Origin of the sequence: Cupriavidus pauculus, from assembly GCF_003854935.1 — a bacterium.
In the GTDB taxonomy this organism is placed as follows: Bacteria; Pseudomonadota; Gammaproteobacteria; order Burkholderiales; family Burkholderiaceae; genus Cupriavidus; species Cupriavidus pauculus_C.
The window spans coordinates 57,672-163,005 of sequence record NZ_CP033968.1; the positions used below are offsets into that span (position 1 = coordinate 57,672).

The following is a 105,334-nucleotide window of genomic DNA, read 5'->3' on the forward strand; positions in this document are numbered from 1 at the left end:
GGTCGTCACGACCGCAAACTGTTCCTCCGTCAACTTCTTTGCGGAAGCCAATCCGATGGCTTCCGAGTACTTGCGAGCAGCTTGCTCGCACTGCGTCTTTTGCTCGCCCAAGGTCTGAAGTTCCTCAGGGTCCGTATCGTCGTCAGAGTTGTCCAGGGCTTTATCGAAGGCGCTGGTGAGGTGACCGTCAAGGCGTGCCAGATGACGCTGGCACTTGCGGATGTGTCGTTTAACGTGGTTGACTTCGGCTCGATCTGCGAGAGCCACCGGCTCGCTAGATGAACCACCCGTGTCAGTTGTCATAATCAACTCCAGGAAAGAGACTATTGCTCTGAGCTGGCGCCAATTCAAGTTGAGAGGGTGATCAATCCTCCTGGTCGACAATCTACCCGAAGGTTACGCCGTTTGGAAGGCGGCAGATGCGTCCGGGAACCCAAGCTCTGAGCGCCGGCCCACACGGCAATCCCCGGGCTCTCCTGCCGTGCTAGATTGCAGAAATCTATAGGCCAGAGGTACAAACCATGGAAGTGGAAGGTCAAGTCCTATACGTCTACCGCTGTCCGACGTGCGGCCACCGTGGCGAAGTTCATTTCGCCGACGACTCGCATGATGCCGCTTCCCATACTTGCGCTTCGTGTGGTGGTCAGGTCTCGCTCGAGTGGGATGGCGGCGTGACGTTCGATGTTGTGCCAAAGTCCTGATCTACCTACCAAGGGCACGCCCCAAAATCCTTCACCTCCACGCCCCAAATCTGTTCCCCTTTGCGCCGGCGGTGGCGTCAAGTTGCACAGATGCGCCTTCGCCGCTAATATCTTGCGGTGGATGGCCTCCCAACCTGCCGACGGGTTAAACGGCCTGCGATACCTACGGACACTCGTCCTCGGCATGTGAATCTCCATTTCATTGTGCCCGCATGTAATCGTCGGTTGTGGGCAAGAAACGGAGTTTTCCCATGTTGCTGCTATTCCCATCCGCTCTCACTCAGAACTCAGCTGGCGAACACAAGAAGGCCGCGCGAGAGCAATTTTCTGGCATCAAATCGTCGCACTTGAGCGAAGCCATCGCGTCTGGTTTTGGCTATCAGTCCCATGCGGCTCTGCTCGCCGCGCTGGGTAGCAACGCCCGCCCGCGCAGTAATTTCTCTTTGATTGGTTTCGGGAAGCGGTTGACTGAACTCGGATACGAACGCCCAGCGGATTTCCTGGCCGACCAGGACGTGCCCTGGGCAGTTCAATGCCTGGTGTCCCTCATGATCGAGGCGGGATTTCGAGACTCTCTTGCTAGCAACAGTTCACGGATCGGCGTCACCAAGACAATTGATGCGCTCAATGTCGCCGGTTGCACCGAGTTCAATTTCAAGGCCCTAGGCCGGCAAGCGCAACAGCAACAGACCCGAGCCTTGCGCGAACTCTTCAGCACGGTTATCGAGTTGCAAGTCTCGGTGCGAGACGGCGATCGCGTATTGAGATCGCCGATTGTCCGAGAGGTAGGAATCGAGACGCCAACCAACTGCATATTGTTCTCGCTAGCGGACGTTATTGTCCGAGCGGCCCGGTTAGCAGCTTAGCGCCCTACGTGTGACGCTTGATGCACATAACGTCTATTATGTTAAATGCGCCAAGCAAACCAGCCGGGGAGATGCGAGATGGTTAAAAGGCGGGTATGATGCCCATTTTCCCGGCTTCGGTGCCGTGTCTGGCACATTGTTGATCGGGGACTTCCTCAGCGGATGTCTGGTGTTGTTTGCTTCCTTGTTTATGGTGTTCGAGGTCGAGATCGGCGTCGAGGCTCATTTGAAAGGAAAAAAATGAAACTGAGATTCAAGCTGAAAAGCAATCGAAGGGGCGCGGGGTTACTGGGGGTATGCGCACTGGACACTGCAGGGGAGTCACGATCGCATACGTGGCAGACTTAGGCCCAAAGAGTGCCTCAGCCCCCGCCAATTCCAAGAAACGCTCCACTGGGGCGTTTTTTTTCGACCCTCGTCAGCTGGCGGGCGTCGCACGAAGGATGAACTAGTAGGAGTAACAAGATGAGTTTTCATTTTCATCCGATTCCGGCTGCCGGGAACGGCGGCGGCGTATCGGTCGTGGCCGCATACGCGAGTTTCAACCCCCAACACGATAAAACCTGGGAATTCTCCGGCTGGCTCGAATCGGTGCGAACACGAGCCCTCGACTACTTCCCAGACCTCAGCGAGCAGGTGTACTTGCGGATGTACCTGCCGCAGAATGTGCTCAACCTATACAGCAAGGGTGGCGGAGTCCGGGAAATGGCTCTGCGTCACCTCATCCCTGGCAATTCAAGACGTCATACTCGCATCGCGTACTTCGACTGGGTCACGAGCGACCAAATCTTTGACGTTGAGGCTGACTTTGACCAGTTCATCCAGTTCGTGCAAATGAACTGGCCGAGGCTCCGGAGCTACTGATCTGGCATTGGCCGAGCGCCCCAGAACAGAGGCCACTCTGGCCGGCGCTGGCCGCACAAAACTAATGTCAGCAGGCCATTGTTAATCAACACCCGGCTCGCGTTCGAAAAACCGACAGGAGAGCGCCCGAATCGGCGCATATGGCACAGCATGCGGGCAGTCCATCCATAGCCGAGGGTGAGGAAATTCTGGCCGGACGCCGAACTGCAGCCGCGAGCAGGTGCGGCAGATGGAATCCTCTGGCACGACATAGGATGGCATCGGCAGGGGTGGGGGCTCAAAACCGGCACTCACGAAATTGAACTGGATATTTGTACAGTACTCCCATTGTAGATCGGCATCTGGCCGCGCCCTTGCGACCCGGGTGGTGCTTACGGCGGTCTAGCGGTCATCTTCTTCGTCGGCTTCTGCACATCCATCGTTGTACCGCTGCGTTGGTACAGAAACATAGTTCACGGCGGAGAGATTGATCGCAACTTGCTTATACGAGCCCTCGACATCGAGAGTCACAAATGGCACGTCCTGGTAGGGATACTCGAGAGTGAAGCAGAATGCGTTGTAAATCGAGCAATCATCCTCCACGTCGACATCATGTTGACCGATGCATGGCAGGTTCCAGACCACACAATTTGCGCGATCCATATACCGATCCAAGATCTTCTTGTCCACCGAAGCAACAACTGCGTCCCAATCCAAACCCTCGAATTCAACTCTGCTAGGCGTCCCGCCCAAAGCGGGCGAGGATGGTCGAATATGAGTGAAAACCGCCAGAACCTCTTCTTCGGTGAATTCAGCCTTCGCCAGAAGATCATGGGGGGAGTCCAGTTGTGACACTATCCTCCAAAACGTATCATCCGGAGCAACACCAAGGTACTGGTCACCATATTCCTCTGGCCCACCCTCGCCCACTTCATGGCCGGTTAGGTACATGTCGCCCATCGCTGCGCGACGGATGTACACGGTCCTGTTATCCAATGATTGGATGACAATCCCTAGCGTGTCGGCATCATCCAGCTGTATCAGGATGCGACTGCGTTCTCCATCAGATATCGGCAGTAGCAACGGCGGACAGCCGGTACTAAAGTGAATCGCTGCGAATCCGTAGTTCTTCCTGTCTGCAGGAAGTTGCTCATCCATTCCCTCGATATCAAATGGCTCAGGCTGCCCTCGCAAGTACTCTACAGATACCCCGAGTGCCTCCGACAGAGAAATCACCTTCGCCTCTGGAACCTCGATCTCGCCGGACTCCCACCTGTGATAGGTCGATTGGCTCAGGCCGAGCCGCTTTGCAATTTCGCTTTGCGTCAAGCGCGCAAGACGCCTCGCTCTTTTCATCGCGTTTTTGCGGACCATGATTCACCTCCATGTCGACGCATCCTATGCGAATAATATGCGTCAAGATGGAATGATCAAGGATAGGAATGAGTTCTCTCGCACTTTCATTGCTGTGATCCTGATGGATGGCGCTGGGTTCGAAAACCCGCAGCCGCGGCTGGCTGTCGTTGGCGCCTCGCCTGGCGTAGACTCGCGTTGGCCGGCACCAATCATCAGAGAGCCGATAGCAGAGCAAGGGGGAAGTCAGATGGCTCGGCACTTTAGGCTTGGCATGTGGAATCGGCTAGCGATTGTTCTGACAGTGATCCTCTCGCTTGGGGTGCCGACGTACTTCCATTTTGCCCGCGGTTTGCAGTTGCAGATCGATTTCGACAAGTCTTTGCAGGACTGCAAGGACATTGCCATCAGCAAGGGGCTGCAGCTTGACCCCGCAGCGGACTACATCGGGGTTTGCCAGAAGCAAACCAAGATGATGTACGCATGGGAAGAACAGCATGAGCCGTACATGTATGTCAGACACATTGTCGCCATGTTCGCCCTTTCAGTGGCTGCCTATTTGCTCATTTGGGCCGGCGCGGCAGTGGCACGGTGGATCTTGCGCGGGCGCACGCGCGCATAGCTGCTAGCAAGGGCCCGCCGTGCCGCGCCGGCAACTGCTCGAGCTCGAGGATATTCAGCCGATGCTGGCGGTAGCCAGTAAGGCCCTGCCGCGTACGGGCACCTGGCAGTATTCCCCGTAGCACGATGGTTACCGCACGCTGGCCACACGGGATCGGTTGCGCACGCGCGGCGGCGCGGATGCCACGACATGGTTTCCGGAGATTCCTGCCACGCTAACCGGTCTGCCCGCTGGCCATCACATCATCGACGGCGAGATGTGCGTGCTGGTCAACGGGCGCTCCGACTTCGTACAGTTGCACGAGCGCGCTATGCGGCGCCGCTGGTATCCGGGCGCACCACCAGTGGTGCTGTGTGCGTTCGATCTGCTGGTGCATGCCGGCACGGACATTCGTGGCAAACCCATCGAGGAGCGCCAGGCACGCTTGGCGGCGTTGGTGTCGGGTTTGCCTGGCGTGCTGTATGTGAGCGCCATCGATGACGGCGCGGCGATGTGGGCTGCCGTGATTGCGCTGCAGCTTGAGGGAATGGTGGCGAAGCGCGTAGGCAGCGCCTACGTGGCTGGGCCCTCGCGCGACTGGCTCAAGATCAAGAGACCGGGCGCCACCCTTCCCGGCTTCAAGCGCGATATCTGATGCACCAAAGCAAAACGGCCGCACGCGACCGTTTCTAAAGGCACTCCTGGCGGCTAGCGTCCGTCCGAGGAGGGAGCAGCTAGCCGTTGGTCCAAGGCGCCAAGTGACATGACAGGATAACACCGATGCAGACCAGCCGGGCCACGTTGGTGATGCTGCGGGACGAGAACCTGATAGATCACACTTCAGTGGCTCAGCGTGCCGGTTCTCTTGCATTGTTCACGAGCAATCTCATTCCAACGCACTGCCTCGCCCGCCCCTTCGATACTGTATATTTATACAGTGCTATTCGAAGTCATGAAACTCTGTCAGGAGGGGCGCCGACTACACCGTGGATGGTGGGGCGGGCAGTCGCTATGGCGCGGCCAGGTGTTGATCGAGGACCGCATGGATACGCGCGCCCATCGCGTGATGGCTCATGCGTTCATGGCCTACAGCAAGCACCAGGACGTGGCGGAGCTCGGCGTTCTGTACGACGCGCGGATAGTGAAACTCACCTCCGACGACATGATCCTGACGGGGTTTGAGCGGGCCGACTTCGATCTGAGGGAGTACCGCCAGGCCTGGCTGCTGCGGCCGATCACGCAGGCAGAAATGGACACGCCCATCCGCGCTGACGTGGTACGCGGGCGCGGCAAGGTACCATCACCACCACCCGACAACGGAGACAAGTCATGTGCGTGAATTACGCCCCCGTGCAACGCCAGGTGTTACGGGACGTGTGTAAGCGCTCAATTGACGACGTCTGGTATTGAAGGCTGAACGTTGGCAGGCTAGCGTCCGCAAAGACTTTGCGGACGCAAACATGATCCAAGACGAGATTGACCTATTTCCGCTGCAGGCGGTGCGAGTCCGCTCCAATGGGAAGCGCGACTACGAGCCAGCGGCCAAGCGGCGTCTGATTGAGTTCTGTCTTCAATCGGGAGCATCGGTCTCGGGCACGGCGCTCAAGGCCGGTATCAACGCTAACCAGTTGCGCAAATGGATTCGGGACTACCGAGATTCAGTGCAGGCGCGAGGTGCGTTGCCGGCATTCGTGCCGGTTGTCCAGGAGGTTCAGGATTCGCGGCCAATCGAGACACTTGCAAAGGTTGCGGTGCCGCGTCACGAAGCGGCATCAGCGACTGGCGATCCGCCACCGCGGCAAGCGCAACCGCTGGCGCTCTTGAGCGCAAAGCTGCCCAACGGTGTATCACTTGAGCTCGAATGCAGCGAGCGAGACGTTGGGCTCGTAAAGGCAATGATCGAAGCACTGAGTGGAGACCGTTGATGTTTCGGCTCGACGCTGAGCTGCGGGTGTATCTGCATCGCGACGCAGTGGACTTCCGTAAGAACATCAACGGCCTGGCACTGCTGGTCGAGCAGACGCTCGGGCTGGATCCGTTTGCATCGGCTGTATTTGTGTTCCGTAACCAGCGGGCCGATCGCATCAAGATTCTCGGGTGGGATCGCAACGGCTTCTGGCTATTGTTGAAGCGATTGGAGGCGGACCGGTTTGCCTGGCCACGCGAGGCGGCTGTGGCTACGCTGACGGTCGAACAGTTGCACTGGCTGCTCGAGGGAATCGACATCGAGGCGATGCGCCGGCACCCGCACCGAGAATACCATCGCGCTGCGTGAACGCTGTTTGGCGGCAGCGGTCTAACCCGCCATGCCATCCACGCCCGTCACCGTTACCGCCGCCGAGCTGCAACTGTTGCGAGACGCCGAGCGCGAGCTCAAGGCAATACTCGCGGAACGCGAGGCAATCAAGGGCGAACTGCGTGTGATGACGGTCCAGCGAGACCTGCTCTTGGAACAGCTCAAGGCGTTTCAGCGTAAGCTGTTCGCCGCAAAGAGCGAGGCGCGAGGCTCGGAGCAGAAGGACTTGTTCCTCAATGAGGCCGAGGCCTTGGCGACGGCGGCCGCGCAGCCGGCGCAGGAAGAAGAAGGTACGCCCGAGACCGAAGTGGCCGGACACAAACGCAAGAAGCGCGGCCGCAAGCCGCTCGACCCGGCGCTGCCCCGTGTCGAGGTTCGTCACGAACTACCCGAATCGGAACGCGTCTGCCCCCTCGATGGCCAGGCTCTGGTCGAGATTGGCGTCGAGGTCAGCGAACAGCTCGACATCGTGCCGCAGCAGGTCCGCGTGATCCAGCACCAGCGGGTCAAGTACGCCTGCCCATGCTGCGACGGCGGCATCAAGACGACGCCGGCACCGGCGCGCATTATTCCCAAGGGACTCCTTACCGAATCGGCGCTGGCCTGGTGCATCACCTCGAAGTATCAGGATGGCCTGCCGCTGTACCGCCAGGCAGCGCTGCTGCATCGCTTCGGCGGGGACCTCTCTCGCGGCACCCTGGCCGCAAGCATAGTGCGAGTAGGCCAGGCGGTGCAGCCAATCATCAACCTGCTGCGTGACCATCTGCTGGAAGCAGACGTCGTGTACGGTGACGAGACAACGGTACAGGTGCTCAAGGAGCCCGGCAGGCCTGCCCAGAGAAAGAGCTTCCTATGGGCGCAGATGAATGGCACAGGGCCGCCGGTACGGTTGTTTGCCTATAGCCCGACACGCGAGACAAAGCAGGCTACGGCTCTCTATGCCGGCATCAAGCCTGGGGCGGTGTTGATGACCGACGGCTATGCACCATACGACGACGTCGCAAACACCTATCAGTTGGTGCATCTCGGATGCTGGGCACACGCGCGCCGCTACCTGGTCGAGGCGGAGCAAGCCTTGCCCAAGGACAAGCGCCCCGACCACCCGGTCACCGGATTCCTGCAGCGCATCGGCAAGCTGTTTGCCATCGAAAGCCACACGCTCAAGATGAAGCCGGAACAACGGCAGCAGGTTCGCGCCGAACAAAGCCAGCCGCTGCTGGCCGAGATCGAAACGATGCTGCTGCAACATCTGCATACCGTGCTGCCGCAAAGCCTGTTCGGCAAGGCGCTGCACTACCTGCATGGGCAGTGGCCAAAGCTCGTGCGCTACATCGAGAACGGAACCTGGCCGATCTCGAACAATCCCTGCGAGAACGCGATTAGGCCATTCGTGATCGGACGGAGAAACTTCCTCTTCTGCGACACCGTGGCCGGTGCCAACGCTAGCGCAAGTCTTTACTCGCTGGTGGAAACCTGCAAGGCCAACGACGTCGATCCGTATCAGTATCTCGTTGCCTTGTTCAAGGCGTTGCCACACGCACAGACCGCCGACGACTACGAGGCTCTGCTGCCCTGGAGGCTCAAGCCCTCAACCGTCTAGCGGATACCGCCGGCGGCCGCAAGGGGCGCCCTTAAAAGACCGCTTACGGACGTGTTCGGCGTCGAGCCGCCTTCCGACGAATGGCGTGCAGAGGCGTGGCGAGACTACCCTGCCCCGATCATCCGCGCCGGCGACCACGGCCAACGGGAATGCGTGCTGGCAGGTTTTGGGATGGTGCCCAAAGCGGAGATAAAGCGGCGCAATGAGGAGACGATGCAACGGACTGGCGCTCCCCCAAAGGTGCGGGACTACGACACCATGAACGCCCGCTTGGAAACCATTGGCAAGCTCCAGTCGTTTGCAAAGTACTGGCGTGAATGCCGGCTCGCGCTTGTGGGGGCCACCGCTGTGTATGAGCCCTGCTGGGAGACAGGCAAGGCCGTGCGGTGGCGTATCGGGCTACCTGATGGCGAGCCCTTCGCCATTGCCGGCTTGTGGCGCGATTGGCCGGACGGCTCGGCCACCTTCACGATGCCAACGGTTGCGGCCGAAACCCATGCTCTCATGCGGCGCATGCACGCGCCAGGCAAAGAGAAACGCAGCGTAGTGATCTTGCCTCGCGACGAGTGGGATGATTGGTTGAACTGCCGCGATCCGGAACTCGCCCGCAGCTTCCTGCGGCTCTATCCGGCTGATGCCATGGTGGCCGAGGCAGCACCGGCACCACCGCGCAAGAAAGCCGTCGAGGCCTAGAGCGTGGGCCACTCGATTTTCTCTTGGGGCCCAGTCTCGTCCTCCCAGGAGATCTTCACCTGGAACTTCCGTTCCGCGAGCCCTAGATGGGCAGTTGCAATCAGGTCCACCCCGCACTGTGGTTCCAGCCGCTCCAGCGGGAACGTGCTGCGCACCTGTGACTCGACCAGAATGCTATTGCCGTCCACGAACTCGATGCGTACGTTCCTGGCAGCGGCCCGTCCCCGGTTGAAGACCTTGAAGCGCCTGTCGTTGGAACCGCGCATGGCAAACGCAGTGCTCACGTCAGCCTTTTTCTCTGCCGCTGCTTCCGCCTCCTCTCTGGCCAGCAGACGCTCGTTCAGCAACTTCTGGCTCTGATTGACACCCTTCTGCCGATGGTTGAAGAGCACCGACGCGCCCGTACCGACAACGGAAACGATCAGCGCCGCGGCTGCGATGAAGTCGCTCTCAGTCATTTCAGCTTGAACCCCGAGCCCTTGAAGATGTTGGCGATCTCTTTCTTGATGTCAGCCACTACCTCTGCCTTCACCTCATCTACATGGGCTTGTATGTGAGCACCGTTCTCGCTCACCAGGTTCTCGCGGGAAATCTCACGTCCGCAACGCGTGCACTTCAGCAGCTCCGGAACTGGCGCGTTCTCGATGCTGGCGAAGTCAGTGCCGCCACATGTGGGGCACTGCAGTTGGACTGTCCTGTCGTACTTTCCCTCTTGCAACATTTCTGATCCCTCTGTGGTGTAGTTCATTGGCCAGCACGGCACTAAACCACACCAGAAGGTACGTGGCAGGCACTTGCTCGACAGCTCCCTGTCCGAGCTGCTTCTGCTCGTTGGTCGACCTCGTCAGATTCACCCGCCTAGATCAAAGCCGGCACGGCTCGTCAAGTGCCTGACGTTCCACATCGTCCTCCCCGGCGCGATCAGTTCTATATGGTATTGCGTCGTTTTTTCCACTCACACCATATAGAACGTGACGTTTTTCCTTGCCCCGCTACCATCTAGCCCCTAGAATCGGCTCAAACTGCATTTTGTGACGTTTCATACTTGGAGGGTTGCCTATGACCGCAACTGAGGTAGAAATCGATCCCTATCCCTATACGGACTTTGCGAGCCTGGCTTACCCGCCTCAGTTTGCTGCCGAAGCACTAGGGGTTAGCCCACAAACACTCAAGATCATCGAACGCGACAACGACCTGAAGATTTCTCGGGTGCCCCGGGGGTCGGTCGAAGTCCGCAACTACTCGCTGAACGATATCTTTCAGATCGCGCGAATTCGGCGAGAGAGCAAGCACATCAAGGGCTTCACGCGGCCCATCACCATTTCGGTCTTCGTCCCGAAGGGCGGTACCGCGAAAACCACCACCACTTGCAACCTGGCCATTCAGTTTTCCCTGATGGGTTTGAAGGTGCTGGTGATCGACAATGATCAGCAAGCTGACGTGTCGACCATGATGGGCTATGACCCTGACCTTACGGCGGAAGAACTCATTGACATGGGTATCCCTGGCGAAAGGTCCATCAATGGGCACATCGGCAACCTGATGCGCGTTGGCAACTTCTACCAACCGATGTCGCTTGAAGAGGTCGTCAAGAAGCCCTTTGGTGAGCACGGCCCGCACCTGATCCCTGCGGAAGACTCGTTGGACGATATGGACTCTGCTCTGCGCAGCGCCAATGGCTCGGACTTCCGCTATTCGCTGTTCTTCGAGCAGGCTCGCACTGGCGCCCTGCCCCACTGCAACTTGTCCAGCTATGACGTGATCATCATGGACAACGCACCAGCGGGTTCGCTGCTTTCCCGAAACTCGATGGTGGCTGCGGACTTCCTGATCTGCCCGATTCGCATGGACAAGTTCTCATTCCGGGCACTCTCCCGTCTCGCGTTCCGGCTGGGTGAGTTCGCCAAGGATTTCAAGCGTGCGCCGGAGATTGTCGCGATCCCCACGATGTACGTTCGCAACCGGCCGCGCGTTGAACGGAACATGGCCAGCCTCATCAGCCTGTTTCCCGGTAAGGTGACTGAGAGCCGCTTGTACCATTCGGAGGACTACTCCAAGAGCCTCGAGGACGGCGTTCCGCTGTCGCTCTGGCGCACCGGCACTGAAAATTCGCTCGGGGCAATGCGGGAAGTCTTCGAGGAGTTGGTCGCGCGCATCCGCGCAGTTACGGAGGTCGCTAAATGAAACAATCCCGACGCCTCGGCCACGATGCAGCACGGCCGCCAGCCGCTGAGGCCCCGCCTCAGCATATCCAGGGGGTTGTCGTACCCGCGGAGATGCCATCGGCCAATCTGAATCGGCCGATGTCGGAGATTCTGCGCGAGCAGGGAATCTTGGACGAAGATCCGCTTGCCCCCCCTCCCCCGCTGCAGAGCACGCCGGCACCAGCTGCTGCACCCACTCCGAGTCCTTCGCCTCGGACAGCTCCCGTCTCTGGGGGTGCATCGGGGGTTTCGCCCCCCCCGAAGGCCCTTCACATCCCCATTGGGTCCCAGCAGATGTTGCCGATGGACCAGATTGATGTCAGCCCACATCAGCCTCGGCTCGTCTTTGATCAAGACGCCCTTGCTTCGCTGACAAGCACCATTGATCTCGTTGGGCTGAACAATCCGATTACCGTCCGACGCAAGGATGACGGTCGTTTTGAGCTCATTGCCGGCGAGCGTCGCTTCAGGGCGTTCCAACTGAAGCATGAGGCATATATTCCAGGCTTTGTCCGTGATCTTGGCGAGAAGGAAGCCGCGATCCTCGCAATGACGGACAACGATGCCCGGGAAGACCTGTCTGATTTCGAACGAGCCCTGGGCTATCAGCGATTGCTGAAGTTGGGGCATTGCCTCAACCAAATGGATATCTCCCGGTGTGTCGGTCGAAGCATGGCCACCGTCAGTCGGTGCTTGGCTTACTTCAAGTTGCCGCAGGTAGTGATTGACATGCTCATGCAGAGGCCGGGGCTGATTGGCACTAAGGTTGTGGCTGATTTCGTCGCGTTCCATGAGCAGGGCTGCACCGAGCTGGTGATAGCGGCCGTTGTTAAGGTAGAAAAGGGCATGTCCCAGGAGAATGCCTTGAACTGGCTGAAGGCCGAGGCCCGGAAGCTCACGAACCCCGCGGCTGTCGTGATCCCACGCCGCCTGCAGATGTCCGGGAAACCGGTCGCTGACGCCAAGATCGACGGGCGGAACCTCATTCTGAAGTGTCCGAAAGACGTCAATCCGGAGCTGCTACTCCGTACGATCGAGAAATTCCTCTCCGAGGCTGCAGCGGATGACCTTGACGAGGCAGCATAGCCGCCTCGATTTCACCGTGAAAAGCCCGCGCAAATGACGCGGGCTTTTTTTGCTCTCGACCAACTCTCCGGGCCGCCTAGAGCGCGAGAGCATTCACGGTATCCCAGCCCGGAACGGGCTTGGCCTGTCCTGCGGGCGCGGGGACTGCGCAGCGGCGAACTTACGACAACGCCCCCGGGGGGATTCGCGAGAGATTTCACCGTGAAAACTGGTTGGATCACCGCCAGCATTTCGCGCCCGAATTCTACCCAGCGTTTTCACGGTGAAATCTGCGCCGGCGCCAACTAGGGCGGGCGTTGCCCACGCGAATTGGGCCCACTTCAAATAACTCGCTCATGGGAGCGTCGCGGTGAAGATTCGCTGACAGGCCACCCCAGGTGCATACGCGCCCAGCGGCTAGATTTTCACGGTGAAAACTGCCACGGCGGCTACTCAGCTGGACGCTGCCAACGCCTTGTCCCGGAAGCGGAAATGCCGGCAGGCCTTTATGTGGATGCGCTCCTCGATCTTTCACGGTGAAAAGCGCCAGGTAGCCCTCGCTGCGCAATCGTCCAGCGGCGTGGTTTTCACGGTGAAATCCCAACGTTGATGGCCCCCTCAACGTCTCAAAAGCATCACCGTCCTTGGTGCGAGCGGAGCTTTTTCACCGTGAAAAGTCAATGGTCGCTCAATCGGCGCCTGCGGTCAGGAAGCAATTTCAAGCCTGCCGTCAGCATTCAGGGGCGAGGACGCACGAGCCTACGCCAGGCTGGTCTTCGACGAAACCGCTCGGCGCGTTGCATTCCCAGCCAAGGCGCGCTAGGAGAACGCCCAGTCTCTGCGCATTGCGCAGAGCGCACTACACATTGCGTACTCTGTGCGTCATCGCGTTTTCACCGCGAAACCAGCGGCATCACAATTTTCACGGTGAAAACGAACGCGATCGCCGGCCGGGCATTAGGAATACCATACAACTATTGCTACGTGTTATGTATCGCTATTGTGAGAAACGAGGAGCTAGTTGCAGTTCGCAAATGGCAGGAGAGCACACTGGGCACTTCTCCGAGCACTAGCCATTCGGTCAAACGTGATCATCGCGAGATTGGATATCGGCTTGCCGAGGTTGCACTCAGCAGGACACCAAGAATGAACACCGGGAATTTCGAGAAAGAGGCGGGAGGTTTCGTGCCTCGCGTAGGGAAGCACTAGCAAGCTCGACGAGCTCAACCGCGCGCACTCTGGCGGCGGTCTTTCGCATGTATTGAGGAGGGCAGGTCAGGCAGCCTTCTGTTCCTCTGCCTGTCGCTTCACGTATTGGGCCAGTTCGACCTTCAGTGCCTTACGAGCCATGATTGCCGCCTCATCCGGCCTAGCCTTTACCTTCTGCCGCCGCGCAGCCATCTGGAACGTAGTCTCCTTGTACAGTCCATCAAGGACAGCAAGTCGTTCGTCGTCCGTCATCGAGGCGAAGATAGCCAGACCTTCTTCGATATCGCGCTCAAGATTGCGCGCAAACTCGATCTCAGCGACCGGTACCATTGGCTTACTCGGGACTGCTTCGGCTGGGCTACCAAACGCCGCCTCGCGCTCCATTTCGCTAAGTGCCCAACCCTCTTTGATCGCGGTCATTAGGTAGGCACCAGGCGATTTCACCCCTCCAACTTTGACTCGGTACCTCACGAGCTCAATCGCCGCACGGATTCGCTCATCCGTGTTCACTTCGCGATTGCTGATGATCTCATTGATCTGCCTGGTGCTCAGCCCAAAGCCCTTAACGAGAGTCTCATACAGATCCTTCAGCTCATGTGGTTGCGCAAAGTCCAGAACGAGCTTGCCCTCTGCGTTGTCCCTAAGCTTGAATCGAATCGCCGCAACGCGTCGCGAACCCTGCGCGGTCTTCGTTTCGTACTCAACGTAGAGATCGGTCAGTTCATTGATTTGGGCAATGTTCTTATCCAGAACCAACCGCTTGAACTGCTTGTACTCGGTGAGTGATTTGACCGCGTCAGCATTGACCCACTTCCTGACCTCTTCGATCGGAAGCCAGTTCGTAGTCCCCATGAATCGAAGGGCGCCCAAACGCTCATACAGGATGTACGCGTACTGGCTGAGTGCCGCAGACATGCGCAAGGATAGATAGGTATAGCGCTTCGGATCTTTGAGTTGTCGACGGATCATCTCGTCGACCTTGAACACAACGCGCCCGCCTGCGATCCCTACAGAACCAAGAAGCGGCACTGACACCCATTGCGGGTCGCCGCCGCCCTTGCGCTCAACAGAGACTTGAACCGATGAGCTCTGGCACTCGCGCAGGGCCTTCTTGAGGTGCGCGACGTTGTTCGATGTTTCGAACTTAGCGAGCCATTTGAAGTAGCCGAGCTCGATATCGTAATGCTCAAGATCCGGGTTCTCCGACACCGTGAGCCACAACGCATTGATGGCCCGCCTTGCCACGAGGGACATAGGGGTGACGTCAATCAGAACATTGGTTTTGCGGTACCCAATGTCGCGCGTGGATTCAGTGATTGCGGTACTAGGCCCGAGCTCCTCGCGGACAGCGTTGAAGATATCGAAACCCAGCTGCTCCTGGATGTTTTTTGGGAGATTAGACATGGCAGAGTGCGCCCAATGCACTAAGAGACTGCCGTAATATCTCCGTAATGGTGTAATGAGTCAAGTATACGATTGCACCTTTGCGCAACACCGTTGCCAAGAGGCACCAATCAATGACACCGTCGAACCAACTGATGCCACCATGACTGAGCGCCACTCCCCGGAAACCTAGACTGGGCGCGCCTTTCCGGGATATACGCACATCAAGCCAACGGTTAACACCTTCCACCAATTCATTGCACCTTGGCACCAATGGATAGCACCGTAGGAAGCCAATTTCTTACACCTTTGCGGCCCAATGCGGTACACCAATCCCCCAACAGATATCACCTTGGCACCAACAGTTAACACTTTGCTGCTCGTAAGCCATTGAATTATTTAAGCAAAACGAGACCCGTATACGTTGGTTGGTTTACGTAAACAAAGCTGCTAGCTCTCCGCAGAAAAATGCGGAACGTCAAAACCACCGGTACTTATCCACAGCCATCGGCACTTGCCGCTTCGTCACCGCGACCGCTATCGCAGTACGGTGCAATCTGTTGGACCGCAATGAGCTCCGCCACACAGAGATGCAATCAACTCGACGCAACCCTCCCTCTCTAAACCCCATGGTGCAATCAGTTGGTCCGCAATCTTCCATATCGGTATGGGTGCAATGTATTGGCCCGCAAAGCCCCAGGGGGAAAGGTGCAATGTATTGGCCCGCAAAATCGGCGTTCACTTGCCGCTATGGTGCAACGTATTGGTCCGCAAGAGACTGGGCACATGGTGCAGTCAATTGGTCCGCAGAGTACCTCTCAACGACATGGTGTAGTTTATTGGTCCGCAAACGGACTCTCTACCATGGTGCAATGAATTGGCCCGCAGGGGGCTAGAACCGATAGCGCAGTTCTTTAGTCCGCAGAAACCCTAGCGCGTCATGGGCCCGCTACCCCCAGGCAATATGGTGTATCTGATTGGTCCGCAACCGCACGAGTACCGGCTATGGTGCAGTCGATTGGTCCGCAACCATGGCGAATCAGCGGCGTTAGCAGCTCTGCGCAGGCTCAAACACGCGCAAGGTGGCATCCGTTGGTCCGCAAAATGTGAGGACAAATAAGCACTCGCCTCGAAAGGTGCAATGACTTGGTCCGCAAAGATTGGCCACTGATTCCAGCATCTCTTACAGCACCTGCACTGCGCAAAGGTGCAATGGTTTGGTCCGCAATTTCTCCCAGCGGGGTTCAACCGGCAAGGTTATGACAACAATTAGCGAGATCTAGCGATAGGAAGCACTCACTAAAGCTCCGCAAATTGCGCCACGGTCCACCAAACCGTTACACCTTGCCCGCGGGAGCGGGCTTTGCGGTCCAAAACGCATCACCCTAGGTAGTGCTCCATGGGGCACCTCCGCAAACTTTTGCGGGTCTGCGGGCCAAATCGTTACACCTTTCACCGCTGCCGCGAGGCGTAGACAGCCTGGAGCATCAGTACGCGGGGAGGGCGAGTTCCGGATCAGATCTTTGCTTGCCTGTCGGCTGAATGGAGGGGCGGAACACGTTTCTCGATCGTGCAATGCGCATTGCACCACCCGCCTTGTTCGGCAGCGTTCCTGCGGGTCTTACTGGCCGAAGCACTGCGCAATACGTAATGCGCCCTGGGCAGTGCTCAATACCCAATGCGCAATGCTCACTGCGCATTGGGTACTCATCTCTGAACGCGCCGCCGTTTTCACTGTGAAAAGTGGCGCTACCACGGTATGCCAGCCCCGGAACTGTAATCAGTGACGGGGGCCATCCAAAGACGAGCGATCGCACGCAAGACATGCAACTCCCAAGGACTCCTGCGCTAGGCGGCCGATACACGCTGTTGTCAGCCATATCGGAGTACCAGGGCAACCCGCAAGCTTGCCTCGGACATCCAACCTCAGAGCTTCCAGGAGAACCTCATGTCAATCGCATTGATCCTCAAAGCCGGCGAAGGCTCCATCTTCCCGAACCACGCAAAGACGTCCGACAAGGACCCGCTGTTCCTCGGGTGGATGGAGTTTCCCCTCGACGAACAGAAGAAGAACTCGCTCCGGCTCGATGTCGCTGTTTGGCGGAAAAATAACAGCGGCAAAGATTTCTACTCGCTGTCCATCGGCGGCATTCCTGCAACCCTCTTCAAGGAAGAGAAGCAGGACAGGCCGGAGAGCTCCCCTGACTATGCCGGCAGCTTTGGCTTCGGCCGAGAGATGCGAATCGCCGGCTGGCGCAAGAAAACGAAGGAGGGCGACAACCCTTACATCAGCATCTCAGTAGTGGAGAAGAAAGCCGCTGCGAACAGTGAGCGCGCGCAAACGCCGGCAGCCGCCCAGGAGCAAAAGGCTCCCCCCAGGCAACCGGCCCCGTCACAGGAAGCAGCAGGACATCCGGGATTTGACTTCATCTAACCGCAACATGCCCCCACGAGAGATTTCGTGGGGCTTTTTTTTGCCCCTTTTCCACGGATCGGGCGAGGCGACACGTCCCTATAATCGCGCGTTCACTATATGAGGGCGGGCCAGAGGTCCGAGAGCGGACAGTGGAGGAGAAGAGACCATCACAAGGTACGGGCGGCCGATCGGCTCGCCGCCTTGCCATTGCTGCAGGCGTTCTGTCGAGCCTCTTGCTTACGAGCATCTCCATCCACGAAGTGATTGACTTCAGGCGACGGGAATACGCTGAAGCACGAGAGAGCCTGGCGGTCTTCTCATCCGCACTGACTCGACAGGCGGCTGAGATCCTGAGGAGCCAGAAGACCGTTGTTCGACAGGTAGCTCGCACTTTGAATGGCGACAGCAACGCTCTCAGCATTCAAGAACGGTTTGCAATCGCAAGGGCAACAACCGAGAACACCTGCGTTGCCCGACTCTTCCTATACACCTTGACTGGTGCACTTGAGCTCGATACTTCAGGCTCTCCTGAGCCACAAGCTCCTCTAGCGCCGAGCAAAGACCTCCTGACTCAAGCAGTCAGCTATATCGTTGATGGACCAGTTCCGGGCCTGCCGTACCAAATCTCAATCTCTGAAGGCCTACTTGGCGGCAACGGCCAATACCGTTGGCTCGCAACATCCTGGATTGACTTCGCCCCCTTCGCGCAGACAGTGGCCGCGATCACACGCGATACCGGTTACCAGGTCGCACTTGCCACTGAAGAGGGTCGCATCCTCTATCGCTTTCCAGAGTCCGCTCGCTTTGATTCGCAGGAGATTCGCCAAGGAGCGTTCGACGCATGGGGTAAAGCCGCGAGCCACGCTCCGATTCGCGAGCTTCCCGCCGGCGCAGCCGCTGAGAGCGTCATAACACGGATCGAGGGCGCACCGCTTGCCTTACAGATCGCATTGCCGACGCAGACTGTGAACACGGCCTGGCAGCGCCGCGCATCGTACCTCGCGGTACTTTCAACGGCCGGCATAGGCCTGATCTGGCTTCTCATTGCCACAATCCTCCGCCAGGTTAAGCAAACAGAACGTGTCGCCGAGTCCGCGGAACGCGGCGAAGCAATGTTCGTCGACGTCTTGTCGCGGCTACGTGAGGCCGTCATTGCTACCGACACAAAGGGCACGATTCGCTTTGCGAACTCGAATGCCTTTATTGCTCTAGCTGCCACCTCAACCCATCAACTGATTGGCCAGCAGATTCAGACCTTGCTCCCTCCTGAGGTATGGAAGGGCTCGCCTTTAGGCGCGGGCGGAAATCCACGCCAAGAGGCATCCCACGAGTGGGCGGGCTGCTTGCCGACCCTTGCGGGCTCTTCGTTCCATGCCGAAGTCCGCATCTGTGGCAACGGCCTCCACGGAACCGATGGTCTCGTCATTACAATTCATGACGCCAGCGAGAGAAAGGCCTACGAGGCTCGAGTTGTTGAGGCGGCCACCATCGATCCGGTCACGAACGTCTCAAACATGCACGCGTTTCGCGACAGACTCGATCGACTATTCCTGTCCGAGAGCGATCGCGACCAATTCCACGCCGTTTTGGCGGTGCAGCTCTCCGCTCCTCAAGGGGCACCGCTTGATGACTCGATTTGCGCACTGGCGGCAGATCGATTGACCACGAGCATTCGCGATTCCGACTCAGTCGCTTCGGAGGGCAGCGGTCGCTTCTTTGTACTGGCAAGAAATGTGTCCGAGCCGATTGACGTTGCGATCATTGCGCGTCGGATAGCTGCATGCTATGAAGCGCCGCTTACGCCAGGCGGAGAGACGCTGCGGCTTCGCGCACGGACAGGCATCGCGCTGTTCCCCGTCGATGCGGAAACCAGTGACGCCTTGGTCGCTTCGGCTAAGAAGGCCGCGGCAACAGCAAACGCCGAGCATTTTGTCTATGCGAATGAAGCTTGTTCACGGCAACTCGAAAGTTTGCGCGAGCAAGCCGATGCCCTGAGAACGTCGTTCGGCGCCGACAACTTGAAGCTGAACTACGCCCCGATGGTCTGTCTGAAGAGTAACGTCATCGTCGGCGCTATCGTAACGCCACTGGTCAGCAGCAATGGGCGGTACATCCCACTCGCTCGTCTGAGCGCCATACTTGAAGAGACGCGCATCTCTGCCCTGGCCGACGAGTGCGTGCTGAGATCGTTGCTCGCAGATCTTCGCGCCTGCCAAGCTATTCCCGCCCCACGCTTGCTGATCGTGCCTGTCCACCGCGATAGCTTCACGAGGCCCGGATTTCTCAACACATTGCGAGAAGCGGTCGACGCTCTTCCGACGAAATGGGCGCTCGGCGTCAGCATTCTGGAACCCGTTGAATCAGAACACTGGACACAGGCCACGGTAGCGATCAGTGATCTCGCGACGTTCGGCGTCCAGGTGTTCCTATCTGACTATGGCAACGGCTTAGCGTCATTGCCGCGCCTCATTACTTCCGGAGTACAAGGCGCAATCCTCGACCGATCGCAAGCGCCGTTTATGGCTGGGCGGGACGATGCCTTCGCCTTCGTTACCGCCGCCACGGCCGTTGCGGCTAATCTCGGCATCAAGCTCGTGGCCACGGGCGTCAAGGACGCTGAAGTCGCTTCGATGCTAGCAAAAATGGGAGTGTCGTACGCCTGCGGTCCCCTTTATGGGACCAGCTACACGGCACCAGTCCTACCCGAACCTGCGATTCGAGAGTCACAAACGACGAATGCGCGTTAGAATTCATAACACGTACTTGTAATAACGTTCGCAAACTTTCACCTCGAATCGACATGCCCAGTGTTTCCATGACAGAACGACACGGTCGAAGCAAAAAGGCCACCACGCGGGTCTTCTTGCCGCTCGTCTATGTTGGCGCCGTCATCGGCACACTAGTGACTGGCCTCGTAGCGTACGAGATCAACGACAGTCGAACGCAGGCGCTGAATGATGCGTCCAGGGATCTAACTGTCCTTTCGTCTGCTTCTGCAGCACAGCTAAAGAGCTATCTGGACTCGATAGGTGAAGTGCTATCGGCGGCGGGCTTGGCGAGTCAATCACTGCTGACGGCGGGCCCTGGAGGCGCGGACAACGCGCTCAGTCAAGTTCGTGCAGCCGCAGTCGGCACCGCAATCGAAGGTATCGTGGTTGTTGGGAAGGCCGGCGTCCCTGTGCTGCATACGTACGACGATCCGGTTCCGGCCTCATTTCTGCCAGGTCAACTCGCCGTGCAGAAGCTTGAGTATCAGCGCACTGCGGGCACAGAGATCGTTGGCCCGATACTGTCAGACTCGGGCGACCGGGTTAAGGTGTATGCGGTAAAGCGAATCAACGACCAAACAGGCGCGTTTCTCGGGGCTGTACTGACACCCCTTGATATTTCCTCGATCGCACTTGTTGGCAAGGAGGCTCTTCGCAAAGATGGTGTGACCGTCGCGGTGCTGGGAGCCGAGAGGGGAAACCTAGTTGCGCGCCTACCAGATCCCGGCGTCCTCCGTTACTTGAAACAGTACACGGAGACGGAGATCAGTCCGCAGATGGCGGGCAAGCAGTCGGGGGTGGCAGTTGGCGCGAGCGCTGTTGACGGCGTCCGACGGCTGATGGCATTCGAGCGTGTCAAGGACTACCCACTTTTGGTCGTTACCTCGATGGACGAGCAAGTCGTCAATAGCGAATGGCACGCTGATGCGAAGCGAATCATAGGTATCGGTTACGCTTCACTAAGCGTGATTGCACTACTCCTGGTTGTAATGCATCGCCAGCTGAGACAGCTCATGCACCGGACAGAAGCGATAACCGAAAGTGAGCAGCGCTTCGACCGCGTTGTGCAGCGTCTTACCGATGGCCTCTATGTACGCGACAAGGCAGGGAAGCTTCTCGTGGCCAATCGGCAGTTCGCGACGTTCTTCGGCGCGTCTGACGAAAGGGCGCTGGTCGGTGCCGACCTGGCGACAATCAACCCCCAAGCTACTTCAAAGTCCATCGCACGCCTCAATGATCAGGTGTTCTCGTCGCGTGGGAAACCCTACATCCTTGAGTTGGAGACGGAAAGCCATGATGGACGAATGGTGCCGATGGAGTACACGCTGAGTGCCGTAGAGATTGGTGGCGTCGACTACATACTTGGCCAGATGCGCGACATCACTGCACGGCGCCAGTACGAGAGCCGACTGGTAAAGCAAGCGACGTTTGACGAGATCACCGGTTTGCCGAATCGCCGGCTGTACATGGATCGACTCTCGAATGCCCTGCACCGTGCGAAGCGCGATGGTCGGAACGTGGCCGTAATGTTCGTTGACCTCGACCATTTCAAGAGAGTGAACGACACGCTGGGCCACCGCACCGGCGACCAGCTCCTCGTTGCCGCGGCCGAGCGGCTTACGTCCCTTGTGCGCGATGGCGATACGATTGCCCGCTTCGGGGGCGATGAGTTCGTTGTTTTGCTTGCAGAGGTCACCTCACCGCTGGAATGTCGTTTGCTCGCTGAGCGCATCGTCGAGGAGTTCCGGACGCCGTTCGAGCTGGCAGGCCGGCGGGTCTCTGTGACAGCGTCGGTTGGTGTAGCCGTAGCTCCGGGGGATGGAGCCGAGCCAGATCTGCTGCTGCAGCACGCTGATACCGCAATGTACGAGGCGAAATCTGGCGGCAGGAGCGGTTTCCGGTTCTTCAACAATGAGATGAACGTACGCGTTCACGAGATGCTGCAGATTGACGGTGAAATTCGATTCGCACTGGAGCGCAATGAGATGCGCGTCTTGTACCAGCCGATCGTTGATCCTATTGCCCGCAAAGTTGTTAAGGCAGAGGCTCTTGCGCGATGGGAGTCCACGCGTCTCGGGTCCGTGTCTCCCGACAAATTCATTCCTGCGGCCGAAGAGAACGGCACGATCGCGCAAATCGGTGATTGGGTCTTGTCCGAGGCTTGCAGGACTGCCGCCTTATGGGCCAGGGACTTGCCTGAGCCGATCGCCGTCAGCGTGAACGTCAGCGCAAAGCAGTTCAACGATCCGAGATTTGTCGACAGCGTCTTCTCGGCACTTGATGAATCCGGGCTTCCAGCTCACCTGTTGGAGTTGGAGCTCACGGAACGTATTCTGATCTCAGACGATGAGACCGCATTCGAAACGATCGCTGCGCTGCGAGAGATGGGTGTCGGCCTGTCGCTGGACGATTTTGGCACTGGCTACTCGTCACTGAGTTACTTGACCAGATTCCCTCTGAACACTATCAAGATCGATCGAGCGTTCGTCAGTGGCCTGGCGGAAGATTCGCAGACTCAGAACCTGACAAAGGCGATCATCGCTCTGGCAAAGAGCCTGGACCTTCAGCTAGTTGCCGAGGGCGTCGAGACGGCCGACCAAGCAAGAGTTCTGATCGCCTACGGGTGTGATCTCCAGCAAGGTTATCTCTATGGGCGACCGGCAGAGCCGTCGGCAATCCTGAATCCGAGTTGGGGGTAAGTTACGAAGATTGCATATCGTCGAAGCAGCCCGTGGTGTCCTATCGCAGTCCTCGCGCGGCACCTGTAGTGCCTGCTGCCACGCCGTGCCGGCCGTTGGAGTCGGTATCGGCCACTCGGCAAAACATCTCCCCCTGCGTTCTCACAAGCATGAGGAGTGACTCAGGGGTCAAGAATGGGTCATTCCGTAGCATCTGCCGCATGAGCAAAGTGCTGAGCGCGTAGGTGTCCCCGGCCATAATTGGCACCCCTCGTACTGCCTTGCCCTTGCAGTTGACCGACAAGAAGACCTTAGGGCCCTGATTCTCCAGGGTGAACCACTTCTCGTTTGCGGTACCGTGCCCCTTGCCCTCAAACTTCGGCACCCATTGCATGAGCGTTGCCAGGACAAGCGGCAATTCTCGCTGCGACAGCTGAATCGATACCTTGTCCGTCCAGTTGTATTGCCGAGAATTACCACTGGTTTGAGCCACCTCGATACGAACAGTTGCTTGGCCGGCGCGGGATACGTCAGTGGAGAAGCATGCCGCGGCACTTCCGCCATATACGTGCTGGCTGATGATCTCTTTGCCTTGGCCAGACTGCCTTGCCGGTTCTTCCACCCCCGGCTCCTCGGACAGAGAGAGAGAGCTCATCGGCGGGGGATTGCTCTCGCTCCTGCTCGGTTCCATCGGCCGCCCAGCCGGGATAGCCTCAGCGCCGGTGCCGGAGGGTCGAGTAGGGCTAGACTCCTGGCAGCGCCGACGAAAACCTGAGCGCTCCAGCTCGAGAAACTCGGCCATGGTCAGCCTGACATAGCGGGCGTCATCCCCCTCATTGCCGGTCTCATCCCATCTCTTGAGTCGAGCCGCAAACTGGGGCCCTTCGTGCTTGCCGATCTCGATCAACACGCGCAGGGAAGGGATGCGGACATTCAGTCGCTGTAGACGTTGCTTCAGCTTCGGCGTAATCGAGAAGAAGATGCCCTGAAGGAATTTGAGTGCTTGCTCATTGCCTTGCTTTACATCTGCAACGGCTTGCGTAATGCGGTCTCCCTCGATGTCGTAGACGGACATGAGCATGCGGACATCGGGCGCAGGGATCTTGAGCTGCTGCAGGTCCGCACATAACGCCGCGGTATCCAAGGTCATGCTTGTTTCTCCGTCGAGTCGCTTCATACAGTGACTTGACTATAGCAAACAAACAGACAGATTATCAATACGTGTTATTCCAATGACTTCGATATGGTCATTGGGCGAGGCGTTGAAAGTTCTCACAGTACCCACCAACTCTTCTCAGAGTTGGTGCTGACTGTTGTGACCCCTCATCGATGTGCAGAGTGCCGTTCCCGGGGCATTCGTGAACCTTCCGGCGGAGAAACAGCCGTTGAGCGAGGCGGGGCAGCGCTCGAAGGGCTGGTGGTCTCAGGCCCAGATAGTCTGCCCGCATGTCCCAAATTTGGAGGTTCCTTTGACACCACAGTCACAAAGTTGCATGGAACTTTGAGAACTCCTGTGCGAGTTCGTGTGAGTCATGTCAGCAGCTGAAAGCGGGGGACGCAACTGCTTTGGGTGTGCGTCGAAAGCGCGACCGATTGGCTACCAGATCTCGACTTCTAGCGCGGCATTGAGCTCATGCTCAATATCTATGCGGGTGCCGTGCAGCAGAAAATCCTCGTACTTCAGCAGGCCGAGGCCACCCATCACCATTGGGGTACCCACCTCCATCGCAGAGGCCATCAACTTGATCTCCTCGATGTCGCTCAGTTCGGGAGTTGCCACACCGTTCTTCCAGGCCAGGAGCTTGCGATAGCTTACGGCAACTTTGGTGCACGCTTCGGCAAGCGTCTTTGACCAAGTGGCCGCAATAAACTCGCCAACGATGAACTCGGGCGACCCGAAAACATCAGCACTGACCACCGAGTGGAGGTAGAGGGCCGCCTCATTCGCTCGTGTGACATCAGCCGTGCTTGGGCCTGCAAACAGGCCTGATCCCGAGATCAGCGAGTAGTCTTCCCATTTGAAAACGTCGGCGAGGAGAAATACTCTGAAGCCAGAACAGTCCAGAAACGAACTGATTGCGTCTATTCTCCTTCGCGTCAGAACGTCATAGAGATCATGGGGCTTGGTATGCGTGGGCTCATCGAAACAACTCATGAGGAGGTCGGCACCCACGCCACATGAGTGAGCCGCGGCATCGAAGTCGATGCCGAGAGCTTGGGATTGATCGATGATTGCCTGGTAAAGGCGAAGTCCTGTTTGCACGGGAAACGGTCTCTCAGCTCGAAATCACGATCGCATCAACTGCATCTCGCACGGGGCCACGAAGACGTTCCAGCCGCTCTTGCGAGAGGCCCAGCGCCGATGCCAGTTTGCTGTCAAGCGATGCCATGATCAGTTCTTCCCTTACTCCTGACAGGGTGTACCACGAGTACTCGGAAGACGCACGCAATATCTTACCGAGGATTGCTGCGCGGTCAGGCTCGGGGAAGTCCGCGATTGCAGTCCTAACGCTTTGCGGGAATCGCCAGCGGAGCAAGAGTTCCGCAGTGACATCGTTGTGGGAAAATCCAAGGATTTCTCGCTCCACGCTTACGCGTTTGGCCAGATCCAGAGGGTGCACCAGAGTGCCAATCTGTTTGGCTTCCGCTGGGAGTCTCAGCTGGATAAGTAGGACGCCGAGCCCTTGCATGAGCCCGGCGGTGAAGGCCTCTTCGGCGTCCACGCCAAGGGTGCCAGCAATCTCTGCCCCCATGTACGCACTGGTGAGGCCGTGCCGCCAGTAGTTGCCCATGCTTATCCCAGCCACCTGTGGGAAGGCACTCATAACCCCAGACGTGATCACCGTGGTGCGGAGTGTTTGCAGGCCAACCAGATTCACTGCACGTTCCACGCTGGCGATTCGGCCGCTTTCTCCGTAAAAGCTGGAGTTCGCGACACGGATGACCTTTGCGGCAATGGTTTGATCCCGCCGAACGAGATCGATGATATCGGACAGGTCAGTTTTCTCGTACCGCGTCATTTCGACAAGGTCGTACACCACCTGCGGAATCGTTGGCAGCTTGACGGTTTGATCAAAGACCTTGTTGAGGGGCATCATAAAACTCCAGCAGGGCGGCGAGGTGGGGGCGTGATTTCCGGGGTTTGAGGGTCCGTCATGTGCCAAGCCGAGCGATTGCAGCCTCCAGGTCACGTTGGCCAGGCCGACGTGTTGCCTCAATGAACGGCTCGATGAACTGACCAACATTGCGCAAGATCGCCTGCAGCGAGAAATGCTCCACCCAGTCCGAGAAGACAACTTCGTCTAGTGGTTCGCAGGAAACCGTCACGTCGGATGCCCGGAGAACGGGAGCTCGGGAAAGGTCCATCAACTTCATGTTCCTTTCATACGTAGCCCGGCCTGCTGCCGAAGCAATGGCACCGAGAGTCTTCTTCTTTAAATCGACCTTGCCGGCCTCGACATGTGCATAGAAGCTCTCAATGGAGCCGCCATGCTGTCCAAACACCTTGAGTGCGGTTGGGATACCTACCCGCGGAAGACCTTCTATGGTATCAGACGCGTCGCCCGCCAATGCCTTGGCCTGAAGGTAGGTCCAAGGGTCTGGCGTCCCGACATGGTCATGCAAGTCGTCTGCTGTGGCGATCAGCTTTTTTGCGCGTGAATCGAACCAACCGATGCCGTGTCCGACGGCTTGGAGCAGGTCCGAATCGTTGGTCACGATAAGTACATCATGTCCACCGGCGGCCAAGACATTCGCGAGTTGGAACGCGACATCGTCCGTTTCAGCGTTCGGGGCCTCTAACTGCATGAGCCCGAGCTTCCCGGCCATCGTCTGAATGTGGGGGCGCTGCCTCTCGAAAGAGGCCCGCGCAGCTCGCGACGCCTCGCTCTTCAGGCACTCACTTTTATAGTCGGCATAGAGGTCATATCTCCACTGAGCTCGGCCATCCCAGGCGAGAACCGGGAAGAAGTCGTAGTGGGTGCGCAGCAGCACGGACAACGACCAGAGAGTGCCGCTGATCGCTTGTACCTCCATCCCTTGCGCGGTCAGGGTGTGAGAGTACTGATTTGCGTAACCAACTGCAGATCCATCCACGATCATGATTGCGGCCATCAGTGTTGCTCCCTCTACGCCTTTCACGTTTGATGTGTTCCCTTGTGCGACGCGCACAACTGGAGTATGCGTACATGATACTGCGGAAATGCGAGGGGTTATAGCTTGATGAGCTGCATCCCCTACGGGCAAGGCCTCGCATGGCCTCCATCACAGGGAGATTCATAACATGGACATGTCCGTAGGAACGCAAGAACAAGCAATTCGCTTCATCACGCCGAAGTTCCTGGAAGGTGCCCCGGCCGGAAAGCCCAATCAGGTTGGTTTGTCGCCAGAGGTTGAATCCATGCTTGCCCGCGATGCGGTGGTGGCGGTCGGGGTCTCAGGCGGCAAGGATTCGGATGCCTGCGCTATTGCGGTGGCAAGGCACTTGGATCAGATCGGCCACAAGGGACCGCGGCTGCTGGTGCATTCCGACCTAGGCCGTATCGAGTGGAAGGATAGCCTGCCTAGCTGCGAGCGGTTGGCACATCGATTGGGTTGGGAACTGCTGGTGGTTCGTCGGCAGGCTGGCGATATGCTGGACCGCTGGGAAGTACGGTGGCAGAACAGTGTCTCGCGGTACGAGGACATGTCCTGTGTGAAGCTCATCCTTCCCTGGAGCACGCCGTCGATGCGATTCTGCACGAGCGAAATGAAGACACACCTCATATCCAGTGCGTTGCGAAAGCGCTTCCCGCAGGGAGACATTCTCAACGTGACGGGGATTCGCCGACAGGAAAGCAAGAACCGCAGCAAGATGCCGATCTCGGCGCCGAACTCCGGACTGACCCGCAAGAGTGGGATTGGGATGACGTGGAACGCCATCATCGACTGGCCTGTCCAGGACGTGGTGCATGCGATCCATGATGCGGAACTCGAGCTCCATGAGGCTTACACGAAGTACGGTATGTCAAGGGTCTCATGTTCTTTCTGCATAATGTCATCCGAGGCCGATCTGATAGCCTCCGCGATGTGCGAGGACAACCACGAGCCATACATCCGCATGGTGGAACTGGAGGCAAGGTCGTCATTTGCCTTCCAGGGGAACCGGTGGTTGTCCGACGTGGCGCCCCACGTCCTGCCGCCGTCGCTGCGAATCCGGGCCGACAAGGCCAAGGCAGTTGCGGCACAGCGACAGGTGATAGAGGCCGCGATCCCGGAACATCTACTCTATACGGCTGGTTGGCCGACGTGCCTTCCCTCGCGGGAAGAGGCGGGGCTCCTGGCTGGTGTTCGCACGGAGGTTTCGGCGCTACTCGGGCTCAACGCCCAGTGCCTCGATGCCACCAGCGTGCTGAACCGTTACGGCAGTTTGCTGGAGCTGAAAGTGGCCAAGGGCAAAGCTGGCTCGGCGGAGGATACCTATCCCCAGCAGACGGAGCTTTGTTTTGGTTGACGTGAAACCAAACCCAATATGGATGTGCGATGACAGAGACCGAATTTGACGCCGCTTGTCGGCTTTGCCAAACGCTGGATACAAGGGCCAGTGACGTCGGAGTTCTTGAAGAAGGCCGATGAAAAGCGATTCATTTGGATTCGCGACGACTTCCTGACTGTTGAGCGTGTAGTGAGAACCGGCGAGAAGCTGGCTTTCTTGATGCACGTGGCCAAAGTCAAGAAGGAGGTGCGGGAAACTGGGTACGTGTTCTTCGCGTAGTCGGAACGCATCTGTTGCGTGAAACTCCCTCCAAGCCCGCTGACGCGACTTAGGTCGTGCAGCGGGCTTTTCTCTTTGGCGCTGGCGTGCGCCGGCCGGGCTGGGGGACGCCAACTGGATCGCCCCCCCCAACAGTCGGCTCATCCCACCCGTGCCGAGGTTCGTGCAACCGCGTGTGGTGCATCTCTCTCCATCTGATCAATCGCGGCGCCGTCCGCACACCACAAGGAGAAGGGAAATGACACTTAACCAATCGGAACAGCAAGGCCTGAAGAGCGCGATCTTGGTCCATGAATCCCAGGCTGGCGTGGTCGAGCATTGCTTCTGCACGAAGGAACAAGCCGAGGCGACGCTGCGCGCATCCCCCGACGCCGATACCGGCGCAAGCATGTTCGTCACTGAAGAAGCTCTCGAGGCGGAGATGGTGTACTCGACATCTCCAGATCTGCGAGCACGCGTTGAGGCTGCCAAGTCCAAACTTCAATTCGATATCGCTGTCCGCGACGCGCTGAATCGAAACGGTGTGCCGGCTGACCGCATCCTTCGGGTTGCAGTCTACAAAGCAATCAAGGAGCTGCGGGAGACCGTGCTTCGTCCGGTGTGCTAAAGCCTATCGATCTCAGGAGAGACTGTGAAATCAACGATCATTGATTGCCTCGCGGAACTCGGCTGGCAGAAGGACAGCATTGTCGATGCCTTCAGCAAGACGTTCGAAACTGTCGTTGCACCGAAGAAGGCCAGCGTTTGGCTGAGTTTCGATCAGGAGGGCAATCGCTGGTGGCTCCGCAACGGTGAGTTCACCAGTGCCGGAGAGAACGTACTGGCGGCCTGCCATGCGATCATTCCCATCGGGATGCCTCCCAATGAAATCCAGAAAGCTGTCGACGCGCTTGTTGCCGAGATGGAGTACAGGATAACTGGAGCGTACTCGGTTCGCCTTCTACGTCAACGGGACGCAGATACCGCACCCAGCTCCACATCGCCGTTCTGAAGAGCTCCCCCCTCCCTACGCTACCAAGGCGTTCGGAGGGCTTTTTCATGGTCGACTCCAGAAGAGGAGGTGTCAACTGGACCGCCCCTCAATATGTCCCGGCGTTGCTCATCTCCAGCAGCAACTCAACCCTACAAGGAGTCGGACATGAATCAACAGGAAAATATGGTGCCAGCAGTGACTGGCCAGGTGGTGCAGGGCTACGCGGACTCGCCAGTGATTCTGGCGCCCTCTGGCCGGTTCATTACGGACAATCGAAACCGCAAGGTGGCTGAGGTATTCCAGCCGGGAGATTCCCCCGCGGAAGCCGAAGTGATGAAGCGGCGAATTGTAGGCTCGTTCAACGCGCTGCCAGACTTGGTTGGCGTTCTTCTTCGGGCGGACAAAGAGGGCAGCTTGTGGCAGGCCCTCTACAACGAGGGAATCACTGACGCCTACGATGAAGCACTGTCGCAGGCAGTGAAGGCATTGGGCGAGGAAGGCCTTACGACCGTCGCGCACCGTTACGATCTCGACCTCGAAGCCATCCGGGCCAAAACCGATCCAGATCGGGGCATGAATACCCCTGAGCCGCCGGCGATCGCGTGACACATTAACCAGCAGCATGCCCACCGTTCTCTTTGAGGCGGTGGGATTTTTATTTCCTTCCTTCTTCCGTGCAGTGACGCTAGGCAGTGGCACGCCTATATCTCCCTGGTACGCATATCCCATAGCAAGTCCAACCCTGAACTAACAAAGGAGAACTCCGCTATGGGTTTCAAATCGCAGATCGCACTTTACAAGGCATTCTTGGTCGCCGGCTTCAGTCTGGCGAAGCTTCGCTCGGTGGAAGCGCAAGACGGGCTCTGCTGGGAGGTAACTCTGAAGAAGGGCAAGGTCGAGATCCTCCACATCAGCAATGGAGGTTTCGGCGGGCCGGACGAAGTTCGCAGCTTGCTGCAGAACGATGACGAGATCGGCCGCAATGTTGACGAACTGTACGCCGTCCCAGAGGTCGCTCAGATCATCCGAGACGCGATGATCGACGTACTGAAGGCGGAGAAGAAGTACGCGAAGGATGGCGAAACTCGCGACTTCGACGCTGAAATTGAAGCTGCCAAGGACGCCCCGCTCAAGCGCGCAGACGACACGACTGCCATGGTGATCGGAATCATGACGGATGCCAAACAGACGATCGATCAACTGAAGCGAGCTGCCAAGCGGAAGATCTGCTGGCTGGAGAAGTGCGAGGCCGGGGATTCCGATACGTACGTGTACATCAGCGCTCCGCTGAACGCGGAGACCCGTGCACACGTCCACCAGAAGTACGGCGAGACGCTCGACGTCATCCTCAATGACCTGATCGAAGGCCTTTAACCCACGACGCCCCGGACTAGATCCGGGGCTATTTCTTTATGTGGCCTCAGGGTTTGCGGGGCGAGGCATCTCTCTTACTGTTCTACGCGCCCATGACATGCATTCATTAGTCAAGTTACGCCAATCTTTTGCCGCTTAGGCGCAGATGGCCGCACCGGCGGCCCGGTGGCGGGCGGGGCGAGGGGGATAAGAGTGGGCTGCTTCGGGTGGTGCGTACAGAAGCCTGTTACGCATTTCCCTCTGTAAGGCGGTCAGGCGCCGAAGCCACAACCTATCTCGGAGAATTACATGACTACTGCTACTCACAACATTCTCACTCCGTCCAACATTCGCGATCTCACCATTTTCGGGTTCTACCCGAGTGGGCAGAAATTCTCCGGTACCGTGAAGGCCGGCTCCTCCTTCGAGGCAATGATTCGTGTTCTTGCAGACCGTCGCTATTCCGACGACGGTGGCGACCTTGCAGTCTCCAGCGTGATTGACGCGGAGACGGGCCGGGTGGTTGACGGTGCTCTGCTGTCGGCCCAGCACGACTTGTTGCCGGAAGTTGAAGCCATTGAAGGGGTAGTCCAGTGCGTCACTGATCTGATCTCCACCATGCAACCGCGCATGGATGGTGACCTCAGCGACCGCGATCGCCTCTTTGCCTACACTGAGTACGTTGGATTGCTGCTTGCCGAGGCACCGCTTGCGTTCGAAGGACTGACGCATGGTGCCATGGAGATGTCGGACGAGAACATGACCCTGGAATTCGAAGACTGTCGGGGTCACGTGCACTACTTTGAGCCAGCATTCGCGCTTCTTACACTTGCGGAGGCTGCGCTGCAGGTAGAGGTCACCACTGCCGCGCTTCAAGTGAAGACGCTCGCGACGGTGGCACGCAGCTCATTGAATCTTGCTGCGATCGATGCACTTTGATGTCCACGGGAGATCCCTTCACCAGGGGTCTCCCATTTTTTTTGCGCGAGCGTGCCTGCTAGTCCCACACGACGTGGACAGGCTCCATTGAGTTGATCCTGCCTACCAGGCGAGATCCATCACCCACTGCGTACGCCTTGATCAGGAGATGTTGCGACTTGAAGTTGCCGTCTTCCTGCCAGGCCGTCTTCCAGACCGGAATCGTGCACTGCAGCCGGCCGGTCAGATCCTCCACCCACAAGCTGTAGCAAAGCTCACCCTGGACGGTGGCTACGGTGGGGCGCTGCCTGAGGGTGTACAGCCCGTGGAAATGCAGGCCTGATGCCAGGGTGGCAAGGTGATCATGCTGCCCGCTCAATGCGAACTTTCGTGCGACGATGGTTTGCATCATTTGAGTACTGCCGTGGGTTTGAGTCCGCGATGGATTGATGGGAAAGCTATGCCCTTGGTGTTGATGGTCGCTGTTCGCCATTACGAGCTGCAAGGACCAACCAACAAGGAGCATACCCATGCAATACGGCACCTGTCACTTTACTTCAAAGCAAGCAGCCGATCGCTACTATCAACAGATGGGCTATTCCTCTGCGGACATTCCACTTGCAGAGGGGAACATCCGGATCGGAGAGCCCGCGTTGCGGGAGGGCGAGATCGCGAAGCCGGATGAGGACGGTCGGTACCACGTCTGGGTTCCTGAGACCGTGGAGAAAGCGCCTGCAGTTAGGCCGTCTGCCACAGTTTCTGCGCCGCGGCGCCGCGAGGACGATCGCCTGGCATCTGAGCTGGAGCTGTTGACGATCGAAGAAGGCACGATTCAACTGCCGTCGGAGAGACTGCAATGCTATGCGGAAATCAAGCGGCTGATCCAGAAGGGCGGGGGGCGCTACGATTCTCGCGGGTACTTCAAGTTCCCTGCGGGCATTGATGCTGCAGTCATCCTCGAGGAGTTGCGGTGCGGGAATGTCGTGAATGGAAAGAAGGATTCCCAATCGTTCTTTTCCCCCCAACCTGTTGCACGTCGGGTTTGTGAAGCAGCGATGCCGAGACCCGGGAGGCGGTACTTGGAGCCGTCAGCTGGTGGTGGCGCATTGGCGGACATCGTGCGTGCGGCCGGGGCGGAGATTGTGGTCGTGGAGAATCATGCGCCGAATGTGCATATCCTAGAAGGCAAAGGCTATGACGTTCTGGACCGTGATTTCCTCACAGTGTCGCCGAGCGAGATTGGTTTGTTCGATGGCGTGATCGCGAACCCGCCATTCAGCAACAACCAGGATATCGACCACATCCAGCACATGTGGTCGTTCTTGAAGCCAGGTGGTTGCTTGTCAGCGGTCGCATCAACGGGCTGGCAGCGAGGATCTCAGCGCAAGCATCGCGCGTTCATTGAGTTCCTCGAGCAGAACCATGCCGAGATCGCTGAGATCGAGGCGGGGGCATTCAAGGAGTCAGGAACTAGCGTTGCTACGGTCCACATTTGCGCCTGGAAGACCGTTCCGGAACGTGCGAAGGCTGAATCGAGCCCTCGCCCATCGGCCGCGGCTACTCAGTTGGCCCTCATGCTGTGAAATTCTGAGCTCAACTCAGTCGGATGGCCCGGCCTGTCTCGGCAAGGTCGGCATCTGAAAACTCCCGCCCGCCGGTCTCTACAGACGGCGGGCATTTTTTTGTCCGCCTTCGGTCCCGATCGCTGCGCCCACCCGAACACCTCGCGATTCATCGTCCCTCCACAGCACAGCATCCTGGCCGGTGCTGCCGTGCGCTAGGCACTTCACTGCCGCTGTGGTGCATTCCTTAGCTGCAAGGAACAACGCAAAGGAGAAGCAGATGACGACAAGCAGTAAGGACCTGGTCTCAGGCGCGAAGCACGATGTCCTGGCCGGGCGCATTAAGCGATCGACGGGTCTGCAGTACTTCGGGTACCGAAAGGGAGCCGATTCGATCTTGATCAAGATGGCGGAAGGAAACCTGTTCGAGATCCCGGTGACCCCCGCCGGCTCTGCAATCGTAGTAGTGGCTGCAGTTGCCAGTGCTTTCGACGCTGGATCTACCCCGGCCGATGTTCTGGATGACTTTCGGCGACGAGGGGAAGTGGAAGGAGCTGTGCAATACCTTGGAGCTGATCCATTTGTTGGCGAATGGGCCGAGTTGGTTCAGACGCCGATGGAGAAGGAGGCTTCCGCGGCTCCTGCAAACACTGCCTTCACCCTGGAGATCTGAAGATGAACCAATCCGAACTTCGCGACACTTTCCAGAATCTTGGTTTGCCCCTGAGTGACGTACAGGAGCTCGATCCCGACTCGCTGTTTCCCGGCGTATCAAAGTGGCATGTGTTGATAGAGGCCGTCGAAGGGACGTTGGTGAACCTGATGGCCAATGCAGCAGTATCGGCGGTGTCCAGTCCACTATCGGTGCCAATCGAGTTCCGGCTGGACGGTAAGCCAAGCAAGCTGGAGGTCTGGAATGTGCGTCTCGTAAGCGGGGTGAGTCTGATCCTCAGTGCGACTGTTGAACCGAAGCCTCTCACCGCTGGCGAACTCGACATCCGTGCGACGGTAAGTGTGGTTTCGGACCAGACCCTGATGCCGTTTGTTGAGGAGTTGGCGGTAGAGGGGCGACGAATCGAGGCGATCGATCGACTAAGGGCGGAGGTCAAAGGTGTTGCGTCAGCCATCGAGAGCCTACTCGATGGTGTAAAGCAGCCTCGCGCGACCTACATCTATCGGGAACGTCTGGAATGCACGGCGATGGGTTGGGCCAGGCCCGATACACAGCAGCACGCCATCAACTCGTAACCACAGTAGCCCCCTCTTCCAGAAGAGGGGGCTTTCTTTTCATTTCGCAGCGCGCAGAGGTTTCGGGCCCTCGCCGTTGTGGTCCCCTGTGAACCATCTCTCAGCACCAACAATCGCGGCATTGCCGCACCGAACTCAGGAGAACGACCATGGCAATCCACTACGACAATGCGGACGAGAACAAGGGCGGTTTCACGTCGGAGCAGATGAACGCACTGATTGAAGGGGCGAGCGAGCAGCAGGTCCGCCTTGCATTGCAGAAGGTGCTCCACGTTATGGCGAAGCTTGGCTTCGGCACGGACGAGGAGATCTCCGGGGCGGATGCTGTCGACGCAATCGGCGAAGTATTCGCGGAAGTCACTGAGGAAGTGCTGCAAGGGCAGGGCTAACTCAGTTCAACCGAAGCAAATGGAGGGAGAACGAATTGCCTACCAGTCCTGAACTCGCAAACATCGACGCGGCATTCGAGCGGCTCAACACGATTCTCGATACGACTGGGGCGCTAGATTCCGCGGCGACCCAGCATGCAGCCTACGCGTTGCGGCTCGCCATCGTGCAAGCGCTCGGTGACCAGGATCGAATCGAGGCCGCCGAAGCCTCTCTCGCGGAGCTGAAACTCAGTTCCTGAATTGTGTAGCCCGACGCCCGCGTGACCGACTCAGTCGGCCGCGGGCTTTTCAATTCAACGCCGGCGTTTCCCTGGGGCAACACCACGCCAAGCAATGTCGAAGCAGCAACTGCTGCTGCTGTTCATCGTGCGATGGCCATTGTAAGGACTTACACGAGCCTGTTCTGCATGCCCATTGTGCAAGGACTACGCAAAAAGCCCTTTGCACTTTCCCTCAGGACACTCTGGAGTTGACAATGCTTGCTGCTATCGCCCTCTCGCTTTTCCTGTTCGCTTGCGGTTATCCGTTTGCGAAGAAGAACTGATCTTCGAATGTGGTTCGCTCCACGTCCGTCTGACGCCAACTAGGTCTTCTGATGCCATGCTTCGGTTGGCTATGCCACACCCAAGTTGAGCCGTGCTCACTTGGGTGTTTTTTGTCCGCACCCCCGCATGGAAAAGTTTTTTTGGCCTTTGTTGCAATAGGCTTTGCAGATCTATTGTTTCCCCACACTGCTGCAGCCGGGCAAAAAAAAAACCCACCGATTCCTCAGTGGGCTTGATGGCGCATGGAGAAGGTTAGCGCTGCTTGATGGCGGCAAGCCGATTCTTAAACGTCCGGACAACCTGCTCATATCGGTTCAGTGCAGTATTGTCCGGCTTGGTTTCATCCGTACGCCACCGGAAGATGGTCATCTTCGTGACGCCCAGGATGGTAGCAAGATCGGTGTCCGACTCGACTTGCAGGTCGTTCGCCCAGCGCCCAAGGATATCGCTCATCGGCCGATTGAACATCTCGCGACGTGCCATGGCCTCAGGCTCTTCGTCGCGCAGCTTTCGGGCGGCGGTCATAATGTCTGCCGGCACCGAGGCCGTGCGGCCGTAGATATACGAGGAGAGCCGCGGCAGGCCGATGCCGAGTGCTGCGGCAAAGTCCTGGTTGCGCATTTGCAGATCTGCGCAGATTTGTACCAACTCGAGCTGGTCGGCCGAAAGAGTCTCGTTGCGGTTTGCACGGCGAACCCGCGGCTTAGGCGCGGCAGGGGCTGGGAGGGCCTCCAGATTCTTGTCCGCTGCGGCGGATTCGGGCGCCGGCGCGACGGGCGCAATCAGAGGATCAAGGTCGAAAACGCCGAGATTGCTCAATTTCTCTTCTCCATTCAAATGCCTTCGGAAGGCCAGGGCCATTTTCGCAGCAGCAGTCCTGGAATCGATGACCTGGTCCCTATCAATTGGTTCGCTGTCTACCAAGCCAACATTTTCCAGCTCTTCACCACGCTCTCGCATCTCTTCGATCGAATCGTGGTTGATGGTAAGTGCGAGAGCGTCACGAATGTGCTCCCGGCAAACATTGCTCGCAATTGCGTAGATTACCGCATAGATCGCGTTTGCCTCGCGCAGCTTATCCAGTTGCTTGGTGGCGAAGAAGACTACCACTACTCGCTGCAGGATCTCGTCGACATCGCCAAGATCGACCTTAGACTTCAGAGCTCGTACGCGGCAAATCTTGTGCGTACGCTCATCTGCATACATCGCTTTGATGAACCGATCGATGAAGGTCTTCGGGCGCTTGGGATTGTCCAGGAACTCGGCGCTCATGCGCTCAAGTTCCGACGGCTTGCCCGTTGCGGTAGGGGTGTCAAAGCCGTCAACCTCAGTGGTGTCCACAGGATCGACGCCTTCGTCTTCGGCAGGAATGAATTCGGCTACTTCTTCAGTCACCATTGAATGGAGTTAGATGGACTGTGTTCCTAGGTAGCAACCCGGTCAACCACTCGGTCCAGGCGCGGTAGAACTGCGCGTTGCACTTGCTCCACTGAATCCACCAGGTCGAGCATGATATGCACGCCGGCTACCAGGATGTCTGACTTCATCTCTGGGTAGAGCAACATTGCGCGTTCCATACGCTTGTTCACAAGAGCGACCGCCTGATCGGCCGATTTACCTTCGAGCCGGAGTGCAAGGACCGGGTTTTGGTTCTCTCGCACGCCGAGCGCGTCAAGGCCGATTTCGATAGGGCTGTACTCACGTTGCATGACTGTTCCATCCTTGGCCGCCTTCTGCCGAGCGACGCTTTAACAATTATACCTACGGGGCAACACGTGTCAATAAACCAACCAGGCAGATGGTTGGGATACATAACACGTACGAATGACCGGAGGGTAATCCCTCAGGCCGGCTTTGGCGCGACTACAGCAGATGCGATCGCGCGGGAACGGATCAGGCTGTGACCTGGACAGCCATCTCCATGCGGGGGACGAACTTCCGGATCTCGAGGATGTTCTTGGAGGATTTGCTTACAACGGTGAGGCCTGCCAACAAGATTTCCGCACGCGCCTCGGGGTAGTCCTGGAGCGCATTGCTCATACACGTCATTGCTCGCATCCCCGAGCAGCTGGCGTTCACAAACTTGGAGCACTTCGGTTGACCCTCGGAGTCGATGCATCCCATGGATGCCATCCCGATTGTTGTGGCGAGCGACGTTTCCCCGGCGGTTTTGTTCATCGTGACCTTCCTTGCAGCTATTCGTTTTTGGTTTGTGCTTGGCCCTTGTTATGTTGGTAACAAGGTGAGATGCATTATAGATACGTGACAAATGTCAGGTCAATTGAAATCGTCCGTAAGTTGTTGTTTTTAAAGGGGTTTGTTTGCAAAAACGCGTAATGCAAGTTTGGTCACCGAAAACACGTCTGCGTTTTTTCGCTTCTGTAAGTGGCTTAAACGACGCGCGTCGAGCGTTTTGGTCCAGATTCGGTTTCTCGGCCAGAAAACGGGGCAAAGCAAAAGAAAAACGCCACCCTACAAAGGAGGGTGGCGGGCCAGTTAAAGGAAAGGATCTTCGCTGGAGATGTTCGCGTTCAGTGCCCTCTCTTCCTCAGGGAACAGAGGTAACGAGAACTCATCTGGATGCCGAGCTTGGCGATGGAGCTTGGCCTGCCAGTAATCCTTAGCGGCGTCGGTCGTTTCTTCAGCGTGGTCGGTCATCGCTGCCGCTGCCCCAGGCAAGCCTGTCGGTACAGTCGGTACAGAGTGCTTCGAGACCGAGGCGCGCTTCCCATTCATTGGCTTGTCAGCCATTTCTGGTGTGGGCAGAGTTGCCGGCCGTTGAGCAGCAGGCACCCGTTTCGGAGTTCGCGCCTCCGGCGGAGATGGTTGCCGCTGGTGCTCCATGGGCGCCCGTCGAAGCAGCTCCAGAGAGCTTGGTCCTCGCCGGCGCACGGGGCGCTCGACTTCGATGCAAGGCAATTGCGTCTCGTCGCATCGCAGCTCGATCGGTTCGACGTAGTGCGGTGTAAACTGAAATTTTCCGCAGTAATACCACATGAAGAATGGCCAACTCATTAGCGCATACAGGAGGGGAGGGGCCCACCAGTACCCGTGGCCAGGATTGGCTTTAACCGTGATCACAACACAGATTGCCACGGCGTAGAACATTGCGTAGCACATCCATCGTTTTGCTTTCATCTGCTGCACCCTTGCGCGGTAGTCTGGACGCGAGAGAGATGACGAACATCCGCGAAGAATGGGTACTTGTCTCGGGTGGAGAACGAGAAGGTGGCTTCCATGTCAGCCGTTGGGGGCGCAGCAATGAGAAAACCCGGCCACGAAATGTGGCCGGGTCGGAGGGGTTACCAATCAGACGAGCGATTTGAGTCGGTTCCACTCGGCGTCAACGTCCCAGGCTGAGACTGCGGAGAATCTCGCGACAAGTTCGTGGATGGTGATGTCGTGGGTGGGCTCATCAAGCGTGAGTATCGCGCTCAACTGGGGAGCGCCGCTTTCAAACGCCTCAAGGCAAGTGAAGACATGATCAATCTCGCTCGGCCACCCGCTTGTGCCCTGCAGCTGAAGACTCGGCGTCGGCAGTCCAACCTGTTGCGCAATTAGCAGCCCGCCTTGTTGCAGCTTTCCGGCGATCAAAGCAAGCTGGTCATTGGAGATCGCTCCTGCGACGACGACACACTCACTTACCTGGCAGCTAGCAGCGTCGCAATACACCAGCTCAAGTTTTGTGTTCTCACCTTGGTACCGTATGCCATGGTGGTGGGGATCGTCGAACACCGTGGTGACCAGTTCGCGATACGCTTCCGGAAGGAGGCGCGTGTCGAGGCCGGCGGCCGTATCAAAGTCGATCACCTCGATGGTGACCTGTCCATCGTGAGCGGTGTTGAGGATACCGTCCTTGGTGGTGACAAGAACGATAGCCGGACTGACTGCCCCGGTGCCAGCCTCGAGCTCAATCAAAGTGATTGCGGCTTCGAGGCCAATGATGTCGTTTTCCTTTGGATCATACAGGTTCGCTTCGATGCCGCTCCTGATATCTTCCAATTGCGCCTTGGCGGCTTCGATGACTCTCACGAGTGCTGCTTGCTGATTCATGCTGGGTCTCCGTGAAAGGGGAGGTTGAAGGCCGAGATGGAAAGCCTTGTGAGGAGAAATGGCGCACAGCTCTGCGTAGATCTGGCCGCGAAGAAGAAAAAAAGCCTCCCGGGTGTGGGAGGCTTGGGGTTAGATGACAAGCTCGACGGTGTCTCGATACTTGCCAAGATTCGGTGGAGCGTCGGGCACTGCGATCGCCTTCGGACGATGAATCTGCAAGGGCGTCGTATCCACGTCAGTGAGATTGAAGTCCTTTGCAACGGTGATTCGGAAGGACTCTTTGCCTTTGCCGCGGTACGAATCCACATCCGTGTCGGTCACTACCACGCCTTTGTCAGCAAGCAGCTTTGTGTAGTCCACTTCGCCTTTCTTGTTGGTTCTGGATAGAAGCACGCCACAGCCTTCTCGCAGCTTTTCACCAGGTGCCAACAATGCAATGAGTGCTTCACGGGCCAACTGCTCTCGTTCCTCCAACTCGTCTCTCTCGCGCTTGATAAGGAGGTAGTGAGTCGCTGCTGCTGCCCACTCATCGGACTCCCATATCCCAGACTGTACTCGCTCCCAGAAGATGACCTCTGCGGCGACAATCTGGTCAATGCGGGCCTGATCGCGAGGCACTCGCAACAAGACGCCGTCCTGGCCGTCAAACGAGTAGTAGTTCCCGTAGTCAGCCTCAGCAACGAAAATCTGTTGCTGGACCTGGTCGACGTACTCCTCAGGCACCAGGCCGCTGAGGGCCAGTTTGTGGGCACGTTCACCAGGACACTTGACCTCGAGCGGCTCGCCCGAGAACAAGTCGAAACCGTCGAACGACGCCCGAATGAACGGGTGGACGGCACTCTCGGCGACGAGGGGGGTGACTGTGGTGTTCGTCAGCTTCTCGTACTGCGCCCGCGCAAGAGGTTCTAGGAGTTTTCCCCGCTCGCGGATCTTCTGAAGGATGGGATTGCGTTTCGGGTCGGTACCCTTACCCGTCTTATGCTTGAAAAGCTCATAAGCGCGAGTGTAGTGCGACTTTCCCATGATGATTGGGGCATCTGATGCTCCGATGCCCTTGAAGCGCCAAGCAAGCCATTCAGGTGAGCCCTGAATAGTTGCTGGCCCTGACAGGACTTGCATTGCCATGGAGATCTCCTTGGGGTTGCCATGCCATAGCACGGCGTCTTCGCTTGACCCAAGGAGATGTCGAACGTGTGCAGCTAAGCCGCGCTGGTGGCCAACGGAGGGCCGCGCTAGAACGGCCTAGACAATTCCGGTGATGATGTGAGAGGCATCGACACGGCGTAACGACCGGGGCTCCTGGGCGACGAAACCCGCGCCAACGTGATCCAGGGAAAACCGTTCCCGAAGCCGGGCCGACAGAACGAGACGTAGGGGAAGTTACTGTCCAGCAGACAGCGGAAGTATCTAGCTGGCAGAAAACGTATTTCAGATTGAAAAAGCCCTCCGCTACGAATAGCGAAGGGCGTGTCTTACTTGCGCGGGCTTGCGAACGGTGCTTACTCCTTTAGGAAGAGCCCAGGCAGGATGCCAACTCCGGCACCCGAACGTAGCCTCTCGCAGTCTTGGCACCAGAAGGACTTCTTGTTACCCATCAACGTTGTGGTCAGCGGGTTCAGCCCAAGCACGAATGCGTCCTTACGGCTTGGCACCAAGATCATGAACTCGTGCCCCTGGCTATCCCAACTCTTCCAGGTGACGTCGAACGTTCCGACGGACCCTGCCCATTGGCTGCTTGGGTCCTTCGTGACCTCGAGAGTTCCGGTTCCTTCCTTGGCATCACCACCGAAATTGTTGAGGGAGAGTTTCGCCGTGACACCGACAGAACTTCCCCCAAACATATTCGTCGCGGTGTACACCGCAGGCTTGTCCGAGCACGCAGAGACCCCAATGGCTCCAATGGCCACCAGCAGGGCGAGGAAGAGCTTTCTCATGTATTTTTTCTCCGATAGGTTGGTTGGACGCAAGTTCATCGTCATGTCCTTGCGCGGAAGGAATGACTCACAGGAAGCCATAACTGGCGTCACGTATATGCGGTTGTCGGGCATCTCAGAGGGTCCTGCTATGCCGAATCGTCGGCACAACCTTCATTAACGGAGAGATACCCATGACGCTTTACTCGAAACCATGTTCGATTCACAACCAGCTCCGGACTGGGGCTCATATGCTGAGTGGTGACGTACGCGCCTTCGTGGAGAGTCAGGCGTTCACTGATGGCTTAGTCACCGCTGAGAAGTACGATGTTGAGAAGGCCAGAATGACCATCGCCATGCTGAAATGCGTCGCCCTGGACCCCCTGCGCGGAGCAGATCTCCATGCGTTCATCACGCAGGGGGAGGGAAAGCTTCGCTGCAACCTCGCGTTTGACCGCCTGGCAAACTTTGTGGGTTTGTTCGAGATCGATTTGGCGGCTCCGCTCGCCAAAGCACTGGTCGATGCCGTCGAACAGAACCTGCGCGGCCGAATGTTCAAAGCGGCGCAAACTAGTCGGCGTATTGAGCGTAGGTCAGTAGGCATGCTGGCAAAGGCGGCCAGGAGGGGGAATGCCGCTTATCGGGCCTCGCTTGACGCCGCCATGCCAAAAGGAGTGCTTCGCTGGAGCCCTACGCCAGAGGACTACTTCCGCGCCAACGCAGAGTTTGATCGAGCGTACGGTAATGCCAGGGAGAACATCGAGCGCCGACTTAGCGCTCTGGGCCGAGTGGCTTCGCCGGGGTTCACCGGCGGCTACACGGAAGCCGTCGCTGGATTCCTGCACAGTTACCTTTCGAGCAACTAGGCGTTTGCAGTCCATAAACAAAAAGGGCCCGCTTGTGTTACAAGCGGGCCTTCTTCTTTGTCGGTTATCCTGGCCTACTGGGCAATCTTGAGATTGATAGCGCGGCTGAGTCCTTCGCTGGCGTTCACCAGCCGCAGATCGTCGAGCGTCAGTTCAGGATTGTAGGAAGCCGCCACGGAAGTCGCGCAGCTGCGGCCCACCCGGCAAACCTCATACTCCACGACGAGCACGGGCTTCTTTACGGCCGCCGCGGAGCCTGCTGCCGCAGGATCGGTAGTCGCTGGATTCTGGCTAGTGAGGTCCTTATTCACGTGGTCCAGATTCACCAGCACATCGTTGGCCATATAGCTTGGGTCGGAACAAGTGCCAAAAGCCAGGCAAAGTCCAATTGAGGCTGCGATTCCAACCCCTGTGCTCAGGCTGACTTTACCGTCTTTGCCTTGTGGTGTGTACTTGTCTGCCTCGCCGGCGTAAAGCTCGCGCACGGAGTAGCGGATGCCTGGGTCGTCGTTGGAGACGTTGTACCCAGCCGCGGCAATCTTCTGGCTTAGCTTTTCAGCTACTGCCTCTTGTCCCTCTGGAGCAGTGACCCCAACCTTGCCCGAAAAGGAGCCGAGATTGGTATTCACATGCGCAGCGATAACTCGATAGTCGTCAGTCGCAACAATTGACGGCTTTGCTGCGAATGCAGGGGAACTGCAGGCCGTGATCAGGACCGCGATGGCGGCGAAAACTCCTCGAAAGTTCATGTGACCCTCCTAGTAACACGTATGTATATTATTGCTGGGGTTGATTGTATATGGATTGTCAAGTTTTGGGGAAGTTACCCCGGGGATGTGTGATACGACTGCGCTGTGTGAGAGCTCATAAAAAAACTGGGCTCGCGTATCACGTGAGCCCAGTCTTGAGAACATCGAACGCCGTAGCATTCGACCAAAGGGTGCCGAGGCACCGTTTCAAGACTGGGCCCATAGCTTTACCTGATTGGATTCGTCGACAGCAGTACGACGTTTCTAGGCTAGGTGTGCCTTTGCGACTCCCCACCAGTATGCACATGGCCGCTGTGTGATGGACTTTGCGTCCGGGGATAGTCATTGGCGCTTGCTCCCGTAGGGGGGAGCACTTGAGGGTTTGTATCTCTACGACCCATTCCTCCGTTGGTTCCGTGCGGAATCACGTGTTGTCCAACGCTCGGGAGACACCCGGCGTGCGACAGTTGTCGGTTCTCAGCGAATCCAGTGACCGAAGTCACGTTCATCTAAGACATCGGCGTGCATAGCCGTCGTCGAGCACACAAAACAATCACGTGGGAGGCGTTGGGGAAAGATACGCTCAAGCGGTGATGGGGCATTGCGCTGGCCCGTCACCCTAGATGACTACAAGGGAGGCGTCGCTACCTCGGATCAGCCTGGTGTCTCCAGTTCCTGCATCCGTTGAACCTTGCCCTTGGTGATGTGCAACATCCGCGCATACAGGGACTGGGCGGGTATGCCGTGTGACCTCTCCTTCTCCTTCCTTTCCTTCCTGTGCTGCAGCCTGCCTGTTCCTATCTTGCTGGGAGGGTGAGACCAGACCCGATGGGGAAGGGTGTCCGCGCCCGACCACCCACCGAAGCCGACCGGGGACAGTTGCTAATTCATGTGACTCATCTCTCCAGAGTCAAACAACAGCGGCGCTGCCGCCCCCTAGGAGCTTTGGATGGACACTAACGAAACTCACTCTGGCGAAACGCGAATCGAGCGCATCACTGGCGGCCACAATCGCGTTCTCGTGCTGCATACCAAGGACTCGGAAACCACCATTGTCATTCCGCCTGGTGTCAACGAGCACGATTGGATGGGACTGGAAGCCGAGCGGAACAGGCGAGAGGCGGCAAGTCTCTTCGATCGAGCACAGCAGCTGGCGGCTCGTGCTAAGCGGCTGGATTTGGCCGCCGGCTTGTGCAAGCCGTCAAATCCGTCGAACTGAATGGGGATCGCCTCGGCGATCGCTCCTCCTGTAACCGTGGTGCCCACCGAGTACCCTCTCACGAGGTACCGGTGGGTTTTTCTTTTCAGGGGACTCAAATGGCTACCAACTGCATGAACTCGCCTCCCGCTCCGGCGCCGCGGCATCACCGCCACATGGCGTGTCCAAGCACCAATGAGAAAGGCCCCTCAAAGAGGGGCCGGTGGGAGTTAGAAGCCTTGCTGGGCCATGAGAGACCTAACAAGGGCGGGGGCCACACTGACGATGATGCCAATCAGTGCCAGTTTGAAGCCCAGAGACTGAGCGTCCAGACTGGCCACGAATGCGCGAAGGTGGAAGGCGACAAAGACGACCTTGTACATGAAGTCAAGAATCTCTTTGGCTACCCACCCTGCGATGTTCGCGCCGGCGATGATGATTTGGACGAATTTGTCCATTGGTGCTGCTCCACGCGAGAGGTTGGCCGGCTTGCGCCGGGTGCCCGGGAAATGGGCCACCCACCGGATCGGGGGTGAGAGCGGCCAGCTCGCTGGTCTGGCGTTCGATCAAACTACTGAACTGCTCTCTCGCGTATAGCTAGGACGATTTGGACGCCTGCATCCGAACCACATTCCTTCAATCGGCTTGTCAAACCTGGCCTGTAGCCGCCGTTCTCAGGTAGCCGGCGTGATACGGGGCGCAGCCCATAATCCAGCGGCCTTCTAGTTCGAGGTCGTAGTCCGAGAACGACGTTCCCGACGCATTGCATCTGGCCTCGTTCTCGATGACGGCATCGAGGCGGACAATCTCTGTCTCATTAAGCGGTCGAATGCCTGTCTGGCGGGAGCTGCTAGCCCAAGCCTTGTACTCGGGAGTACCGTGCTCGTCGAGCCAATCTCGATGCTTGAACATCTCCCTGTCCGTGGTGAAGCCGAGGGCGACCGCTTCGTCGCTGACGCCTGAAATTGCTGCTTTTCCTGTCATTTCGTACTCCTTCGAGTTGAACCGTGCAAGCTGATATGCCGCACACGAAGGAAGAAGGGCGAGACCTGCTCCGGCAAAAAAAGCCCGCTCCGGATGAACCGGCAGCGGGCTGGGCGGGAGTCAACGGGTGTATTGTTAAAGCCGACCAAGTTCGACGCTGCCGGGCAGCGGCAAATCGGGGTGAGACCGTGATTCAGTTCCTTGCAGACCAGATAGACCAGCTCGACCTTGCTCTAGACCAGCTCGCGTTGCAGGATCGGAACTTTGACCGGTTCGCTATGATGCTGACGGACAATGTCGTCGAACTGACATTGCACCGGCATGCAGAAGACACTCGAGTACTTGAATCGGATCTGCGCCTTGGGGGCCAGACTCCAGGAATCGATCAGAAGATTGTGTCGGAAGCTTTGGGGGCGAGGTTCGACGGCAAGGTAAAGTTGGCGCGTACGACCGGGCTGATTGATGCGGAATTGAGCGCGACGCTGCTTTATCTCCATGGTTTCCGGAATACTGCGTACCACCGCGGTGCCCGGCATGAGGGCGTTCTGCATTCGGTTTCGCTCTTCTACGTGCGGTGCGCCTGCGAGATTCTTGCGCGGTACCAGCCCCTTGGGTGGTACTCAGCGAGCGGGGACAAGATCTCGCACCGCGCTGTGAAGTACCTTGGCTCCATGAAAGGAAAATTGCCAACCGAACCTTTCGGGCGCGCATGGGCCCAGATATCGGAAGTCGCACTGCATCTGGGGGACAGGCTCGTAGCTGATCTGCACTGCGACATGCAGAAGACTATAGAGACGTTCGCCGAAAGCCTGGGATTGCTTGCGCAGTACCCTGAGCCTGGTGGTACACCGCGCAGCACTGTGATCATTGAGAGTCAGGTGTGGCACGTTGCCTTTTCGTCCGTGGGGGAAGACTATGCTCGAGTCCACGGTGGACCGACGTCGCCGTCGGCTGACTACGTGCGCTGGATAGAAGCCAACTTCCCATGGATCGACCGCGTTGACCCGGTTCCGTCGTGGCGAAGGCGAGCCGCCACACTCGCGAAGGAAAAGAATCCGCATTCGGCCGTTAAGAAGTACTGCGACTTCATGCGGCAGTCTGAAATGTTGCGTGAAGCGATCGATGCGGCTGCTGCTCAGCTCAACGCCCATCTGAACAACCTGGTGGATTCGTACCTCGAAGAACAGGCTCTTCAGCGAGGGAAGCCGTGAAGGAAAAAAATGAAAACGCCCCTTCGGAAAGGGGCGTCACAGCGGTTGATTAAGCATCCTGAGCGGCGTCGCGCATCAGTGAAGTGGCCTCAGCGTACGAGAGCCCATTGTCACGATAGTAGAGCGCACCCTGATGGATGGCGCCGTCGTGGCTGTAGCCTTCCTTGCGGTACTCGAGATACTTGTCGGTTGCCCGAGCGAGCTGTTCGAGGGTGAACTGCATTTCTGCCTCACTTGGTGGTGCGTTGCAAAGCGCCGCGAGAACGACGGACTAGAGTTGATATGCGATTGCCTGACGCAGGGCAGAGGCGTCCATGTAGGCGCCATGCTTCGCGATGTAGCGGCCGATTGCTACGTCCAGCTTGACTACTTTCAGCTTTCGCATGCTGTTCAATGCTCTGAACGCTTCTTCGCGAGTGCATCCCGTGATCTCCTGTACTGTTTCCACGAAGTTCTCTTCAGCGTTCGCAATGCGTTGGGCGACGGGTTTCGCTCCAGGGAGCCGTGCGTTCTGGTGCATACCTGCCTTGGCCTTAGCGGTCATCAGATGCCGCCTCCGTACCCAAGCTGGGACATGATCCAGTCGCAGACAAAGCGGCGCTTCACCTGATCAGCTTTCAGCTCCGAGTCCTCACCTGCTTCACGAATCACCACCGCTGCAATGTCACCGCGCGTGCGATCGTGGCCGACGGTAGGCAAAGAGCGAACAACTGCGCTGAAGACTCGCTTGCCCGCCGTTGCCTTGACTGCGTCAAAGTCCATTTCTTTCCTTTGTGTTTCGACCGCAACGGCGGCCGTCGCATATGCCTGGTTGTCGATAATCGTCAGATCACTTGCCCATGAAGAGCTTGAACCTCGCGATAGTTGTTGGCCATGTCATGAAGCCAGCACACCTTGATGCGTAGATCGTCCGATGAGGGAGACACGTCCCACTCAACAAGGCTGTAGCAATGCCCGCCTTCATCGAACACTCGTGCTTCTGAACTTCCCATGGAGATGCGGTTGAACCCCTTGTTTCTAAGAAATTTCTGAACGCGCTTCCCGTTTGCGGTCATCGTTCTTTCCCTTGAATGTTGTGTTGTTCCATCGCCCGCCGAAGCGGGCGGGTCGGGTGCTAGATCTTGCGAACGGTACCGCTCGCGATGTTCCAGCCGTTAGGCGCGAAACCTTTGCGGTTTCCCCACTTGTCGCTTTCGATGAAGGAGCCGTCGTTCAGGTTGAACTGCTCGCCGCCATCCTGCAGCGGCTTTACGCTGCGAGAGTTGGCGCGAAGAAACGTGCTGGATTTCAAGATGAAGTCTTTGGCCTGCATTTCTCGATTCCCTTCGCCCGGGTTTGCGGGCAGATTTGTGGTTAGCGTTCCGCGGATTCGCCGTCGATCTCGAAGCAATATGGGTTGCTCTCGTCCGTGGAGACTTCCGCGAGGATCGGCTCGCCGTTAGGCCATGAACCAAGGTTGGCGGAGTTGCCTTGAATACGGTCGAGCAACTTGATTGCTTCCGCCTTGCTGGTGGCCTTGACGCGCACCGCGCAGGACAGCCGTACATCAAACGCGTACTCGTGAATCTCTGTCGTAGTACCGATGGTCACCGGGTCCGTCGACATGTCGGTCAGTGCGGTCGCAAAGTAGTGACCGTATGCCAGCGGATCGGGGTCACTTGGCATCGAAACCAGGAATAGCAGTTCATCGCATTTGGCCAATCCGTTGACCTCCATGCCGACGGCTGCAATGGAGACCCGTTGGCCGCGGTACTTCTCCAGGTTGGGCAGCTTCTGAATTGCCTCGTCAGAGAAACGAGCCGATTTGAGACTGGCAGCAAATGCAGCTGCCTTGCTCGGGTCCTTGAAAATGCTGTCTGCTCCGCAGACGAGTTTGTTGCGGGCTTCTGCCATGGATCTCTCCTCTTGAAGGTTGGACTTGCATGAGGCAATGAGACACAGGCAAGACTATGTGCCAGCGGAAAGGAAAACGCCCCTCACTGGCTGGCCAGGAGGGGCGGGGGAGTTGGGAGGTCAGAGCATCAAGCCGTGTTGGAGGGCTGGTCGACGCAGAGCTCCTCGAAAGCCGGGCAGCTTTCAACTTCATCTACGTCTTCGGTTGGCCAGTTCTTCGAGCACTGGCTCAACTCTCCAGGCCTGTACGTGCAGTGCGCGCAGGTCGCGCACAGATCATCATCGGAAATTGAGCGCATTTTTCTCGTCTCCTTGCGTGGTGTTCCGTGGTTCAGTGGCCGCCGAGTAGCGCGGGTTGTGGTTCGGCAGTGAGGCTAGCCTTGTATTGACGGGCAAGCTTGAGGCTGTACGACGCGTTCGCCCGTGTTCTGTCCGCCAGCCAGGTTCCGGCCAGTTGGCCGCGCGCCCGGTGGATGCGAGCCCAGCGGGCGAGATATCGAGCGTCACGTACGAGCCACTCAATAGCCTCGCGGATTTCAGCCTGAGTCATGGTCATCCCCTTGCCTGGTGACCCGGCTCAGACTTGCCCAGGTTGATGAGCGCCGCGCGAAGCTCGTTGTGGTCCATGCGGTTGATAGCTACTTGTGCCTCGATCTTCCGCTCCAGCGGCAAGAGCGCGTGGATGTTCGCCTTCAAAACCTTGCGCGCCGTTTCGCAGAATTTGATGGCGTCCAGGCCTGCTTGGTTCGGACTGTGTTGGCTGGGGATTTGTGGCATGGATCTCTCCTCTTGAAGGTTTATCTTGCAAGAGGCAATGAGACACAGGCGGGACTAAGCGTAGACGGGAAGGGAAGAAAAACCCCTCACTGGCTGGCCAGGAGGGGGTGGAGGCTAGTTGGCAGGTACGATCCGGAGCGTGAAGGTATCCGGAAGCTTTCGCCCGAGGATGACGGAGGCGCACTGTCGGAATCGCTCCGACCAGGCTCCGGTTGTTCGGCGCCCGCTAGGTGCGCAGATCTTCCAGGCAGTTTCAATCTGGTCGTGCTGATCCTGAGTGACTTCGATGATCGAAGCGATTTCCTTCTCAATCCACGCGTCCGCAACTTCCACAGCGCGGCAGCGCGATGATTCGGTTCCCGCCGCGACCCAGTCGCCGCCGATTTCGCCTAGGACTTCAAACGTGCCAAGGATTCTGTTGGACGGTACGGCATGGATTACGCGAACGACGATTTCGCCCTCGACGCGCGAATACACTTCAGTTCGCTCTACTTGGTTCGGCATCAGTTACTCCCTACGGGTTGGTTTGCAGAGGAGTAATGCGGCGCATGTGGGAATAACCGCGGTGCCGTAGTCGCGGGCAGGGGCACGCTGATGTGCAGGTGCCCGCAGGGCGGACCTATCCATTGCTTCCACTGAACGGATTGGGTGCAACTCCCGGGGGTGCCACGGCAACTTGATCTGGCAACGGCCCGGCCTCGAGCGAAGCGACAATCAGGTCGAGGTTTGCTTTCAATGCCTTTGCCATGCTGAGGCCCGCTTTGTCCCTTGTCAGGTCTAAGCTTCCATAGATGGATACGCGATCAAGGCGGTTCTCGATGGTCATCTCGCCGATGGCTACGACCTCGGACTCGTTTGCAAACGGGCTGAGCGTTTGTGAGGTGGACATCTCAGATCCTTTGTTCGGCCTTGCCGAGCTTTGGGGCGATCGCCTTTGCCTTGGCGACAACGTTGGTCCCGGGAATGAAGTCGTGCAGGAACTGGCCGTTTGCACTCATCAGGGGGATGAGAAGCAGCAGGCCAGCCACTGCAGCGAGGAAAGCCGGCGAAGCGATGAAGAGGAGGCAAGTCAGGGTAACCACCTTCATCGCACTTCGCAGCAGAATTTCCCCAAAGCGCAGCTTTCGGTCGGCCGCGCTGCGCGTGGCCAGTCGGAACAGCCACTTGCCGGGAGTTCCTTCCATCCGCAGCTTGGCAAACATTGATTCGTAGGCCCACCAGATGGCGGGGAGGCCGGCCATCACGTATGGCGCGATACCTCGCGCGATCGCTTCGTACCAGGCAAAAGTCAGGTGGTCAGCAGGCACACCCGCAAAGATCACCTGCAGCTGCTCGGCTGACGGCATATCCATCATCATCGCCGCTATCCACGCTGCACCGATGGTTGCTGCGGCCACTACCGCTGCGAGGATACATGCATCTACGGCATTTGCGCCCAGCCGCCTACTGATGAGCAGGACCCTTGGCAGGACGTTTCGTTTCGTGATCATTGGGAATTTCCTATCGCGTGAGTAGTTGTGCTGCCCGGGAAAAGGTCTTTCAGGACCCGCTCGGCAGATTTTTCGATCCCCCGATCCGATCTGCCGCGGAGTTCGGGGCGGGGGAGGGGGAGCTTCGATGCCTTGGCTTCTGCCGGCAAACTTGGGAAGAAGACCAAGCCGGCCATCGCTTCAAGCTCAGGGAGTGAGACGACCTCGTAGGCTGTCCCGGGTTCGTTGTTGACAACGTAGGCCGCTCCCTTCTGTGCGGCTGGGTCGAAGACGACCTTGAAAATTCGGTCCGGGACCAGGACGCGCCCATTGAGCTGTTTGACCTTGGCGCCGGTGAAGAGTGGGCCGGTGATGACATAGAGCGAGCCGCGACGCTCGACAAGGTTGCGGACAGCCATCTCGATTCCGGCAAAAAGGTGGCGGTTGTTGTCCGGGTCCTGAGCGACGATGTTGCTGAGTGTGAAGCTCTCATACCGGGCCTCGGGAGTGCTCATGTCGCCACTTGGGGCGAGGTGACCTCGGTCTAGCCCCGACCGTGCAAAGTCCGCTAGTTCGGCGCGGTCCTTGGATGGGAGGCGCGAATCAGGGTGAAACGCGTCCGCCCGCTGCAGCGATCGGGCGGCGCGAATACGCGAAGGCGTGAGATGTTCCGCCGACCAGATAGCCGCACGGCTTAGGGGCGAATGCATGACGGCGAACTCGGTAAAGCAGAGCTCCGTAGCGCCCTGCGCCAGGCGGGCGTTTGCGACGATAGGAGCCGTGCCCTGGTAGTAGCTTCGCGCGCAGGCTGGGTCTTGGGCGTACCCCGGGATTGCCAGCACGCACAGCAGGGCGGCGAGCAGGTGCGATTTCATCGTAATCTGGTCCTCTTTGGCGGCTCGTACACAGTGCAAGGAGAGATCCCCTGGCCAATGCGTGCAGGAATGAAGTTGGCAAGTTGAGATGCGTCATCGACCCAGCCGGCCAATCCTCCGTTCTGCGCCACGTTCTGAAGGAATGCCCATTGATCGTCGGTGGGCTCCTTTCCCGGGCGCTTCACTTCCACAGCGAAGAATCGACCATCTTTCAGTTGTCCGACGATGTCTGAGACGCCAGGGATAGAGAACCGGACAAAGCGCTTCTGATCCCCTTCGCCGTACACAGCCACGCCTGTGTTCATGCGCATGACCCAAGCAACGCTGGGATGCTGCTCGAGCAGCTCCATGCATGCCAGCAGTACTTTGGTTTCGCGCGGCGACGGCGGATCGGTCGGCTTCGCTCTCGCCGCCCGCTTCGTGGGCTTCTCCTGGGGAACCACCGGCGTGCTGGTCTTCTGAGCACGACCGAGCAGCGCCTCGTACTCCTTCTCGCTGAGCCGTTTTCCCATTGCTAGCCGAACATGTCGCCAAGTTTTTCCAGTGCTTCGAGCGCTACGGGGTCGATGCTCTGGGGGCTCGCCGGCGCCGGATGCGCGGCTGGGACGGTTCCAGGGTTTGCGGCAACGGCAATGGCAGGGGGCACGATCGTGGCAGGCGTTTCCGCTTCCTCCATACCCTGCGCGAGAAGTGGTTGGATGGGCTCGACCACTGTTTCGCGCAAGGGTGGTGGTTGCTCCGCCGGCGCCTCTGCTACCGGAGACGGGGTAGCAGGACGGGCAGCCGGCCGGGCTGAAATTGCGCGGGGCTTCAGCACCCTGGCAGAGCGTCCCTTGGCGCCTCGGCGCACCTGCTTGTCGTGCGGTGCGGATTCGATGAGACCCCCGGGACCAGCCAGTGCCTCCTCAATGGCGTCATCCAATGTTCCTGCATCCCGGTGCTTGATGAACCACTGATACAGGACGCCCCGGATGAGAGGGGTTTCGGTCCGGTATGGCATTTCTGCGAGGAACTCCAGAGCCCCGGGGCAGGTTGCCTCCGCGATCACCAGGTTGATGCGCCGCTCCGGTTCGTCTGGGTCGAACACCCGGATGAGCTTAGGCATCTACGGTTTCCTGTTGGCTCTGCCGCTTCATCGCTTGGCGCAGCGCCACGCCCATGCCGTAACGGCCGAAGCCATTGGCTACTGACATGCGGGGGTTGTCAAGGAGAATGCAGTGCGACCACTTCTTCTTGATTTCCTCATAGAGCAGCGGGGCGCCACCGCCGGCCAGGATCACGCCGTGCAACTTCCGCACGTCCATGGACAGCAAGGAGTCGGCCTTGGCGTTGATCTTCTGGGCAACGTGCGAGACCGCCTTTGCAACTTCTTCGGAGATGTCGATTTCTTGACCAAACTGCAAAATCGATTTGGTCCGGATCGCGGTTTCGCACTCGATGAGATTCGAGTGAATCCCGCGGCCATCGAGAATGCGTACCAGATGCTCCGCGGCGAAATTCAGCCCTTCGCATGTGCCGGCGCCGCGTTCAACGTACTGCCCTTCGAGCATCAGCAGAAAGTCGGTCGTGAAGTGGCCGACTTCGATGACAGCCCAACTCTTCGTCCGCCCGGATGCGTCAGTGATATGACTCCGGATCGGGAGCCCCTTTTCGTCGAGGTAGAAGTCGCAATACGCGCCCATCGGTTGGGGCAGGACCCGCATCTCGGCCTTAACGACACGTTCCGTGACCTCTTTGAGCCGAGCTTGCTGGGAAGAGAACAAGTTCGCTGGGGTACCGATCACCAGAAGCGGCTTGTCGAGGCCCGGAACCCCCATGGCTTCAAAGCGCTTCATGGTCGAGGCGACCAACACCTGGTACTCGGGGGTGTTGATCCAGTCGTTCGACAGGCCGGCATTGGCGCCGGGGCTGCCCTGCAACCGAGCAGTGTCGCCCGTGAAGAACTGCTTTCCCTCGATTTCGACGGTTTCGATGGCGGCTCGTCGAGCGGTCGTCTCGTCGGAGATCCCGATGGCGGGCGAGACGATGGAGGGGAAGGTGAGGGGGTAGGACTCGCCTTGGGCAAAGGCGACGGCCTTGACGGCGCTACGGCCCACGTCGAGGCCAATGATGGTTTGGGTCAGCATGAAATTCTCACAGTGCAGAGTCGAAAAGGCCCCGCAACCGGGGCCGGCCACCGATGCGCAATCCGCTGTGCGCAATGTGTACTGCTCATTGTTCACTGCAGATACCGCACCTGTTACGCGTCCGCATTTTAGAATACATAACACGTATTGACAAGACGACTGTAGCGAACGGAGAATTGCCCCCCCGGGGTTGTTTACGCAATGTGATAAGCAACCCCCAAAGGACGCTTAATACATGGTGCGTAACCAACCCCCCGAGATCGACGATTTTGCAGTTGCCCTGACCGCGGCCCGAAAGGCGGTCGAGGAGACGGAAAACCTTATCCGAATCATTGATTCAACCCTCGAACGTATTGATTCCCTGATGTACGTGATGCAGCCGTTTCAGTCCGGCCGAATTGGCATAAAGCGGGTGTTCAGTAACGGGAGATTGCGCTGGCAAGTGCGAATCTTTCGGCAGCTCCGTAGCCGCAAGTGGGTCTCCTCGTTTGCGAGCCACAAGGGGTTGCGGCGCCGCGTGAAGCGTTCCCGGGAGTGGGAGGCAAACTACAAGTTCCTGCAGTTGCTCTGCGATCGAGTCACCCTGCTGTTTGAGTTGCGGTCGCAAGCGGTGGACCGGCTCTGGCGTTTCTCGCATGGATCGACCCGTTCCACCAGGGCCCGAGAGGCTGCGATAAGCGACACGGTCGCCCTAGTGGACGGGCTGCTGGAGCGGATCGAGGCACGGTTCGAAGGCGATATGGAACTTGAGGACGAATAGGCTAAGCGGGATCAATGCCGACCAAGGCCCTGGTGCAGAGACTGTGCCGGGGCTTTTTCTTTATGGGTAGCGAGTGTCTCGGCCGGGCCGGATATTGGGCGAAGATTGGATTGAGGCGGACGTAGAGGAGATAGCTGCCAGGCGGAGGTCCTGTGGGGAGTCGGGATTTCTGCCACGCGGGGTATTGGGCGGAGGGAGTCCTGGGCTCTGTGCGATGGGAGACGGGACTGGCTCTGGCGGGATCTCGGGTTTGGCCTGTTCTGCGGCTTTGCGTAGTGCGCTGTTCTGCGGGCGGGTGGATGGGCTGGTTGTCTCACTCTGCCGACCGGTGGTCGTTCTCTCGCCTGCGCGGGTGTCCGCCTTGTTCCCTTGTTCTCTCTCTGTCCGATTGGGCGGCCGGTGGTCCTGTGCTTGTTGCGGTGGGGCGGGGAGGTAGCCGGCGATGGCTTGGTGCGGAGTGAGCTTGGGCGCGGAGTGAGAACTTCGGTTGGCGGTGGCTTGGGTTTGGTGTCCCTCGGCGGCCCGTGGTCCGCCGGAGGCTTTGGTGTCGCCGGCGCATCAGCGCGGGCCCCGTGAGGGGCTATGGTTCTGCCGACGGGATAACTATTTGTCCTGCCGGGGCTCGTTCTGGTGGTGTGCGGGCTGGGCTTGTGCGCCCTCCTGCGTCGGGGTTGTTGCGCCGCCGTGAGCATAACCATTTGTCCTCTTCCTTCCTTGTGTCGCCGCGGGATCTCGCTCCCTGTTCTTCCTGAGAGCCGGGTGCGCTGCTGCTGTCCTGCTGCCGGGGCGGGATTGGGCTGCTCCTTCTTGCCCGGTCATCTCTCACCGGAACTGTGGATGGGATCGAATGGATCTAATGGATGAAGGGGAGGGGCGGCCGGTGTCGTTCTGCCGATGGCGTGTCGGGGAGCCGGGTGGATCTGTCGGCGGGGCGGAGGTCTTGGGCTGGGGTGGTTGTTCTGCTGGCGTGGGAATGGTGCTGGTGGTGGATGGTTGTGGCGCTGGGTGGCTGGTTCTGTCGGCGGGGGATCGGGTGGAGCGGCGTTGTGCTGGCGGGAGACTGATGGTGTTGGTTCTGAGAGTGGCGGCGGTGCGGTGGTGGTGTCAGGCGGAGTGAGAAGTTTCGCTGGCGATGGTGCGAGAGAAGTCGGGTATGAGCTCGGATCGAGTGGGGCTGGTGTATCGGCAGGCGATGGCGTGGGTGAAGTCGGGTATGGGCGGGGCGGGGGCGGGAGATTGGCTGGCGATGGCGTGTTGCGGTGTGGTTGTTGGGCAGGCGGTTGTTTTGGCCGTGTGGGGGAGGGCTGGCGTACCTGGTGCCGTAGCCGCCGGCGCCGTGGGGGCGACGCCCGGCGAAGCCGGGCTGGGGTGTTGCCCCGGGGTAAATGTTTGGCCGGAGGGCTTCTCTTGGGCGCTCCCCTGTGGGTAAATGGTTGCCCCTGCTACCGGGTTCTATGACCGGCGTCGGTGAGTAAATGCTTGGCCGTTGCTGTTTCGCTGGTCTGGGTGCGGTGTATGTTGGTGTTGCTCTACCCATGCGTAACACGTATGCATAATTTGCTTGATTGATCTAAGTACTGTGCGTATGATGGGTATAAATGGTTGGCCACATATGAAGGGGTATGAGATGCGTACGAAGGTGAAGGTTGGTCTGATGATTGGAGGTGTCGTGCTGGTAGCAGCGGCGATCGTGCTGGCGCCCGTGCTGCGCGACCTGCCTTGGCTGAAGTGGACCCTGTACGTGTGCGCTGCACTGATGCTGTCCCCGCTGTTCATGGGCGGTCTCGTGGACGTGCCCGCCACCACCCCGGAAGATCCGACCTTCGAAAAGAATCGCATCGGCGATGCAAGGCAGGACGTCTGGGGGTTCAACGGCCAAGACAGCAACAACGACTAAGCGCGGCGAAACTGGAAAGGATGAAAGGGGTCGAGATGAGCAAGGCTACGCACGAACAACTTACCGCGATCAACAGCGCCGTCCGTCGCCTGGTGGTCCAGGCCTGCCCGGGTGCCGGCAAGACGTTCACCCTGAGGGAGTACGCCCTGGTGCGTCCCTCGGAGCGCATCCTGTACCTCACCTACACGAAGTCTCTCCAGACTGAAGCCGAGGGCAAGTTCCCCCAGAACGTCGAATGCCGCACCACTCACTCCCTTGCGTGGTCGTTCGGCCGTCGCTTCAAGGACGCCGGTAAGCTGGGCGACCTGCGCCCGAGCGACTTCGCCCGCGCCTTCGGCATCGAGATCGGCTTTGCCAGTATCCTGGTGACGACTGTCACGAGCTTTCTGTTCTCCGCGGATACCGACTTCGAGCCGCACCATGTGCCGGACACGATCGCCGAGGCAGATGTCGCTGAGACCCTGAAGTGGGGCCGGCTCGCTTGGGAGGCCATGCAGGATCTCGGCCGCAAGAACGTTCCCATGCCCCATGACGGCTATCTCAAGCTGTTCCAGCTTTCGAAGCCGGACCTGTCGCGTCGCTACGATCGCATCCTGTTCGACGAAGGCCAGGACGCCAACCCGGTCACGACCTCGATCGTTCTTGCCCAGAATTGCCCTGTGGTGATCGTCGGCGACCGGTATCAGGCGATCTTTGCCTTCCGGGGTGCCGTCAATGCCATGGACATGATCCAACCGGATGAAACGGTCTACCTCACCCAGAGCCATCGCTTCGGCCCTGGCATTGCCCGGCTGGCCACGATGCTCCTCTCCGCGTTCCGCGGCGAAGAGCGACCTGTGTACAGTGCCTTCCCGGATCGGCCGACTGGCTACACGGTCGACGTTTCCAAGCCGTACGCGGTCATCGGCCGCACGAACGCCAAGCTGTTCGACAAGGCTGTCGCCATGCTGGGCAACAAGCGTCTGCACTTTGTCGGTGGGCTCAGTAATTACCCATTTGACAAGTTGGTGGACGTTTGGAACCTGATGAGCGGCCAGCCGGCCGCCGTCAAGGACCAGTTGCTCAAGACCTTTGGTTCGCTGGAGAAGCTCGAGGAGTACGCGACGGGCGTTGACGACAAGGAGATTCTCTCCCTGATCGGTGTGGTGAAGGAGTACCGCAGCGCGATCCCGTCGCTGGTCGAGAGGATCAAGGCGGAAGCAGTGGAACAAGCAGAGCACGCTGACGTTCTGCTCTCGACGGCCCATCGTGCGAAGGGTCTCGAATTCAGCCAGGTACTGCTGCTCGACGACTTTGAAGACTTCGTCACGGCCAATGGCGAGCTGCTGACTCTGGATACGCCCGAACTGGTCCAGGAACTGCACCTGCTGTTCGTGGCACTCACCCGAGCCGAGGACGTTATCGAGCTCAACGCCCAGATGCAGGACATCATCGCGATCCTAGGGGATCGCGTGCCTGAAGCTCAGCCAACCCCGGGCGAGAGGAGCACCGAACAAGTGGGGGAGCAGCTTGGCCAGATTCCGGGTTTTGATTACGTGCCGGTTGTGTATACGTGTGATGTAGCGGAAAATGTCACACGTGAACAAAAGGCACCGGTGGTCGCGCTGGCGCAAGTGCCGGTTGGTGCTGGCACTGACATTGAGAAATCGGTGGAGCTGGCGATCCTCCGGCAAGGCCTCCTCCACGTTCCGCGGCTGGCGCAAGAGGTTGGCGTGAGCCGCGAGGTGATGGCGGATGTCATCGTCGAGATGATCCGGAAGGGCCTGCTGGCCGAGTCGCTCTTCCTGGGTAGCCCGGAAGTAGTCAGCCGGCTGCGGGTGGCTGCGTGATGGTTTCCCAGGAGGGATGGCTGGTTGCGGCACCCGCGTGGCGTCGCCATAGCCGTCGGTGGCTCCTGAAGGTGGAACATCTCATGTCGTTGGATTGGTCAAGTTTCGGAGAATTGGGACGATGAAGAACAAGGTCCGAGCACTCACCGAGCAGCAGGCGAAAGAAGTCTGGGCGATTCTCGTGCGCTGCTGCGGCGCACGAGATGTCGTCACGACGGCCGCAATCTTTGCGCGGCTCATGTCCGGTTGCACAGTCCCCATCCGATGGACGTTCGATAGCGCCAATGGCAGCGCGGTGTTCTGCGCTCCGGAGATGCGTGTCATCCCACGGGTGTCCATTCCGACCGGCACCTGGGTGGCGATGCTCCTGCGGGCGAACGAAGAGCTCTCTTTCATCGTGCCCGCCGGCGCCGAGATCGACTGCCGCTCGCTGGCGGAGCTCGCTTCGTGTGACCGGACCCAGGCCGCGGCGTCACTGGACGCACAGGGGGCAGGGGCTCAAGCCACTGCGCGCGTCGCAATCTGATTTTGACGTTTGGTCAAGAAACCAAGAATCATGAGCTCCATTGAACTTCATACTCGCTGCGGCCTAAAGTGCGTTCGTCTCGGCGGCGGCTGGTACTTCAATCCGAAGGTCAGCACGCAGGGCTTCTGCTACGTCGGCGATTCGACGGCACCCGATACCGAGATCGGCCCCGGCAGTCGCTACTACGGTCCCGACGTATGGGAGTCCAAAGACGGACCCATGTACGGGCGTGAACTACTCAAGGTTCGCCCGGTGCACTGGGATGCATGGTTTGCCGGTCACCTCAACGAAGCATATGGCGGCGATCGCCAGTACGACCGCATGAAGGCGTGGCCTGCGAAACTCGAGCTCACCGATGCCGGGCGCGACAAGGGGCTCCACGAACTGGATGGCCTGGTGGTGGGCAGCGAGGAAGAGTTCGTTGCTCGCCTGAAGTTCTTCGCCCAGGTGCCTGCCGTGGCAGTGCGCAAATCGGGTGTCACCGAACAGAAGGGCGCTTTCCCGCGACCGAATCCAGTCGTGGCAGTCACGTCCGCTGCGTGGCTCGGCGCCCAGCTCTGACGATGGCACATCTGGATTCGACGTTTGGTCAAGTCGGAACGGGTTTGGGGGGATTCGATGGAAAGGCTTGATCACGAGCCATCGAGCCGCACGGCGCGGAAGGCGCAACGGCTGCTGTCATTGGGTTTGCCAAGCGACGAGACAGCAGGGCGCCGAGGTGAATCCCGGAGCGCGGCCTGGCCTGTCGAGCCGGACCCCGCCGCGATCGACCTCGCAAAGGGGATTCTCGGTGCCCGATTCGAGGCGGACCACAAAGACCTGAATGCCATGCAGCGGGCCGCGCGAGATGCAGGGCTCGCGTTCGAGCTCACGCTCTTCGGCCCGGATGCAGCGGATGCGAGGTGCGTTGTCACGGAGGTGGCGGCATGGAACCTGCGCATAGCGCCGGCGGCGCGAATCCATCGACGGATTGGCGCCTTGTCGCGGAAGGTGAGCAGATCGGTCGCCGCATCGGTTGCTCGTGTAGACCCGACCACCCTGGGCGGCCGTGGGGCAGCCGGCCGTCAGCGCGATCACAGCCGCGCTGCAGAAGGCCGCGCCATCCTGCGCGGCCAGATCGCCCGGCTTGAGGCCGAACTCACTCGGCGAGCAGCTGAGTCGTCAGCGGACGACCAGCGATGATCGCCCGTATCCAATTCTGCGAGATCAACGGAGAACGAAGCATGCCGCGCACCACCACCGAACGCCCACGCATCGACGCGCTGTACTTCGGCGAACGCCTGGAGCGCGTGCTGTCCGGCATCCACCGTTACACGCCGGCGGAGCTAGCCCGCGAGTTGACCCGCATGGCCATGGTCGCCGCTCCGGACATTGCCGTGAGGGAAATCGAAGAGCGCCGCGCGTCGATCGGTAGCGCCGCAGCGGACGCTCCGCCGACAGAAGCTTGCAGCGAGGACGGCGTGGCCACGACCGAGGCCGCGTGTGCCGATCCGAACGGCACCGCGCTGCGCAAAGCTGTTCTTGCGGGTTTGGTCAAGCTGGGCCACGAAATCGACGATGACCGCGTCACCATCTACCGGGCAAAGGAGGATTCGGGCAACGCGCTTCACCAGGTAACCGAGGCGATCGTGAGTGCGGTGAGCGCCGTTCTCGCTCGAACGGATCTGGTATGCCGGCCGGCGTCCTACGCAAGCCTGTTTGAAATGGACTTCGGCAATGCGGAGATCGTGGCGCTCTCCCGAGACGGGGAAAAGCAGGGCGCCGTACAGGCCGCGGCAGCCGTGGAGGCCGGACGATGAACCACAATCTTTCGCCGAAGCCAGTGCCGGCGATTGCCGTTCTGAGATGGGCACGACAGGCCGGGGACCTGATTCGTCGCGGCTTCATCGCCTGGGTGGCGCTGATGGCTGTGTTCTGCATCGCCGCCAGCCTGGTCCGGACATCCGTCGTGCTGGCCACCGTGTTGTCTTCAATGGCGTTCCTCTTTGGCATTCGCGTCGCTGCACTTGTTGACGACACATCGGAACGCACGATCGGTGAGATGGTGGGCGTGGTAATGGGCGGGTTTGGCGTGACACTGCGCTACGCGGGTGTTGTCGTACTCACGGTGGCCGTACTGAACGCGCTGCCGGCGCTGCTGCTCGGCAACATCACGGCCGCCTTGCGTCCATTCCACAACCCGGGCCTGCAGTCGATCTGGAGCGCCACCGACACGTTCACCGCGATCAACGAAATGTTCGTTCTGCCGATCGCAGGAATGCTGATGTTCCTGTGCTGCTTCATCATGCCGCTCGTGGCGTCGACCTTCCAGTACCACCTGATCAGCTTCTTTGGCGTCAACTGGCGTCAGGCGTACCGAACCGGTCGAGCGGGGCTGCCGCGCATGAACATCGGCGCCATCTTTGGCTTCTACCTGGTTGCCTTTGGACTTCTCGCCCTGACGGTCGCGTTCGCGCCGATCGCGGCGCCGGTAGTCTTCGCTTTCCTTTCCGCCTTCTCGTACGTCGCGTTCCGAGAGATCTATCTCGGAATCGGCACGAATCGGAAGGTCGCCCTGGCCGAGTTGCGTGCCGCGGCTTCCTTTACCTAACAAACAGGAGATCCTCATGCATGCAGGACAAGTCAGTATGTCCAACGGAGTCACCATCGACGTGGTGCAACAGGAAACCGGTGCCGTTTTGCTCGAGTTCGGACGAGCAGGGAACTACACGGGTTTGCTGATGGCGGGCAATACCCGTGACGAGGTCCTCGCCAAGCTGGGTGAGCTCACTGCCTTGGTCGCCGCTCTGCCGCAGACGGCGCAGGCGGAAGAGCCCGCTCTGGCCGGTGCCTGACGGCGGCCGGTCAACCACCAGAATCCAGAAGAGACCGCGCAAGGGAGCGGGCCATGGCCAAAGACGATTTCATCCGCATCAAGTACACCCGCGAAGTCGACGGGCGCAAGAAGCGCAGCTCGGTTTCCGTGGACCCAGACCTCTTCGAGATCTTTGCGAAGATCCGCGGCACTGTTCCGGCAGCTCGCGCAGTGCTGCGTGAATGGGCGGTTGCGGTCGACGCGGACCGCCAGTGGCAGGATGGCCTGGGTGTCGATGGCGGCATCGGCCTTTCTCGCATGGTGCAGAGGCGGATGTTCTCCGAGATCAACACGTTCGTCGACAAGGGCATGGTGGTGATCCAGAAGGAGGATGCGGATCTGCATCCGAACGCCCCGCGTCCGACAAGGAGCGCGGCCCGCCGGCGGAGTGTCTCAGCCTGAGTGAAGCTTATCGGCTTGACAACATTTACCACTCACGTATTATACATACGTGTTATTAATCTATTTTCAGGATTGCGGCGATGAGTGCAGAGTCGGGACGTTCGAAGTTCCCCCAGTTCGTTACCAAGGAAGCTGAGCTTCGCCACAGGGAAGAAGCCTGCATCGCCAGGATCGAGAGCCTGCAACGCAAGCTTGCTGAAGGCAGTGTCATTCCGGTACCGGAGCTGCGCTCGGATCTGGCTACTGCGAAGCGGGAGTTGGCCGAGGTACGTGCGAGCATGGCGGAAGAGGGCATTGCGGCCCTGTAATGCGAGACCTCGAGAGCAATCAACCATGAAAAAGTACGCCATGGAGTTCTATCGCCGAAACTCGGTTGTGCTGCTCGCGTTGGCGGTAACCGTGGCAAGCGTTGTATTGACTATCGGTGCTGCGCATCTGGTCCACACATTCATCCTGACGTGACATGAAACCGCAAGAACTGGCAAAAAATCCGGCAGGACAAGACCAAATTGCACGAGCGCGGGAGCTTTGCGATGGATCTCTAGCATTGACCGCACGGTTGTCTGCGCTACTGAGGACGAAACCGACACGAGGGCAGATGCTCGACTTTCTCGAAGAGTTGAACAAGTCGGCAAAACAAACGGCGTACGAGGAAGGCATCAAGCGCATCTGTGAGGCGGTCGGCATCCTGGAGCCGTCTCCACAAGACAGGCTCATGGCTATGCAAGTAGGCATGCTTCGCGAGCAGAACGAGTTACTGCATCACATTGCAACCGGCGTTGGCGCGATTCCGAAAGACAAGCCACTTAGCTTCACCGGTGCGGTAGGCGCGGCGATTGTTGGCACCCTGCTCACACGCTGAGCCGTGCTCCGTCTGGAATTCTCCTCTCCTTGATAGTGCTCGGCAGCCGCTGAAATGCATGCTGCTAAACAAGGGAAAAGACGGAAGAGTAGGTCGCTGCAAGGTTGCGGTGCGTGGCCCGCGTGAGGCAAACCAACAACGACTGTAGTCCAAGTACACACAATCGACACGTAAGGAATCGCGCAATGGCAACGCACATCGACAACGACACTGCTGACCTCATCAATACTGTCGTGGACTTCGCGGCACAGTCGCGCAAGCAGTATGCGGACAGCAAGGAATGGACGACGACCGATTCGCATGGATGTGAAACCATCCGTGTTCCTGTGGCCCTGCTGAACCGCATTCGCGACCTCGGCATCGCCATCCAAAGCGCAACCTCTCACGCCTAACCATCTGAGTGGCAGAAGATGACCATCGAGATCAACATTTTTGGCGACCCGCCGACGCAGTCGGAGATTGACGGGAACCTCCGTGCAGACAGGAGGAGCCTTACGACCGGAGAGAAGATAGCACTTGGCCCAGGCGTACTAGGCCTTGAGGTTCTGGTCGGTGCGGCCGTCGACGCATTCAATGGTGAGTCCAACCGCATCACCGGGAAGAGCTCTCCGTGGGAAGCCGCTCCGGGCGCCATTGACTGGGACTGGTCCAGATCGATCTTTGCGGAAAGCTACGCAAACAAAGTGCGTGCCATGAAGCGCGATCTGGTGCGATGTGAAGTGACAGCATTGACGCGCCAGTTCAACCTGGAGCAAAAGGCGATCTCTGCTGTGAAGGAAGCCGGGGCGGTCGCGGGAAGCATTGCTGATACGATTCTATCCAGCGTCGTCGGCAAGAAGTGATCACCAGGGGCGGCGCTTAGGCTGAGGGTCTCACCGGAGGGTGCTCAAGCATGGTCAATATCCTGGTTGCCGCTCTGGCAGCCTTTGGCGTTTCGGGCTGCATCGAACTTCCTGATTTCGGGGCGGAATCCGCCGCACGCGAGGTGGCACAGGCCTATATCAGCGAGGTGACCGGCACCGACCCGGTCGCAATCAAGCAAAGTGTCCGGATCGCCGGTAGCAAGGCCTACGTTAGCGCCGAGCACGGCAACGGATTCAAAAGATGCGAGTTGGTTCTCAGACGGACCATCCAAGACAACATGACGGGCTGGCGGGTCGAGCATGCGACTTGCGGCTACGCAACCTGAAATGCCAAAGAGAGAAATAGACATTCAAGACGTGCTCAGGGAGCAATTTGAGTCCGGCGAAGCGGTCCTGGTACTGCAGGCGGAAATGCCTGATGCGGCCCTCTTGTTGGCGATCAGAACAGCCCTTTCGTATGGCGCCGCATTCAAGGTGGTGCCGGGGCAGCAGCTGCGACAGTTGAACTGAGCGCCGGTGATCGCCGGGGCTCGCATACCAGGAGAGCAGTGAGAATAATGGAAATGGCACAACGCGAAGCGGCACCTCACCGTCCGATTAGTTTCGAGCTCGCTCAGCAACCCATGAAGCCGGCATCGTGATGACCGAGATCGAAAAGCGTGCGTGCGAGGCCTTGCACCAGGCATTCTGCCGGCTCCGCCACTTCTCCACGCGGGACCTGAACGAGTTGGGCCGAGAGCACTTGTTCATGGTCGCCGACGCGGCGCACAACATTCCGGATGCGTTGGCGGGGAACGCGTGCCATCGAGCGAATCTGGAGCGAGACGTTTTGGAGCTCGAGGCCCTGCTTGTGGAACCATACGAGATCGCTATCGACAGATACCTTGGTCGAGAGGAAACACGGGTGTCGTTCTTCGAGAGCCTTCGGTCCGCCATTGGATTCTGACTAGCCGCACAGTCCCGATAAACTACCTAAGTCCGCTAACTGATTCCCCTTTCAACGTATGCATACGTGTAATGTAGCGAATAGTGGTCAACAAGCGGCGCCGGTGCAGGGTCCAGTGGATTTGGATGCGACCAGGCGCGATGCCGCCAATCTTCCGCCCGAATGGCAAAGCGGGGTGATTGCCCTGGCGGAAGAACTGGCTGGGGCACGAGCCTTGATCGAGAACTCGAGCAAGGATGCGGTTGACGCTGCCGCGTATCGTCGAATCAATACCCCGGAAGTGGCGCACTTCGTGCACGCTTCGTACAACGAGGCGATGCACCAGCGATTGCGCTGGGGGCCTGCGCACGACATGGCCAAGTCCAATGAGGACTGGTATGCGCTCCTGGGTTACCTCGCCGGCAAGGCGCAACAGCCTGACATCCCGCTCGATAAGCGCCTCCACCATGTCATCGCGACGTCCGCGGCCTGCTTTAACTGGCACGGGGTCCTGACGGGCAGTTGGTCGGACCGTGAAGCCGCCGATGCCCTCGAGCGAGCGCGGACCCAACCCCGAGGCCCCATCCAACACTCCCTGAAATGTGACAGTGAAGTCTTCAACGCCGTTGCGGACGGGCGGAAGACGCATGAGATCCGGTTCGACGACCGTGATTACAGGCTAGGTGACGTACTGCTCCTCAAGGAGACTGTCTACTCCGCTGCGGAAATGCAGACCGGAGCACCGGTGCTCTTCACAGGGCAGGAGATCTGGCGAGTCGTCTCGCACGTGCTGACGGGATACGGCCTTTTCCCGGGTTGGGTTTGCCTCTCCCTTGAGTCCCCGAACACAAAGCGGGCCGCGCTGGGCCCGGACACCGCAGCGAATTCACCGGAGGCTTGAAGATGACCACCATTCAGGAAGATGTCCCACAGAAACTTCTCGCGTTCGAGGTCCACGACGGTGACGATGGCTGGGCGATTCGCTTTGCGAGCACCAATGTCGTTGCTCGGCGGGAAGGCGCCGCAGAAATGGGTACGGACTTCGAGTCGGTCGAGCACTGCAAGCGCTCACCGAAGTTCGACCAGTACGCTCCGGGCCCGGTGCCGGCTTCTGCCCTGATCGAGAACGGCTGGACCATCCAATGCAGCCACTGCGAGCGCGAGGTGGGCCAGCACATGTTCGACGCACTGGCAGACGAGGACCTCGATCCCGACGACTTCGAGATTGTCACGGAGGGGCAACGAGCCTTCTGCTCGCGAACGTGTCAGGCGGAGCACCGCGCGTGGTTCCGCGGCCGTGCCGCCGCAGAATCAGCACTGATCGAGCTCGTACTAGCGAAGTACCCGCAGGCGACGATCAAGCGGGTCCATATCTGCGGTTCCACGCTGGAACCCACCGAGCCTGGCGGTGGAATGCGATGTCTTGCGGAGTTTCTCTTCCCCGGCGCGAAGTACGGCGGCGCAACCTTCGTGTTTGGCGACAAGAGCGTCTATGTCGCTCGCGGTGATGTCGACGCTTTCAATGCCCTCTATGGCAAATCCACGAAGACACAGGGCGAGGAGGTATCAGCATGACCCGAGCACCAGTAGTCGTCGGCTCGTCCGCCGCGATAGCGGCCATTGCGTACGCCGTCAAAGCCGACGAAGGCCTTACGTTCTTGCGCTGCTGGCAGCACGGCGACTTCGACGAAATTCGGGCCGATTGGCCTGATGCCCCTGAAGCGGTGTTCATCGGCGCCGAGGCGTTCTCGCCGGCGACTGCTGGCCGGAGCGATTTGGCCCAGGAGCGATCGGCGTTTGCGGAGCAAGTCATCGCGATTCTGGAGGGTAGCGCATCTGCCTGGGACGAAATGCTGGCCGGCGAACCTGACGAGGTTGTCCGGGATCGGATGCGTGCGCGATCGAATGAGAACCGGGGGAACATCGAGCGCATCCGGATGCTGCTGTCGGAGCCGGGTACTCCGGCGCCGCATAGCAATTGTCCGATACCGGTAGATGCCACGGAAGCCAAAGAGCGCGAGCAGGTGGGATGCGCGCACTACGGGACGGGGGTGTATGCCGCGGGGCTGGCCCGTGCGGCGGACATCGCGGAAAGCACCTGCTCTCAAAGCCGCAACCATCTTTTCCGAAGCGCCGCAAAGATCATCGCCGGGAAGATCCGTGCAGAGTCGCCAGAGCCGGCGCCACGCGCAGGGGACGCCATGCTGCAGGCCTTCAATGCATCGGGCCTCAAGCCGTCGGCGGGGAATCGCAGGGCCTTCCGTGCCGGGTTTGTCGCCGCCGCTCCACCACCAGTCGTTTGGGATGGGCAACCGGCCGAGACTATTCTCTACTGGGCAGAGGCGTACTCCGGAAACGGGTTTGGTGGCGGGCACGGCATGGTCGTCAAGCTCCTGAACGAGTATGCGGATCTATGCGAGCTTGTTGCCGCGTTCGGTGCCTCGATTCGCCTTGCGCCATTCCAATGGCGTGTTCAGCCCTGGATGCTCGAGTGCTTCGGCGCGAAGATCGCCGCGGATCGCGCAGAGCGCAACCATCGCTTCTATGAAGAGGCAACCGAGCTCGTACAAGCCAACGGCATGACATGCAGCGAAGCCCATCAGCTGGTCGACTACACGTTCGGCCGCCCGCCCGGTGAACTGAAACAGGAGATCGGGGGTGTGATGGTGACTCTCGCTGCTCTGTGCCTCGCAAGCGGCGCGGACATGCACCTGGCAGGCGAAACTGAACTGGCCAGGATCTGGACCATCGTCGAGAAGATTCGCGCGAAGCAGGCTGCAAAGCCGAAGCACTCGCCGCTTCCAGAGTACGTCCCAGCCGCGGTCTCGATGGATCGCTCCCTAAGCGATCGCATTTCACAGATCGCAATGGAAGCCGACGCAGCAGCGAACCTCGGTGGCAACCACCACCTAGCAACCACGCTAGGTGATATCAGTGAGCGGCTTCTGATGCTTGTCCATGCGTTGGAAGTACCAGCCAAACAGTAAGCAGCTCCGGGTCAGCATCAACGTGAAGGCGGATCTGGCCCCCACCCACTGCAGGAACCACAGATTGACATGACTGAGACCAGAGACACGCAGGAGGCGCAGCGAGCTATCGATGCCCGCATCGAACGGATGCGGGCCGATTTCGTGCGGCACTATAAGGCAAAAGGCTGGCCGAACTCCTACTTCGTCCCGCACAGCGGTGGGTCGATCGATTTCGGCCGGGCGGAAACGCAGGCCAAATGGGAGGGCTGGCGGGATCACGAGATCTTCGAGTGCTCGGCCTCGCCACATCCTGGCAAGCGCGTGCTGGCGACGTTGACTGAGCTAGTGGGCGCGTTGGACAAAGCCAATATCACCGTCTCCCAGGAAGTTCGCACAGTGATAGCGGAAGCCAGCGCTGCCGCGGCACCTGGCTGGGTGCTGAGCGAAGAAGAGGTCAAAGCGATTGGGCTTTCGCACGGGCTGATCGTGCGTGAGGAAGGGCGCTTATTCGTTGCGGCGTTGGACTTTCCCGGAATGATGGAGGCTATCCGTTCCCTGGTTGCTACGCGGATCTGTGAATCGGATGGGCAAGCAACTTACGAGACCAGGAAGGCGGCAATCGTTCGTGCGCTCCTCACGGAACAGTTGCTTACCCTCCAACAGCACTTGGCTCACATTCCGCACAAGGATGACGGCATCAGGCGCATCAGTCAGAAGGCGGTTCAGGAGATGATCGAGACAGAGATCGAACATGTTGCGCAGCTCCCTGACTTCAAGCTGATCCCGTATCACGAGAACGCGCCCGTCGCGCCAGCGCCGACTGAGGCCGAGATTGCGCAGGCATGGGCAACATACAGCCAGCAGCAACGGATCGGCAAGCCGACGGTCGCCGCATTCGTGCTGGACATGCTGAGGAAGTACCCCGCGCCAGTGCAGACCGAATGCCAGTGCCGCCGTTTGGGTGGATGGGATGGCGAGCATCATCCGTTGTGCGATGCCGCCCCGGCACCCGTCGCACCGGCGAGCGATCCTGCGGCGAATAGCCAGTGTACGCATGGGTATGGCTATTTGTGCGGCAGATGCACTTCTGGCGCCGCCACGGCACCCGCTGCGAAGGCGGATGGCGAGACGATCTACAAGAAGGTCGTTGAGGCTATCAGGCTTGCGGACAACGTGGGCCGGTCACGTGGATCGAACAATTACGCACTGAACCGTCGCGCAGTCGAAAAGCTCGTTGACCTGAAAATGGAGATTGCCGCCATGCTGCAGGCCCACCGGCACCAGAGCGGCGAGGCGGGGGAACACGCTGGCGACACCTATCTATGCAAAGCGTGGGGCGAAACCGATCTACCTGCGGCGGCTATCGTCGTCGGCATGGCTGGCGTGCGCGCTTTCCTGATCTCGGAATGGATCGGGTCTACGGACGCCGCTCAGGACGACGGCACGAATTCGCTGGAGGACGCCCTGCAAGACATGCAAGAGCAATGGGCGCGGGAAGGTGAAGCGTGGGAATGGGCGCTGAGGTTCGAGATTGGCGGCGTTAGCGTGCAGAAGGTCGGATGCGCAGCCCCGGCACCCACTGCGCTGGCGGATCTCAGGGCGGTGTTGGTTGGCGCCATTGTCGAGCATACAGATTCGTCGGAAAGCTGGGCGGAAGGCATTGTTCAGCAGGCGATGCTGGCCGGGCCTTTCGGAGCGCCCGCGGCACGTTTGCCGAGCGGCGCGCCTACGGCGCAGGCGGGAGAACTCGGGCTCAAACGCACCTTCAAACGGTACGACGCGGACGGGAAGGAAGATCCGCACGGGGTGTTTGTGTACTTTCTCGACATGCTCGAAGCAGTCAGCATCGCAACGGCACTTCCCGGAGAACCAGATGTCGCGCTCCTGGCCAGCATGGCAACTTGTCTGAACCACGGCTTTGGAATACTCCCAGCAGAAGCGCAGCGCAATATGCTTTATGACATGCGCAAGCTCTACAACGAGGTGGCGGGCCAAGGCTACTATCGCCCTGAAAGCCGGCAGACTTATACCCGTTGGCTATCCATGGAGATCGACGGCGGAGAGCGCGCGTCGGGCGGAATGGCGGACCTATTCGCATCGCAAGCCATTGCGCCGGAGCCGATCTACCAACTGCGTAGGGCAGACGGCTCATGGATTGACCAGGCCGAGCAGAGCTACCGAAACAACATTCAGTACGCAGCCAACATAGTGCGAATTGTCTATGAGGCCCCCGCAAGCGTCCAGCGCGTGGGTGGCCTCGCTAGTCATCCAGTCGTAGTCAAGCTGATCGAAGTTGCCCGATGTGCGTACCTCGCAATGGACGACTCGGAAGAGCAAGTGGTCGCACAACGGCGTTGTCACGTTGTGGATGCCGGGTCTTTCGATTCTCTGTCCAATGCGCTTGATGCTCTTGACGAACTGCCAGACGACCAACCCGGCCACGCCATGGGCCCCGCTCAAAAAGCAGAGTGGGCGCTGCGCGGGTCGGCGACAGGTGTTCATCAACCCAGCGCTGCGCCGCCGCCGGCGCCCGATCTGGAGGCGCCTGCTTCAGGCGCTGCGCCAGTTGAGCTCAAGGTGACGCCGGCCATGCGCGGCTGGCTTGAGCACATCGGGCGTGGAGGCGAGATCCGGCGCTCTGCCCAGTTTTTCACGGGCCCATACTCGACTCCTGGTCGCGGCGGCTTGACCTATGTGATGGTCGGAAAGCTCGAGGATGCGGGTCTGATCGAATGGGAGCAGGACGAGCCATTGGGGACTATTCAGCACGTTCGTGCTCGCCTGACCGATGCGGGTCGCGCCGCCATTGAAACGAAGAATGCGCGGGGTCGAAATGGCTGACAACAGAGCCGGACATGCCGTTGCAATAGGGGACTCGAACGAGAAGACGCTTCGGGAGTTGCTGCAGCTACACCGCAGCGCGGTGCATCAGGGGGACACCGATCTGTCCAATTCCCGCGATAGCGGAGATGGAGGCTGTCTTGTCCACGTTTGAGAGCTTTGATTGCCCGGAGTGCGGAGGCAAGGAAACAGTCAAGATCATGCCGACTGCCGGCGGGCGCGGTACCGGCGAAGCCACCTCTTACGCGGCGAATTGCGCTGCGTGCAACCGCACGCTGGCGGAGGAACTGCCATCGAACTCCGATGGCAAACGGGCAACCGCCACGCGCGAGCTCAAGCGCATCCTTGCCAGGTGGCCAGAAGAAAAGGCCGGCCGGCCGCGCGTTATGAGGACGCCGCCAGTTGTGTCCATGCCGTCGGGTGCTGACGATCGCCAACGCCCCCAGGAGAGCGCAATGATCAAACTTGCGGACAACACCTTCAAAGAACGTGACTTGCTGGAGCGCGCGATGCGCAATCTGCGGGCGATCGCGCCGCGGCGAGGCGAGATACGTTGGGTGTTGGTGCATCAGCTTTTCAGCACGGGTAGCACGGTCTCAGCAGCGATCTGCCGCGAGTTTGGTTACGACCCAGACGAGAAGGTGAAGCCATGAGCAAGGGTAGCAAGATCGAGTGGACGGACCATACATTCAATGCCTGGCTCGGTTGCGAGCCTGTCAGCCCTGGCTGCGATCATTGCTACGCGGAAGTATCGACGCCAGTTCGCGTGCTGGGCGTGAAGTTTGGCACGAGGCAGCCGCGTCACCGGACATCCGCTGAGAATTGGAAGCAGCCCCTGCGCTGGGAACGAGAGCACGCGCAGTTCTATGAAGAGCACGGGCGCCGGCAGCGGGTGTTCAGCGCGAGTCTTTCAGATTGGCTAGACAATGCAGTGCCGATCGAATGGCTGGTGGATCTGCTTGACCTGGTGCGCAGGACGCCCAGTCTAGATTGGCTCCTGCTGACCAAGCGCATCGGCAACTTCAAGAAGCGGCTGGCAGAAGCCAGCGACTACGTTTGGAACAGCGGCGCCGGCGCTATCGCTGACGCGGGTTCATTGCGCGAGTGGATCGATGCATGGCGTACCGGACCCCCCCCTGAGAACGTCTTCGTCGGTGCCACCATTGTCAATCAGGCAGAAGCGGATCGCGACATCTCGAAGTTGCTCGAGGTGCCGGCATACGTCCGGTTCCTTTCGATGGAGCCGCTACTAGCCCCAGTCGATATCAGTGACTTCCTGACCCCGAGCTATCCGAACTGCGAAACCGGATTCGCCCAAGGCGAACGGATGGAGGTCGGGTATTGCGGCACGTGCGCCGGCCACGTCAGCGACCCGATTCACAACCCAGCGATGCGTGACTTCGTCGACTGGGTGATCGTTGGCTGCGAGAGCGGGCCCTACGCAAGGCCAGCGCACCCGGATTGGGTAAGGAGCTTGAGGGACCAATGCGTAGCCGCCGGCGTCGCCTTCCTGTTTAAGCAGTGGGGTGAATGGTTGCCGTGGGATCATTTCAACGCTGCGCGAATCGACGACAGTTTGGAGAGCACGCGATACGCCACGATGGAATGGAAGGGCGATCGCTGGGAAGACGTCGGACACCCCATCTGGTCTGATTCTGTCGACGGCATAATTGATGACAGGCACTGTATGGGGCGCGTCGGGAAGAAGGCCGCGGGTCGCTTGCTCGACGGGAAACTCTACGACGGATTCCCGGTCGCAGGCGCACAACGAGTGCGACGTTCGTCGGCGCTGACCACTGGCGCGGCCGTGAGTTGCCTTGGATACGCATAACGCGTATTGATAAACACACTGTTTGCTTGTTATAGTCAAGTCACGCGCGGTTTTTGGTGTTGCATTGGTCGCTGCCGATATGTGTGGGTTTGAAGTCGTTCAAGATCCCCGGCTTTTGGCCGTTTACCGGCATTGGGGCATACCAGAGACTGCGAAGGACGGCCTTGGGGGCGTCGCATGGTGGGCAGGCGTGGTTGCGGAAGTCGCTGCCGTGATTCGGGCGAATAACGTGTCAGCCGCCGTCCAGGCAGTCCTGTTGTGGCACGCGGATCAGAGGTTGGCGAGACAGCGAGGGCAGCGACCTCGCGCGTTCGACGTGCCGCCCGAAACTCTCAAGGTGCGCGGTGTGTTCTGGAGGAACCTGCTCAATGGGAGCTTCCTGATGTTCATCGTAGGCTCTATTCCCTGCTGCATTGGGTTGTTCTTCATCAAGTTCGAGAACAGCCCGAAGCGATAGCGATATCGCGGGCGGCCGGGCATTTAAGGAGGAAACTTCGGATGAATCAAGTAACTGGTAGTGCGACGTCGCCAACGAAGTCGGTGTTTGATGCCTTTGGGGCGATTGGCTGTGGCCTATATGTCGGCGGCGTCGTTGCCGTCACGCTCTATTTCCTTCAGGAAGGCGGGATTCGCCTAACAGACGGGCTTCCGGTTGCTGCAGTCGTCGCAGCGGCAGTAGCCGCTCTGTTGACGTTGGTCCGATGCGTGCTAACGGGCTTTTATGTGCCGTTGGCCTTGATTGGCGTCTTCGTTCTCGGCTTTGGTGCTATCACGAAGATATCAGCCAACCTGCCTGATCCCACCGCCGGCGCTTTTGGCGCAGTTCAACTACGAATCGATGGCGCAATGCCGTGGGTGTTTTTTGGTATCTGCATGATCGCCTTGGCGCTGGCGTGTTTGACGCCTCGGCAGGATCGTAACTAGAGCTCTGGGGAGGGAGGATATGGATCGCGCATACGAAATCTGGAAAGCTTACGCAATGTCGGTTGTTGCGGTGGTGTTTGCCTACCTGGACAAGACAGATGATTGGGGTTGGCCCCCCGTCTTAGCTGTGGCCCTTCCATTGCTTCCTCTTCTCGCTGTCGACTGGTTTGTGTCCCGCTGGGTCTCACTGGGTTTGTTCTTGCCCGTTGGCCTGCCCATTGGATGGTTCGTTGGTTCTCTGTTCTGCGCCTATTTTGCAAGCGAGCAGGGATCGAACCGTGAAGTGAAGCGGCAGAGGTGAAGCGCACTGCCGACCGACCCCGTGAGGAGATGTCTTGACCATATGGGACTGGTTTTTCCCCGCGCGAAGGAAGCGCACGAGGGAAGGGTTGCCTTCGATCGATGTCTCCACCACGGCTGACTTCTATAAGGTCTTCACTTCACCGAACCCTGTTCTGAGTGCGGCGATCCACAACATAGCCGGCGACCAGGTTGGCACGGCCAGATACTCCATCTCGCCGCTGTCGGACCGCGTCTATGTCTTCGACATCAGAATTGCTCCACACCATCAGCGGCATGGCTATGGGACCGCAATGCTCTGCTACCTCGCAAAGGAGTATGGCCAGCCGATTACCCCCATCCACGAAGTTGAGAGCGCCAACGAGTTCTGGGGCGCCGCCCGTCGCTACAGGGGAGCCGGCCTTTCCGTAACCGAAGATATCTCGATCAGCGAGATGGCACTCGAGGCGACGCGTTGGCAGCATCTCGCGCCCATCGCAGAGTGCCTGGACAAACTGATCACTAGACGGCTGAGTGTCGATCGCGAACCCTGGCATGTTGCCGTTGGTCGCGGGTTTGGCGCGGAGGACAACGGCGACGCCGCTACTTCTGGGCCGGCGATATCGGACGATTCGAATACTGTGAGAACATGAGCAAACAAGAGAAGTTCTACGACTGGCTCTCGACTGGGGAGCCACCACCCATCAATAGGCGCGTCTACGAGGCAGCCAAGCTGCCGTTTGCATACTTGGCGCAGTTCCTGTGGTGGGTCTCTTCCCCTTGGCGCCGAGCTCTTCCACTGGCGCTCGCGGGCGTTGCTCTCCTCTGTGGCTTTTTGATCCTGATGGGGGATGAAACCATTACTTGGGGCGACTTCGGGACGGTCGCTACCGTCGCAACAGTTGTTCTGGGCGTAGTCGTCGTGATTCTCGACGTGCTGAGGGCAATATTCGAGTAACGCTCCGCACTTCACTCCTATTGGGACGTTTTCAATGAGCACAAGCCGGGCTACTCGCCGAGATCCTATGGCAGACGTCATGCCACTCGAGCTTCTGGAAGTGGCGCATCTGCTGATCAGTAGAGGTCAGAATGAACTCTACTGGGAAAGAGTTCCCCTCCCGAAGCGACCGGTCGGCCAGGTCCGCTACGAAGTGGCTCGCCAGGCAGCGACCTTTGTTGTGCCATTGGTAGGTCTAACCTGCGCCGCGCAGATCTACGGGGCAACTGGCTTGCTGCTTGGGCTGCCGCTTGCATGGCTAGGCGGCTACTTCTTGGATCTGCAACTCAAGTCTGCGATTGGGAAGAAGAAGATTCGTGATGACATGATTGACGCTGGCCGCTACAAGGCGGTGGGCTGGCTGGCTGCGCAGATGGGTATGCGCCCAGACGAGATCACACTGGCGACGATCCGGAAGATGAACAAGGATTACGTCATTGTTAAGGCGCGTATGGACCTGGAGTTGGCTCGCCGCGAGGAAGCCCGCAAGGCCGCTCACGTACGGCAGTCGCCGTCCTCCGATGATGTGCATCATGATTACACTCCGGGGGTAGTCGCTGCCGCCGGATTGGGTGCGGCAACCGCCTACACGTCAGTAGACGAAGATGACGACTACTATGATCGAGGCCAATCCTACTCGCCGGCCGTGAACCCTGCTAACGGGATGCCGATGGTTGCTGGCACCTATGTGGACGTCAACGGCAATATGTTTGGAACTGACACGTTCTGACGCCGGGATATTTTGGACTTCGCGGAGCGCGCAGCCCGCGGAGAAGAGGGCGCCCGAACCGGAGCACGCATGCGTCGCCATAGCCTGACCCTCACGCTGGCAAAGATCCTATTCAAGGACGGGCCCGTGAAGTTCTTCCAGCTCGTCTACATCCTCGGCCGTTCGAAGCTACGGCGGACCTATGATTCCCACACACGGCGCTTTCTCCAAGCCGGCCACGCCGCGTTACTCGCCGCGGGTGTGATAGTGCTGTGGCTCGCTGTGCGAGATCCATCCCTGATCGATGCGAGGTCTACGGCCGGCCGGATCTTCTGCGGAGCGATCGGCATGGCTTTTACCCTGAGCGGTGCGACGTGGTTTCTCATGCCGGCATTTCAACGAGCGACGCTGCTGGGGGAGGTGACGGCCGGCACGTTGTACGGGATGCTCCTCGCCGGTGTCACGTGGTTGGGTTGGGAGCGTGCGGCGGCGCTCTACCAGGCCAATCCTGTAGCGTTAGTCGCTGGAGTACTCGTCGTCGCGGCGCTTGTGCTGGCGTTTGCCCATCCGCTCTCGCTCTTTCTGCGTTTCCGATTGCTGCGGCTGCGCACCAATCACTATGCGTTCGAGACCCCATATCACCAGATGCTCGCTTCGCGCCCAGCTAGAGGGCAGTACAGAGGCGTGGCAATTCATGAGGCTGGCCATGCTCTGATGTACAGCTTGGGCGATCGGGTGCCAGAGGACGCGATCGCCTATATTGACTTCGACACCATCTCGCCGAACCTGGGGCAGGTTTCGCTGCCAACTCTGAAGGAGGGTGATATCAGCATGGCCATGCTGGAGTGGAAAATGCATACATACCTCGCTGGAATGGTAGCGGAGGTTTTGCGTGCAGGGACTCACGGCATGGGCGTGTCCGGAGACCTCGAGGGCTGGAGTGAGCTAGTTGGCCCATACCTCTTGTTGCGCACCGATGTTGTGTACTTCGCCAATCCAAGTACCGAGCTGGAGATCGAGTCCAACAAGAGGGAGGTTGCAGCGTTGAAGAAACACATGCTGGCAGTGCTCACACGCTTTATGCGGGCAAACTGGCATGTCGTCGAGCGGATCGCTGACTGCCTTGAGGAGGTGGACTGCCTTGATCACCAGCAGTTGGCTGGCCTGATTTCTGGCGTGGTGCGCACGGGCGGGCTGCCGACGCCAGTTTGGCCAGACCACATGGATGGCACGCCGCTGCGCCAGATCCCGGGCGCTTGACGTCGGGCATAAAAAAACCGCCAACGCATAGCGCCGGCGGTTTCTGTGGGTTAGAAATCAGTCGTTAAGAGCGCTGTTTCCGAAAGCCATGCAGGGAATCCTGCTTTTCCTTGTTCTGTTCGGTCGGTGTGCGGCGAGCTTCTTTGCGCACTGCCTGGATAGCACCGACTAGAGGTGCGAAGAACAGACGCGGGGCTTCCCGAGCTGCGGTAACAAACTCCGAGCGAAAGCTGGTCTTGGTCATTCGAGCATCTCCTTGACGGCTCGATATCCAGTGATACCGAGGTAGACCAAGTATAACACCGCGTCAACGATGGTGATCGTGTGCTCAAGGAACGAGATCACCTGGAGGGTAAAGGTCGGTATCCCGACCGTTTCCAGGAACCGGATCAGCAAAGACAAGCCGACAGCGACGCTACCGATGATCAAGAAGATCAACGTGCCGACGACAGTATGTGCTGCGAAGTGCGCAACGGGCGCCCACCAGGCTTTGTGATGTTTCGTTTCAGCCATGTTTCTCCTGTGTTGAGTTAAGCACCTGGGAACCCCAGGGCTCCAAGCCTCCTTGCATAGACCTGGCAACACAGGAATGCGCAACGCCTGGGGATAAGTTGGGGTGGTGCCTCAATGGACGTCGCCGGCCGGCCGATAGACAGAAGACCATTCAGTAGAACGTGAGCGTCACCGCCAACGAGTTGCTGCAGGATTTGGACCCGCTCGGCCCGCAGCGGCTGCTTGCCACCTTCGCACGATTTGCTGTCATCTTGACAAATAGCACTCAATCGAACAAGATGCATAACATGTAGGTATATGCGTTGAGTATAGCAATAGCGATATTTGCTCAGTCGACAGGGCCATGCGGAAATGTTGCGGCGCATGTTGAGCGCCGGCGATGGTGTAGTCATCCTCCGCATCACCGGGGATCTCGAGCGGCATCATCCGAATGTTGAGATCTTCGAAGGTTGGGAGGGCTATCAGCGATTCTTGGCGCCAATCCTGCGCAGCGGGAAGCTTCAGAAGGGCGATGGGAGTACGCTGCTTTAACTGCATCGAGTTCGTTTTTGCGGCACGACACGGAATTGCTCACGTTTGCGGCACTGATCAACGACGCTTGGGCATAGAAATCGCAACCATGACTGCCACAATCGAAACACCGCTTGCCGCTGTGGGCAAAGCGATCAGCGGGATCAAGGCCAAGCATCCTGAACCTGATGCGGGCGGACGCGTTCCGAACGCGCAGATAGTAGAGTTCCATGAACGCCAGGTCGACGCTTGGCGTGCGCAGGCAGCGGAAGCCAGCCTGCTGGCACAGCACAAGTCAGAGTCAGGTGAGTCTGAGCTGGCGCTCGTACTATCGGAATGGAGCGAGCGGACGATGCGCGCAGCCGATGAGAGAGCTAGATATCTCACGTCTGCAGAGTATCAAGAATGGCTCGCGGGCCGGCAGGAGTGGTTGGCGGAGGCCACCGTTGACACGGTCGCAGCCGACAATAGCAAACGGGCGTGCGCGTTCGGCAAGGGTGTACGCGTCGTGATCGCTGAGGACATTGATAGGCGGTTCTGGCGCTATCGGTCAGGCCAGACCGGTACGGTCAGGTATGTGCTCGATGATGGCGGCGTGGAAGTACTGCTCGACGGCTACAAACGCGAAAAGCTATCCAACTGGTGGCGTCGCATCTGGCGAGGCGAAGGCGCCAACCTGGTCCCTTGGCGCGGCGTGTTCAAGGCCTCGGAATTGCGAGTCATTTGAACCACAGGAGCCGTAGGATGAGTACCAAGGTTTGGAACGTGATGTACATGCTTGGAAATACTGCCCGCATTGTTGGCGATGCGGGTAATCCTCAGGCCCGCAAGTCCGCGCTTCACGTAGCCGCAGTCATCGACAAGAACGGGTGGCGTGTCTGGGTGGAGCATCACAAGACAGGCAAGCGCCTTTTCGAGAGCGAGCGCGAGAAGACGCACCGGGAAGCTCCCCCCGTGTAGAGGAGAAGGCGATACGCTGGACGAAGGGCGGCCCGGTAACAAAGGGAAAGGTCAAGTATGGCAGGATCACTAGCAGGCCAAATCGGGCTGGCACTCTTCGGATTGCTCGTGGTGTCGGCCTTTTGCATGGGTGTAATTGCACCGCTCAATCGCTCGGTTGCGTTGACCACAATTGGGCTCAGCACTGCAACGGCTTTCGCGTCGTTTGTGGTGCCTGTATGGGAAGAGCTATGGAACTCGCACTTCATGGTGGCGGCAAGGTCTTGATGTCTGCACCACAGCAGAAGTGGCACGGTGATAACCCTGCCGTAGCACAGTATGCCCGTTTTGCTGGTCAGGACATGGCAGCGATAACCGACGATGCTGGCGCATTCGACTTGCTGTATCTCGGCTTTGTAACTGGCGGCTTCCCGACCATTGATGCAGCGAAAGACGCGGCGCCACAGTTTGCACGCCGGGTCTTGTCCCATTTGTCCAGCCTGATCGACGGCTAGGACCGCACTGACACTACGGAATAGACGAAATGGACAACGAATTAGAGCTGAGAACTATGGTTGGCGAAGCCGACCGTACTTTGCTCGTGGCGGGGCTCCAGGCGCTGCATCGTGAGCGCCTTGCCGCCTACAACGCGGCCGTGTATGTGGCGTTCATTCGTGGTGAGCTCCATCCTCCCATGGCGATGTTTGGCTTGGACGAAGTGCACACGATGCTTCGGCGTGTCGGTGCAGCGCCGGCCCCGTTCTGATCGGAAGCGGCGATGAGCTTGATCGACGAAGCGAGGCGTTGGCGCCAACAGTGGGGCTACGTTGGCCGCGGCGGCGTAATAGTGGTTTTTGAGGGCAAGGCGCAGGGGTGGGTGAACGAGCTTAGGAATCCAGAACGCTGGCAGCCTGGCTGCGTGGCGTTCGATGAACAAGGCCGGAGCTGGACAACCATCGCTGGCAATGAACGAGACGGGGCGCTGATGTGGTTGCCCAATGACCCGATCAAGGGAGAATGAGCATGATCCTTACTGAAGCAGAGCGGGTCGCGATTCGCGGCTTGGCGTCAGGCGACAAGACGCAATTCGAGGCCGCGCAGGGCGCCTTTAATCGGGCAGCACGGCAACACGGCGTGGACTCCTGCGTAGAGCTCCAATTCATGGCTGAATTGCTTGCGCCGGTTCCGGATCTGCTACTGCGCTCACAGTATCGCGCGGCCGTACTGAAGCAAGCGATTTGATGGGAAATGGACCAAATGAGCGTAGCAAAGTGCGTTGCATCACTACTTGTCCTCTCGGCTGTCACAGGCTGCGCAATGACGCAACAGGAATTGGCGCACGAACCGCCAAATGCAAAATTTGTCGTGGCTGCAGAGTTCGGATGTCTCTATGAAAAGGGCGCCGAAAGAGCTGCTGCCAGCTTGGGCGTGAGCGAACCGAAGATGAGCGGCTACATTAGCTCCAAAGGCGGCTACGCATGGTTCCGACAACCGCTGACCTTGATCATGCTGCGTTCCAAAGGCGCCGGCAGCACTGAGATCACGCGACAGCAACACGGAAGCGCGGCGGTCCTAGGCCAAGGCGAAGACATGCTTGCTTACTTGAAATCGAATCCATGTGTGGTCGATCCCCAGCGCCCAGAGTAGCTTCACCAGCGAAGAGGAATAGCCATTCGATTCACTGGCAGCGCGTATCAGTGCGCTTGACCATCTCTCTCAACTCATCCCGAACGTGCTCCGGGAGTGTTACGCCGCTTGCCATCCTGAGGAATGCCGCTCGATGTGCTCGCGACCGAGAACACAAGGCTTCCAGCTTTGTGAATGCCTCGCGTGATACGCGATAGCTTTTGGTCTCGCGAAAGACCAGGCTCAAACAAAAATCAAGAATTGACACGCGCTTGCGCAGGAAGACCGCGACGATCACGTGATCTCGGGCCTCGCGCTCCTCTGGCGGTATGGCCCCTACGCGGACGTAGTCAATCGGCTCGGTGATGTACTCCTCATCAAGCGGCGTAGCCATATGGCGAGTCGTACGGCCACCCACGTTGAAGGTATAGTCAGGATCGAATGGTTCTTGTGCGTATTCCCAGGATGGACGTGGGATCGCGGTGCCTGGATACGTCATTTCAGTTTTCAGCCCCCACGAAATCGCCGTTTGGGCGCTTGAGTCGCATCATTGGAATGCCTTTGTGTTCCAGGTGCTCAACGGACCAGGTCTCGGACGTCTTTTTGCCGCCTGAACCGTAGAGGGAAACGGGAACACTCTTTGTGGCTGGGCCGAAGACGACGCAACCTGATCCGTCCACAGGATGTCCACCCATGAACCAGAGGTACTTTGATGGCGGCACTGGTTCGCTGGGGCACAGATCGCTACCACTGATGACTGTAGCTTCCCCACCAACCACGAGCCGCGTCCCTGGTGGAATTACCGTGGTGTAGCCGGGCGACCCGATTGCCTTGTATGCTCCCGCGCCGATGTCCTCCAACATACCTGCGTGAGACACCCTTGCCAAACTGAGGGCGGCACCGACCAGCAGCGTCAAGGTTTTCAGAGTTCGCCTCTTCATCGTTCAACCATCCCGTTCAGGTGTGTTCCCGGATGGATCGCGCCATCGCTCTCACCTTGTGGTCGGCCTGCGAAAAATTGGGATTGCCCAAACAGTGGGTAAAGGGTTAATGGCCCTGCCACGAAGAAGACATTGAGCATGATGAAGTCCATCAGGAAAGTCTTCCCGAACCCGGCGCGGGCCTCTTCCGATAGAGCAGGGAGATTCCAGAAGGCAAGGCCCACCCCGCTCTTGATGCACGCCATCACGAAAGCCGCGAGCGTGACACCTAGCATCAGGGCGCCGATCATATCACTGCGTTTCATCCTTACTCCTGTACCTGTTTCTTGTGACTGGGGCGGGGAGGAGATTGCGCCTGGCGCCATTCCGATTAGTTCTTGCCAAAGATCCGGCGAGCGCAGACATGCAGCGGAATTCCGGTGAGAAGCAACGCGACTCCGACGATGACGGGAGTCGCCTGCGAGGTTTCAAACAATCACGATGCGCCGCCGGACTTCGCCATCAAGTACGTAACACCAGCAACACGGACGCCACCGCAATAACGGCGAATATACCTGGCCCAAGGGGAGCCAGTAAGTCTTTGGGAGTCTTGTTCACTGGATAAACTCCACCGGCTGCCCGCCGATCACGGGGCGCTCGTGCTGCATCGGCAGGCTACCGATCCTTGGTGGTGCCGAAACGTTCGGGCGAAGTGAGGCAGGAGTGGCGCGGGTTAGGGCGCGCAATGCGCTCGGAGAGATCTTGAGCGAGCGGTCCGCGTCGACATGGTTCAAACCCTGCAGCAGCTCGTTGGCCGTGATGCTCAGGTTCTGCAGAATGTTGTCCGCCTCCCATTCCGGTATGCGGGTCTCGTCGATACGCATTAGGAACGTTTGCTCCGTCATCATTTGTCGGCCTTATTGGGTTGTCGTGAGGAGTGCATCGAAACGTTCGCGGAGCAACTTCTCTTGGTCTGCGAAGCGGGCGTCCCCCGAGTCCCTCAGCTTCATGATGTTCTGGAGCTTCCAACGGACGGCCGGCAAGTCCTTGAGGTGAGGGAAGGCCGGCATCAGAGTCCAGTCGGGCTCTGCCTTCACAAACGAGATGAGGAAATCGCGGTGAGCCGGGGTCAGCGCCGCGGGCAATTCGGTCTGAAGCCGCTGTTGGACGGCGACCAGGCGGTCGAGGCTTACCTCTTCAGTTGTCATACCCACAAACTCGCCGTAGCTCTCCTCGAGGTTCTTCTGCTTTGGGAACAGCACTTCATGGGTTGGTCGATTGTGTCCTGCCAGGTAGCCGACAAAGCAGTCGACGAAATCGGCTTGCAGGCCGAACATCTCATAGCAGTGCATGACATCGAAGATGTCTCTCGAGTGCTGCCGATCCATCGCGGCAACCAGCTTGCTTCCGTACAGCTCTGCCTTCTGAAGGACCGGAACCGAGATGGACTTGTTGAAGAGCTCCTGTGCTTTTGGCACGAGTTCATGCATCACAGGGGCCAGCAACGTGCCCCGAAACACATAGTTGACTTCGACCTTCACGGACGAATCGGCAGATACCGCTGTCAGCTTGACGTCGTCCCCCTTGATCTTGCTGTTCGATGCGACCTTCGTGAAATGAGCCTCGTATCCCAGCTTCTCAATCGCCTCTTTTGCGCGGGCCAGCTCTTCTCCGATGCTCTGGAGCGCCGCTTCGCGGTCCATCGTGTGCTCGGTGAACACGACGTCGATATCGACGGACAAGCGGGGTAGGTCCTGGAGGAACAGGTTAATGGCAGTTCCCCCCTTCATAGCGAACTTGTCAGTATCGAAGACGGGCGGCGCGATATCAATGAGCAGGCGGACGGTGTCGAGATAGGTATTGTTCATGGTTCTTGTGCGATGCTGTGCTTCAGCTTGTTCGACAACCGTTTGGCTTCGACGCGTAGATCAACATGTTCTTGGAGGTGTTTTCCCCAGTCAAAGCCGCTTTCCTCTCCCAAGACCTTCACTAGCTTGAGGACTTTCAGGCGTGTGCAACTGTCCAAGAACATGTGGAGGACCGGTGGGCGGAGGCTTCGCATCGTGACGATGATGTTCTCCACCTCTTCGAGAGTCTGGTTCTTGCCGACATCGCTCACGAGCTCGAGGAACGCGCGCTCAGGAACGGATACGAGAACAGATGGGTTTCCGTTCGGCAGCGGCTTCAGGCCTTCATCGTAGGGGAACGACTCGCCAAACAGGTTGGTCGTCTGATAGCTATAGGTAAGGTGCTTGCCGACCCAGTCCGGAAATCTGTACGCACTCTGGCCCCAAAGCACTACCTTCTCTCGGAATGCGATGTTGTGGCGGACACCTTGCCAATCCAGGGCAGTTTTCCCCCCGACGTGCAGCCCTTTGATCCGTCGGCTCAAGAACGCCAGGATTCCGTCCCGGGTTGGTTTGTCGCCCCGGAGCAGATAGGCGCTTCTCCCGAGTTGTTCGAGCCAGGCCTCGCTGACCATATGGCTAAGGGAGCGCTCAGACACGCCCATTTCGCGGAGCATCTCTGTGTCCATCGGCTGGCCGCGTGGCGCTTGCGCCATCAGATTGTGGAGTGGCTTGTTACGCATTTCTCCATTCTAGTTGATTACTGATGCAAAAACCCTCGCCAAAGTGTACGTTTTTGCATGAAAAATGTGAAAGGCATCGAGCGCACAGAGCTCTTACATACCAAGGGGCACCAATCACGTCATCATTGGATGCTATAATTTGTGCTTGTACTTGCGGAGGCTCCTATGCGTACGACCATTGCGCTTGACGATGAACTGTTGGCCAAGGCCCAAGCCTATACGGGGCTGGAAGAGAAAACGGCACTTGTGCGCGAGGCGCTAAAGGCCTTGATCCAGCGTGAAGCCGCCAAACGACTCGCGAACCTTGGCGGGAGCCAACCGGGCATCGAAGGGGTACCGCGTCGCCGGCAGGACACCAAATGATTCTTGTCGACACGTCGGTCTGGATTGACCACCTCAACGCTTCTGATCCGATGCTGATCAGCCTCTTAACCCAGGAGCGTGTGCTGATTCATCCCTATGTGATCGGTGAGATTTCGCTTGGTAGTCTGCGGGACCGAGATGTCGTGCTTGGCGCTCTGCGCGATTTGCCGCGAGCGCCTGTCGCAACACCAGAGGAGACCCTGTATTTGATCGAGCGCGAAGGCTTGTTCAACCGTGGAATCGGATATGGCGATACATCATTGTTGGCATCCGCGCGTCTCCAACCAGGCATCGCCATCTGGACGCGTGACAAGCGATTGAAGAAAGTTGCTGATGAACTCTGTCTCGGCGCGGTCCTTTCGCACTAGCTCGCGGTAGTGCGGAAGCGGCCGGCCGTGCAGTCAATCACCAGGCCGGCCCTCTGGTGGACAGGAGAATTAGAAGAATGACCATGGAAGTCAAACACCACCTGTTGAATCCGGATGGATCGTATAGCCCGATCATCCCGGATGAACCGATTGGAGGCACTGCCGCGCAGTACGCCAGTTTTATTCAGGCTGAAAACGAGAGAGACGCTGAGGCGCGGGCTCTCATGATGGCCGGGAAGGTTGTTCTGGGCGCGATTGCCGAGAGAATGGCCGCGCCAAACGACCGCGCGCAACATGAGGCTGAACCACTCGGAATGCGGATCGCAGAAGACCTCGCGGTGGTGTTCGCAGCGACGATGACGAAAACAGGATCGGTGAGCCACCAGACGGTGGATCAGATTAAGACCATTGAGGCCCCGGTACAAGTTGTCAATGGCGACGCACCGAATACGGTAGACGAAGAGGCCAAGGTCCTTGCAACGTCACTGCCAGGCGTGGAGTCGGTCGCCGGCGAAGACGGCTCGATGCTCGTCCGGTTCAGCGACGGAACTGAGGCTACTGTCACGCGCAGCTTTCTCGCGTGGACGGGCGATCCGACGTTTGAGCTTTGGCTCCCTCGTGATGAGCGGACTGGCATGGCCAAGATGATGCCCAAGCTTTCAAGAGGTGAAGTACTTAACCCGCTCGGTCAACTCGCGGCGGCAGCCGCGAAGCGCGCAGCATAGGCGGATGCCTTCCTTGCACCATGCGCCAAGTTACCCAAGCTGATTTTCTTGCCCGCGCGCTCGAGGTGCACGGTGACCGCTACGACTACAGTCGTGCCATCTACAGTGGTTCAAATTCCAAACTCACCATCGTCTGCCGCACTCACGGGCCTTTTGAACAAACGCCCAGCAATCACTACAAGGGAAAGGGCTGTCGAGCTTGCGCCGGCGTCCAACCGTACACACTGCAGTCATTCGTTGACCGAGCGCGATCGCTCCATGGCGATCGGTATGGCTACGCCGAAGCCTTGCTGGTCAACGCACTGACCCCGCTCACAATACGCTGCTCGGTACATGGGCTGTTCGAGCAAACGCCGCGTAGACACCTGTCCGGCGGCGGTTGCCCAAAATGTGCGATCACGCTTGGCGCAGATCGCCAGCGCGGTACGGCCGATAGCTTCATTGCCAAAGCCCATTCGGTGCATGGGGATCGATACGACTACAGCCGCGTCGCATATGCCGCGACGCACACGAAGGTTGTAATTGTCTGTCCCGAGCACGGGCCTTTTGAGCAAACCCCTGCGGCCCATCAGCGCGGCGCGGGCTGCCCAGCGTGCGCGGGCGTGGCTCGATTGGACACGAGTTCATTTGTCGCCCGCGCACGCGCAATCCATGGGCAGCGATTCGGATACGAGCGCACGGTGTATAGCAGTACGGCCAGCAAGCTCGTCGTGACCTGTCCGGAACACGGCGACTTTGAGATCCACCCGAGCGTGCACCTACGAGCAAATGGAGGTGGCGGCTGTCGATCGTGTATGGCCGAGCGTTTGTCTACGCGATTCAGCAGAGGGACGGCTGGCTTCGTCGCCGACGCCCGCAAGGCGCACGGCGACAAGTACGACTACAGCGCAGTAGAGTATGTGAACAAGGAGCTCGAGGTTGTCATCGCTTGCCCGGTCCATGGTGAATTCCGCCAGCGGGCCGGCGTGCACATCACGGGCGGCGAGTGCCCGGCGTGCAGCTACGCCAAGCGCGGCGATAAGCAGCGAATGAGCGAGGGCGAGTTTCTGGGGCGGGCGCGAGCCGCGCACGGTGACAGATACGACTACGGCCTCCTGAGCTACGCTGGCATGCACGACTACGTGACGATCGTGTGCCCGGAACACGGCCCTTTTGAGCAAGTCGCAAACAGCCATATGCGGGGATGTGGGTGTCCAAGCTGCGCCGAACACGGGTTTGACCCCGACCAACCAGCCACGGTCTATGTCCTTGTCGTCATTGGTGACGAGGGTGGCTTTACCGGGTATGGCATCACGCGGGATCTGGACACCAGGCTGCGTGCACATCGGAAAAATCTGTCCGACGCCGGTTGGACTATCGCCAGGCTACATTTCGCAGAATTTGCGCATGGCCGAGACGCCCTCGACGTGGAGGCGTTGATCAAAGAGACCTTCGAGCTGACTGCTCAGGAGATCGATGGCTTTCGCACTGAGGCGACCCATCCGTGCAACTATGAGAAGATCATTCGGATCGTCGACGAGCGTAAGCGGAAATGCAAAGGCGGAACATCAGTTGGACAAACTCAAATACAAGATCAAGGCGGCCAAAATCGCTAAGCGTCTGAAGAAGGCGCAACGCGATTTGAAGCGCGGCGACAAACGCGCTCAAGAGCGCATAGCACACCATGAACAACAGCAGGTACTTCACAAGCTGACGGACCGATAGGGAAAGCAAACATGAGCAACTTCGCAGAAGCAGCTGCCGTAGACGCGATGGCAGACAAGATCGCCCAACTGGAAAGCCAGGTTGCGCATCTGCAATTGCAGTTGGAGAACGAGCGCGCGGCGACGCTCGGCGCAATGCTCGGCCCGTTGCGAGCGAGGGAGATCGTTCTGCTCAACATTGGCAGCGACAATTCATCGAAGCTGGTCGAGCGTCTGTCGCAAGACTTCGGGCCGCATGTCGACGAGGTGGTCCGCCACTTGTTTGATTTGAACCACGCTCCCTGTTCGGATCAGAAACGTGAGGAATTCCGGACGCTTTTCAACAAAGGCATGACGAAGTTCTGATCGAAGCATCGGAAACCAACGGGAACAGTATGAGCACGCAAAACGACGTAGACGAACAGAAAATCGCGAGTGATGAGTTTGCCTACAAGGACGCCGCGGATCGCTGGATTGCGGGCTTCTCTTCGCGTCGCGACGCGATGCTCGCTGGCATCAATGTTGGCCTTCATTCCGTCGTTACTGCTGAGGTATCGCCTCAATGTCCTTCGTACTTCGCTCGGTTCGAGGCACGACACGTCCTTCGCCAGATGATTGACGGTCTAGCGTACGGAGAGCAGCACGGTAAATTGGTGTCGTCGGAAGAGGCTCGGGTGATCTTGAGCCCGATCGCTGACGCGAGTTTGGCAGACGGACTCGAAGGTGGGCAGTCCAGCCCCGAGTGGCTGAAGCAGCTGGATTTGATGAATCGCCTTGAGCAATGCGTTGCAGATTGGGTTGCCGCAACCAACCCGACCATGCCGCATCCCAAGTTCATTCGCTACGGTTCTGAGCAGGTGCATGTGGCCGGCGGGAACTTGGGCATCCCTTTCCTCTAAGTAAAGCACCGAGCGAGAGCTACGCCCCGCACCGGCCGGATGCCGGCGTTTGCCAGGGGATCATATGTCGGGAATCTGGCGCAAGATGCGCAACGTGGTGATGCGCGGCTTCGGGTACGTGCCCAACGAGAAGGCCGTGCGAGCCGAGGAGCTTTTTGTTGACGGGGTCGTGAAGTATCTGGAACTGATGGGCAGTGCGCTAGATCTGGCTTGGCGGCGCATTCCTATCGATTCCGCCACGCCCTTGGTGGGCTACGTCTACGGGCTGTGCAAGGCACTAGCGATAGCTGCTGAGGAGAAAGACCCGGAAGTGTTCTTCTATGGCGCGTGGCGTGTGTTGTACCGCGCCTATCCAGGTCGTAAGGACTTCGAGGCGATCTTGCAGCGTTGCGAATTCGATGCGCCGGCCTTTGTTGAGGGTCGGGACTTTGGCTTTGCAGACGCAGCACTCATTCTCACAGGCAGCAGCCCGGTTTCAAGATTTACCGCCTTGCTGGCTCGCCACTGTCCGCAGTGTATCGGCAACGAGCTTATTCTGGAGAGGGCGCTAGAGGCCGAGAGCCCCGGCACCCTGCGGGCGGCTGGGCCGGAGGCGCCAGGACGACGGCAATAGGGGAGCCCTCTTCACTGGCGCGGTTCGCCGCTCACGACCGAAGGTCTTCCGCCGCGTTTCCCGAAGTACGAATTGACCCGCGCCTGTTGGTCCTCTACCAGCAAAGCATTGGCTGGATTTTGCGCGAACTGGATCATCCACTCTTCGTCTACGCGCTTGACTCTGCTCTTGTCTATTGCGCGAGCGACAAGGTAGTACCTGTACGCAGGTCCAGCGAGTTCCAATCCGACCGCGCGTCGTGCCATTAGCCATGCGCTCTTGGCCGCCGGCGCGTGCGTTGCTGGATTGCCCAGACGATAGTTCTTCATCCGTTTGCGCCAGCGCCTATGTATCGTGATATCCGCGAGTTCCCTTCCGCGCCAGTGCACAAAGCCCTCGACCGAACCTGTCCACTTGCCGTTCTCCCAGGTCACCCGATGGGGCTTGCGAATTTCGTCGGCGGTCGGTTCGGCCCGTTGGAGTTCATACGGTCCGTTGTGGACCGGCTCCTCCTTCATCGGCATCCAAACCCCGACCACAAACGGAGATTTCTTCTTCTTGTCGACTGCGTTCTCTTCCATTGTTCATTCCTGCACGGTGTGCCGTTATCGTTCCTTGGTCAATCTACGGGCGATCGTGAATCTCGGCAAGTGGCGAATGGGACACTATTCACTCAATGAAATTTTTCTAGCTAAAACATACATTTCGACGAGGGTATTTGCGCGCGGAATGATGTTTTTTGTGTGAGGCACGTATTCGGTCGGAAGGTGCGCGGAGACGAATCGAGTCCAGATAACGGTTCTACTCAGAATCCGCGGCCTCGGCGCGGCCTTCCGCCCATGCCTGCAACAGGATAGGCTCGTCGGCAAACATGATGGGGGGCTCATCCAGGCCTGCGTGGTAGTCACGTCTACCGACGGCCTCAGCTGCTCTCTCGACGGCCTCCCTTTCACTGCGCCATTCCTCAGGGTAGGCAATGCGGGTGATGCGTGCCAGCGCGAGAGCAATCCGCTCGTCCAGCCCTCGCATGCGAGGGGCAGGTGGCTTCGGGCGGGATTTCGGCGCCGGCAACATTCCGAAATGGGCCTGAGAAATTGATACTCGCCGACGAAGGTGGGTCGCCTGAGCTCGAAGCCCCTTCGCGGTACTGAAGTTATCCCAGCCAGCCTCGATGGACGCTTCAGACGCGAGTTCACCGGCCTGGGTAAGCATTGCGGCCCATTGCTCGGGTGAGTCAAACTCGGTTAGCCAGCCATTCCCCTCATAGCATTGAAGGACCGCCTCGTCGCAGTTCAGGAGGAGGACGCGGCTCGGCGTGAACTGGCCGTCGTACTCTTCGTATTCGTCCGCTGACCTCGACTCGGCGTGATACCGCTGCCACGCTGATTCAGCGAGGGCCTTGCCATCCGTCATTGAAAGCGGATGACTGATCGGCACCTGCCGGCGGCCATCCATGTAGAAGTACGCGAGCCCTGGATGCTCGTCGTACATGTCTCGGCATACCTGGCCCTCTACAACAATGCTGGAGACCTGCATTTGTGCACTCGTGTGGTGAATACCGCTGCCCTGAGAACTAACGCGCCTCGTTCATCTCTACTGCGCTAGCGGGCGGATAGCAGGACGCTGAGAGGGGCAAGGAGGCTCCTGCCGCCGGCGAACACGCCGACCATCTGTGCGGCGCCGAACAAGAACAGCAGGAGGCCAAACCCCTTGGCAAACCGGTGGCGGTTCCTAGCGTCGGGCCGCAATGGCTCGAAAGCGTTCAGAAATACGGACAGGACGATGGCAATCGTGGCCACCGCCAACATTCCCAGCCACGACAGCATCAGGCCGCGGCTCTTGCTCTGATCGGTTGCCGCCGGCGGTATGTTCATCTCCTCGAGGGGGGCGGCTGCCGGGGCTGGCTCTGGCGCGGAGGCGATCGGCGCAATCGGCGTCGGCATGGGCGGCGCCGGCGGGGATGAGATTGCTTTCACGGGGGAGGGCGTGCCCTTGACTTTGAACCGCGCTTCCTGCGGCGGGAAGCAGACGCCCACCCCGGCACAGCCCTGATACCTGACTGTCATCTTGAAGCGATGGGGGGCTTGCTCTGCCACTGTCAGCCGCACCGTGGCGTCCCTGGAAAACACCTTCTGCTGACCAAGAACCCGATCCACCCTCACTTCTGCTGCTGGGAAAACAGGGTCGCTAAGGCCGCCAGGTGGGTCGGTCTCGATGCGGATCTTGTCCCGATAGAGGTGATATCCGTCGGCGATCGAGAACCGGATCTCAATCTCGTGCCCGTGCTGCTGCACCGTCGGGCGGAATGCCTGGTCGGGGCTGAGGGTTTGCTCAACGGCCACGCCGGAAGAGGCAATGGCCATCGCGATGGGATCGTCGGTAGGCGATGCGAGTGCGATCGCCGGAACTGCGGCTATGACTGCCGCGGAAACTAGGGAAAATGCTGCCCACATGTTGAGTCTACTTGTCACACATAAAGTTGCCGGGCACGTGGGGCTCGCAGTACATCTCATCCGCGACTGCGCTGCGCCCCGCATTCGGGACAACGCATCGATGAAGCTCTCTGGCTCGGAGTTTGACGCTTCAACCACCTTTCGAACGGGAGCATCGTGGCAGCTCCGACGGCCATGACATAGATCGTGACCACACCGAGTGTCAAAGCGAAGGTCGTCAGGTCATGAAATAGGGTTCCTGGCTCAGGTATGGCGCTCGAGAACCACGCGCGCAATGGAATGAGCCATGGTTCGTACATTGCCAAAGCCGAGAAGAACAGGAAGATCACCCCGAGCAGTATCGTTAGCACATGCGTAGCTGCATCACCGTTACCCATGCTTCGATGCTCGACATAGACACTGCGAGCAAGGATGCATACTCCGGTGATCAAACAAATGCCCGCCCAAATCCAATCCAACATGGTCCTGTCCTTCATTTGGGCCCCTGCGCGGAGCGTTCTCGAAGCGCCGGCTGCCGGCCGACCGGTACGGCCCACTCTGCCGTTACGCGGCGGGTTGCCGCTCCCTTTCCAACTCACGAAATCTGTCGTGCACCGGCCTCAGAACGGCATCGGCGGCAGCAATGGGCTGGCCAAGGACAACAGCACGACCACAATCACCGCCGCAAATCCGGCACTCCATCGGCGTTGGGTAATCATCATTGCCCCCGCAATGATGCACGCAGCGGCTGGCAACAGACCTTTGAGGAGGCCCAGCCAGTAGCCCAAGCCACAAAGACAAATTGCGAAAACCAGTCCAGCCACGCCTGCCATCTTGGATCGATCAGCTGCTTCCATTTTCCCCTCCGAAGGCGAGCGCAACGCACTCGGGTACTACCGGCTCCCGGCCGGTGCGGTGTGCTCCAATACAGGCACAGCGAATACAATACGCGTATTGTTACCTGTTATTGTAAATTTCGTCAAGTTCATGTCATCCCGGCGGCTTGCCGTTCGCATGCTTGAGGCGCTCTCGCCTCCGCGTCGGCGTTGAACTTCTGATCGAGCTCGCGCCGAGACTCTTCGCTGAGTACTCCATCGTCAAACAGCAAGGTGCACGGCTCCACCTTGGTTCGGAGGCCCCTCCACGCCCTCCGAACGAATGGCACCCAATCCTTGGCAGCCGCTTTGCTCGGATAGGCATTTCCAATGCGCGTCCATCCCGAGGCAGGATGCAAGATCATCGTGAAATACACAGTCTTTGTCGTTCGCATGGGTACCGTCCTCGCCCAGGGGCAGCCTAGGGCGTTGGTGGATTCTTGGCCTTCATGACGGCCATGTGCGCAGCGACTGCTTCATCCTTGAGAACGATCACGATCGGGCCCTCTCGGAAGTCGCCACTCATGGTCCCGTGCAGGGCGTCCTGTTCGTCCTCGGTGAGATTGCGCCATTTCGCAATCCAGTCGACTTTCCCGAAGAGCAACCCGGACGGCCCGGTGGCACATGACTGCCCCACTGATATACCGTTCTCGCGGCACCATGCGCGGGCCGCTTCTAGCGCGCCCCATGTGCCTTGCTGGCAGAATTCGATTTGCATGTGACTTGATCAATCCGAAAGAGATTCACACTTCCAACGTCTGCGCGACATAGCAACGATCTCAGTCGCCAAGGCTCTCGATGCAATAGGGGCGATTCTCATTGCCCGGGAGATTCCAGTCCCACGCTGAAACCTTGGCGCTGCAACCAGCAACAGGACATTCCAAAGGAGAAAGGTCGCGCGCACGGTCTATGGGCTCTGCCTGGATCGAGAGGCTCAACGGCTGGCCATGTACTGGGCACAATCCACGTTCCAGTCTCCACAAGCGTTGTAGGTCAACGGGTAGTCGCCGCTTGCTCCGCGCATCAGCCGCCAGGAACGACGAGAAATCCCCGGTCATTTACTTGCCTTCGCTTCCAAGAACAACGCGGCATCGGAAAAGGCTCTTGCAGCCGCCCCAACAGAGTTCGCATAGCGGTCAAACCCCAACTCGCGTAACTTGGCTGCTTTCTCTTCGGCGTCATACGCTTGGCGCCACAGGCCTTTAGTGAGCCGGGATACCGATGGTTTCTTACGTTGTTTCATGTCGCCCCTCAGTCGTGTTTGGCGTTGGAATTCACGGAGATGGTTGTGCCCGCGACAACGCGTCAAAAGGTGGTTCAAGCGAACGGAGCGTCGATCGGCATCTTCCTGAGCAACGTTGTGGTCAGCGAGAAATAACCCCCCTCCAGGCGCGGGGCGTAGTCACGCACCCATTGCGCTGCGAGAGGCGAGCGGAGCGCGGCCTCGACTCGATCAAGCACGCCAGGCTCACCGCACACGATGCTCAGGTTGTGGTTGATCGGCAGAATGCCGGGCGGGACGCGCACGGCCTTAGGCGACGTGGCGATCCGCGGCACGAGCAATGTCTCGCGGGACAGATCCATGCGGTGAAAGGTCTCCGGCGGTAGCCAGAAGGTACCCCGCCGGCCCCGTGCCGCCATCTTGTGCATATGGCGCTGCAAGTGCTCAATCAGGCGATTGCACGGCGTCACACCAGGCGCCGTCCTGATGGCGAATCGCCGCGGCGTGCAAAGGCGGCCGTCGACAATGTCATCGGTGTCGACCGCTGGCACCAGGTACTCGCCCGGCAGCGTCGCGGCCGTTTCTTTGTCCACCACAAAGATCCCGGAAGAGCCGAGCCATGGTGCGATGCGTACCTGGGCGAACTGTTCCAGCGTTGGAAGGCCTTCATAACGGCTTTCGTCGACGCCTGGATAGATTGGCCGCTCCGTAAGCACGCGAAAATCGTGCGAACGCTGCGGAGGCTCGGCCGTCGCCTTCAGCACGACAGACACAGGGTGAACCCGCGGGGGCGTGCCCGAGCGACGGTTCTTCGGGCGATAGAACACCGAGCTTGAATCCAACCGTTCAAGGTGGGAAATGGCAAGCCGGGTCCCTAAGGTCGCGCGAAGTTCCGCGGCCCCGGCATTCAGGAGCCAACGATCGGCAGTTACAAACCCGATCTGACCATCCGGATGAATGGCACGACTGCAACGCTCCAGGAAGCTATGCAGAAGATCTTTCGCAGCGAAATCCGGGACATGGCCGGAATAGAGGTCCTGCAGAACGGGCGGGACGTTGACCCAGCGCAGGTAGGGCGGATTGCCGGCGACAACGTGATAGACGGCCGTTTGCGGCCCGTCAGTCAGGAAATCCCGGTTATGGACCATCGACTCGGCCACTTTGGTGGCAGTCGCGTGGTCATAGCCATGTCGGCACAGCGTAGCTGCGACACGTGCACGCGCCTCGATGCACGCGCCTGCGTGCACCTCCCAGCCCTCGACTTGCGCCAGCAGACTGGCGCTTGTTAGGCGCGAGTGCTTGCTGGCTGCAAGGAGCTTTCCAAGGGCACGCTCAAGGAACATGCCGTCACCGCAGCTCGGGTCGACCAGCCGGCGCCCATCCCGAGGCCAGTCAAGCCGCCCAAGGAGTTGGTCCACCACCGGCCCCGCGGTATAGATCGCCGTCGCCTGGTGCAGTCGCTCAACCGCTTCTGCTCGAGCCTGATCAATTTGGCTGTGCTGTGACTGCCGATACTCAGTGATTTCGGTCTGCATTGTGTTTCCCGGAGGGCCGGGCGGATCTCCCGCCCGGTGCATTCCTGTTGCGTTAGGAAGCCTTATCGGCATCGGCGAATGGCTCCGGCACGGCTTCATAGCGGTGCGCTTGACCTCGGAGTGCGGCACCTTGGTTCCCGCAGCTCACGAGTGTCTGTGCCAAGTTTGGGTCTAGGACGTCGTCACGAACCAACACGCGCTCGCCATTCGCTTCGATAAGCCAGATTTCGTACACGTAGTGCGCCCCCTCTCTCTATGCAGAGCTCTGGCAAGGACAAAACGATCAGCCGACAGGCCGGTGGATGTCTGCCGCTCTCACTCTGGCGACGATTTTGCGTATGATATAGTATAGATACGTGTTACGTATCGAAGCGTATGTATTCGACGACATCACTACCGCCCATGAACCAACTAGTCAGTGAACCAGCGCCACCACAGACGGTGGAATCCGAGGCCCTCTTCCTGTGTGGTGAGGCGTTCATGCAGATTCGCAAGCTCAGCGGGATCGTGGCAGAGCCAAAGCCTCGCCGCGGCGTTTTCGGACGATTTTCCCCAACTGATCGGGGTGCGGCGGATCGCCGTTCCAGGGCCGCCGCGTTGATCTACGAGCTTTCCGACGTCGCCCACAACCTGCCCGAGATGGTGAGGCTGGGGGTGCATACCAAACAGTTCGCCTACTTCTCTCAGCAAACGAACAAGCTTGCGGGGGCGCTAGTAGAGGCACGCAGCCTAGCGAGGATTTGACTATGGAGATCAGTTACACCGGTCTTGTGGTCGTCTGCGCGATCCTCGCGGTGCTCGTCTACCTCGTCGTCAAGAGGCTGCAGTCGGGGTCGAAGTACTCCCCCAAACACTACCAAACGATCCCACTGTTGACCGAGCATGAGCAGGACTTGTTCTGGCGCCTGAAAGAGGCCGCCGGCCGGGACCTGATCGTCGCACCACAGGTGGTGTTTGGAGCGTTCCTCAAGGTCAAGACCATGGCGTTGGTCGACAAGACAAAGGCGCGTCACCAGGTGGCCCACAACCGCGGCGACTTCATCGTCTGCAACAAGGAATTCCGTGTGGTCGCTGTCATCGAGCTCGACGACGCGACGCATGACAAGAGCGCGCAGAAGGCGCTTGACCGCCGCCGCGACCAGCTGCTGAAGACCGTAGGGGTCAAGGCAATCCGGTACCGGAAGATGCCTGAGGTCGCGAAGATCCGTGCGGATCTCGGGCTTTGAGTATCTCCACAATACCTACCAGTATGATCATGCTCCACTCAATCGGCTTCGTCCTTCTCTCTGCTGCGGCAATCGCGGTTCTCTACTTCCTCTGGCGCAAGACGCCCAAAGCCCCGGTACTGCTGGAAGATCGCGTGGCTGCAAGCCTGTCCCATTTCGGCATCGTCATTGCCCTGGCGCTTGGAATCGGGGCAGTTGTCCTCATTGACGAAGAGCTCCTGTCGGCATGCCGTTGGGTTGCGTCATTTGTGCCGGAGACAAACTCGCCGCTTGACGCTGTGCCGGTCACGATTCTTGACCTGGCCGGCAGCTTTGGCATTGTTGCTGCGATCTTCGCCGCGGCGCTGCTCATTGCTATCGCTGACGATCGCGCCCGTCCCTGTTCCTTGCCCGTAGGCCGGTGACCATGGACAGGCTCGAGCTTCTTTCGACCGCAATGCGAGCGGGTTGCTTCTATGCGGTCTACCGGTTGGTGATCGCGATCTTCTACCCTTGGCTTGCCAGTGCTGTGTGGCAAGAGTCGGTGGGGCCGCTGCTGGTGAGGCACTGGCCCAGGCTGGCGCAAGCTGATGACGCAGCGAGGATGTCGTATCTGCCTTCTCGACAGAGCGAGCCGGCGGTCTTCCGCCTTGGCACGCTCTCTATCAGCGATGTGACTCAGGGGGTTCGGGACGGGCTGCTGCTCGGCGTGCTCGCGGCGCTTGTGCCAGAGATCGTTCGGCCGTTCTTCTTGACGTCGCTACTTGCCTTCGTCCTCGCAATTCAAGGCTGGCGGTTTGCCCGAGCGCAAGGCGCTGCGGCCACCGACATCGGGTTTGACGCGGTGAGGGACGTTCTGCTGTTCGCCGGCGCGATCGCCGCGGTGCAGTGGAGTGGGGTGCTTGCGTAGAGGCGGCGAGCAGCGCCGCAGTTCGTCAAGTGAGATAGGGGAGGTCTGTCATGTCCATCAACGCTCAGTCGCAACGAAGCATCAAGATCCTCCTCAATCTGTCGGCGGGACTTGAGGAAACCGGGCGTACCTACCCAGACGGTGTTGTGAGATTGAACTCCAACATCCGCCACGCCGCTGCCGCCGGCGCCGCGGCCCTCAGCCAGCTGCAGGGGGTGCCACTGCCGACCGTGCCTGAGAAGGCGGGTGCCGCCGCTGACGCAAGGAAGCGCGCACCCGAGGCCGGGCCGGTCGAGATGCCGTCGCCAGTCGAATGGCTGGATCGCCTCAAGCTCGCCAAGGGCTTCCATGCGGACGTCACCCTTGCCGAGTATCTCGGCGTGTCGAAGCAGCATTTTTCGCAATGGCGCACTGGGAAGGCGTCGCTGTCCGTGGACGAAGCCTGGAAAGTCGCACTGGGTCTGGATGTCGATCCGCTGCTTGTCATCGCCAGCGTTCAATTCCACGCCAGCCAGAATGACAAGCGCCAGGTCTGGATAGATCTCGCGCGCACACGGCTGGTGGGGACATCCGACGGTGCGACGCCCAAGGCAGACACTGATCGCGCTCCTGGGCTGGAATCCAAGGGATCGAAGTGGTCGCCGGAGGAAGATGCGCTCCTCAAGGATGAGGTTGAGCGCAAGGTGCCCTACGTTGACATCGCAGCTTCGCATCGCCGCTCGGTGGCCGCCATTCTTTACAGGCTGTACAACGTGCACGATCTGTTGGGCGATGCTGAGATGGAAGAGCTCTGCGGCCTCCACTCTGTTCGGTTCTCGCCGAAGGCAGTAGCCCCCGCTGAAGAGTCGAGTGCCAAGCCTGAAGACCCCCCTGTAGCGGGCGATCGGGTCTTCATCTGAGCGGTTCTGCGGGCGTGAAGCCGATGATCCTCCGCGAGGCCGCAGCTTAAATGCAAGCCGCTCCAGGGGACTTCTCAGGCGTCTGCCCAACTAGGTGAAGACGCGCCAAACTAGCTTCACGCGCCCCCACGTAACGGTGGGGGCTTTTTTCTTTCTGAAGCTCGTGTGCGGCGGTGTGCCAATGTCCTCTAACAGCTGGCCGACATGCTCAACAAAAGGGTGCTGTCGGGTGCTCTATACTGCGCAGATCACAGAGATCCATCATGGAGTTCGTGCAATGGCCCGTGCTAGCAATTCCTCCGGTTCGTCGGGGCCCTATCGTGCCGCGACTCGGCAGCAGTTGGCAGGACATGATGCCTTGCTTAGATGGGCGATTGGCGTCGACGGGGTTGGCCTCGCGTTGGCGGAGTTGCGGAAGCAGCACTGGTTGGCAGCAGCCTTTAAGTCAGCTTTGCCGTCACTTAGAAAAGAAATCGAGGGGGACTTGGATGCACTGGAGTCGGACGCCAGGCAAGCCCAGATCTGGCGTCAGATTCCTGAACTCACTTTTGGCAAATGCGTAGAGTCTTTCGATTTCCAATTCAATCCAGGTGTGGCTCAGTACTCTGAGCATTCCGTGACCAAGCAGGTTTGGGGCGGGCGGGAAGAGGTAGCTGAATATCGCCCACTCACCGTATGTGACGCGACCATACAAGTGCGAGCAAGAGCCAAGCCAGAGTTTCATCTTGTGCGTAATCCTACGTACGTCGGGAGCAAACGCACGTATGAACACATCAAATCCCCTATTGATGGTCTACGGAGTTTCTACAGGCATTGGGATGGACAAGTAGTGGTCAACTGTTACCCAGAGGAATCCCCGCTCACCATGATGGGAAATGACCTTGCCCTACTGAGCAGCTCATGCACAGAGTACAAGAAGCGGCGCAATGGCTCTGGGAACATCCTGTTTGTGGTCGAAGACGAGGAGGCGTATGACTTTCTGCGTAGATCGTGCAACGTTATCCTCCACGACTGCGGAGGTATTGCGGCAGAGGAGCTTTCATTCTTTGATCAGTGGATCTCAAGCAAAGGCGATGAGGTCGAGGTTACTGACCTCGACCTTGCAGACGCGCTTATCCCAGAGGAGGGGTCTGATACGAGTGGAAAAGCGACTCGACGTACCCGTAGAACCAAGAGTTAGCGAGTTTCCGCATGGGCCACATCCGTCATTGCGTGAACTTTCAATCAGGAACAAATGTCGCTAACCGCTCAGTTGCTCTCCACCACTCTTGCAACCATGCATTTTGCACTCGTCTCGTGCGATTGGGAGAAGGCCGAAGCGGCGGCCCATGCGGCGCGGGATCTGGCCGCCCGCCTTCTTGCCGGCGAGTACGAGTAGGAGAACGCAATGCAAGCGCCTTGCCCAATTGCAGCCTACTCCAAGCCAGTTGGTCGTCCAGGTAGGGGAAGCTGATGCGCCATGAGTACGATGTCCATACGGACGTCCTTGAGACTATCGTTGCGGCGACACCGGTCACGAAGAAGCACTCTGCGTTGCTGACTGCATTCGCGACCCGCACGGAGTTTCGTGGCGCCAGGTACGTGACAAGCAGCGACGAATTCAGCAGCCGTCCCGCACGGATCTTGAACTCCGATGGCGATGAGATTGCTGCAGACTACCGTGTGTGGGTTCAGCAGCAACTCGACGAGCACCGCGGCAATATCGATGCGCTGTGTGCCAGTAGTCGCGGCAAGGGCTACCTGCTGACAGAGATCCAGCCCGTCCTGCACTACTTCGTTCATGACCGTGGTTGCGCCCAGGACAACTTCGTTCAGATCGAGGTTTGGGCGGAGGTGGAATTTTGCGAACGCGAATTGTTCGCCCGCCGGGCGCCTAACTGGGGCCGTCCGTCTTTGCAGGAGCTCCGTGATGGCCGGCCTGACATGGGTTTGGAGGAGCGCTTCGAGCGGCGGGACTTGGGGGCCGCCCGATACAGGCTTGAAAGCGCCATCGACATGCAAGCGTTTGTCGCTGTCGCGGAATCGCTCTGTTCCGAGCGGCACCGGAAAGGCGGTAACATCCTTGTACGTGTCACGGATGCCGATACCGGGGAGGAGTCTGTGACATCGGTACGGGATCTGACACCGGGCTATGATCAACTGCGCGTACGGGAGCGGCGGATATTTGACGACTGGACAGCTTCAAGTGCGGGGCGGTCCGGCGAACGCATCTGCATGCGCTGGGTGTTCCAGACGTCGGATTGGCCAGACGAGAAGGGTGTTCGTTGGGTCTCCTTTGTCCCGCGGTGGGCACACAAGAAGAACATTGCCGCGCTGAAGAACACCGGCAAGCTCGACGCATATGGCCTATACGGGCGCCTCACTCAATTCGACAGCCGCATCGGGATGCCTTTCGCCTGGTATTTTTACGGGCTGCATGGCAACCGGGTGAGGGATGCCCACCTTGAGCGCGTTGTCGAGGCGGCCGAGGAAGGTCTGATCGTACTGCCTGAGAATGACTATCGCGTGCTACGGCGTTGGCGTGATGTTCCCTATGGTTTTTGACGGACGGATGATGCTGGAAAAGACTTTGGATGTATGTATGCAAGCTCCGCGAGCTGCTGGAAGAAACTCATGGTTCGCGAGCCATGGTGTACAAGGACCTCTTCGCCCTTGGCTGCTGGCTCCATCTGAACGGTAAGAGGGCCGTTGGGGAGAAGATCATCAAGGAGGTCATCACTTCCGTCTCGGGACTAGGCAACCGCACCTATCTCGCCTCCGTTGCAAAGCAGATCGCTGGGAATGAGGGAGGCTGGGCTGCTGAGATCTTCGCGCACCAGGAGGTCAACGATTTGTTCGCCAGCGAGGCAGCGTAGGCCCCTGGCCCCACTGCATGGGCAGCTTTCTCCGTTTGGGCCCGATAGCATCTACCGAATACCACCGACGCAATCGCGTCATCCCGAAGTGACAACGTCGACCGTGTACCGGCTGTTACGCCGGCGCAGTGAGTATTGGTAGAATTTGTCAAAAGTACATAAAACGTGCATCGGGAGGATTTCGAGTGCAGGATTTTCAGGGAAGCGTTGGCCGGCTCGGCGGCCTGGTGGGGGCAGTAGGACTGGGGTCGAAGTGATGGGTGGCCCTGTCGTGCTTGTCGACTTCGAGAATGTGCAGGCGATCGATTTTGGGCGGCTAGCGCCGGACACCCGCATCGCCGTGTTCGCGGGCGAGCTGCAGCGGAAAGTACCGATCGAGGTGGCCATGGGGCTGCAGGAGATGGGGGAGCGCGCTCGCTGGGTGCGCTCGAGCGGCACCGGTCCAAACGCACTTGACTTTCATATTGCCTTCGAGCTCGGCCGAATGGCGCAGGCTGGTGAGCAGGGACCGGTGGTGGTCCTGTCTCGGGACAAGGGCTTTGATCCGCTACTCGATTGGCTCCGGACTCAGCACGGAATCCCCGCCAGCCGTGTTACGACCATCGCAGAAGCATTCGGATACACTCCAGACGCCCCATACGCGCCGCAGGCAGCAGAGCCGATTGTGGTTGACTTTGGGGCCGTGACGCCGGCGCCAAGGCCGACGCAACCGGCCTTGCAGAGCAATGGCATGCATGTCGCGGAACCGCATTTCATGCGATCCCTTCAGGCAGAGGCAAGCAGCGTGGTTCCAAGGTCGGTACCCCAGGCAGTGCCTGTGCCGGCGAGCAAAGCGGTTGGCGCCAGTGGCGCGATGCACAGTACAGAAAAGCGCCGCCTTCGTTGGTACCAGCAGACTCTCAGGCGGGCTGGCGTCCTTGAGCGTGTCGAGGGTGAGAGGGGGGTTTGGAAGCTCGCCGATGCGGCGAGCAAGGATCTGTGCAAGGCGCAGGCGACGACGAAACTGGTTGCCTTCAGTACAGATCTCGGCGTCGCAATATGGAGCAAGGCCGAAAGCACCTTCCCCAGTTTTGACGAGCCGATCGCGCTCGTGGTCACTTCGACTCCATATCCATTGAGACGGCCGCGTGCGTACGGGAACCCGACGGAGGCCGATTTCGTTGACTTCATCTGCCATGCTGTAGAGCCGATTGCCAAAAATCTGATCCCGGGCGCCTCAGTGATATTGAACATTGGCCTGGATATCTTCGAGGAAGGGAGCCCGGCGCGTTCTCTTTACCCTGAACGGCTTACTCTGGCCCTGCGCGATCGACTCGGATTGAGCCTTATGGACCGCATCCCCTGGGTGAACTACTCGAAGCCGCCGGGCCCCACGTACTGGGCCTGTGTGAAGCGGGTCCAGCTCTCCGCCGCATATGAGCAGGTGCTCTGGCTGACAAACGATCCAATGAGGGTCCGATCCGATAACCGGCGCGTACTTGAACCGCATACAGATCGACACTTGGAGCTCATGCAGAGCGGCGGCGCCAACCGGACTGCAGTCTACGGGGACGGAGCATACCGACTGCGGCCAAACTCCTTTGGCAAGGTCACTTCCGGCAAGATTCCGCGAAACGTCATAGAGCGCGGTCATGCCTGTTCGGACACACGCGCCTATCGCCAGCATGCGAAGGCGCTTGGCCTTCCGATTCACGGCGCCATGCAGCCGACCGATATCGCGGACTTCTTTATCCGCCTCTGCACAGAACCTGGTGAGTTGGTGGTTGACCTCTTTGCCGGGACCGTGAAGACGGGGCTGGCAGCAGAACGCCTGGGCAGGCGGTGGCTGGTGACCGAAATGATGCTCTCCTACCTCCGAGGTGCGGCGGAGATGTTCCGCGGTGCGCCTGGATTCGATCTCAATCCTGCGCTCGAGTGTGTCGGTGGGATGCGCAGCTGATACCCCGGGGTAATAGTAGTTGCCAACAGAATTTGGCTGCGGTCTAATGTACACATGTTGAGTGACAAACACTCTTTAACCGAATTCTGACGCTCCTGAGTTGGAAATGGCCTGACGGCCAACCTTGCACCACGAGGCCCGCCCTTAAAAAAGGCGGGCCTTTTGGTTTGTGGGCTTTACCTGCAGCGCGGGGAGTAATCCCTAGGGGAATGCCGAACAAATTGGGTCTTATTCCGCGTCCTGCCCCGGACTTGTCTATAGTAGGATGTTATAAGCAAGGTAAATTGGAGACCGGTGAATGGCTACATTGAAAGACCTTCTTGCCCAGAAGGAAAAATTAGAGGCGCAGATCGCGGAGACTCGCCAGACTGAGGTGGCGGGCGTCATTCAGAAGATTCAGGAACTGATGGCGGAATATGGGCTGACGGTGGACGACGTCGCCAAGCGCTCGCGGCGCGGCCCTAAGAAGGGCCAGCCTATTGCGCCGAAGTATCGCGATCCTAAGACCGGCAAGACGTGGTCTGGCCGCGGGCGGCAACCGTCTTGGCTAGGTCGGAACCCAAATCGGTTCTTGATCGCGGAGTAGTCTGAGGGCCCGGCCACCGGCGGGGTTCTGCCGGTTGGCCCACCACTGCGCCGAAAGCACCGAATCGTGGCATTGATGCCAAAAGCCATCCGAAGCTGTGGCGTACGTATGTTTGTCGACTCATTGAAGCACTAATCGCGGACCTTGCCAGGCAGCGCCCAGGGCGCTGAAGGATCGCTGATACCCTGATCGGTAGTTTCCCCCGTTTTGCCCACGGCCAGTCCTGGAATTATGCCGTGGCGTTTTGCATACCTCTCCGCAAGTCAACCCGTTAGGAGAGCCCTGTGCAAACGTTCATTCATTTGGAAGATCCGGCTGTTCAAGCCGCGATCATCAGCGCCGTCGGAAGTATCCTGACAAGTGCGATCGCCGCACTGTGCGCGGCCATCATCGGCAGACAAATCAGTGGTAAGAAGCGACTCCAGGACAAGCTGCTCGTTGCTCAGGACGACATCGAGTTCCTCTTGCAAGTCGAGAAGGCGCACTGCGTCATACACAAGGAGCGCGACCAAAGCTCGAATAAGCTCATAGTCCGGAATACCGTACGGGACAAAGGCTTCGAGTACTCAGGCAAGTTCTCGCCTGGAAAAGTAGCCTACAACGATGGCCCAGGCCGTCGCTACAGCAAGGCTTAGAGCCGGCTCAGCCTCGACAAGGGGCGCGTCATCGACCATCGGTCCGACGCGCCCCTTTTTTTCTTTTTGCTCTTCTCCTCTCCCCGCCAGGAATGGCATAGGCAGATCTTCCACTGCGCTGTGCGGCATAACAAGCCATCCACCAACGGCTCCCACGCCACGCACTCGCAAGGAGACATCGAATGCTGTCACTGGCCCTCAACTATCCGACGATCGAGTTCAACACCAACGCCTGCGGCGAACTGCATACCGGCGATGCTCCACAAGGCATCCTGGCTGCCGTTCCGTTCCAGGATGGCCCCGGGTATGTACTCCCGTACCTGACGACGATCAATGATCGCTTTTATGTTCTTGGCAACCTGGAAGTCGCCTTCAGTGATGAGAAGTTCTGGGGCAGGGATGCTGAGGATCTGCCGGACGAGGAGCTTGTCATGTCCGAGTGCACGCAAGCTGTCCTGGCTATGCGAGAACGGGCATCGGGCTCCATGATCGTCTTTCCGGTGGACTTCGATCCCATGCCGGCACGCTGCGTCATCTCCGTGGCCATTCCCGTGCAGGATGGCCAAACCCAACGGGAAATCAAGGATCAGCTGTCCCTTGTTTTCTCCGGCTACGAGCAGCTCGACGATAGGCTGATGAAGCTTGTCAGGGCTCGGTCGCATTGACCGCTAACCCACCGCCCGCAGACACGATTCGTGCTGCGGGCTTTTTTCTTATCCCCGCAAGTGTACGCCGGCGCCCGCCGGCGCCACGCCGTCTCCCCTTGCTTGAACCTGTGGCGCATACCTTCAGCGTCAAGACATCGACTCTGGCTAGATCAGGTCAACACCTACTATTCACCCACGCGGGGAAGCGCCTCCCGCTTGGGGCGCACTTCGCACGCAAATCTGGAGAAGCGAAATGAGCAATGGCATGAACCTACCGAAGATCGCGCGACGCACCGATGTGTTCGAGCTGCGCAACGCCGTTCGAGCCGTGATTGGAAGCTGCAAGGCAACGAACAAGGCGGCAGTGCTTGCCGTTGACGCCGCAGAGGAAGCGTTTCAGGCGAGCATCACAGACGACGAGAAGGCGTACATCGTATCTGCCGCCCGTGGGTGGAAAGCCGCCTGGCATAAGAGCCGGCCGGACGATCCTTTCCTTCGTGGCGTGGAGTTCAATGCCTACGATGACGTCCGGCACCATTTGGGGATGTCGATGGTGGTCAAGTTCCTCCAGGACGCCCAGAGCGAATCGTTGGCAGAGCCTGACACCCGTCGTATCGCTGGTCTCGTGCTGGAAGGGGGCGATGAATCCGTGCTCGATAGTGTGGTGCACGATGAGTGCTCTGCTCACGGCACGGGAATCAACAATGACGGTACTGAAGCACAGGTGGCATATCTCCTGGCGAACGGATGGACCGAAGAGGCGATCCTGAAGGAAGCCGGTGTCGATCAGGCGCCGCGCAGCTCGTCGCAAACGTGAAACCCGCCCGTCGCGCTCCTCGAGAGCCGGCGGGTTTTTTCTTTGAGCTAAGCCTGCCCGCTGAACCGCCCGCGTGCACTCGTACTCGGCATGGCGCCCCCGTATCCCAAAAAGTTACTTGACGCTGTGCTGCATCCCTCCCAGGTCAAATCAACCTTGGAGTGCTGCGATATGAATGGAGAGACGATGGGAATGCCGGTAGGGCAGGTGAATGCGATCCTGGAAGATGAGTTGGTCATGCGGATTGGCATCCCGCACCGCGGTGGCCGCCTGGCCTTCCACGCATTCGAGCAAGGCTACCCGGCGATGGTGAGCGCGAACGCGTTCTGGAACCCAACGAAGCGAGAGTTTGTGATGCCGGCGGCGACGGATCTGACTGAGATGGATTTTGCCCTAGACTCAGCTGGTTACTCGGCGATCAGTCTTTGGCAGAAGAAGGGCCGACAAGACGGCATTGCTGGCGTCTATCCATGGTCCCTCGAGCAATACCTGGAGTTTGCAAATCTGTGTGGTGCTCGCTGGATGTCTAGTCCAGACCTTTGCTGCGAGCCGCAGGTTGCGGGCAACCAAGAGGAAGTGGACTACCGCGTGAACACAACGGCAACTTTGCTGGAGGCGTCGTTACGAGTGTTGTACGAGTGGCAGAACAGGCTCGCAAGGACGCTAACTGCGCGCGAAGTGGCGAACATGATCAAGCCAGTCGTTCCCGTGCTACAGGGTTGGAATTGTGACACGTATCTACGGAGTCTCGATCTAACAATGCAAGTATGGGAGCGCTGGCAACCGTGGCTG

The 105,334-nt window shown here is 59.0% G+C and carries 139 protein-coding genes (2 of these 139 only partly in view); 89 read left to right on the top strand and 50 right to left on the bottom strand.

Going from position 1 to position 105,334, the window contains the following annotated elements:
- Positions 1-303, bottom strand: partial view of a hypothetical protein gene (locus EHF44_RS00260; protein ID WP_017510565.1) — the 5' portion only. It extends 66 nt beyond the left edge of the window; 303 of the gene's 369 nt are visible here — the first part of the coding sequence; its start codon is at positions 301-303; its stop codon lies off the left edge, out of view.
- A gap of 649 nt (positions 304-952) precedes the next feature.
- Here EHF44_RS00260 and EHF44_RS00270 point away from each other — a divergent pair.
- The 3 genes from EHF44_RS00270 (at position 953) to EHF44_RS00280 (ending at position 2,431) form a co-directional block, all read left to right on the top strand.
- Complete coding sequence (locus EHF44_RS00270) at positions 953-1,567, top strand: hypothetical protein (protein WP_017510566.1); 615 nt, start codon at positions 953-955, stop codon at positions 1,565-1,567.
- Between the two features lie 10 nt (positions 1,568-1,577).
- Entirely contained in the window at positions 1,578-1,811 is a 234-nt protein-coding gene (locus EHF44_RS00275) for a hypothetical protein (protein WP_124682095.1), read from the top strand.
- Between the two features lie 221 nt (positions 1,812-2,032).
- A complete protein-coding gene (locus EHF44_RS00280) occupies positions 2,033-2,431 on the top strand; it encodes a hypothetical protein (RefSeq protein ID WP_011514865.1) in 399 nt (132 codons plus the stop codon).
- A 381-nt stretch (positions 2,432-2,812) separates the two neighbouring features.
- Here the strand turns inward: EHF44_RS00280 and EHF44_RS00285 are convergent, their stop codons facing one another.
- Complete coding sequence (locus tag EHF44_RS00285) at positions 2,813-3,784, bottom strand: helix-turn-helix domain-containing protein (protein WP_051705541.1); 972 nt, start codon at positions 3,782-3,784, stop codon at positions 2,813-2,815.
- Positions 3,785-3,836: 52 nt separating this feature from the next.
- Between EHF44_RS00285 and EHF44_RS00290 the strand changes: the two genes are divergently transcribed.
- The 7 genes from EHF44_RS00290 (at position 3,837) to EHF44_RS00320 (ending at position 8,953) form a co-directional block, all read left to right on the top strand.
- Positions 3,837-4,385 (top strand): hypothetical protein, encoded by a 549-nt coding sequence (locus EHF44_RS00290; protein WP_124682096.1) that lies wholly within the window; start codon positions 3,837-3,839, stop codon positions 4,383-4,385.
- Between the two features lie 157 nt (positions 4,386-4,542).
- Positions 4,543-5,019: an ATP-dependent DNA ligase gene (locus EHF44_RS00295; protein ID WP_011229417.1), complete on the top strand. Its 477-nt coding sequence runs from the start codon at positions 4,543-4,545 to the stop codon at positions 5,017-5,019.
- A gap of 387 nt (positions 5,020-5,406) precedes the next feature.
- Positions 5,407-5,703, top strand: coding sequence for a hypothetical protein (locus tag EHF44_RS00300; RefSeq protein ID WP_124682097.1), 297 nt, complete (start codon positions 5,407-5,409; stop codon positions 5,701-5,703).
- 121 nt (positions 5,704-5,824) lie between these two features.
- Complete coding sequence (gene tnpA / locus EHF44_RS00305; RefSeq protein ID WP_008652244.1) at positions 5,825-6,289, top strand: IS66-like element accessory protein TnpA; 465 nt, start codon at positions 5,825-5,827, stop codon at positions 6,287-6,289.
- On the top strand, positions 6,289-6,639 hold the full coding sequence (gene tnpB, locus EHF44_RS00310; RefSeq protein WP_008652247.1) for an IS66 family insertion sequence element accessory protein TnpB: 351 nt from the start codon (positions 6,289-6,291) through the stop codon (positions 6,637-6,639). Before tnpA ends, tnpB begins: the two co-directional genes overlap by 1 nt.
- Positions 6,640-6,670: 31 nt before the next feature.
- On the top strand, positions 6,671-8,260 hold the full coding sequence (gene tnpC, locus EHF44_RS00315) for an IS66 family transposase (protein ID WP_008652249.1): 1,590 nt from the start codon (positions 6,671-6,673) through the stop codon (positions 8,258-8,260).
- A 51-nt stretch (positions 8,261-8,311) separates the two neighbouring features.
- Positions 8,312-8,953: an SOS response-associated peptidase family protein gene (locus EHF44_RS00320; RefSeq protein ID WP_253699774.1), complete on the top strand. Its 642-nt coding sequence runs from the start codon at positions 8,312-8,314 to the stop codon at positions 8,951-8,953.
- On the opposite strand, the gene EHF44_RS00325 is transcribed toward EHF44_RS00320, so the two are convergent.
- Both EHF44_RS00325 and EHF44_RS00330 read right to left on the bottom strand, forming a co-directional pair.
- A complete protein-coding gene (locus EHF44_RS00325) occupies positions 8,950-9,411 on the bottom strand; it encodes a hypothetical protein (protein WP_011229422.1) in 462 nt (153 codons plus the stop codon). The genes EHF44_RS00320 and EHF44_RS00325 overlap by 4 nt on opposite strands.
- On the bottom strand, positions 9,408-9,701 hold the full coding sequence (locus tag EHF44_RS00330) for an ECs_2282 family putative zinc-binding protein (RefSeq protein ID WP_200876194.1): 294 nt from the start codon (positions 9,699-9,701) through the stop codon (positions 9,408-9,410). The genes EHF44_RS00325 and EHF44_RS00330 overlap by 4 nt, the downstream gene beginning before the upstream one ends.
- A 311-nt stretch (positions 9,702-10,012) precedes the next feature.
- Here EHF44_RS00330 and EHF44_RS00335 point away from each other — a divergent pair, with 311 nt between their 5' ends.
- Together EHF44_RS00335 and EHF44_RS00340 are read left to right on the top strand one after the other, a co-directional pair.
- Positions 10,013-11,137 (top strand): AAA family ATPase, encoded by a 1,125-nt coding sequence (locus tag EHF44_RS00335; protein ID WP_011229285.1) that lies wholly within the window; start codon positions 10,013-10,015, stop codon positions 11,135-11,137.
- A gap of 323 nt (positions 11,138-11,460) precedes the next feature.
- On the top strand, positions 11,461-12,243 hold the full coding sequence (locus EHF44_RS00340; protein ID WP_231138525.1) for a ParB/RepB/Spo0J family partition protein: 783 nt from the start codon (positions 11,461-11,463) through the stop codon (positions 12,241-12,243).
- A gap of 1,254 nt (positions 12,244-13,497) precedes the next feature.
- On the opposite strand, the gene EHF44_RS00350 is transcribed toward EHF44_RS00340, so the two are convergent.
- On the bottom strand, positions 13,498-14,835 hold the full coding sequence (locus tag EHF44_RS00350; protein WP_011514775.1) for a replication initiation protein: 1,338 nt from the start codon (positions 14,833-14,835) through the stop codon (positions 13,498-13,500).
- Between the two features lie 1,927 nt (positions 14,836-16,762).
- On the opposite strand from EHF44_RS00350, the gene EHF44_RS00355 reads away from it, so the two are divergent.
- The 3 genes from EHF44_RS00355 (at position 16,763) to EHF44_RS00365 (ending at position 22,697) form a co-directional block, all read left to right on the top strand.
- Positions 16,763-17,248, top strand: coding sequence for a hypothetical protein (locus tag EHF44_RS00355; protein ID WP_011229288.1), 486 nt, complete (start codon positions 16,763-16,765; stop codon positions 17,246-17,248).
- A gap of 215 nt (positions 17,249-17,463) precedes the next feature.
- Entirely contained in the window at positions 17,464-19,977 is a 2,514-nt protein-coding gene (locus tag EHF44_RS00360) for an EAL domain-containing protein (protein ID WP_049799857.1), read from the top strand.
- 68 nt (positions 19,978-20,045) lie between these two features.
- Positions 20,046-22,697 (top strand): bifunctional diguanylate cyclase/phosphodiesterase, encoded by a 2,652-nt coding sequence (locus EHF44_RS00365; RefSeq protein ID WP_029309131.1) that lies wholly within the window; start codon positions 20,046-20,048, stop codon positions 22,695-22,697.
- Positions 22,698-22,737: 40 nt separating this feature from the next.
- Here the strand turns inward: EHF44_RS00365 and EHF44_RS00370 are convergent, their stop codons facing one another.
- From EHF44_RS00370 to EHF44_RS00385, 4 genes are all read right to left on the bottom strand, one after another.
- The gene (locus EHF44_RS00370; RefSeq protein WP_051705540.1) at positions 22,738-23,826 is read right to left on the bottom strand and encodes a hypothetical protein; all 1,089 of its coding nucleotides are present in this window, start codon (positions 23,824-23,826) and stop codon (positions 22,738-22,740) included.
- A 447-nt stretch (positions 23,827-24,273) separates the two neighbouring features.
- Positions 24,274-24,939, bottom strand: a complete 666-nt coding sequence (locus EHF44_RS00375) for a hypothetical protein (RefSeq protein ID WP_017514574.1) — start codon at positions 24,937-24,939, stop codon at positions 24,274-24,276.
- Between the two features lie 13 nt (positions 24,940-24,952).
- The gene (locus EHF44_RS00380) at positions 24,953-25,774 is read right to left on the bottom strand and encodes an HDOD domain-containing protein (protein WP_017514575.1); all 822 of its coding nucleotides are present in this window, start codon (positions 25,772-25,774) and stop codon (positions 24,953-24,955) included.
- A gap of 55 nt (positions 25,775-25,829) precedes the next feature.
- Positions 25,830-26,789 carry a 5'-3' exonuclease family protein gene (locus EHF44_RS00385; RefSeq protein WP_017514576.1) on the bottom strand — a complete coding sequence of 320 codons (960 nt, stop codon included), beginning with the start codon at positions 26,787-26,789 and terminating at the stop codon, positions 25,830-25,832.
- Between the two features lie 169 nt (positions 26,790-26,958).
- On the opposite strand from EHF44_RS00385, the gene EHF44_RS00390 reads away from it, so the two are divergent.
- From EHF44_RS00390 to EHF44_RS00420, 7 genes are all read left to right on the top strand, one after another.
- Complete coding sequence (locus tag EHF44_RS00390) at positions 26,959-28,167, top strand: phosphoadenosine phosphosulfate reductase domain-containing protein (RefSeq protein ID WP_017514577.1); 1,209 nt, start codon at positions 26,959-26,961, stop codon at positions 28,165-28,167.
- Between the two features lie 45 nt (positions 28,168-28,212).
- Positions 28,213-28,428 (top strand): hypothetical protein, encoded by a 216-nt coding sequence (locus tag EHF44_RS00395; protein WP_124682100.1) that lies wholly within the window; start codon positions 28,213-28,215, stop codon positions 28,426-28,428.
- A 238-nt stretch (positions 28,429-28,666) separates the two neighbouring features.
- Entirely contained in the window at positions 28,667-29,035 is a 369-nt protein-coding gene (locus EHF44_RS00400) for a hypothetical protein (protein WP_029309134.1), read from the top strand.
- Positions 29,036-29,059: 24 nt separating this feature from the next.
- Entirely contained in the window at positions 29,060-29,419 is a 360-nt protein-coding gene (locus EHF44_RS00405; protein ID WP_017512630.1) for a hypothetical protein, read from the top strand.
- Positions 29,420-29,566: 147 nt separating this feature from the next.
- Positions 29,567-30,007, top strand: coding sequence for a hypothetical protein (locus EHF44_RS00410; RefSeq protein WP_017512631.1), 441 nt, complete (start codon positions 29,567-29,569; stop codon positions 30,005-30,007).
- A 162-nt stretch (positions 30,008-30,169) separates the two neighbouring features.
- Positions 30,170-30,775, top strand: a complete 606-nt coding sequence (locus EHF44_RS00415; RefSeq protein WP_017512632.1) for a hypothetical protein — start codon at positions 30,170-30,172, stop codon at positions 30,773-30,775.
- Between the two features lie 288 nt (positions 30,776-31,063).
- Complete coding sequence (locus EHF44_RS00420) at positions 31,064-31,693, top strand: hypothetical protein (protein WP_017512633.1); 630 nt, start codon at positions 31,064-31,066, stop codon at positions 31,691-31,693.
- A 58-nt stretch (positions 31,694-31,751) separates the two neighbouring features.
- Here the strand turns inward: EHF44_RS00420 and EHF44_RS00425 are convergent, their stop codons facing one another.
- Positions 31,752-32,084 carry a hypothetical protein gene (locus EHF44_RS00425; protein WP_017512634.1) on the bottom strand — a complete coding sequence of 111 codons (333 nt, stop codon included), beginning with the start codon at positions 32,082-32,084 and terminating at the stop codon, positions 31,752-31,754.
- Positions 32,085-32,202: 118 nt separating this feature from the next.
- Here EHF44_RS00425 and EHF44_RS00430 point away from each other — a divergent pair, with 118 nt between their 5' ends.
- The 5 genes from EHF44_RS00430 (at position 32,203) to EHF44_RS00450 (ending at position 35,110) form a co-directional block, all read left to right on the top strand.
- The gene (locus tag EHF44_RS00430) at positions 32,203-33,255 is read left to right on the top strand and encodes an SAM-dependent methyltransferase (RefSeq protein ID WP_029309137.1); all 1,053 of its coding nucleotides are present in this window, start codon (positions 32,203-32,205) and stop codon (positions 33,253-33,255) included.
- A 259-nt stretch (positions 33,256-33,514) separates the two neighbouring features.
- On the top strand, positions 33,515-33,907 hold the full coding sequence (locus tag EHF44_RS00435) for a hypothetical protein (protein WP_017512637.1): 393 nt from the start codon (positions 33,515-33,517) through the stop codon (positions 33,905-33,907).
- Positions 33,908-33,909: 2 nt separating this feature from the next.
- Positions 33,910-34,482, top strand: coding sequence for a hypothetical protein (locus EHF44_RS00440; RefSeq protein ID WP_017512638.1), 573 nt, complete (start codon positions 33,910-33,912; stop codon positions 34,480-34,482).
- A gap of 149 nt (positions 34,483-34,631) precedes the next feature.
- Positions 34,632-34,871, top strand: coding sequence for a hypothetical protein (locus tag EHF44_RS00445; RefSeq protein ID WP_011229290.1), 240 nt, complete (start codon positions 34,632-34,634; stop codon positions 34,869-34,871).
- A 35-nt stretch (positions 34,872-34,906) separates the two neighbouring features.
- Positions 34,907-35,110: a hypothetical protein gene (locus EHF44_RS00450; RefSeq protein ID WP_011229291.1), complete on the top strand. Its 204-nt coding sequence runs from the start codon at positions 34,907-34,909 to the stop codon at positions 35,108-35,110.
- 558 nt (positions 35,111-35,668) lie between these two features.
- Here EHF44_RS00450 and EHF44_RS00455 read toward each other — a convergent pair.
- From EHF44_RS00455 to EHF44_RS00485, 7 genes are all read right to left on the bottom strand, one after another.
- Positions 35,669-36,814, bottom strand: coding sequence for a hypothetical protein (locus tag EHF44_RS00455; RefSeq protein ID WP_011514777.1), 1,146 nt, complete (start codon positions 36,812-36,814; stop codon positions 35,669-35,671).
- 26 nt (positions 36,815-36,840) lie between these two features.
- Positions 36,841-37,125, bottom strand: coding sequence for a hypothetical protein (locus EHF44_RS00460; RefSeq protein WP_011514778.1), 285 nt, complete (start codon positions 37,123-37,125; stop codon positions 36,841-36,843).
- 184 nt (positions 37,126-37,309) lie between these two features.
- The gene (locus EHF44_RS00465; RefSeq protein ID WP_011514779.1) at positions 37,310-37,594 is read right to left on the bottom strand and encodes a hypothetical protein; all 285 of its coding nucleotides are present in this window, start codon (positions 37,592-37,594) and stop codon (positions 37,310-37,312) included.
- Positions 37,595-37,912: 318 nt separating this feature from the next.
- Entirely contained in the window at positions 37,913-38,554 is a 642-nt protein-coding gene (locus EHF44_RS00470; RefSeq protein WP_223277476.1) for a conjugal transfer protein, read from the bottom strand.
- Positions 38,555-38,725: 171 nt separating this feature from the next.
- The gene (locus EHF44_RS00475; RefSeq protein ID WP_017512640.1) at positions 38,726-39,469 is read right to left on the bottom strand and encodes a hypothetical protein; all 744 of its coding nucleotides are present in this window, start codon (positions 39,467-39,469) and stop codon (positions 38,726-38,728) included.
- A gap of 129 nt (positions 39,470-39,598) precedes the next feature.
- Entirely contained in the window at positions 39,599-40,594 is a 996-nt protein-coding gene (locus tag EHF44_RS00480) for a lambda-exonuclease family protein (protein WP_017512984.1), read from the bottom strand.
- Positions 40,595-40,968: 374 nt separating this feature from the next.
- Complete coding sequence (locus EHF44_RS00485; protein WP_223277475.1) at positions 40,969-41,517, bottom strand: hypothetical protein; 549 nt, start codon at positions 41,515-41,517, stop codon at positions 40,969-40,971.
- A gap of 59 nt (positions 41,518-41,576) precedes the next feature.
- On the opposite strand from EHF44_RS00485, the gene EHF44_RS00490 reads away from it, so the two are divergent.
- On the top strand, positions 41,577-42,248 hold the full coding sequence (locus EHF44_RS00490) for a hypothetical protein (protein ID WP_017512986.1): 672 nt from the start codon (positions 41,577-41,579) through the stop codon (positions 42,246-42,248).
- Positions 42,249-42,322: 74 nt separating this feature from the next.
- Here EHF44_RS00490 and EHF44_RS00495 read toward each other — a convergent pair whose 3' ends face one another.
- Positions 42,323-42,997, bottom strand: a complete 675-nt coding sequence (locus tag EHF44_RS00495) for a hypothetical protein (protein WP_017512987.1) — start codon at positions 42,995-42,997, stop codon at positions 42,323-42,325.
- 949 nt (positions 42,998-43,946) lie between these two features.
- On the opposite strand from EHF44_RS00495, the gene EHF44_RS00500 reads away from it, so the two are divergent.
- A complete protein-coding gene (locus EHF44_RS00500; protein WP_017512988.1) occupies positions 43,947-44,216 on the top strand; it encodes a hypothetical protein in 270 nt (89 codons plus the stop codon).
- Positions 44,217-44,425: 209 nt separating this feature from the next.
- On the opposite strand, the gene EHF44_RS28580 is transcribed toward EHF44_RS00500, so the two are convergent.
- Positions 44,426-44,653, bottom strand: coding sequence for a hypothetical protein (locus EHF44_RS28580; protein WP_017512989.1), 228 nt, complete (start codon positions 44,651-44,653; stop codon positions 44,426-44,428).
- A gap of 190 nt (positions 44,654-44,843) precedes the next feature.
- Positions 44,844-45,179, bottom strand: a complete 336-nt coding sequence (locus EHF44_RS28585) for a hypothetical protein (protein WP_017512990.1) — start codon at positions 45,177-45,179, stop codon at positions 44,844-44,846.
- Between the two features lie 23 nt (positions 45,180-45,202).
- Here EHF44_RS28585 and EHF44_RS00515 point away from each other — a divergent pair, with 23 nt between their 5' ends.
- Complete coding sequence (locus EHF44_RS00515; protein ID WP_124682101.1) at positions 45,203-46,390, top strand: hypothetical protein; 1,188 nt, start codon at positions 45,203-45,205, stop codon at positions 46,388-46,390.
- Positions 46,391-46,439: 49 nt separating this feature from the next.
- On the opposite strand, the gene EHF44_RS28235 is transcribed toward EHF44_RS00515, so the two are convergent.
- The 15 genes from EHF44_RS28235 to EHF44_RS00585 form a co-directional block, all read right to left on the bottom strand.
- Positions 46,440-46,613, bottom strand: coding sequence for a hypothetical protein (locus EHF44_RS28235; protein WP_017512992.1), 174 nt, complete (start codon positions 46,611-46,613; stop codon positions 46,440-46,442).
- 48 nt (positions 46,614-46,661) lie between these two features.
- The gene (locus EHF44_RS00520) at positions 46,662-46,934 is read right to left on the bottom strand and encodes a hypothetical protein (protein ID WP_017512993.1); all 273 of its coding nucleotides are present in this window, start codon (positions 46,932-46,934) and stop codon (positions 46,662-46,664) included.
- Positions 46,934-47,152 (bottom strand): hypothetical protein, encoded by a 219-nt coding sequence (locus tag EHF44_RS00525; protein WP_017512994.1) that lies wholly within the window; start codon positions 47,150-47,152, stop codon positions 46,934-46,936. The genes EHF44_RS00520 and EHF44_RS00525 overlap by 1 nt, the downstream gene beginning before the upstream one ends.
- Positions 47,153-47,214: 62 nt before the next feature.
- Positions 47,215-47,445, bottom strand: a complete 231-nt coding sequence (locus tag EHF44_RS00530) for a hypothetical protein (protein ID WP_017512995.1) — start codon at positions 47,443-47,445, stop codon at positions 47,215-47,217.
- A 59-nt stretch (positions 47,446-47,504) separates the two neighbouring features.
- The gene (locus EHF44_RS00535; RefSeq protein WP_017512996.1) at positions 47,505-47,702 is read right to left on the bottom strand and encodes a hypothetical protein; all 198 of its coding nucleotides are present in this window, start codon (positions 47,700-47,702) and stop codon (positions 47,505-47,507) included.
- Between the two features lie 41 nt (positions 47,703-47,743).
- Entirely contained in the window at positions 47,744-48,283 is a 540-nt protein-coding gene (locus tag EHF44_RS00540; RefSeq protein WP_017512997.1) for a hypothetical protein, read from the bottom strand.
- A 331-nt stretch (positions 48,284-48,614) separates the two neighbouring features.
- Complete coding sequence (locus EHF44_RS00545) at positions 48,615-48,839, bottom strand: hypothetical protein (RefSeq protein WP_017512998.1); 225 nt, start codon at positions 48,837-48,839, stop codon at positions 48,615-48,617.
- Positions 48,836-49,060: a hypothetical protein gene (locus EHF44_RS00550; protein ID WP_029309140.1), complete on the bottom strand. Its 225-nt coding sequence runs from the start codon at positions 49,058-49,060 to the stop codon at positions 48,836-48,838. Before EHF44_RS00550 ends, EHF44_RS00545 begins: the two co-directional genes overlap by 4 nt.
- Positions 49,061-49,174: 114 nt before the next feature.
- Positions 49,175-49,564, bottom strand: a complete 390-nt coding sequence (locus tag EHF44_RS00555) for a hypothetical protein (protein ID WP_017514913.1) — start codon at positions 49,562-49,564, stop codon at positions 49,175-49,177.
- A gap of 115 nt (positions 49,565-49,679) precedes the next feature.
- The gene (locus tag EHF44_RS00560) at positions 49,680-49,949 is read right to left on the bottom strand and encodes a hypothetical protein (RefSeq protein ID WP_017514912.1); all 270 of its coding nucleotides are present in this window, start codon (positions 49,947-49,949) and stop codon (positions 49,680-49,682) included.
- 1 nt (position 49,950) lies between these two features.
- Positions 49,951-50,550 carry an RDD family protein gene (locus EHF44_RS00565; protein ID WP_051069075.1) on the bottom strand — a complete coding sequence of 200 codons (600 nt, stop codon included), beginning with the start codon at positions 50,548-50,550 and terminating at the stop codon, positions 49,951-49,953.
- Positions 50,547-51,404 (bottom strand): DNA/RNA non-specific endonuclease, encoded by an 858-nt coding sequence (locus EHF44_RS00570; protein ID WP_017514910.1) that lies wholly within the window; start codon positions 51,402-51,404, stop codon positions 50,547-50,549. The genes EHF44_RS00565 and EHF44_RS00570 overlap by 4 nt, the downstream gene beginning before the upstream one ends.
- Positions 51,401-51,916, bottom strand: coding sequence for a VRR-NUC domain-containing protein (locus EHF44_RS00575; protein ID WP_017514909.1), 516 nt, complete (start codon positions 51,914-51,916; stop codon positions 51,401-51,403). Before EHF44_RS00575 ends, EHF44_RS00570 begins: the two co-directional genes overlap by 4 nt.
- A gap of 2 nt (positions 51,917-51,918) precedes the next feature.
- A complete protein-coding gene (locus tag EHF44_RS00580; RefSeq protein ID WP_017514908.1) occupies positions 51,919-52,509 on the bottom strand; it encodes a hypothetical protein in 591 nt (196 codons plus the stop codon).
- Entirely contained in the window at positions 52,502-53,530 is a 1,029-nt protein-coding gene (locus EHF44_RS00585) for a ParM/StbA family protein (protein ID WP_029309145.1), read from the bottom strand. Before EHF44_RS00585 ends, EHF44_RS00580 begins: the two co-directional genes overlap by 8 nt.
- 235 nt (positions 53,531-53,765) lie before the next feature.
- On the opposite strand from EHF44_RS00585, the gene EHF44_RS00590 reads away from it, so the two are divergent.
- From EHF44_RS00590 to EHF44_RS00730, 30 genes are all read left to right on the top strand, one after another.
- Positions 53,766-54,290 carry a hypothetical protein gene (locus tag EHF44_RS00590; protein ID WP_017511114.1) on the top strand — a complete coding sequence of 175 codons (525 nt, stop codon included), beginning with the start codon at positions 53,766-53,768 and terminating at the stop codon, positions 54,288-54,290.
- 1,627 nt (positions 54,291-55,917) lie between these two features.
- The gene (locus EHF44_RS00595) at positions 55,918-56,187 is read left to right on the top strand and encodes a hypothetical protein (protein ID WP_011514782.1); all 270 of its coding nucleotides are present in this window, start codon (positions 55,918-55,920) and stop codon (positions 56,185-56,187) included.
- A 20-nt stretch (positions 56,188-56,207) separates the two neighbouring features.
- Positions 56,208-58,016, top strand: a complete 1,809-nt coding sequence (locus EHF44_RS00600) for a UvrD-helicase domain-containing protein (RefSeq protein ID WP_223277474.1) — start codon at positions 56,208-56,210, stop codon at positions 58,014-58,016.
- A 121-nt stretch (positions 58,017-58,137) separates the two neighbouring features.
- Complete coding sequence (locus tag EHF44_RS00605; protein WP_017511118.1) at positions 58,138-58,542, top strand: hypothetical protein; 405 nt, start codon at positions 58,138-58,140, stop codon at positions 58,540-58,542.
- Positions 58,543-58,572: 30 nt separating this feature from the next.
- Complete coding sequence (locus EHF44_RS00610; protein WP_051705539.1) at positions 58,573-59,103, top strand: hypothetical protein; 531 nt, start codon at positions 58,573-58,575, stop codon at positions 59,101-59,103.
- Positions 59,104-59,127: 24 nt separating this feature from the next.
- Complete coding sequence (locus EHF44_RS00615; RefSeq protein ID WP_017511120.1) at positions 59,128-59,724, top strand: hypothetical protein; 597 nt, start codon at positions 59,128-59,130, stop codon at positions 59,722-59,724.
- A 41-nt stretch (positions 59,725-59,765) separates the two neighbouring features.
- Entirely contained in the window at positions 59,766-60,341 is a 576-nt protein-coding gene (locus tag EHF44_RS00620) for a hypothetical protein (protein ID WP_124682102.1), read from the top strand.
- Entirely contained in the window at positions 60,338-61,132 is a 795-nt protein-coding gene (locus tag EHF44_RS00625; RefSeq protein WP_017511122.1) for a hypothetical protein, read from the top strand. The genes EHF44_RS00620 and EHF44_RS00625 overlap by 4 nt, the downstream gene beginning before the upstream one ends.
- A gap of 37 nt (positions 61,133-61,169) precedes the next feature.
- A complete protein-coding gene (locus EHF44_RS28540) occupies positions 61,170-61,376 on the top strand; it encodes a hypothetical protein (RefSeq protein WP_175582404.1) in 207 nt (68 codons plus the stop codon).
- A gap of 53 nt (positions 61,377-61,429) precedes the next feature.
- A complete protein-coding gene (locus EHF44_RS00635) occupies positions 61,430-61,798 on the top strand; it encodes a hypothetical protein (protein ID WP_011229295.1) in 369 nt (122 codons plus the stop codon).
- Positions 61,799-61,878: 80 nt separating this feature from the next.
- Positions 61,879-62,106 carry a hypothetical protein gene (locus EHF44_RS00640; protein ID WP_017511124.1) on the top strand — a complete coding sequence of 76 codons (228 nt, stop codon included), beginning with the start codon at positions 61,879-61,881 and terminating at the stop codon, positions 62,104-62,106.
- Positions 62,107-62,131: 25 nt separating this feature from the next.
- A complete protein-coding gene (locus EHF44_RS28830; protein WP_017511125.1) occupies positions 62,132-62,260 on the top strand; it encodes a hypothetical protein in 129 nt (42 codons plus the stop codon).
- 136 nt (positions 62,261-62,396) lie between these two features.
- Positions 62,397-62,660, top strand: coding sequence for a hypothetical protein (locus EHF44_RS00645; RefSeq protein ID WP_011229296.1), 264 nt, complete (start codon positions 62,397-62,399; stop codon positions 62,658-62,660).
- Positions 62,661-62,845: 185 nt separating this feature from the next.
- On the top strand, positions 62,846-63,052 hold the full coding sequence (locus tag EHF44_RS00650; protein WP_017511126.1) for a hypothetical protein: 207 nt from the start codon (positions 62,846-62,848) through the stop codon (positions 63,050-63,052).
- 18 nt (positions 63,053-63,070) lie between these two features.
- A complete protein-coding gene (locus EHF44_RS00655; RefSeq protein WP_017511127.1) occupies positions 63,071-63,502 on the top strand; it encodes a hypothetical protein in 432 nt (143 codons plus the stop codon).
- Positions 63,503-63,552: 50 nt separating this feature from the next.
- Positions 63,553-63,849, top strand: a complete 297-nt coding sequence (locus EHF44_RS00660; protein WP_017511128.1) for a hypothetical protein — start codon at positions 63,553-63,555, stop codon at positions 63,847-63,849.
- 1 nt (position 63,850) lies between these two features.
- The gene (locus EHF44_RS00665; protein ID WP_017511129.1) at positions 63,851-64,033 is read left to right on the top strand and encodes a hypothetical protein; all 183 of its coding nucleotides are present in this window, start codon (positions 63,851-63,853) and stop codon (positions 64,031-64,033) included.
- A gap of 130 nt (positions 64,034-64,163) precedes the next feature.
- The gene (locus EHF44_RS00670; RefSeq protein WP_017511130.1) at positions 64,164-64,469 is read left to right on the top strand and encodes a hypothetical protein; all 306 of its coding nucleotides are present in this window, start codon (positions 64,164-64,166) and stop codon (positions 64,467-64,469) included.
- A gap of 115 nt (positions 64,470-64,584) precedes the next feature.
- Complete coding sequence (locus EHF44_RS00675; RefSeq protein ID WP_200876318.1) at positions 64,585-65,349, top strand: DUF3850 domain-containing protein; 765 nt, start codon at positions 64,585-64,587, stop codon at positions 65,347-65,349.
- Between the two features lie 2 nt (positions 65,350-65,351).
- Entirely contained in the window at positions 65,352-66,023 is a 672-nt protein-coding gene (locus tag EHF44_RS00680) for a hypothetical protein (RefSeq protein WP_017511132.1), read from the top strand.
- Positions 66,020-67,435 (top strand): hypothetical protein, encoded by a 1,416-nt coding sequence (locus tag EHF44_RS28590; RefSeq protein WP_017511133.1) that lies wholly within the window; start codon positions 66,020-66,022, stop codon positions 67,433-67,435. Before EHF44_RS00680 ends, EHF44_RS28590 begins: the two co-directional genes overlap by 4 nt.
- A 69-nt stretch (positions 67,436-67,504) precedes the next feature.
- Positions 67,505-70,258, top strand: a complete 2,754-nt coding sequence (locus EHF44_RS00690) for a hypothetical protein (protein WP_017511134.1) — start codon at positions 67,505-67,507, stop codon at positions 70,256-70,258.
- A gap of 140 nt (positions 70,259-70,398) precedes the next feature.
- Positions 70,399-70,911 (top strand): hypothetical protein, encoded by a 513-nt coding sequence (locus EHF44_RS28595; protein ID WP_200876317.1) that lies wholly within the window; start codon positions 70,399-70,401, stop codon positions 70,909-70,911.
- Complete coding sequence (locus EHF44_RS00700; RefSeq protein WP_017511137.1) at positions 70,908-72,089, top strand: phage Gp37/Gp68 family protein; 1,182 nt, start codon at positions 70,908-70,910, stop codon at positions 72,087-72,089. The genes EHF44_RS28595 and EHF44_RS00700 overlap by 4 nt, the downstream gene beginning before the upstream one ends.
- A 498-nt stretch (positions 72,090-72,587) precedes the next feature.
- Positions 72,588-73,013: a hypothetical protein gene (locus EHF44_RS00705; RefSeq protein WP_017511139.1), complete on the top strand. Its 426-nt coding sequence runs from the start codon at positions 72,588-72,590 to the stop codon at positions 73,011-73,013.
- Between the two features lie 19 nt (positions 73,014-73,032).
- The gene (locus EHF44_RS00710; protein ID WP_017511140.1) at positions 73,033-73,314 is read left to right on the top strand and encodes a hypothetical protein; all 282 of its coding nucleotides are present in this window, start codon (positions 73,033-73,035) and stop codon (positions 73,312-73,314) included.
- Positions 73,315-73,348: 34 nt separating this feature from the next.
- Positions 73,349-73,945, top strand: coding sequence for a GNAT family N-acetyltransferase (locus EHF44_RS00715; protein WP_017511141.1), 597 nt, complete (start codon positions 73,349-73,351; stop codon positions 73,943-73,945).
- Complete coding sequence (locus EHF44_RS00720) at positions 73,942-74,250, top strand: hypothetical protein (protein ID WP_017511142.1); 309 nt, start codon at positions 73,942-73,944, stop codon at positions 74,248-74,250. The genes EHF44_RS00715 and EHF44_RS00720 overlap by 4 nt, the downstream gene beginning before the upstream one ends.
- Positions 74,251-74,317: 67 nt before the next feature.
- Positions 74,318-75,019 (top strand): hypothetical protein, encoded by a 702-nt coding sequence (locus EHF44_RS00725; protein WP_017511143.1) that lies wholly within the window; start codon positions 74,318-74,320, stop codon positions 75,017-75,019.
- Positions 75,020-75,088: 69 nt separating this feature from the next.
- Positions 75,089-76,258 carry a hypothetical protein gene (locus tag EHF44_RS00730; protein ID WP_011229298.1) on the top strand — a complete coding sequence of 390 codons (1,170 nt, stop codon included), beginning with the start codon at positions 75,089-75,091 and terminating at the stop codon, positions 76,256-76,258.
- Between the two features lie 64 nt (positions 76,259-76,322).
- On the opposite strand, the gene EHF44_RS00735 is transcribed toward EHF44_RS00730, so the two are convergent.
- Both EHF44_RS00735 and EHF44_RS00740 read right to left on the bottom strand, forming a co-directional pair.
- Complete coding sequence (locus EHF44_RS00735) at positions 76,323-76,502, bottom strand: hypothetical protein (RefSeq protein WP_011514786.1); 180 nt, start codon at positions 76,500-76,502, stop codon at positions 76,323-76,325.
- Positions 76,499-76,771 carry a hypothetical protein gene (locus tag EHF44_RS00740; protein WP_011229299.1) on the bottom strand — a complete coding sequence of 91 codons (273 nt, stop codon included), beginning with the start codon at positions 76,769-76,771 and terminating at the stop codon, positions 76,499-76,501. The genes EHF44_RS00735 and EHF44_RS00740 overlap by 4 nt, the downstream gene beginning before the upstream one ends.
- 619 nt (positions 76,772-77,390) lie before the next feature.
- On the opposite strand from EHF44_RS00740, the gene EHF44_RS00745 reads away from it, so the two are divergent.
- The 7 genes from EHF44_RS00745 to EHF44_RS00775 all read left to right on the top strand — a co-directional run bounded on the left by EHF44_RS00745 (position 77,391) and on the right by EHF44_RS00775 (position 79,867).
- Complete coding sequence (locus tag EHF44_RS00745) at positions 77,391-78,008, top strand: hypothetical protein (protein ID WP_035882427.1); 618 nt, start codon at positions 77,391-77,393, stop codon at positions 78,006-78,008.
- Positions 78,009-78,025: 17 nt separating this feature from the next.
- Positions 78,026-78,241, top strand: a complete 216-nt coding sequence (locus EHF44_RS00750) for a hypothetical protein (protein WP_017515860.1) — start codon at positions 78,026-78,028, stop codon at positions 78,239-78,241.
- Positions 78,242-78,471: 230 nt separating this feature from the next.
- Positions 78,472-78,735, top strand: a complete 264-nt coding sequence (locus EHF44_RS00755) for a hypothetical protein (protein ID WP_011514788.1) — start codon at positions 78,472-78,474, stop codon at positions 78,733-78,735.
- Between the two features lie 29 nt (positions 78,736-78,764).
- Positions 78,765-78,986 carry a hypothetical protein gene (locus EHF44_RS00760; protein ID WP_011229302.1) on the top strand — a complete coding sequence of 74 codons (222 nt, stop codon included), beginning with the start codon at positions 78,765-78,767 and terminating at the stop codon, positions 78,984-78,986.
- A 12-nt stretch (positions 78,987-78,998) separates the two neighbouring features.
- Complete coding sequence (locus EHF44_RS00765) at positions 78,999-79,241, top strand: hypothetical protein (protein WP_035882428.1); 243 nt, start codon at positions 78,999-79,001, stop codon at positions 79,239-79,241.
- A 2-nt stretch (positions 79,242-79,243) separates the two neighbouring features.
- The gene (locus tag EHF44_RS00770) at positions 79,244-79,462 is read left to right on the top strand and encodes a hypothetical protein (RefSeq protein ID WP_017515791.1); all 219 of its coding nucleotides are present in this window, start codon (positions 79,244-79,246) and stop codon (positions 79,460-79,462) included.
- 75 nt (positions 79,463-79,537) lie between these two features.
- Complete coding sequence (locus EHF44_RS00775) at positions 79,538-79,867, top strand: hypothetical protein (protein WP_035882430.1); 330 nt, start codon at positions 79,538-79,540, stop codon at positions 79,865-79,867.
- Between the two features lie 31 nt (positions 79,868-79,898).
- On the opposite strand, the gene EHF44_RS00780 is transcribed toward EHF44_RS00775, so the two are convergent.
- From EHF44_RS00780 to EHF44_RS00800, 5 genes are all read right to left on the bottom strand, one after another.
- Positions 79,899-80,345, bottom strand: coding sequence for a hypothetical protein (locus tag EHF44_RS00780; RefSeq protein WP_011514792.1), 447 nt, complete (start codon positions 80,343-80,345; stop codon positions 79,899-79,901).
- Positions 80,346-80,783: 438 nt separating this feature from the next.
- Positions 80,784-81,092: a hypothetical protein gene (locus tag EHF44_RS00785; protein ID WP_017514069.1), complete on the bottom strand. Its 309-nt coding sequence runs from the start codon at positions 81,090-81,092 to the stop codon at positions 80,784-80,786.
- A gap of 288 nt (positions 81,093-81,380) precedes the next feature.
- A complete protein-coding gene (locus tag EHF44_RS00790) occupies positions 81,381-81,650 on the bottom strand; it encodes a hypothetical protein (RefSeq protein ID WP_124682103.1) in 270 nt (89 codons plus the stop codon).
- A 33-nt stretch (positions 81,651-81,683) separates the two neighbouring features.
- A complete protein-coding gene (locus tag EHF44_RS00795) occupies positions 81,684-82,634 on the bottom strand; it encodes a nucleotidyl transferase AbiEii/AbiGii toxin family protein (protein ID WP_011229304.1) in 951 nt (316 codons plus the stop codon).
- On the bottom strand, positions 82,631-83,356 hold the full coding sequence (locus tag EHF44_RS00800; protein ID WP_011514795.1) for a type IV toxin-antitoxin system AbiEi family antitoxin: 726 nt from the start codon (positions 83,354-83,356) through the stop codon (positions 82,631-82,633). Before EHF44_RS00800 ends, EHF44_RS00795 begins: the two co-directional genes overlap by 4 nt.
- A 165-nt stretch (positions 83,357-83,521) precedes the next feature.
- Between EHF44_RS00800 and EHF44_RS00805 the strand changes: the two genes are divergently transcribed.
- The 7 genes from EHF44_RS00805 (at position 83,522) to EHF44_RS00835 (ending at position 88,006) form a co-directional block, all read left to right on the top strand.
- The gene (locus tag EHF44_RS00805) at positions 83,522-83,719 is read left to right on the top strand and encodes a type II toxin-antitoxin system VapB family antitoxin (protein ID WP_011229305.1); all 198 of its coding nucleotides are present in this window, start codon (positions 83,522-83,524) and stop codon (positions 83,717-83,719) included.
- Positions 83,716-84,087, top strand: a complete 372-nt coding sequence (locus tag EHF44_RS00810; protein ID WP_011229306.1) for a type II toxin-antitoxin system VapC family toxin — start codon at positions 83,716-83,718, stop codon at positions 84,085-84,087. Before EHF44_RS00805 ends, EHF44_RS00810 begins: the two co-directional genes overlap by 4 nt.
- Positions 84,088-84,164: 77 nt before the next feature.
- A complete protein-coding gene (locus tag EHF44_RS28600) occupies positions 84,165-84,812 on the top strand; it encodes a hypothetical protein (protein ID WP_202127000.1) in 648 nt (215 codons plus the stop codon).
- 20 nt (positions 84,813-84,832) lie between these two features.
- Positions 84,833-86,407: a GIY-YIG nuclease family protein gene (locus EHF44_RS28545; RefSeq protein WP_189443404.1), complete on the top strand. Its 1,575-nt coding sequence runs from the start codon at positions 84,833-84,835 to the stop codon at positions 86,405-86,407.
- Between the two features lie 120 nt (positions 86,408-86,527).
- A complete protein-coding gene (locus tag EHF44_RS00825) occupies positions 86,528-86,860 on the top strand; it encodes a hypothetical protein (protein ID WP_111733968.1) in 333 nt (110 codons plus the stop codon).
- A gap of 29 nt (positions 86,861-86,889) precedes the next feature.
- On the top strand, positions 86,890-87,393 hold the full coding sequence (locus tag EHF44_RS00830; RefSeq protein ID WP_111733969.1) for a hypothetical protein: 504 nt from the start codon (positions 86,890-86,892) through the stop codon (positions 87,391-87,393).
- A 64-nt stretch (positions 87,394-87,457) separates the two neighbouring features.
- The gene (locus tag EHF44_RS00835; RefSeq protein WP_038316447.1) at positions 87,458-88,006 is read left to right on the top strand and encodes a hypothetical protein; all 549 of its coding nucleotides are present in this window, start codon (positions 87,458-87,460) and stop codon (positions 88,004-88,006) included.
- An 11-nt stretch (positions 88,007-88,017) separates the two neighbouring features.
- Here EHF44_RS00835 and EHF44_RS00840 read toward each other — a convergent pair whose 3' ends face one another.
- From EHF44_RS00840 to EHF44_RS00875, 8 genes are all read right to left on the bottom strand, one after another.
- Complete coding sequence (locus tag EHF44_RS00840; RefSeq protein ID WP_017513745.1) at positions 88,018-88,566, bottom strand: hypothetical protein; 549 nt, start codon at positions 88,564-88,566, stop codon at positions 88,018-88,020.
- Between the two features lie 220 nt (positions 88,567-88,786).
- Positions 88,787-89,521, bottom strand: a complete 735-nt coding sequence (locus tag EHF44_RS00845) for a hypothetical protein (protein ID WP_017513746.1) — start codon at positions 89,519-89,521, stop codon at positions 88,787-88,789.
- A 65-nt stretch (positions 89,522-89,586) separates the two neighbouring features.
- On the bottom strand, positions 89,587-90,438 hold the full coding sequence (locus EHF44_RS00850) for a protein-disulfide reductase DsbD N-terminal domain-containing protein (protein WP_160475138.1): 852 nt from the start codon (positions 90,436-90,438) through the stop codon (positions 89,587-89,589).
- 56 nt (positions 90,439-90,494) lie between these two features.
- Positions 90,495-90,899 (bottom strand): hypothetical protein, encoded by a 405-nt coding sequence (locus EHF44_RS28240; RefSeq protein ID WP_160475139.1) that lies wholly within the window; start codon positions 90,897-90,899, stop codon positions 90,495-90,497.
- 138 nt (positions 90,900-91,037) lie between these two features.
- On the bottom strand, positions 91,038-91,274 hold the full coding sequence (locus EHF44_RS00855) for a hypothetical protein (protein WP_111733974.1): 237 nt from the start codon (positions 91,272-91,274) through the stop codon (positions 91,038-91,040).
- Between the two features lie 439 nt (positions 91,275-91,713).
- The gene (locus EHF44_RS00860; RefSeq protein WP_017513752.1) at positions 91,714-92,010 is read right to left on the bottom strand and encodes a hypothetical protein; all 297 of its coding nucleotides are present in this window, start codon (positions 92,008-92,010) and stop codon (positions 91,714-91,716) included.
- Between the two features lie 336 nt (positions 92,011-92,346).
- On the bottom strand, positions 92,347-92,535 hold the full coding sequence (locus EHF44_RS00870; RefSeq protein ID WP_124682105.1) for a hypothetical protein: 189 nt from the start codon (positions 92,533-92,535) through the stop codon (positions 92,347-92,349).
- A 74-nt stretch (positions 92,536-92,609) separates the two neighbouring features.
- Complete coding sequence (locus tag EHF44_RS00875) at positions 92,610-94,049, bottom strand: Eco57I restriction-modification methylase domain-containing protein (RefSeq protein ID WP_111733976.1); 1,440 nt, start codon at positions 94,047-94,049, stop codon at positions 92,610-92,612.
- Between the two features lie 402 nt (positions 94,050-94,451).
- On the opposite strand from EHF44_RS00875, the gene EHF44_RS00880 reads away from it, so the two are divergent.
- The 15 genes from EHF44_RS00880 to EHF44_RS00950 all read left to right on the top strand — a co-directional run.
- Complete coding sequence (locus tag EHF44_RS00880; protein ID WP_035833587.1) at positions 94,452-94,793, top strand: hypothetical protein; 342 nt, start codon at positions 94,452-94,454, stop codon at positions 94,791-94,793.
- A gap of 2 nt (positions 94,794-94,795) precedes the next feature.
- A complete protein-coding gene (locus EHF44_RS00885; RefSeq protein ID WP_124682106.1) occupies positions 94,796-95,275 on the top strand; it encodes a DUF2726 domain-containing protein in 480 nt (159 codons plus the stop codon).
- A gap of 23 nt (positions 95,276-95,298) precedes the next feature.
- Entirely contained in the window at positions 95,299-95,679 is a 381-nt protein-coding gene (locus tag EHF44_RS00890; protein ID WP_017515273.1) for a hypothetical protein, read from the top strand.
- A gap of 2 nt (positions 95,680-95,681) precedes the next feature.
- Positions 95,682-96,164: a hypothetical protein gene (locus EHF44_RS00895; RefSeq protein ID WP_017515274.1), complete on the top strand. Its 483-nt coding sequence runs from the start codon at positions 95,682-95,684 to the stop codon at positions 96,162-96,164.
- Positions 96,165-96,214: 50 nt separating this feature from the next.
- The gene (locus tag EHF44_RS00900; RefSeq protein WP_111734073.1) at positions 96,215-97,063 is read left to right on the top strand and encodes a helix-turn-helix domain-containing protein; all 849 of its coding nucleotides are present in this window, start codon (positions 96,215-96,217) and stop codon (positions 97,061-97,063) included.
- A gap of 277 nt (positions 97,064-97,340) precedes the next feature.
- Positions 97,341-98,243, top strand: a complete 903-nt coding sequence (locus EHF44_RS00905) for a hypothetical protein (protein ID WP_017513222.1) — start codon at positions 97,341-97,343, stop codon at positions 98,241-98,243.
- 54 nt (positions 98,244-98,297) lie between these two features.
- A complete protein-coding gene (locus EHF44_RS28245) occupies positions 98,298-98,441 on the top strand; it encodes a hypothetical protein (protein ID WP_017513223.1) in 144 nt (47 codons plus the stop codon).
- Positions 98,442-98,515: 74 nt separating this feature from the next.
- Entirely contained in the window at positions 98,516-99,607 is a 1,092-nt protein-coding gene (locus EHF44_RS00910; RefSeq protein ID WP_017513224.1) for a hypothetical protein, read from the top strand.
- 83 nt (positions 99,608-99,690) lie between these two features.
- On the top strand, positions 99,691-99,918 hold the full coding sequence (locus EHF44_RS00915) for a hypothetical protein (RefSeq protein ID WP_124682107.1): 228 nt from the start codon (positions 99,691-99,693) through the stop codon (positions 99,916-99,918).
- A gap of 271 nt (positions 99,919-100,189) precedes the next feature.
- A complete protein-coding gene (locus tag EHF44_RS00925) occupies positions 100,190-101,857 on the top strand; it encodes a PIN domain-containing protein (RefSeq protein WP_253699763.1) in 1,668 nt (555 codons plus the stop codon).
- 298 nt (positions 101,858-102,155) lie between these two features.
- The gene (locus EHF44_RS00930) at positions 102,156-102,443 is read left to right on the top strand and encodes an H-NS histone family protein (protein ID WP_017512760.1); all 288 of its coding nucleotides are present in this window, start codon (positions 102,156-102,158) and stop codon (positions 102,441-102,443) included.
- Between the two features lie 284 nt (positions 102,444-102,727).
- Positions 102,728-103,078, top strand: a complete 351-nt coding sequence (locus EHF44_RS00935; RefSeq protein ID WP_017512761.1) for a hypothetical protein — start codon at positions 102,728-102,730, stop codon at positions 103,076-103,078.
- Positions 103,079-103,260: 182 nt separating this feature from the next.
- Positions 103,261-103,743, top strand: a complete 483-nt coding sequence (locus EHF44_RS00940; RefSeq protein ID WP_017512762.1) for a hypothetical protein — start codon at positions 103,261-103,263, stop codon at positions 103,741-103,743.
- A gap of 235 nt (positions 103,744-103,978) precedes the next feature.
- Entirely contained in the window at positions 103,979-104,542 is a 564-nt protein-coding gene (locus EHF44_RS00945) for a hypothetical protein (protein ID WP_111733932.1), read from the top strand.
- A 171-nt stretch (positions 104,543-104,713) separates the two neighbouring features.
- A protein-coding gene (locus EHF44_RS00950; RefSeq protein ID WP_017512764.1) for a DUF7221 family queuine tRNA-ribosyltransferase-like protein crosses the window boundary here: on the top strand, positions 104,714-105,334 show its 5' portion. It continues 351 nt past the right edge of the window; the window shows 621 of its 972 coding nt (coding positions 1-621); its start codon is at positions 104,714-104,716; its stop codon lies beyond the right edge, outside the window.

What these genes read in the sequence shown, in the direction of transcription:
- EHF44_RS00270 (WP_017510566.1), top strand. Translation starts at nt 953, where the DNA reads ATGTTGCTGCTATTCCCATCCGCTCTCACTCAGAACTCAGCTGGCGAA.
- EHF44_RS00280 (WP_011514865.1), top strand. Translation starts at nt 2,033, where the DNA reads ATGAGTTTTCATTTTCATCCGATTCCGGCTGCCGGGAACGGCGGCGGC.
- EHF44_RS00285 (WP_051705541.1), bottom strand. Translation starts at nt 3,784, where the DNA reads ATGGTCCGCAAAAACGCGATGAAAAGAGCGAGGCGTCTTGCGCGCTTG.
- EHF44_RS00290 (WP_124682096.1), top strand. Translation starts at nt 3,837, where the DNA reads ATGATCAAGGATAGGAATGAGTTCTCTCGCACTTTCATTGCTGTGATC.
- EHF44_RS00300 (WP_124682097.1), top strand. Translation starts at nt 5,407, where the DNA reads ATGGATACGCGCGCCCATCGCGTGATGGCTCATGCGTTCATGGCCTAC.
- tnpA (WP_008652244.1), top strand. Translation starts at nt 5,825, where the DNA reads ATGATCCAAGACGAGATTGACCTATTTCCGCTGCAGGCGGTGCGAGTC.
- tnpB (WP_008652247.1), top strand. Translation starts at nt 6,289, where the DNA reads ATGTTTCGGCTCGACGCTGAGCTGCGGGTGTATCTGCATCGCGACGCA.
- tnpC (WP_008652249.1), top strand. Translation starts at nt 6,671, where the DNA reads ATGCCATCCACGCCCGTCACCGTTACCGCCGCCGAGCTGCAACTGTTG.
- EHF44_RS00325 (WP_011229422.1), bottom strand. Translation starts at nt 9,411, where the DNA reads ATGACTGAGAGCGACTTCATCGCAGCCGCGGCGCTGATCGTTTCCGTT.
- EHF44_RS00330 (WP_200876194.1), bottom strand. Translation starts at nt 9,701, where the DNA reads ATGAACTACACCACAGAGGGATCAGAAATGTTGCAAGAGGGAAAGTAC.
- EHF44_RS00335 (WP_011229285.1), top strand. Translation starts at nt 10,013, where the DNA reads ATGACCGCAACTGAGGTAGAAATCGATCCCTATCCCTATACGGACTTT.
- EHF44_RS00340 (WP_231138525.1), top strand. Translation starts at nt 11,461, where the DNA reads ATGGACCAGATTGATGTCAGCCCACATCAGCCTCGGCTCGTCTTTGAT.
- EHF44_RS00350 (WP_011514775.1), bottom strand. Translation starts at nt 14,835, where the DNA reads ATGTCTAATCTCCCAAAAAACATCCAGGAGCAGCTGGGTTTCGATATC.
- EHF44_RS00355 (WP_011229288.1), top strand. Translation starts at nt 16,763, where the DNA reads ATGTCAATCGCATTGATCCTCAAAGCCGGCGAAGGCTCCATCTTCCCG.
- EHF44_RS00365 (WP_029309131.1), top strand. Translation starts at nt 20,046, where the DNA reads ATGACAGAACGACACGGTCGAAGCAAAAAGGCCACCACGCGGGTCTTC.
- EHF44_RS00370 (WP_051705540.1), bottom strand. Translation starts at nt 23,826, where the DNA reads ATGACCTTGGATACCGCGGCGTTATGTGCGGACCTGCAGCAGCTCAAG.
- EHF44_RS00380 (WP_017514575.1), bottom strand. Translation starts at nt 25,774, where the DNA reads ATGATGCCCCTCAACAAGGTCTTTGATCAAACCGTCAAGCTGCCAACG.
- EHF44_RS00385 (WP_017514576.1), bottom strand. Translation starts at nt 26,789, where the DNA reads ATGGCCGCAATCATGATCGTGGATGGATCTGCAGTTGGTTACGCAAAT.
- EHF44_RS00390 (WP_017514577.1), top strand. Translation starts at nt 26,959, where the DNA reads ATGGACATGTCCGTAGGAACGCAAGAACAAGCAATTCGCTTCATCACG.
- EHF44_RS00400 (WP_029309134.1), top strand. Translation starts at nt 28,667, where the DNA reads ATGACACTTAACCAATCGGAACAGCAAGGCCTGAAGAGCGCGATCTTG.
- EHF44_RS00410 (WP_017512631.1), top strand. Translation starts at nt 29,567, where the DNA reads ATGAATCAACAGGAAAATATGGTGCCAGCAGTGACTGGCCAGGTGGTG.
- EHF44_RS00415 (WP_017512632.1), top strand. Translation starts at nt 30,170, where the DNA reads ATGGGTTTCAAATCGCAGATCGCACTTTACAAGGCATTCTTGGTCGCC.
- EHF44_RS00420 (WP_017512633.1), top strand. Translation starts at nt 31,064, where the DNA reads ATGACTACTGCTACTCACAACATTCTCACTCCGTCCAACATTCGCGAT.
- EHF44_RS00425 (WP_017512634.1), bottom strand. Translation starts at nt 32,084, where the DNA reads ATGATGCAAACCATCGTCGCACGAAAGTTCGCATTGAGCGGGCAGCAT.
- EHF44_RS00430 (WP_029309137.1), top strand. Translation starts at nt 32,203, where the DNA reads ATGCAATACGGCACCTGTCACTTTACTTCAAAGCAAGCAGCCGATCGC.
- EHF44_RS00435 (WP_017512637.1), top strand. Translation starts at nt 33,515, where the DNA reads ATGACGACAAGCAGTAAGGACCTGGTCTCAGGCGCGAAGCACGATGTC.
- EHF44_RS00440 (WP_017512638.1), top strand. Translation starts at nt 33,910, where the DNA reads ATGAACCAATCCGAACTTCGCGACACTTTCCAGAATCTTGGTTTGCCC.
- EHF44_RS00445 (WP_011229290.1), top strand. Translation starts at nt 34,632, where the DNA reads ATGGCAATCCACTACGACAATGCGGACGAGAACAAGGGCGGTTTCACG.
- EHF44_RS00455 (WP_011514777.1), bottom strand. Translation starts at nt 36,814, where the DNA reads ATGGTGACTGAAGAAGTAGCCGAATTCATTCCTGCCGAAGACGAAGGC.
- EHF44_RS00460 (WP_011514778.1), bottom strand. Translation starts at nt 37,125, where the DNA reads ATGCAACGTGAGTACAGCCCTATCGAAATCGGCCTTGACGCGCTCGGC.
- EHF44_RS00465 (WP_011514779.1), bottom strand. Translation starts at nt 37,594, where the DNA reads ATGAACAAAACCGCCGGGGAAACGTCGCTCGCCACAACAATCGGGATG.
- EHF44_RS00470 (WP_223277476.1), bottom strand. Translation starts at nt 38,554, where the DNA reads ATGAAAGCAAAACGATGGATGTGCTACGCAATGTTCTACGCCGTGGCA.
- EHF44_RS00475 (WP_017512640.1), bottom strand. Translation starts at nt 39,469, where the DNA reads ATGAATCAGCAAGCAGCACTCGTGAGAGTCATCGAAGCCGCCAAGGCG.
- EHF44_RS00480 (WP_017512984.1), bottom strand. Translation starts at nt 40,594, where the DNA reads ATGGCAATGCAAGTCCTGTCAGGGCCAGCAACTATTCAGGGCTCACCT.
- EHF44_RS00485 (WP_223277475.1), bottom strand. Translation starts at nt 41,517, where the DNA reads ATGCCCGACAACCGCATATACGTGACGCCAGTTATGGCTTCCTGTGAG.
- EHF44_RS00490 (WP_017512986.1), top strand. Translation starts at nt 41,577, where the DNA reads ATGACGCTTTACTCGAAACCATGTTCGATTCACAACCAGCTCCGGACT.
- EHF44_RS00495 (WP_017512987.1), bottom strand. Translation starts at nt 42,997, where the DNA reads ATGAACTTTCGAGGAGTTTTCGCCGCCATCGCGGTCCTGATCACGGCC.
- EHF44_RS00500 (WP_017512988.1), top strand. Translation starts at nt 43,947, where the DNA reads ATGGACACTAACGAAACTCACTCTGGCGAAACGCGAATCGAGCGCATC.
- EHF44_RS28580 (WP_017512989.1), bottom strand. Translation starts at nt 44,653, where the DNA reads ATGGACAAATTCGTCCAAATCATCATCGCCGGCGCGAACATCGCAGGG.
- EHF44_RS28585 (WP_017512990.1), bottom strand. Translation starts at nt 45,179, where the DNA reads ATGACAGGAAAAGCAGCAATTTCAGGCGTCAGCGACGAAGCGGTCGCC.
- EHF44_RS28235 (WP_017512992.1), bottom strand. Translation starts at nt 46,613, where the DNA reads ATGCAGTTCACCCTCGAACAGCTCGCTCGGGCAACCGACAAGTATCTC.
- EHF44_RS00520 (WP_017512993.1), bottom strand. Translation starts at nt 46,934, where the DNA reads ATGACCGCTAAGGCCAAGGCAGGTATGCACCAGAACGCACGGCTCCCT.
- EHF44_RS00525 (WP_017512994.1), bottom strand. Translation starts at nt 47,152, where the DNA reads ATGGACTTTGACGCAGTCAAGGCAACGGCGGGCAAGCGAGTCTTCAGC.
- EHF44_RS00530 (WP_017512995.1), bottom strand. Translation starts at nt 47,445, where the DNA reads ATGACCGCAAACGGGAAGCGCGTTCAGAAATTTCTTAGAAACAAGGGG.
- EHF44_RS00535 (WP_017512996.1), bottom strand. Translation starts at nt 47,702, where the DNA reads ATGCAGGCCAAAGACTTCATCTTGAAATCCAGCACGTTTCTTCGCGCC.
- EHF44_RS00540 (WP_017512997.1), bottom strand. Translation starts at nt 48,283, where the DNA reads ATGGCAGAAGCCCGCAACAAACTCGTCTGCGGAGCAGACAGCATTTTC.
- EHF44_RS00545 (WP_017512998.1), bottom strand. Translation starts at nt 48,839, where the DNA reads ATGACCATGACTCAGGCTGAAATCCGCGAGGCTATTGAGTGGCTCGTA.
- EHF44_RS00550 (WP_029309140.1), bottom strand. Translation starts at nt 49,060, where the DNA reads ATGCCACAAATCCCCAGCCAACACAGTCCGAACCAAGCAGGCCTGGAC.
- EHF44_RS00555 (WP_017514913.1), bottom strand. Translation starts at nt 49,564, where the DNA reads ATGCCGAACCAAGTAGAGCGAACTGAAGTGTATTCGCGCGTCGAGGGC.
- EHF44_RS00560 (WP_017514912.1), bottom strand. Translation starts at nt 49,949, where the DNA reads ATGTCCACCTCACAAACGCTCAGCCCGTTTGCAAACGAGTCCGAGGTC.
- EHF44_RS00565 (WP_051069075.1), bottom strand. Translation starts at nt 50,550, where the DNA reads ATGATCACGAAACGAAACGTCCTGCCAAGGGTCCTGCTCATCAGTAGG.
- EHF44_RS00570 (WP_017514910.1), bottom strand. Translation starts at nt 51,404, where the DNA reads ATGAAATCGCACCTGCTCGCCGCCCTGCTGTGCGTGCTGGCAATCCCG.
- EHF44_RS00575 (WP_017514909.1), bottom strand. Translation starts at nt 51,916, where the DNA reads ATGGGAAAACGGCTCAGCGAGAAGGAGTACGAGGCGCTGCTCGGTCGT.
- EHF44_RS00580 (WP_017514908.1), bottom strand. Translation starts at nt 52,509, where the DNA reads ATGCCTAAGCTCATCCGGGTGTTCGACCCAGACGAACCGGAGCGGCGC.
- EHF44_RS00585 (WP_029309145.1), bottom strand. Translation starts at nt 53,530, where the DNA reads ATGCTGACCCAAACCATCATTGGCCTCGACGTGGGCCGTAGCGCCGTC.
- EHF44_RS00590 (WP_017511114.1), top strand. Translation starts at nt 53,766, where the DNA reads ATGGTGCGTAACCAACCCCCCGAGATCGACGATTTTGCAGTTGCCCTG.
- EHF44_RS00595 (WP_011514782.1), top strand. Translation starts at nt 55,918, where the DNA reads ATGCGTACGAAGGTGAAGGTTGGTCTGATGATTGGAGGTGTCGTGCTG.
- EHF44_RS00600 (WP_223277474.1), top strand. Translation starts at nt 56,208, where the DNA reads ATGAAAGGGGTCGAGATGAGCAAGGCTACGCACGAACAACTTACCGCG.
- EHF44_RS00605 (WP_017511118.1), top strand. Translation starts at nt 58,138, where the DNA reads ATGAAGAACAAGGTCCGAGCACTCACCGAGCAGCAGGCGAAAGAAGTC.
- EHF44_RS00610 (WP_051705539.1), top strand. Translation starts at nt 58,573, where the DNA reads ATGAGCTCCATTGAACTTCATACTCGCTGCGGCCTAAAGTGCGTTCGT.
- EHF44_RS00620 (WP_124682102.1), top strand. Translation starts at nt 59,766, where the DNA reads ATGCCGCGCACCACCACCGAACGCCCACGCATCGACGCGCTGTACTTC.
- EHF44_RS00625 (WP_017511122.1), top strand. Translation starts at nt 60,338, where the DNA reads ATGAACCACAATCTTTCGCCGAAGCCAGTGCCGGCGATTGCCGTTCTG.
- EHF44_RS28540 (WP_175582404.1), top strand. Translation starts at nt 61,170, where the DNA reads ATGTCCAACGGAGTCACCATCGACGTGGTGCAACAGGAAACCGGTGCC.
- EHF44_RS00635 (WP_011229295.1), top strand. Translation starts at nt 61,430, where the DNA reads ATGGCCAAAGACGATTTCATCCGCATCAAGTACACCCGCGAAGTCGAC.
- EHF44_RS00640 (WP_017511124.1), top strand. Translation starts at nt 61,879, where the DNA reads ATGAGTGCAGAGTCGGGACGTTCGAAGTTCCCCCAGTTCGTTACCAAG.
- EHF44_RS28830 (WP_017511125.1), top strand. Translation starts at nt 62,132, where the DNA reads ATGAAAAAGTACGCCATGGAGTTCTATCGCCGAAACTCGGTTGTGCTG.
- EHF44_RS00645 (WP_011229296.1), top strand. Translation starts at nt 62,397, where the DNA reads ATGCTCGACTTTCTCGAAGAGTTGAACAAGTCGGCAAAACAAACGGCG.
- EHF44_RS00650 (WP_017511126.1), top strand. Translation starts at nt 62,846, where the DNA reads ATGGCAACGCACATCGACAACGACACTGCTGACCTCATCAATACTGTC.
- EHF44_RS00655 (WP_017511127.1), top strand. Translation starts at nt 63,071, where the DNA reads ATGACCATCGAGATCAACATTTTTGGCGACCCGCCGACGCAGTCGGAG.
- EHF44_RS00660 (WP_017511128.1), top strand. Translation starts at nt 63,553, where the DNA reads ATGGTCAATATCCTGGTTGCCGCTCTGGCAGCCTTTGGCGTTTCGGGC.
- EHF44_RS00665 (WP_017511129.1), top strand. Translation starts at nt 63,851, where the DNA reads ATGCCAAAGAGAGAAATAGACATTCAAGACGTGCTCAGGGAGCAATTT.
- EHF44_RS00670 (WP_017511130.1), top strand. Translation starts at nt 64,164, where the DNA reads ATGACCGAGATCGAAAAGCGTGCGTGCGAGGCCTTGCACCAGGCATTC.
- EHF44_RS00680 (WP_017511132.1), top strand. Translation starts at nt 65,352, where the DNA reads ATGACCACCATTCAGGAAGATGTCCCACAGAAACTTCTCGCGTTCGAG.
- EHF44_RS28590 (WP_017511133.1), top strand. Translation starts at nt 66,020, where the DNA reads ATGACCCGAGCACCAGTAGTCGTCGGCTCGTCCGCCGCGATAGCGGCC.
- EHF44_RS00690 (WP_017511134.1), top strand. Translation starts at nt 67,505, where the DNA reads ATGACTGAGACCAGAGACACGCAGGAGGCGCAGCGAGCTATCGATGCC.
- EHF44_RS00700 (WP_017511137.1), top strand. Translation starts at nt 70,908, where the DNA reads ATGAGCAAGGGTAGCAAGATCGAGTGGACGGACCATACATTCAATGCC.
- EHF44_RS00705 (WP_017511139.1), top strand. Translation starts at nt 72,588, where the DNA reads ATGAATCAAGTAACTGGTAGTGCGACGTCGCCAACGAAGTCGGTGTTT.
- EHF44_RS00710 (WP_017511140.1), top strand. Translation starts at nt 73,033, where the DNA reads ATGGATCGCGCATACGAAATCTGGAAAGCTTACGCAATGTCGGTTGTT.
- EHF44_RS00720 (WP_017511142.1), top strand. Translation starts at nt 73,942, where the DNA reads ATGAGCAAACAAGAGAAGTTCTACGACTGGCTCTCGACTGGGGAGCCA.
- EHF44_RS00725 (WP_017511143.1), top strand. Translation starts at nt 74,318, where the DNA reads ATGGCAGACGTCATGCCACTCGAGCTTCTGGAAGTGGCGCATCTGCTG.
- EHF44_RS00730 (WP_011229298.1), top strand. Translation starts at nt 75,089, where the DNA reads ATGCGTCGCCATAGCCTGACCCTCACGCTGGCAAAGATCCTATTCAAG.
- EHF44_RS00735 (WP_011514786.1), bottom strand. Translation starts at nt 76,502, where the DNA reads ATGACCAAGACCAGCTTTCGCTCGGAGTTTGTTACCGCAGCTCGGGAA.
- EHF44_RS00740 (WP_011229299.1), bottom strand. Translation starts at nt 76,771, where the DNA reads ATGGCTGAAACGAAACATCACAAAGCCTGGTGGGCGCCCGTTGCGCAC.
- EHF44_RS00745 (WP_035882427.1), top strand. Translation starts at nt 77,391, where the DNA reads ATGACTGCCACAATCGAAACACCGCTTGCCGCTGTGGGCAAAGCGATC.
- EHF44_RS00750 (WP_017515860.1), top strand. Translation starts at nt 78,026, where the DNA reads ATGAGTACCAAGGTTTGGAACGTGATGTACATGCTTGGAAATACTGCC.
- EHF44_RS00755 (WP_011514788.1), top strand. Translation starts at nt 78,472, where the DNA reads ATGGAACTCGCACTTCATGGTGGCGGCAAGGTCTTGATGTCTGCACCA.
- EHF44_RS00760 (WP_011229302.1), top strand. Translation starts at nt 78,765, where the DNA reads ATGGACAACGAATTAGAGCTGAGAACTATGGTTGGCGAAGCCGACCGT.
- EHF44_RS00765 (WP_035882428.1), top strand. Translation starts at nt 78,999, where the DNA reads ATGAGCTTGATCGACGAAGCGAGGCGTTGGCGCCAACAGTGGGGCTAC.
- EHF44_RS00770 (WP_017515791.1), top strand. Translation starts at nt 79,244, where the DNA reads ATGATCCTTACTGAAGCAGAGCGGGTCGCGATTCGCGGCTTGGCGTCA.
- EHF44_RS00775 (WP_035882430.1), top strand. Translation starts at nt 79,538, where the DNA reads ATGACGCAACAGGAATTGGCGCACGAACCGCCAAATGCAAAATTTGTC.
- EHF44_RS00780 (WP_011514792.1), bottom strand. Translation starts at nt 80,345, where the DNA reads ATGACGTATCCAGGCACCGCGATCCCACGTCCATCCTGGGAATACGCA.
- EHF44_RS00785 (WP_017514069.1), bottom strand. Translation starts at nt 81,092, where the DNA reads ATGAAACGCAGTGATATGATCGGCGCCCTGATGCTAGGTGTCACGCTC.
- EHF44_RS00790 (WP_124682103.1), bottom strand. Translation starts at nt 81,650, where the DNA reads ATGCGTATCGACGAGACCCGCATACCGGAATGGGAGGCGGACAACATT.
- EHF44_RS00795 (WP_011229304.1), bottom strand. Translation starts at nt 82,634, where the DNA reads ATGAACAATACCTATCTCGACACCGTCCGCCTGCTCATTGATATCGCG.
- EHF44_RS00800 (WP_011514795.1), bottom strand. Translation starts at nt 83,356, where the DNA reads ATGCGTAACAAGCCACTCCACAATCTGATGGCGCAAGCGCCACGCGGC.
- EHF44_RS00805 (WP_011229305.1), top strand. Translation starts at nt 83,522, where the DNA reads ATGCGTACGACCATTGCGCTTGACGATGAACTGTTGGCCAAGGCCCAA.
- EHF44_RS00810 (WP_011229306.1), top strand. Translation starts at nt 83,716, where the DNA reads ATGATTCTTGTCGACACGTCGGTCTGGATTGACCACCTCAACGCTTCT.
- EHF44_RS28600 (WP_202127000.1), top strand. Translation starts at nt 84,165, where the DNA reads ATGACCATGGAAGTCAAACACCACCTGTTGAATCCGGATGGATCGTAT.
- EHF44_RS28545 (WP_189443404.1), top strand. Translation starts at nt 84,833, where the DNA reads ATGCGCCAAGTTACCCAAGCTGATTTTCTTGCCCGCGCGCTCGAGGTG.
- EHF44_RS00825 (WP_111733968.1), top strand. Translation starts at nt 86,528, where the DNA reads ATGAGCAACTTCGCAGAAGCAGCTGCCGTAGACGCGATGGCAGACAAG.
- EHF44_RS00830 (WP_111733969.1), top strand. Translation starts at nt 86,890, where the DNA reads ATGAGCACGCAAAACGACGTAGACGAACAGAAAATCGCGAGTGATGAG.
- EHF44_RS00835 (WP_038316447.1), top strand. Translation starts at nt 87,458, where the DNA reads ATGTCGGGAATCTGGCGCAAGATGCGCAACGTGGTGATGCGCGGCTTC.
- EHF44_RS00840 (WP_017513745.1), bottom strand. Translation starts at nt 88,566, where the DNA reads ATGGAAGAGAACGCAGTCGACAAGAAGAAGAAATCTCCGTTTGTGGTC.
- EHF44_RS00845 (WP_017513746.1), bottom strand. Translation starts at nt 89,521, where the DNA reads ATGCAGGTCTCCAGCATTGTTGTAGAGGGCCAGGTATGCCGAGACATG.
- EHF44_RS00850 (WP_160475138.1), bottom strand. Translation starts at nt 90,438, where the DNA reads ATGTGGGCAGCATTTTCCCTAGTTTCCGCGGCAGTCATAGCCGCAGTT.
- EHF44_RS28240 (WP_160475139.1), bottom strand. Translation starts at nt 90,899, where the DNA reads ATGTTGGATTGGATTTGGGCGGGCATTTGTTTGATCACCGGAGTATGC.
- EHF44_RS00855 (WP_111733974.1), bottom strand. Translation starts at nt 91,274, where the DNA reads ATGGAAGCAGCTGATCGATCCAAGATGGCAGGCGTGGCTGGACTGGTT.
- EHF44_RS00860 (WP_017513752.1), bottom strand. Translation starts at nt 92,010, where the DNA reads ATGCAAATCGAATTCTGCCAGCAAGGCACATGGGGCGCGCTAGAAGCG.
- EHF44_RS00870 (WP_124682105.1), bottom strand. Translation starts at nt 92,535, where the DNA reads ATGAAACAACGTAAGAAACCATCGGTATCCCGGCTCACTAAAGGCCTG.
- EHF44_RS00875 (WP_111733976.1), bottom strand. Translation starts at nt 94,049, where the DNA reads ATGCAGACCGAAATCACTGAGTATCGGCAGTCACAGCACAGCCAAATT.
- EHF44_RS00880 (WP_035833587.1), top strand. Translation starts at nt 94,452, where the DNA reads ATGAACCAACTAGTCAGTGAACCAGCGCCACCACAGACGGTGGAATCC.
- EHF44_RS00885 (WP_124682106.1), top strand. Translation starts at nt 94,796, where the DNA reads ATGGAGATCAGTTACACCGGTCTTGTGGTCGTCTGCGCGATCCTCGCG.
- EHF44_RS00890 (WP_017515273.1), top strand. Translation starts at nt 95,299, where the DNA reads ATGATCATGCTCCACTCAATCGGCTTCGTCCTTCTCTCTGCTGCGGCA.
- EHF44_RS00895 (WP_017515274.1), top strand. Translation starts at nt 95,682, where the DNA reads ATGGACAGGCTCGAGCTTCTTTCGACCGCAATGCGAGCGGGTTGCTTC.
- EHF44_RS00900 (WP_111734073.1), top strand. Translation starts at nt 96,215, where the DNA reads ATGTCCATCAACGCTCAGTCGCAACGAAGCATCAAGATCCTCCTCAAT.
- EHF44_RS00905 (WP_017513222.1), top strand. Translation starts at nt 97,341, where the DNA reads ATGGCCCGTGCTAGCAATTCCTCCGGTTCGTCGGGGCCCTATCGTGCC.
- EHF44_RS28245 (WP_017513223.1), top strand. Translation starts at nt 98,298, where the DNA reads ATGTCGCTAACCGCTCAGTTGCTCTCCACCACTCTTGCAACCATGCAT.
- EHF44_RS00910 (WP_017513224.1), top strand. Translation starts at nt 98,516, where the DNA reads ATGCGCCATGAGTACGATGTCCATACGGACGTCCTTGAGACTATCGTT.
- EHF44_RS00915 (WP_124682107.1), top strand. Translation starts at nt 99,691, where the DNA reads ATGGTGTACAAGGACCTCTTCGCCCTTGGCTGCTGGCTCCATCTGAAC.
- EHF44_RS00930 (WP_017512760.1), top strand. Translation starts at nt 102,156, where the DNA reads ATGGCTACATTGAAAGACCTTCTTGCCCAGAAGGAAAAATTAGAGGCG.
- EHF44_RS00940 (WP_017512762.1), top strand. Translation starts at nt 103,261, where the DNA reads ATGCTGTCACTGGCCCTCAACTATCCGACGATCGAGTTCAACACCAAC.
- EHF44_RS00945 (WP_111733932.1), top strand. Translation starts at nt 103,979, where the DNA reads ATGAGCAATGGCATGAACCTACCGAAGATCGCGCGACGCACCGATGTG.